This window comes from Kineococcus anabasis (genome assembly GCF_054590795.1).
This window is the reverse complement of sequence record NZ_BAAIHU010000001.1, coordinates 287203-400670: the sequence shown is the minus strand read 5'-3', so window position 1 is coordinate 400670 and position 113468 is coordinate 287203. Positions and strand designations below refer to the sequence as shown.

The 113468-nt window shown below is 75.9% G+C and carries 107 protein-coding genes and 3 pseudogenes (1 of these 110 running past the window's edge); 54 read left to right on the top strand and 56 right to left on the bottom strand.

Annotation, left to right across the window (positions count from 1 at the left end; genetic code table 11):
* The 3 genes from ACYQBY_RS01795 to ACYQBY_RS01785 form a co-directional block, all read left to right on the top strand.
* On the top strand, positions 1-465 hold the 3' portion of the coding sequence (locus ACYQBY_RS01795; RefSeq protein WP_459642090.1) for a beta-ketoacyl-ACP reductase. It extends 246 nt beyond the left edge of the window; 465 of the gene's 711 nt are visible here — the last part of the coding sequence; its start codon lies off the left edge, out of view; it ends in the stop codon at positions 463-465.
* A 128-nt stretch (positions 466-593) separates the two neighbouring features.
* The gene (gene fabI, locus ACYQBY_RS01790; RefSeq protein WP_459642089.1) at positions 594-1361 is read left to right on the top strand and encodes an enoyl-ACP reductase FabI; all 768 of its coding nucleotides are present in this window, start codon (positions 594-596) and stop codon (positions 1359-1361) included.
* Positions 1362-1368: 7 nt separating this feature from the next.
* Positions 1369-1515, top strand: coding sequence for a hypothetical protein (locus tag ACYQBY_RS01785; RefSeq protein WP_459642088.1), 147 nt, complete (start codon positions 1369-1371; stop codon positions 1513-1515).
* Between the two features lie 56 nt (positions 1516-1571).
* Here the strand turns inward: ACYQBY_RS01785 and ACYQBY_RS01780 are convergent, their stop codons facing one another.
* Positions 1572-2435: a helix-turn-helix domain-containing protein gene (locus ACYQBY_RS01780; protein ID WP_459642440.1), complete on the bottom strand. Its 864-nt coding sequence runs from the start codon at positions 2433-2435 to the stop codon at positions 1572-1574.
* A gap of 96 nt (positions 2436-2531) precedes the next feature.
* Between ACYQBY_RS01780 and ACYQBY_RS01775 the strand changes: the two genes are divergently transcribed.
* Both ACYQBY_RS01775 and ACYQBY_RS01770 read left to right on the top strand, forming a co-directional pair.
* Positions 2532-2951 carry a hypothetical protein gene (locus ACYQBY_RS01775; RefSeq protein ID WP_459642087.1) on the top strand — a complete coding sequence of 140 codons (420 nt, stop codon included), beginning with the start codon at positions 2532-2534 and terminating at the stop codon, positions 2949-2951.
* A gap of 75 nt (positions 2952-3026) precedes the next feature.
* Complete coding sequence (locus ACYQBY_RS01770; protein ID WP_459642086.1) at positions 3027-3494, top strand: PPOX class F420-dependent oxidoreductase; 468 nt, start codon at positions 3027-3029, stop codon at positions 3492-3494.
* Positions 3495-3577: 83 nt separating this feature from the next.
* Here the strand turns inward: ACYQBY_RS01770 and serB are convergent, their stop codons facing one another.
* From serB to ACYQBY_RS01745, 5 genes are all read right to left on the bottom strand, one after another.
* A complete protein-coding gene (gene serB, locus ACYQBY_RS01765) occupies positions 3578-4831 on the bottom strand; it encodes a phosphoserine phosphatase SerB (RefSeq protein ID WP_459642085.1) in 1254 nt (417 codons plus the stop codon).
* Positions 4832-4901: 70 nt separating this feature from the next.
* Positions 4902-5762, bottom strand: coding sequence for an LLM class F420-dependent oxidoreductase (locus ACYQBY_RS01760; protein WP_459642084.1), 861 nt, complete (start codon positions 5760-5762; stop codon positions 4902-4904).
* A gap of 61 nt (positions 5763-5823) precedes the next feature.
* Positions 5824-6762, bottom strand: a complete 939-nt coding sequence (locus ACYQBY_RS01755) for an Hsp20/alpha crystallin family protein (RefSeq protein ID WP_459642083.1) — start codon at positions 6760-6762, stop codon at positions 5824-5826.
* Positions 6763-6931: 169 nt separating this feature from the next.
* A complete protein-coding gene (locus ACYQBY_RS01750) occupies positions 6932-7486 on the bottom strand; it encodes a hypothetical protein (protein ID WP_459642082.1) in 555 nt (184 codons plus the stop codon).
* Positions 7483-8052 carry a Rieske (2Fe-2S) protein gene (locus ACYQBY_RS01745; RefSeq protein WP_459642081.1) on the bottom strand — a complete coding sequence of 190 codons (570 nt, stop codon included), beginning with the start codon at positions 8050-8052 and terminating at the stop codon, positions 7483-7485. The genes ACYQBY_RS01750 and ACYQBY_RS01745 overlap by 4 nt, the downstream gene beginning before the upstream one ends.
* 130 nt (positions 8053-8182) lie before the next feature.
* On the opposite strand from ACYQBY_RS01745, the gene ACYQBY_RS01740 reads away from it, so the two are divergent.
* On the top strand, positions 8183-8746 hold the full coding sequence (locus ACYQBY_RS01740) for a sigma-70 family RNA polymerase sigma factor (RefSeq protein ID WP_459642080.1): 564 nt from the start codon (positions 8183-8185) through the stop codon (positions 8744-8746).
* The gene (locus tag ACYQBY_RS01735) at positions 8743-9438 is read left to right on the top strand and encodes a zf-HC2 domain-containing protein (protein ID WP_459642079.1); all 696 of its coding nucleotides are present in this window, start codon (positions 8743-8745) and stop codon (positions 9436-9438) included. Before ACYQBY_RS01740 ends, ACYQBY_RS01735 begins: the two co-directional genes overlap by 4 nt.
* 37 nt (positions 9439-9475) lie before the next feature.
* Here ACYQBY_RS01735 and ACYQBY_RS01730 read toward each other — a convergent pair whose 3' ends face one another.
* The 3 genes from ACYQBY_RS01730 to glgC form a co-directional block, all read right to left on the bottom strand.
* Entirely contained in the window at positions 9476-10174 is a 699-nt protein-coding gene (locus ACYQBY_RS01730) for a GOLPH3/VPS74 family protein (RefSeq protein ID WP_459642078.1), read from the bottom strand.
* Between the two features lie 133 nt (positions 10175-10307).
* On the bottom strand, positions 10308-11549 hold the full coding sequence (locus tag ACYQBY_RS01725; protein ID WP_459642077.1) for a CAP domain-containing protein: 1242 nt from the start codon (positions 11547-11549) through the stop codon (positions 10308-10310).
* A 138-nt stretch (positions 11550-11687) separates the two neighbouring features.
* Positions 11688-12941, bottom strand: a complete 1254-nt coding sequence (gene glgC, locus ACYQBY_RS01720; protein ID WP_459642076.1) for a glucose-1-phosphate adenylyltransferase — start codon at positions 12939-12941, stop codon at positions 11688-11690.
* A gap of 230 nt (positions 12942-13171) precedes the next feature.
* Between glgC and glgA the strand changes: the two genes are divergently transcribed.
* Positions 13172-14374 (top strand): glycogen synthase, encoded by a 1203-nt coding sequence (glgA, locus tag ACYQBY_RS01715; RefSeq protein ID WP_459642075.1) that lies wholly within the window; start codon positions 13172-13174, stop codon positions 14372-14374.
* 60 nt (positions 14375-14434) lie between these two features.
* On the opposite strand, the gene ACYQBY_RS01710 is transcribed toward glgA, so the two are convergent.
* Positions 14435-14902, bottom strand: coding sequence for a PIN domain-containing protein (locus tag ACYQBY_RS01710; protein WP_459642074.1), 468 nt, complete (start codon positions 14900-14902; stop codon positions 14435-14437).
* Positions 14899-15165: a hypothetical protein gene (locus ACYQBY_RS01705; protein ID WP_459642073.1), complete on the bottom strand. Its 267-nt coding sequence runs from the start codon at positions 15163-15165 to the stop codon at positions 14899-14901. The genes ACYQBY_RS01710 and ACYQBY_RS01705 overlap by 4 nt, the downstream gene beginning before the upstream one ends.
* 93 nt (positions 15166-15258) lie before the next feature.
* On the opposite strand from ACYQBY_RS01705, the gene ACYQBY_RS01700 reads away from it, so the two are divergent.
* Positions 15259-16605 carry an MFS transporter gene (locus ACYQBY_RS01700; protein WP_459642072.1) on the top strand — a complete coding sequence of 449 codons (1347 nt, stop codon included), beginning with the start codon at positions 15259-15261 and terminating at the stop codon, positions 16603-16605.
* Between the two features lie 43 nt (positions 16606-16648).
* Here ACYQBY_RS01700 and ACYQBY_RS01695 read toward each other — a convergent pair whose 3' ends face one another.
* A complete protein-coding gene (locus ACYQBY_RS01695; protein ID WP_459642071.1) occupies positions 16649-17593 on the bottom strand; it encodes an alpha/beta hydrolase in 945 nt (314 codons plus the stop codon).
* A gap of 287 nt (positions 17594-17880) precedes the next feature.
* A complete protein-coding gene (locus tag ACYQBY_RS01690) occupies positions 17881-18681 on the bottom strand; it encodes a hypothetical protein (protein ID WP_459642070.1) in 801 nt (266 codons plus the stop codon).
* 98 nt (positions 18682-18779) lie between these two features.
* On the opposite strand from ACYQBY_RS01690, the gene ACYQBY_RS01685 reads away from it, so the two are divergent.
* Positions 18780-19565: an ABC transporter ATP-binding protein gene (locus ACYQBY_RS01685; protein WP_459642069.1), complete on the top strand. Its 786-nt coding sequence runs from the start codon at positions 18780-18782 to the stop codon at positions 19563-19565.
* A 75-nt stretch (positions 19566-19640) separates the two neighbouring features.
* Here the strand turns inward: ACYQBY_RS01685 and ACYQBY_RS01680 are convergent, their stop codons facing one another.
* The 3 genes from ACYQBY_RS01680 to sigK form a co-directional block, all read right to left on the bottom strand.
* The gene (locus ACYQBY_RS01680) at positions 19641-20801 is read right to left on the bottom strand and encodes a lytic transglycosylase domain-containing protein (protein ID WP_459642068.1); all 1161 of its coding nucleotides are present in this window, start codon (positions 20799-20801) and stop codon (positions 19641-19643) included.
* Positions 20802-20921: 120 nt separating this feature from the next.
* On the bottom strand, positions 20922-21857 hold the full coding sequence (locus ACYQBY_RS01675) for an anti-sigma factor (RefSeq protein ID WP_459642067.1): 936 nt from the start codon (positions 21855-21857) through the stop codon (positions 20922-20924).
* Positions 21854-22441 carry an ECF RNA polymerase sigma factor SigK gene (gene sigK / locus ACYQBY_RS01670; protein WP_459642439.1) on the bottom strand — a complete coding sequence of 196 codons (588 nt, stop codon included), beginning with the start codon at positions 22439-22441 and terminating at the stop codon, positions 21854-21856. Before sigK ends, ACYQBY_RS01675 begins: the two co-directional genes overlap by 4 nt.
* Before the next feature lie 202 nt (positions 22442-22643).
* Here sigK and ACYQBY_RS01665 point away from each other — a divergent pair, with 202 nt between their 5' ends.
* Entirely contained in the window at positions 22644-24149 is a 1506-nt protein-coding gene (locus ACYQBY_RS01665) for a glutamate-cysteine ligase family protein (RefSeq protein WP_459642438.1), read from the top strand.
* Positions 24150-24174: 25 nt separating this feature from the next.
* On the opposite strand, the gene ACYQBY_RS01660 is transcribed toward ACYQBY_RS01665, so the two are convergent.
* The 4 genes and pseudogenes from ACYQBY_RS01660 to ACYQBY_RS01645 form a co-directional block, all read right to left on the bottom strand.
* Positions 24175-25191, bottom strand: a complete 1017-nt coding sequence (locus ACYQBY_RS01660) for a tyrosine-type recombinase/integrase (RefSeq protein WP_459642066.1) — start codon at positions 25189-25191, stop codon at positions 24175-24177.
* A gap of 613 nt (positions 25192-25804) precedes the next feature.
* A pseudogene (locus tag ACYQBY_RS01655) lies at positions 25805-26026 on the bottom strand (hypothetical protein); the annotation flags it as partial.
* A 165-nt stretch (positions 26027-26191) separates the two neighbouring features.
* Positions 26192-26563 (bottom strand): type II toxin-antitoxin system VapC family toxin, encoded by a 372-nt coding sequence (locus ACYQBY_RS01650; protein ID WP_459642065.1) that lies wholly within the window; start codon positions 26561-26563, stop codon positions 26192-26194.
* The gene (locus tag ACYQBY_RS01645) at positions 26560-26811 is read right to left on the bottom strand and encodes a type II toxin-antitoxin system Phd/YefM family antitoxin (protein ID WP_459642064.1); all 252 of its coding nucleotides are present in this window, start codon (positions 26809-26811) and stop codon (positions 26560-26562) included. Before ACYQBY_RS01645 ends, ACYQBY_RS01650 begins: the two co-directional genes overlap by 4 nt.
* Positions 26812-26942: 131 nt before the next feature.
* On the opposite strand from ACYQBY_RS01645, the gene ACYQBY_RS01640 reads away from it, so the two are divergent.
* Both ACYQBY_RS01640 and ACYQBY_RS01635 read left to right on the top strand, forming a co-directional pair.
* Positions 26943-27491: an RNA polymerase sigma factor gene (locus ACYQBY_RS01640; RefSeq protein WP_459642063.1), complete on the top strand. Its 549-nt coding sequence runs from the start codon at positions 26943-26945 to the stop codon at positions 27489-27491.
* Positions 27488-28381 carry a hypothetical protein gene (locus ACYQBY_RS01635; protein ID WP_459642062.1) on the top strand — a complete coding sequence of 298 codons (894 nt, stop codon included), beginning with the start codon at positions 27488-27490 and terminating at the stop codon, positions 28379-28381. The genes ACYQBY_RS01640 and ACYQBY_RS01635 overlap by 4 nt, the downstream gene beginning before the upstream one ends.
* Positions 28382-28481: 100 nt before the next feature.
* Here ACYQBY_RS01635 and ACYQBY_RS01630 read toward each other — a convergent pair whose 3' ends face one another.
* The 8 genes and pseudogenes from ACYQBY_RS01630 to ACYQBY_RS01595 all read right to left on the bottom strand — a co-directional run bounded on the left by ACYQBY_RS01630 (position 28482) and on the right by ACYQBY_RS01595 (position 33839).
* A complete protein-coding gene (locus ACYQBY_RS01630; RefSeq protein WP_459642061.1) occupies positions 28482-29048 on the bottom strand; it encodes a dihydrofolate reductase family protein in 567 nt (188 codons plus the stop codon).
* A 32-nt stretch (positions 29049-29080) separates the two neighbouring features.
* A complete protein-coding gene (locus ACYQBY_RS01625) occupies positions 29081-29887 on the bottom strand; it encodes an alpha/beta fold hydrolase (RefSeq protein ID WP_459642437.1) in 807 nt (268 codons plus the stop codon).
* Between the two features lie 219 nt (positions 29888-30106).
* Entirely contained in the window at positions 30107-30394 is a 288-nt protein-coding gene (locus ACYQBY_RS01620) for a nucleotidyltransferase domain-containing protein (RefSeq protein WP_459642436.1), read from the bottom strand.
* 270 nt (positions 30395-30664) lie between these two features.
* Positions 30665-30805: pseudogene (locus ACYQBY_RS01615) on the bottom strand (GNAT family N-acetyltransferase); the annotation flags it as partial.
* A 49-nt stretch (positions 30806-30854) separates the two neighbouring features.
* Positions 30855-31364, bottom strand: a complete 510-nt coding sequence (locus tag ACYQBY_RS01610) for an FBP domain-containing protein (protein WP_459642060.1) — start codon at positions 31362-31364, stop codon at positions 30855-30857.
* Positions 31365-31468: 104 nt separating this feature from the next.
* Positions 31469-32254 (bottom strand): PhzF family phenazine biosynthesis protein, encoded by a 786-nt coding sequence (locus tag ACYQBY_RS01605; RefSeq protein WP_459642059.1) that lies wholly within the window; start codon positions 32252-32254, stop codon positions 31469-31471.
* A 78-nt stretch (positions 32255-32332) separates the two neighbouring features.
* The gene (locus tag ACYQBY_RS01600; RefSeq protein WP_459642058.1) at positions 32333-33097 is read right to left on the bottom strand and encodes a DUF899 family protein; all 765 of its coding nucleotides are present in this window, start codon (positions 33095-33097) and stop codon (positions 32333-32335) included.
* A gap of 127 nt (positions 33098-33224) precedes the next feature.
* Complete coding sequence (locus tag ACYQBY_RS01595) at positions 33225-33839, bottom strand: maleylpyruvate isomerase N-terminal domain-containing protein (RefSeq protein ID WP_459642057.1); 615 nt, start codon at positions 33837-33839, stop codon at positions 33225-33227.
* A 79-nt stretch (positions 33840-33918) separates the two neighbouring features.
* Between ACYQBY_RS01595 and yidD the strand changes: the two genes are divergently transcribed.
* The gene (gene yidD, locus ACYQBY_RS01590; RefSeq protein ID WP_459642056.1) at positions 33919-34197 is read left to right on the top strand and encodes a membrane protein insertion efficiency factor YidD; all 279 of its coding nucleotides are present in this window, start codon (positions 33919-33921) and stop codon (positions 34195-34197) included.
* A 91-nt stretch (positions 34198-34288) separates the two neighbouring features.
* Here yidD and ACYQBY_RS01585 read toward each other — a convergent pair whose 3' ends face one another.
* A complete protein-coding gene (locus tag ACYQBY_RS01585; RefSeq protein WP_459642055.1) occupies positions 34289-36373 on the bottom strand; it encodes a putative bifunctional diguanylate cyclase/phosphodiesterase in 2085 nt (694 codons plus the stop codon).
* 239 nt (positions 36374-36612) lie between these two features.
* Here ACYQBY_RS01585 and ACYQBY_RS01580 point away from each other — a divergent pair, with 239 nt between their 5' ends.
* Positions 36613-37392 (top strand): sporulation protein, encoded by a 780-nt coding sequence (locus ACYQBY_RS01580; protein WP_459642054.1) that lies wholly within the window; start codon positions 36613-36615, stop codon positions 37390-37392.
* Between the two features lie 55 nt (positions 37393-37447).
* Here ACYQBY_RS01580 and ACYQBY_RS01575 read toward each other — a convergent pair whose 3' ends face one another.
* Complete coding sequence (locus ACYQBY_RS01575; RefSeq protein WP_459642053.1) at positions 37448-38221, bottom strand: phosphotransferase; 774 nt, start codon at positions 38219-38221, stop codon at positions 37448-37450.
* 83 nt (positions 38222-38304) lie between these two features.
* Between ACYQBY_RS01575 and ACYQBY_RS01570 the strand changes: the two genes are divergently transcribed.
* The 10 genes from ACYQBY_RS01570 to ACYQBY_RS01525 all read left to right on the top strand — a co-directional run bounded on the left by ACYQBY_RS01570 (position 38305) and on the right by ACYQBY_RS01525 (position 49436).
* Positions 38305-38703: an RNA-binding S4 domain-containing protein gene (locus tag ACYQBY_RS01570; RefSeq protein ID WP_459642052.1), complete on the top strand. Its 399-nt coding sequence runs from the start codon at positions 38305-38307 to the stop codon at positions 38701-38703.
* 65 nt (positions 38704-38768) lie between these two features.
* On the top strand, positions 38769-40367 hold the full coding sequence (locus tag ACYQBY_RS01565) for a hypothetical protein (RefSeq protein ID WP_459642051.1): 1599 nt from the start codon (positions 38769-38771) through the stop codon (positions 40365-40367).
* Positions 40368-40684: 317 nt separating this feature from the next.
* On the top strand, positions 40685-41920 hold the full coding sequence (locus tag ACYQBY_RS01560; protein ID WP_459642050.1) for an SGNH/GDSL hydrolase family protein: 1236 nt from the start codon (positions 40685-40687) through the stop codon (positions 41918-41920).
* 101 nt (positions 41921-42021) lie between these two features.
* The gene (locus ACYQBY_RS01555; RefSeq protein ID WP_459642049.1) at positions 42022-42492 is read left to right on the top strand and encodes a hypothetical protein; all 471 of its coding nucleotides are present in this window, start codon (positions 42022-42024) and stop codon (positions 42490-42492) included.
* A gap of 72 nt (positions 42493-42564) precedes the next feature.
* Positions 42565-43620, top strand: a complete 1056-nt coding sequence (locus ACYQBY_RS01550) for a site-specific integrase (RefSeq protein ID WP_459642048.1) — start codon at positions 42565-42567, stop codon at positions 43618-43620.
* A 61-nt stretch (positions 43621-43681) separates the two neighbouring features.
* Complete coding sequence (locus ACYQBY_RS01545) at positions 43682-44671, top strand: LLM class F420-dependent oxidoreductase (RefSeq protein WP_459642047.1); 990 nt, start codon at positions 43682-43684, stop codon at positions 44669-44671.
* Positions 44672-44760: 89 nt separating this feature from the next.
* Positions 44761-46224 (top strand): Nramp family divalent metal transporter, encoded by a 1464-nt coding sequence (locus ACYQBY_RS01540; protein ID WP_459642046.1) that lies wholly within the window; start codon positions 44761-44763, stop codon positions 46222-46224.
* A gap of 4 nt (positions 46225-46228) precedes the next feature.
* Positions 46229-47185 (top strand): C-terminal binding protein, encoded by a 957-nt coding sequence (locus ACYQBY_RS01535; protein WP_459642045.1) that lies wholly within the window; start codon positions 46229-46231, stop codon positions 47183-47185.
* A 68-nt stretch (positions 47186-47253) separates the two neighbouring features.
* The gene (locus ACYQBY_RS01530) at positions 47254-48060 is read left to right on the top strand and encodes a methyltransferase domain-containing protein (RefSeq protein WP_459642044.1); all 807 of its coding nucleotides are present in this window, start codon (positions 47254-47256) and stop codon (positions 48058-48060) included.
* 89 nt (positions 48061-48149) lie between these two features.
* The gene (locus tag ACYQBY_RS01525; RefSeq protein ID WP_459642043.1) at positions 48150-49436 is read left to right on the top strand and encodes a methyltransferase; all 1287 of its coding nucleotides are present in this window, start codon (positions 48150-48152) and stop codon (positions 49434-49436) included.
* A 39-nt stretch (positions 49437-49475) separates the two neighbouring features.
* Here the strand turns inward: ACYQBY_RS01525 and ACYQBY_RS01520 are convergent, their stop codons facing one another.
* Positions 49476-50714 carry a GNAT family N-acetyltransferase gene (locus tag ACYQBY_RS01520; protein WP_459642042.1) on the bottom strand — a complete coding sequence of 413 codons (1239 nt, stop codon included), beginning with the start codon at positions 50712-50714 and terminating at the stop codon, positions 49476-49478.
* 426 nt (positions 50715-51140) lie between these two features.
* Here ACYQBY_RS01520 and ACYQBY_RS01515 point away from each other — a divergent pair, with 426 nt between their 5' ends.
* From ACYQBY_RS01515 to ACYQBY_RS01500, 4 genes are all read left to right on the top strand, one after another.
* Positions 51141-52451: a D-alanyl-D-alanine carboxypeptidase family protein gene (locus tag ACYQBY_RS01515; protein ID WP_459642041.1), complete on the top strand. Its 1311-nt coding sequence runs from the start codon at positions 51141-51143 to the stop codon at positions 52449-52451.
* A gap of 118 nt (positions 52452-52569) precedes the next feature.
* The gene (locus ACYQBY_RS01510; protein ID WP_459642040.1) at positions 52570-53352 is read left to right on the top strand and encodes a glycerophosphodiester phosphodiesterase; all 783 of its coding nucleotides are present in this window, start codon (positions 52570-52572) and stop codon (positions 53350-53352) included.
* Positions 53349-54722, top strand: a complete 1374-nt coding sequence (locus ACYQBY_RS01505) for an MFS transporter (protein WP_459642039.1) — start codon at positions 53349-53351, stop codon at positions 54720-54722. Before ACYQBY_RS01510 ends, ACYQBY_RS01505 begins: the two co-directional genes overlap by 4 nt.
* A 211-nt stretch (positions 54723-54933) precedes the next feature.
* The gene (locus ACYQBY_RS01500) at positions 54934-55278 is read left to right on the top strand and encodes an RNA polymerase-binding protein RbpA (protein WP_459642038.1); all 345 of its coding nucleotides are present in this window, start codon (positions 54934-54936) and stop codon (positions 55276-55278) included.
* 100 nt (positions 55279-55378) lie between these two features.
* On the opposite strand, the gene ACYQBY_RS01495 is transcribed toward ACYQBY_RS01500, so the two are convergent.
* From ACYQBY_RS01495 to ACYQBY_RS01480, 4 genes are all read right to left on the bottom strand, one after another.
* Positions 55379-56032: an FxsA family protein gene (locus ACYQBY_RS01495; protein WP_459642037.1), complete on the bottom strand. Its 654-nt coding sequence runs from the start codon at positions 56030-56032 to the stop codon at positions 55379-55381.
* Complete coding sequence (gene lnt, locus ACYQBY_RS01490) at positions 56029-57639, bottom strand: apolipoprotein N-acyltransferase (protein WP_459642036.1); 1611 nt, start codon at positions 57637-57639, stop codon at positions 56029-56031. Before lnt ends, ACYQBY_RS01495 begins: the two co-directional genes overlap by 4 nt.
* Before the next feature lie 616 nt (positions 57640-58255).
* Positions 58256-59908 carry an amidohydrolase gene (locus tag ACYQBY_RS01485; protein WP_459642035.1) on the bottom strand — a complete coding sequence of 551 codons (1653 nt, stop codon included), beginning with the start codon at positions 59906-59908 and terminating at the stop codon, positions 58256-58258.
* 115 nt (positions 59909-60023) lie between these two features.
* Positions 60024-60968, bottom strand: a complete 945-nt coding sequence (locus ACYQBY_RS01480; protein WP_459642034.1) for a hypothetical protein — start codon at positions 60966-60968, stop codon at positions 60024-60026.
* A gap of 194 nt (positions 60969-61162) precedes the next feature.
* Here ACYQBY_RS01480 and ACYQBY_RS01475 point away from each other — a divergent pair, with 194 nt between their 5' ends.
* The gene (locus ACYQBY_RS01475) at positions 61163-62116 is read left to right on the top strand and encodes a 5'-3' exonuclease (RefSeq protein WP_459642033.1); all 954 of its coding nucleotides are present in this window, start codon (positions 61163-61165) and stop codon (positions 62114-62116) included.
* A 141-nt stretch (positions 62117-62257) separates the two neighbouring features.
* Here the strand turns inward: ACYQBY_RS01475 and ACYQBY_RS01470 are convergent, their stop codons facing one another.
* The 7 genes from ACYQBY_RS01470 to ACYQBY_RS01440 all read right to left on the bottom strand — a co-directional run bounded on the left by ACYQBY_RS01470 (position 62258) and on the right by ACYQBY_RS01440 (position 69911).
* Positions 62258-65041 (bottom strand): DEAD/DEAH box helicase, encoded by a 2784-nt coding sequence (locus tag ACYQBY_RS01470; RefSeq protein ID WP_459642032.1) that lies wholly within the window; start codon positions 65039-65041, stop codon positions 62258-62260.
* Positions 65042-65165: 124 nt separating this feature from the next.
* Positions 65166-66092, bottom strand: coding sequence for a diacylglycerol/lipid kinase family protein (locus ACYQBY_RS01465; RefSeq protein WP_459642031.1), 927 nt, complete (start codon positions 66090-66092; stop codon positions 65166-65168).
* Positions 66089-66907 carry a twin-arginine translocase subunit TatC gene (gene tatC, locus ACYQBY_RS01460; protein ID WP_459642030.1) on the bottom strand — a complete coding sequence of 273 codons (819 nt, stop codon included), beginning with the start codon at positions 66905-66907 and terminating at the stop codon, positions 66089-66091. Before tatC ends, ACYQBY_RS01465 begins: the two co-directional genes overlap by 4 nt.
* Positions 66908-66939: 32 nt before the next feature.
* The gene (tatA, locus tag ACYQBY_RS01455) at positions 66940-67242 is read right to left on the bottom strand and encodes a Sec-independent protein translocase subunit TatA (RefSeq protein ID WP_459642029.1); all 303 of its coding nucleotides are present in this window, start codon (positions 67240-67242) and stop codon (positions 66940-66942) included.
* A gap of 215 nt (positions 67243-67457) precedes the next feature.
* Positions 67458-67793, bottom strand: coding sequence for a hypothetical protein (locus ACYQBY_RS01450; RefSeq protein WP_459642028.1), 336 nt, complete (start codon positions 67791-67793; stop codon positions 67458-67460).
* A gap of 115 nt (positions 67794-67908) precedes the next feature.
* Positions 67909-68898, bottom strand: coding sequence for a helix-turn-helix transcriptional regulator (locus tag ACYQBY_RS01445; RefSeq protein ID WP_459642027.1), 990 nt, complete (start codon positions 68896-68898; stop codon positions 67909-67911).
* Positions 68895-69911: a helix-turn-helix transcriptional regulator gene (locus tag ACYQBY_RS01440; protein WP_459642026.1), complete on the bottom strand. Its 1017-nt coding sequence runs from the start codon at positions 69909-69911 to the stop codon at positions 68895-68897. Before ACYQBY_RS01440 ends, ACYQBY_RS01445 begins: the two co-directional genes overlap by 4 nt.
* 133 nt (positions 69912-70044) lie before the next feature.
* Here ACYQBY_RS01440 and ACYQBY_RS01435 point away from each other — a divergent pair, with 133 nt between their 5' ends.
* Positions 70045-71154, top strand: coding sequence for a DUF3866 family protein (locus ACYQBY_RS01435; RefSeq protein ID WP_459642025.1), 1110 nt, complete (start codon positions 70045-70047; stop codon positions 71152-71154).
* A gap of 136 nt (positions 71155-71290) precedes the next feature.
* Here ACYQBY_RS01435 and ACYQBY_RS01430 read toward each other — a convergent pair whose 3' ends face one another.
* The 6 genes from ACYQBY_RS01430 to ACYQBY_RS01405 form a co-directional block, all read right to left on the bottom strand.
* Positions 71291-71668, bottom strand: coding sequence for an FKBP-type peptidyl-prolyl cis-trans isomerase (locus ACYQBY_RS01430; RefSeq protein ID WP_459642024.1), 378 nt, complete (start codon positions 71666-71668; stop codon positions 71291-71293).
* An 84-nt stretch (positions 71669-71752) separates the two neighbouring features.
* Positions 71753-72733 carry an FKBP-type peptidyl-prolyl cis-trans isomerase gene (locus ACYQBY_RS01425; RefSeq protein ID WP_459642023.1) on the bottom strand — a complete coding sequence of 327 codons (981 nt, stop codon included), beginning with the start codon at positions 72731-72733 and terminating at the stop codon, positions 71753-71755.
* A gap of 159 nt (positions 72734-72892) precedes the next feature.
* A complete protein-coding gene (gene pafA, locus ACYQBY_RS01420; RefSeq protein ID WP_459642022.1) occupies positions 72893-74254 on the bottom strand; it encodes a Pup--protein ligase in 1362 nt (453 codons plus the stop codon).
* 95 nt (positions 74255-74349) lie between these two features.
* Complete coding sequence (gene prcA / locus ACYQBY_RS01415; protein WP_459642021.1) at positions 74350-75066, bottom strand: proteasome subunit alpha; 717 nt, start codon at positions 75064-75066, stop codon at positions 74350-74352.
* The gene (gene prcB / locus ACYQBY_RS01410; protein ID WP_459642020.1) at positions 75063-75932 is read right to left on the bottom strand and encodes a proteasome subunit beta; all 870 of its coding nucleotides are present in this window, start codon (positions 75930-75932) and stop codon (positions 75063-75065) included. The genes prcA and prcB overlap by 4 nt, the downstream gene beginning before the upstream one ends.
* A gap of 10 nt (positions 75933-75942) precedes the next feature.
* A complete protein-coding gene (locus ACYQBY_RS01405; RefSeq protein ID WP_459642019.1) occupies positions 75943-77022 on the bottom strand; it encodes a LacI family DNA-binding transcriptional regulator in 1080 nt (359 codons plus the stop codon).
* Between the two features lie 268 nt (positions 77023-77290).
* Here ACYQBY_RS01405 and ACYQBY_RS01400 point away from each other — a divergent pair, with 268 nt between their 5' ends.
* The 6 genes from ACYQBY_RS01400 (at position 77291) to ACYQBY_RS01375 (ending at position 84713) form a co-directional block, all read left to right on the top strand.
* A complete protein-coding gene (locus tag ACYQBY_RS01400) occupies positions 77291-78622 on the top strand; it encodes an extracellular solute-binding protein (protein WP_459642018.1) in 1332 nt (443 codons plus the stop codon).
* Positions 78623-78675: 53 nt separating this feature from the next.
* Positions 78676-79569, top strand: a complete 894-nt coding sequence (locus tag ACYQBY_RS01395) for a carbohydrate ABC transporter permease (RefSeq protein ID WP_459642435.1) — start codon at positions 78676-78678, stop codon at positions 79567-79569.
* 1 nt (position 79570) lies between these two features.
* Positions 79571-80461 (top strand): carbohydrate ABC transporter permease, encoded by an 891-nt coding sequence (locus ACYQBY_RS01390; protein WP_459642017.1) that lies wholly within the window; start codon positions 79571-79573, stop codon positions 80459-80461.
* Positions 80462-80531: 70 nt separating this feature from the next.
* A complete protein-coding gene (locus ACYQBY_RS01385) occupies positions 80532-81230 on the top strand; it encodes a ThuA domain-containing protein (RefSeq protein ID WP_459642016.1) in 699 nt (232 codons plus the stop codon).
* Positions 81215-82318 carry a Gfo/Idh/MocA family protein gene (locus tag ACYQBY_RS01380; RefSeq protein WP_459642015.1) on the top strand — a complete coding sequence of 368 codons (1104 nt, stop codon included), beginning with the start codon at positions 81215-81217 and terminating at the stop codon, positions 82316-82318. The genes ACYQBY_RS01385 and ACYQBY_RS01380 overlap by 16 nt, the downstream gene beginning before the upstream one ends.
* 52 nt (positions 82319-82370) lie before the next feature.
* A complete protein-coding gene (locus tag ACYQBY_RS01375) occupies positions 82371-84713 on the top strand; it encodes a beta-xylosidase/alpha-l-arabinosidase (protein WP_459642014.1) in 2343 nt (780 codons plus the stop codon).
* Positions 84714-84810: 97 nt separating this feature from the next.
* Here the strand turns inward: ACYQBY_RS01375 and ACYQBY_RS01370 are convergent, their stop codons facing one another.
* From ACYQBY_RS01370 to ACYQBY_RS01345, 6 genes are all read right to left on the bottom strand, one after another.
* On the bottom strand, positions 84811-85005 hold the full coding sequence (locus ACYQBY_RS01370; protein ID WP_459642013.1) for a ubiquitin-like protein Pup: 195 nt from the start codon (positions 85003-85005) through the stop codon (positions 84811-84813).
* Positions 85006-85139: 134 nt separating this feature from the next.
* Positions 85140-86723 (bottom strand): depupylase/deamidase Dop, encoded by a 1584-nt coding sequence (gene dop, locus ACYQBY_RS01365; RefSeq protein ID WP_459642012.1) that lies wholly within the window; start codon positions 86721-86723, stop codon positions 85140-85142.
* 89 nt (positions 86724-86812) lie between these two features.
* Complete coding sequence (locus ACYQBY_RS01360; protein WP_459642011.1) at positions 86813-87007, bottom strand: hypothetical protein; 195 nt, start codon at positions 87005-87007, stop codon at positions 86813-86815.
* A 97-nt stretch (positions 87008-87104) separates the two neighbouring features.
* Positions 87105-88289: an ABC transporter permease gene (locus ACYQBY_RS01355; RefSeq protein WP_459642010.1), complete on the bottom strand. Its 1185-nt coding sequence runs from the start codon at positions 88287-88289 to the stop codon at positions 87105-87107.
* A complete protein-coding gene (locus ACYQBY_RS01350) occupies positions 88286-89122 on the bottom strand; it encodes an ABC transporter ATP-binding protein (RefSeq protein WP_459642009.1) in 837 nt (278 codons plus the stop codon). Before ACYQBY_RS01350 ends, ACYQBY_RS01355 begins: the two co-directional genes overlap by 4 nt.
* Positions 89119-90516 (bottom strand): efflux RND transporter periplasmic adaptor subunit, encoded by a 1398-nt coding sequence (locus tag ACYQBY_RS01345; protein WP_459642008.1) that lies wholly within the window; start codon positions 90514-90516, stop codon positions 89119-89121. The genes ACYQBY_RS01350 and ACYQBY_RS01345 overlap by 4 nt, the downstream gene beginning before the upstream one ends.
* A gap of 55 nt (positions 90517-90571) precedes the next feature.
* Here ACYQBY_RS01345 and ACYQBY_RS01340 point away from each other — a divergent pair, with 55 nt between their 5' ends.
* The 17 genes and pseudogenes from ACYQBY_RS01340 to ACYQBY_RS01260 all read left to right on the top strand — a co-directional run bounded on the left by ACYQBY_RS01340 (position 90572) and on the right by ACYQBY_RS01260 (position 110115).
* Positions 90572-91186 (top strand): NUDIX hydrolase, encoded by a 615-nt coding sequence (locus ACYQBY_RS01340; protein ID WP_459642007.1) that lies wholly within the window; start codon positions 90572-90574, stop codon positions 91184-91186.
* Positions 91187-91393: 207 nt separating this feature from the next.
* Positions 91394-92806, top strand: coding sequence for an ABC transporter substrate-binding protein (locus tag ACYQBY_RS01335; RefSeq protein WP_459642006.1), 1413 nt, complete (start codon positions 91394-91396; stop codon positions 92804-92806).
* 153 nt (positions 92807-92959) lie between these two features.
* The gene (locus ACYQBY_RS01330) at positions 92960-93928 is read left to right on the top strand and encodes a carbohydrate ABC transporter permease (protein WP_459642005.1); all 969 of its coding nucleotides are present in this window, start codon (positions 92960-92962) and stop codon (positions 93926-93928) included.
* Positions 93925-94836 (top strand): carbohydrate ABC transporter permease, encoded by a 912-nt coding sequence (locus tag ACYQBY_RS01325; RefSeq protein ID WP_459642004.1) that lies wholly within the window; start codon positions 93925-93927, stop codon positions 94834-94836. The genes ACYQBY_RS01330 and ACYQBY_RS01325 overlap by 4 nt, the downstream gene beginning before the upstream one ends.
* A gap of 2 nt (positions 94837-94838) precedes the next feature.
* The gene (locus tag ACYQBY_RS01320) at positions 94839-96206 is read left to right on the top strand and encodes a LacI family DNA-binding transcriptional regulator (protein WP_459642003.1); all 1368 of its coding nucleotides are present in this window, start codon (positions 94839-94841) and stop codon (positions 96204-96206) included.
* Complete coding sequence (locus ACYQBY_RS01315; RefSeq protein WP_459642002.1) at positions 96172-98157, top strand: alpha-amylase family protein; 1986 nt, start codon at positions 96172-96174, stop codon at positions 98155-98157. Before ACYQBY_RS01320 ends, ACYQBY_RS01315 begins: the two co-directional genes overlap by 35 nt.
* 143 nt (positions 98158-98300) lie before the next feature.
* On the top strand, positions 98301-98549 hold the full coding sequence (locus ACYQBY_RS01310; RefSeq protein WP_459642001.1) for a hypothetical protein: 249 nt from the start codon (positions 98301-98303) through the stop codon (positions 98547-98549).
* Positions 98550-98669: 120 nt separating this feature from the next.
* Complete coding sequence (locus ACYQBY_RS01305) at positions 98670-99470, top strand: putative protein N(5)-glutamine methyltransferase (RefSeq protein ID WP_459642000.1); 801 nt, start codon at positions 98670-98672, stop codon at positions 99468-99470.
* Between the two features lie 192 nt (positions 99471-99662).
* Positions 99663-100175 carry a DUF4396 domain-containing protein gene (locus tag ACYQBY_RS01300; protein WP_459641999.1) on the top strand — a complete coding sequence of 171 codons (513 nt, stop codon included), beginning with the start codon at positions 99663-99665 and terminating at the stop codon, positions 100173-100175.
* 78 nt (positions 100176-100253) lie between these two features.
* Entirely contained in the window at positions 100254-100859 is a 606-nt protein-coding gene (locus tag ACYQBY_RS01295) for a flavodoxin family protein (protein ID WP_459641998.1), read from the top strand.
* 144 nt (positions 100860-101003) lie between these two features.
* Entirely contained in the window at positions 101004-101336 is a 333-nt protein-coding gene (locus ACYQBY_RS01290; RefSeq protein ID WP_459641997.1) for a GNAT family N-acetyltransferase, read from the top strand.
* Between the two features lie 291 nt (positions 101337-101627).
* A complete protein-coding gene (locus tag ACYQBY_RS01285; RefSeq protein WP_459641996.1) occupies positions 101628-102308 on the top strand; it encodes a DUF305 domain-containing protein in 681 nt (226 codons plus the stop codon).
* Between the two features lie 136 nt (positions 102309-102444).
* Positions 102445-103245: pseudogene (locus ACYQBY_RS01280) on the top strand (alpha/beta hydrolase); the annotation flags it as partial.
* Between the two features lie 93 nt (positions 103246-103338).
* The gene (locus ACYQBY_RS01275) at positions 103339-104337 is read left to right on the top strand and encodes an alpha/beta hydrolase (protein WP_459642434.1); all 999 of its coding nucleotides are present in this window, start codon (positions 103339-103341) and stop codon (positions 104335-104337) included.
* A gap of 198 nt (positions 104338-104535) precedes the next feature.
* Complete coding sequence (locus ACYQBY_RS01270) at positions 104536-105492, top strand: AraC-like ligand-binding domain-containing protein (protein ID WP_459641995.1); 957 nt, start codon at positions 104536-104538, stop codon at positions 105490-105492.
* Positions 105493-105780: 288 nt separating this feature from the next.
* Positions 105781-108876 carry an endo-1,4-beta-xylanase gene (locus tag ACYQBY_RS01265; protein WP_459641994.1) on the top strand — a complete coding sequence of 1032 codons (3096 nt, stop codon included), beginning with the start codon at positions 105781-105783 and terminating at the stop codon, positions 108874-108876.
* Between the two features lie 261 nt (positions 108877-109137).
* Positions 109138-110115, top strand: coding sequence for a helix-turn-helix domain-containing protein (locus ACYQBY_RS01260; RefSeq protein ID WP_459641993.1), 978 nt, complete (start codon positions 109138-109140; stop codon positions 110113-110115).
* A gap of 12 nt (positions 110116-110127) precedes the next feature.
* On the opposite strand, the gene ACYQBY_RS01255 is transcribed toward ACYQBY_RS01260, so the two are convergent.
* The gene (locus ACYQBY_RS01255) at positions 110128-111594 is read right to left on the bottom strand and encodes an ATP-binding protein (RefSeq protein ID WP_459641992.1); all 1467 of its coding nucleotides are present in this window, start codon (positions 111592-111594) and stop codon (positions 110128-110130) included.
* The gene (locus tag ACYQBY_RS01250; protein WP_459641991.1) at positions 111591-113264 is read right to left on the bottom strand and encodes an NAD(P)/FAD-dependent oxidoreductase; all 1674 of its coding nucleotides are present in this window, start codon (positions 113262-113264) and stop codon (positions 111591-111593) included. Before ACYQBY_RS01250 ends, ACYQBY_RS01255 begins: the two co-directional genes overlap by 4 nt.
* Positions 113265-113468 lie beyond the last annotated feature (204 nt).

The following is a 113468-nucleotide window of genomic DNA, read 5'->3' as shown; positions in this document are numbered from 1 at the left end:
GACCAGCTGCTGATGCGGATGAGCGACGACGACTTCGACGCCGTCGTCGACACCAACCTCGCCGGTGCCTTCCGCTGCGCCCGCCGTGCCAGCAAGGGCATGATCCGCCTGCGCCGCGGCCGGATCGTCCTCATCTCCAGCGTCAACGGCCTCTCCGGGGCGCCGGGGCAGGCCAACTACGCCGCCAGCAAGGCCGGGCTGGTCGGCATGGCCCGCTCCATCGCCCGCGAGCTCGGCGGGCGCGGCATCACCGCCAACGTCGTGGCGCCCGGCTTCATCGAGACCGACATGACCGCCGGCCTCGGCGAGGACGTGCGCGCCAAGGCCCTGGAGCACATCCCCGCCGGCCGCCTCGGCGCTGTCGACGACGTCGCCGCGGCGGTGCGGTTCCTGGCCTCCGACGCCGCCGGGTACGTCAACGGCGCGGTCCTGCCCGTCGACGGCGGCATGGGCATGGGGCACTGACCCCGGCGACACCCGGCGCGCGAGCACCACAGGTACACCCGGCGCGGCAGCGCCCCAGCCAGACCCGGCGCGCCAGCGCCACAGCGAGCGCCGGACCAGGCGCTGGAGAACCAGCAGGAGGGACCCCGATGGGACTGCTCGAGGGCAAGAGGCTGCTCGTCACCGGCGTGCTGACCGACCGGTCGATCGCGTTCTCCGTGGCGCGCCTGGCCCAGGAGGAGGGCGCGCAGGTCGTGCTGTCCTCCTTCGGCCGCCAGGCGAAGATCACCACGACCGTGGCGCGGCGCCTGCCGCAGCCGGCACCGGTCGTGGAGCTGGACGTGACCAGCACCGAGGACCTCGACGCCCTGGAGTCCCGGGTGCGTGAGCACGTCGACGGCCTCGACGGCGTCCTGCACTCCATCGGTTTCGCCCCCAAGACCGCGATGGGCGGCAACTTCCTCAACACCGGCTGGGAGGACGTCGCCACCGCCGTGCAGGTCTCGGCGTACTCCCTGAAGTCCCTGGCCGTGGCCGCGCTGCCGCTGATGGGCTCCGGCGGCAGCGTCGTGGGCCTGACGTTCGACGCGCGGGTGGCCTGGCCGGTCTACGACTGGATGGGTGTGGCCAAGGCCGCGTTCGAGTCCACCGCCCGCTACCTGGCCCGCGACCTGGGCCCCAAGGGCGTGCGCGTCAACGTCGTCTCCGCCGGTCCCGTGCGCACCACCGCGGCGACCTCCATCCCGGGTTTCGAGACCCTGGAGGGGACGTGGAGCGAGCGCTCGCCGCTGGGCTGGGACGTCGCCGACGCCGAGCCGCCGGCGCGGGCGTGCGTGGCGCTGCTGTCGGACTGGTTCCCCGCCACGACGGGGGAGATGGTCCACGTCGACGGCGGCTTCCACGCCATGGGCTCCTGAGCCGGCCGTGAGCGCGCCGCAGGGGCCGGTGACGCCGGGCGGTGGGCCGCCCGCCCCCTCCGGGGGGCGGCGGCTGCTGCTGCTGGCCGGCGCCATGGTCGCCATCGTCCTGGCGCTGGTCGCCGTCGCCGTCTGGGCGCAGTCCCAACGCTGAGCTGCCCCCGCCCCCGCCCGCGCCGGCCGCCGGTGTGGTCCCACCGCCGGTGTGGCTCAGCGCCGGGCCGGCCCGGCGGCGGGACCGTCGAGGGCCGACGGGGCCGCGGAGGAGGGCGCGGTGCGGCGCAGGGCCTCGGCGGTGCCGGCGTCCGCGGGCAGGAACGCCTCGATGCTCAGCTCCGCGGCGGTGGCCTCCACCGCCGAGCCGAACGTGGTGACGGTGCTGAGGAAGGACAGCTCCCGCCCGCCGGTGCGCAGCCGCAGCGGCACCGCCACCGCCCCCGGCGGGACCGGTTCGCAGCCCCCCGGCAGCGCGGACAGCTCCGCGTGCAGGAGCGCGAGGTCCTCCTCCCCGCTCAGGGCCGCCTCCCGCGCCAGGCGGTGCAGCACGTGCGCGCGCCACTGCGCGAGGTTGGCGATGCGCGGCGCCATGCCCTCGGGGTGCAGGCTGGCGCGCAGCACGTTCACCGGTGGCTGCAGCAGGTGCGCGGCCACCCCGCCCAGCATCGCCTCCAGGCTGGAGTTGGCGGCCACGAGGTGCCAGGAGCGGTCCACCACGAGCGCGGGGAAGGGCTCGTAGGCCGCCAGCAGCAGCTCCAGGGCCTCGCGCACCGGCGTCATCTGCGCATCGCGCAGGTCCCGCCGGGGGTGCTGCGGGGCGAAACCGGCCGCCAGCAGCAGCTCGTCGCGCCCCCGGGGCGGCACGTCCAGGTGCCCGGCCAGGTGCAGCACCATCTGCCGGCTGGGCCGGGCGCGCCCGGTCTCCAGGAAGCTCAGGTGGCGGCTGGAGACCCCCGCCTCGCAGGCCAGGGCCAGCTGGCTCAGGCGCCGGCGCTGCCGCCACCGGCGCAGCAGCTCCCCCACGGACGGGGCGTGCCCGGTGGGGGCGAGGTCCACCGCGGGCGGGGCCTGCGTCAGGTGCGTCACGGACGGGAACGTAACGACGCGGGTGAGCACTGTCACCTACCCGCCGGGTAATCGACGCGCCGCGCGGGCGGGGACACGGTCGTCGTCATGACCACCTCCACCGTCCCCGCCGGCCGCGCGAGCGCCGCCGGCACCGCCTCCCCGCTGCTGCGGCCCCTGCTGTGCGCCGACGCGGCCGTCACCGGTCTCAACGCCGCCGCGTACCTCGCCGCCGCGCCCCTCCTCGCCGGTGTCCTGGGCCTGCCGGGCGGGGCGCTGCGCGCGGCCGGGGCGTTCCTGCTCACCTACGCCCTGGCCGTGCTGTACCTGGGCACCCGCGCCCGCCCGCCGCGCGGCGCGGTCGTGGTGGTCGTGGCCGTCAACGCGCTGTGGGCCCTGGGGTCCGTGTTCCTCGCGGTCACCGGCTGGCACGAGCCCACCGGCGCGGGGACCGCCTGGGTCCTGGCGCAGGCCGCGGTGGTGGCCACCTTCGCGGTGGCGCAGGCCGGCGCGCTGCGCCGGGGCTGAGGGCGCGCGCCGGGACCCGGCGGGCGGGTGGGCGCCGGAGCCCGGGCGCGGGGAGGGGCCGGTTAGCGTGCGGGCATGAGCCGCCCGATCGCCACCAACCGTGTCGTCTCCCTCGAGGAGCTGCTGGAGTTCTGCCGCCCGCGCCACCACGTCCTGCTCATCACCCGCCGCGCCGACGGCGGCGTGCAGGCCTCCCCGGTCTCCTGCGGCGTGGACGGGAAGGGCAGGTTCGTCATCTCGACCTACCCCCAGCGGGCCAAGACCCGCAACGCCCGCCGCGAGGCCGCCGTGAGCCTGGTGGTGCTCTCCGACGACTGGAACGGCCCGTGGGTCCAGGTCGACGGGGATGCGGAGGTCCTCGACCTGCCGGAGGCGCTGGAGCCGCTCGTGGAGTACTTCCGCTCCTTCGGCCGGGAGCACCCCGACTGGGAGGAGTACCGCCGCGCCATGAGCGAGCAGGGCAAGTCCCTGCTGCGCATCACGCCCCGCCGGTGGGGCCCGGTGGCCACCGGCGGCTTCCCCGCCCACCTCGCCGGCGGCTGAGCCCCGGCCGGGGCGGCCCGGCGCTTCCGTGCGGCCCTGTGCGGCCCCGTGCGGCCCTGTGCGGCCCTGCGCTCGCGTGCGGCTCAGCAGTCCGGGTCGGCGGCGTCGGCCTCCTCCACCTCCTCGGCGGTGATCCCCAGCAGGTGCAGGACCGCGTCCAGGTAGGGCACGTTCACCGAGGTGTGCGCCTGCGCCCGCACGACGGGCTTGGCGTTGAACGCCACCCCCAGGCCCGCCACGCCCAGCATGTCCAGGTCGTTGGCGCCGTCGCCGATCGCGACGGTCCGCGCCATCGGCAGGCCCTCCGCGCGCGCGAAGTCCCGCAGCGCCGCGGCCTTGGCGGCCCGGTCCACCACCGGGCCCAGCACCCGGCCCGTCAGGCGGCTGCCCACCACCTGCAGGCGGTTGGCGCGGGCGTGGGTGATGTCCAGCGACGCCGCCAGGGGCCCCACGACCTCCAGGAACCCCCCGGAGACCACGCCCAGGGTGAAACCGAGGCGGCGCAGCGTGCGGCACAGCCGCTCCGCGCCCGGGGTGAGCTGCACCGCCTCGCGCACGTCCTGCAGCACGCCGATGTCCAGACCCGCCAGGCACGCCACCCGCTGCACCAGGGACTGGGCGAAGTCCAGCTCCCCGCGCATGGCGCGCTCGGTGACGGCCCGCACCTCCTCCTCCCGCCCGGCGTGGGCGGCCAGCAGCTCGATGACCTCCTGCTGGATGAGGGTGGAGTCCACGTCCATCACGACCAGGCGCCGCCCCAGGCGCGCCAGACCGGCGGGGGAGACGGCCACGTCCACCCCGTGCGCGCCGGCCTCGGCGGTCAGGGTGCGCCGCAGCCCCCCGGCATCGCAGGGCCCGCCGTCGAAGGAGACGTCCAGCTCCAGGGTGGTGAACGGTGCACGCGAGAGCCGCCGGATCCGGTCGATGTTGGCCCCGGCCTCGGCCAGGCGCGCGGTGACGCCGGCCACGGCCTGCGCCCGCAGCGGCGCACCGAGCAGGCTGACGTGCAGGCGGCCCGGGCGGCGGGGGGCGTTGTCGCCGCTGCCGGGGCTGAAGCGCACGTCGAGACCGGCCTCGGCCGCCGCCGGGGCCACCGCCGCCTCCACGGCGCCGGGGGCGGCGGCGGTGACGAGCACCGCCAGGGTCAGGTGGCCGCGCACCACCACCTGCTCCACGTCGAGGACGTCCACCCCGAGGGAGGTCAGGGACCGGAACAGCGCCGACGTCAGCCCCGGGCGGTCGGAGCCGGTGAGGGTGATGAGGACCGTGGCGGCGGGGGCGGGTGGGCCGCTCGTGCCGGGGCGGGTGGTGGCGGGGGCGGGCGCGTCGCTCGGCACGGGCAGCCAGGCTACCCGTGCCGGGCGGGCGCGCAGCCCACCTGCCCAGGCACCGGTCCCCGTCGGGGTGTCAGGCGCCGCTGCCCGCTGCGGCGTTCTTCTCGTCGCGCCAGGCCAGCCACTCCCGCACGCGCCCCAGGTCGAAGTCCGGGCCGCCCGTGCCGAGGGTGTACAGGCGGGTGCCCACGGCGTGCAGCTGCTCCCCGCGCTTCCCGGGCTCGGTGTCGTCCACCCCGGCGGAGCGCTCGATCTCGAGGGGGTCGCGCCCGCCCTGCTCGCACCAGCGGTCCAGCACGGAGTGCTTGTGCGCGATGGTGGCGGTGTCGCCGAAGCCGTGCCAGATGTCGGCGTGCCGGGCCACGATGCGCAGGGTCTTCTTCTCCCCGCCGCCGCCGATGAGGACGGGGATCTTGCGGGTGGGGGCGGGGTTGAGCCTGGCCAGGCGTGCCTCGATGCGGGGCAGGGCCCCGGCGAGGTCGTCCAGGCGTCCCCCGGCGGTGCCGAACTCGTAGCCGTACTCGGTGTAGTCCTTCTCGAACCAGCCCGAGCCGATGCCCAGGATCAGCCGGCCGGTGCCGCCGTCGCGGGCGGAGATGTGGTCCACGGTGCGGGCCATGTCGGCCAGCAGCTCGGGGTTGCGGTAGCTGTTGCAGCTGACCAGGGCGCCGATCTCGACGCGGCTGGTGGCCTCCGCCCAGGCCCCGAGCATCGTCCAGCACTCGAAGTGCCGGCCCTCGGGCTCGCCGTAGAGGGGGAAGAAGTGGTCCCAGTTGAGCAGGACGTCCACGCCGGCCTCCTCGGCGGCGGCTGCGGCGCGGCGGATGTCGCCGTAGCCCGCGTGCTGGGGGTGCAGCTGCACACCGATGCGGACGGGACGGGGGTCGCCGGCGGAGGCACCCGCGGCGGCGGGGGTGTCGCTGGTGGTCGTCATGGCGTCATGGTGGTCCACCGCCCCCGGGCCCGGACCACCAGGGTGCCCCCGTGCGCCGGCACTACTCCCCGGACGTGGGGGCGCGGACGCGGTCGGCCCCGGCGAGGTCGATGAGGCGCGCGCGCTCCGGACCCCACCCGGGCGCGGGGCCGGCCGCCTGCTCCTGCGCCGCACCGGCGCTCTCCCCCTCCCGCGCGGCGGTCCCCTCGACCGGGACCGCACCCCCCGGCGCGGTGCCGTCCTGCGGCGCGCTCTCACCGTCCGAGGTGCTGGTCCCGTCCTGCGCGGGGGCCCCGGGCGCGGCGGGGAAGGGCACGGTGAGGGAGAGCACGCCGTCGCGGTAGCCGACGAGGGCGGCGAGGGCGTCGACCGGCTCGGGCAGCTCCACCTGCCGGGTCACGGTGCCGTGGGGGCGCTCCAGCAGCAGCGCCTGCCGCTCCGGCTGCACCGCCCGGTCGCGCTGCGCGCTGACGGTGAGCACCCCGGTCTCGAAGCCCACCTCCACGCTGGCCGGGTCGATGCCCGGCAGGTCCAGGTCGAGGTGGTAGCCCTCCGGGCCGCGCCAGACGTCGGCCGGCACGGTCATCGGCACCGTGACCGGCACGGTGACCGGTGTGGTGACCGCCGCGGTGACCGGCGTGGCCGTCGCCCCGGCCGCGGAGGCGACCTCCGCCGCCGTCGCGCCGGGGAGGAGCGGCGCCGCACCCTCCGGGGCCGGACCCCGCGCCGGGGCGGTGGCCGCGGGGTCCGCGCCGTCGGCGGCCTGCACGGGCACCTGCTGCTCCACCGTCCACCAGCCGGCCTCGAACTCCTCCCCGAAGGGACGGGGCAGGGCGCGCCCGGAGGAGCGGGCGGCGGGGGTGGGGACACGCTGGGCCCGGCGCCGGGCGGTGGCGCGCTCGCGCTCGAAGAGGACCTGCTCGCGCCGCTGCGCGCGCCAGGTCGGCTCCTCGGCCACCTCCGCGACGTCCGCGGGTGCGCCGGGTCCGGGATCGTTCATGGTCCCTCCTGGAGGAGCCGGTGGACCTCCGGCCGGGCGCCGCGCGGTACCCGGCCGTGTCCGCTGCGTACCCCGCCCGCGCCCGGCCAAACCCGCCCCCCGCGCGTGCAGGCCCGTCCGGGTGCCCTCCCCGGCTCCCTCCCCGGGTGCCCTCGTCCCGGCTGCCCGTTCAGCCCGCCGGCGCCGGCAGCTGCGCCACGTAGCCCCAGGTGGCACTCGCCCCCAGGTGCCCGGCCTGCACCACCCGCGCCGTCGCGCCCACCGCCGCGGTGGTGGCCAGCGCCGCCAGCACCACCGAGGCCACCGAGCGCGCCGGCAGGCAGCGCCACACCTGCCCCGGCGGGACGTGGGAGCCCCCCGCCGCGGGCCGCACCTCCCGGGCGCGGGCGGCGACCCACCACAGCACCACGCTGACCAGCGCCACGCCCACCGCCCACGGCAGGACCGCCTCCCCGGCCCCGGCGTGCGCGGCGCGCACCGGGTCCGGCGGCAGGCGCTGCAGGAGCGCCTCGCCGGACTCCACCGCCGCGTACGAGAGCACCAGGGACCCCACACCGGCCACGGGCAGCAGCAGCCCGGCGCGGCGGCGGGCGGTGTCGGAGAACGCGCACACCGCCAGCAGCAGGCACGTCAGGGGCACCAGCACCACCACCGCGTGCAGGACGAGGCTGTGGGTGGGCAGGCCCGCCGCGAACGCCGGCACCACGCCCGCGGTGGCGCTCACGGCCCGGGGACGACCGCGTCGCCGTCCACGCGCACCGCGAACGGGGCCAGGGGAGCGGTCGCCGGCCCCTTCAGCGCCTTGCCGGTCGCGGCCTCGAACAGCGAGCCGTGGCAGTTGCACACCAGCTGCTCCCCCTGCACCGCCACCGGGCAGCCCTTGTGGGTGCAGGCCGCGTCGAAACCGACGACCTGCCCGGCGGTCGGCTGGGCCACCACGACCGAGCGCCCGTCGGGGGCCTGCACGCTGACCGCCGAGCCCACCGGCACGTCCGCCAGCTTCGCCAGCACCGCCCCACCGGCCGCGCCGGAGGAGGAGGGCGCCGGGGCCGTCTCGGAGGGGGCCGCCGCCGAGGAGGTGGCGGAGGTCGTGGGTGCGGTGCCCGCGGTGCCCTCCTCGCCGCCGCAGCCGGCCAGCACGATCCCGCCCCCGGCCAGCACGCCGCCGGCCAGCGCCCTGCGCCTCGTCACCGCCGGCGCACCCCCTGCCCCCGCGGCCGCGGTGCCGCGGCCCGTCCCGCCGTGCCCGTCTGCCGCCCCCGTGCTCGCCGCGCCGTCCGTGCCCGTCATGGGTCCTCCTCGCCTGGGCGGACCGCGCGGTCGCGGCCCCTCCACCGGTGCAACGAGACCACGCCCCGGACGGTTCAACGCTCACCCACGCCGCGGTGAACCGCCGCGGCCCCGCGCTCGTGGTGGGAACGTGGGCCCACCACGTGCCGGGGAGGGTGCCGATGAGGCCGTGCGCCGCGGGAGCGCGCTGATGGGCGCCGAGGAGGACCTCGTGCGCGCCCTGCACGACGAGCACGCCGCCGTGCTGCGCAGCTACGTGCTGTCCCTGACGCGTGACGGCGCCACCGCCGACGACGTGGTGCAGGAGACACTGCTGCGCGCCTGGCGCCACCCCGGTGCGCTGGACCCGGCGCGGGGCTCGGCGCGGGCGTGGCTGTTCACGGTGGCGCGCAACCTCGTCATCGACGAGCGCCGCTCCAGCCGCTGGCGGCGCGAGGAGCCCACCGCCGCCCCGCCGGAGCGAGCCGCCGACGCCCACGACGAGGCGGTGCTGCAGTCCTGGCTGGTGGCCGAGGCGCTGCGCCGGCTCTCCCCCGAGCACCGGGCGGTGCTGCTGGAGTGCTACTACCGCGGCCGCACCGTCGCCGAGGCCGCCACCGTCCTGGGCGTGCCGGCGGGAACGGTGAAGTCCCGCACCCACTACGCCCTGCTGAACCTGCGCCTGGTCCTGCAGGAGATGGGGGTGACGCGGTGAGCGAGGACCCGTTCGCCACCAGTGCCGGGCCGTACGTGCTGGGGGCCCTGGACCCCCCCGAGCGGCAGGCCTTCGAGCGGCACCTGACCGGCTGCGCACGCTGCCGCGGCGCCGTCGACGCCCTGGCCGGGCTGCCGGGGCTGCTGGCGCGGGTGCCCGCGGGATCGCTCCCCCCCGCCGAACCCCCCGGCGCGCCGCCCGCAGCAGCACCCGGCGCGCCGCCCGCAGCAGCACCCGGCGCGCCGCCCGCAGCGGGGCCCCGCGAGCTGCTGCCGGTGCTGCTGGCGCGGGTGCGGCGCCGGCGGCGGGCGCGCCGGGTGCTGGGCGCCCTGGCGGCGGTCGGGCTGGCGGCGCTGCTCGTCCCACCGGGCGCGCGCGAGCCGCGGCCCGCCGCGGGGGAGGCCTTCGAGCGGCTGGTGCCCGCGCCGCTGAGCGCCACCGCCGTGGTGCAGCCGGTCGCGTGGGGCACCCGGGTGGAGGTGACGTGCAGCTACAGCACCGGCCGGCGGGCCCCGTACGCCCTCGTGGTCACCGACCGGGCCGGCAACCACCAGCAGATCGGCACCTGGACGGCCCTGCCCGGCCGCGACGCCCGCTTCACCGCCGCCACGTCCCTGCCCGCCGCCGACATCGCCGCCCTGGAGGTGCGGACCCTCTCCGGTACGGCGCTGCTGCGCCTGCGCCCGCGCTGAGGTGGCCCCTGGCCCCTGGCCGCTCACCCCTGGCCGCTCACCCCGAGGCGGCGGCTGCGGCGGCGGCCGCCCCGGCGGCGCCGGCCGCGGCCTGCAGGTCCCGCAGGGCCCGGCGCACCGCGGCACCGGCCCAGTCCCCGGCGGCCAGCTCACCCGCCCGGCGCACCAGCTCCCGCCGGGACAGGCCCGTGCGGGAGGCGTACAGCTTCGCCACCAGCCCCACCGAGTGCACCAGCGCCACCAGCGCCACCGCCCGGCGGCCCGGCGCCGCGGCACCGAGCAGCGCGGAGGCCACGTCGGCGTGCAGGGACTCCACGTGCTGCGGCTGCACCGCGCGCACCCGCGTGACCGGCACGAACCCCAGGACCGTGCCCCGCTCCACCTCCACCTCGCCGCGCTCGGCCAGGCGCTCGAGCACCTGCCCGCGCAGCGCCCGCTTCAGCCGGTTCAGGGCCGCCACCGGCCGCTGCCCCGGGCGCGCCCGCAGCTGCCGCAGCGCGGTGTCCAGGACCGGCTCGCCCACCGGCCCCTCCCCGGTCACCACCAGCCGCTCCGCGCGCACACCGGCCAGCCCGCCGGCGGCCACCTCCAGGTGCCCGCGCGCCGCCAGCTCCAGGAGCACCGCCCCGGCCAGCACCAGCTCCAGCCGCTGCCCGTCGGCGCGGCTGCGGCCCGTGGCGGGGTCCAGCAGCAGCAGGTACAGCTCCTCGGCGAGCGTGCGGGGACCGGTGTCCATGCCCGCACGCTAGCGGCGGGCCGCTCCCGGCGCCCCGGGCGGCGGACCCCTCCCGCCGGCTGCGCCACGAGGCGCGCCGCCGGAGCCCGGGGGCTCCGGCGGCGCGAGGTGGGACGTCGTCGCGGGGGAGGGCTCAGCGGTGCTGCACGCTCACGGCGCCGGTGGCCCAGGTGTAGGTCGCGGACCCGCCGGTGAAGTCCTGGCGCACCCCGCCGGGCACGGCGTACTCCCCGCTGCGGGGCCAGCCCAGGCGGCCGGACTCCCAACCCTGCCGGGCCCAGGCGTCGCGGATCGCGCCCACCACGACGTGCGCGCCGCTGCCGGCGGACCAGTACACCGACCCGCCCTGGAAGTGGCTGAACGCCCCACCGGGCAGGGCCCGCTCCCCGGTGGTCGGGAAGCCCAGGCGCCCGGTCTCGTAGCCGGCGCGCCCGTAGGCCTCCAGGATCGCCCCGCGCAGCGCCTGCGCGCCGGTGGCGGGGGAGAAGTAGACCAGGCCGCCGCGGAAGCGCTGCAGCGCGCCGCCGCGGATGCCGTGCTCGGCGGCGGCGGGGAAGCCCAGCCAGCTGTTCTCCCAGCCCAGCGCGGCCCAGCGCTCGCGCACGGCGCCGCGCACGGGCTGCGCACCGGTGGGCACCGACCAGTACACCGAGCCGCGCTGGAAGTGCTGCGCGCGCCCGCCGCGCACCCCGAACTCACCGGTGGACGGCCAGCCCAGGACACCGCGGTCCAGGCCCATCGCGCGGTAGGCGTCCAGGATGGCCCCGCCCACGGTCAAGGTGGAGGCGCCGCTGCGGAACTGCATGGCCGGCGCCGGCGCCGGGGCGGTGGGGTGGCCGAAGTTCACCACGTAGTAGATGTCGCCGCCGGCGCGGGCCACGCCGATGCCGGCCAGCGTCATCTGCGGCAGCGCCATGATGCGCTGGTGGGGGGCGCTGCCCACCCAGGAGCGCACCGCCACGCCGGGGGTGCCGTTGAGGGTGGAGGCCTTCAGGATGATCTCGGAGTTGCCGCCCAGGCCCGGCGCGTAGGACAGGTCCGGGTTGTGCACGAACGCCCCGGTGCGGGCCATGGTGTCCGCCCAGCCCTGCGCCTTGGCGTCCAGGGCGCCGTGGCGGGCGAGCTGACCGGCGCCGATGCCACCGCGGTAGGCGTTGAGCTCCACCAGCGTGCCGTGCCGCAGCGCACCGAGGTCGGCGCTCCGGACGTCGGTGCTCGTCGTGGCCGCGGTGGGCGTCGCGGCGGCCGCGGCGGGCACGCTGACGGCGCCGCCGAGCAGGCTCAGCAGGGCGGCGGCGGCCGCGGTCAGGGCGTTGCGGCGGCGAGCGTGCGTCGGGCGGGGCGTCAGGCGCATGCACTGTGCGTCGGACGCCACGCGCCGCTGCTTGAGGGATCACGCAGCACCCGTGCCCGGGCCGGTGCCGGCGCACCGCCCCGTACGCCCGCCGGGCGGGGCGCGTGGCGGGCGGCGCGCGACCGCCCGGCAGGCGCTCAGCGGGAGGTCAGCGGGAGGTCAGCCGGAGGTCGGCGGGGCGACGCGCTGGCCCTTGCCCACGACCGTGATGCCCGTGGAGGTCACGGTGAAGCCGCGCGCGCGGTCCTCCTCCGGGTCCACCCCGACGCGGGCGTCGTCGGGCACCACGACGTTCTTGTCCAGGATCGCGCGCTGCACGACCGCGTTGCGCCCGATCTGCACGTTGTCCATCAGCACCGAGTCCGACACGTGCGCCCAGGAGTCCAGGCGCGCGCCGGGGGAGACGATGGACTTCTCCACCAGCGCCCCGGAGACGACGACCCCGGCGGAGATGATCGAGTTCACCGCGTGCCCGTAGGTGCCCTGCCAGCCGTTGACGAACTTCGCCGGCGGGTAGTAGTTCTGCGCGGTGATGATCGGCCAGTCGTAGTTGTAGAGGTTGAACACCGGCAGGGTCGAGATGAGGTCCTGGTGGGCCTCGTAGTACGAGTCGATCGTCCCCACGTCCCGCCAGTAGGCGCGGTCGCGGTCGGTGGCGCCGGGGACGTCGTTGTCCTTGAAGTCGTACACCCCGGCGCGGCCGCGGTCGACGAAGTCGGGGACGATGTCGCCGCCCATGTCGTGGGCGGAGTCCACCTTCTCCGCGTCGCGGGTCACGGCGTCGATGAGGGCGTCGGTGTTGAAGACGTAGTTGCCCATGGACGCCAGGACCTCCTCGGGGGAGTCCGCCAGCGGCCGCGGGTTCTTCGGCTTCTCCAGGAACGCGGAGATCCGCCGCGGGTCGGCCGGGTCGGCCTCGATGACGCCGAACTGGTCGGCCAGCGAGATCGGCTGGCGGATCGCGGCGACCGTGCACTCCGCCCCGGAGAGCATGTGGTCCTCCACCATCTGCCGGAAGTCCATCCGGTAGACGTGGTCGGCGCCGACCACCACGACGATGTCGGGCCGCTCGTCGTACACCAGGTTCAGCGACTGCAGGATCGCGTCCGCGCTGCCCAGGTACCACCGCTTGCCCAGCCGCTGCTGGGCGGGCACCGAGGCGATGTAGCTGCCGAACAGGTTCGACATGCGCCAGGCCTGGGAGACGTGCCGGTCCAGGCTGTGCGACTTGTACTGCGTCAGCACCACGATCTTGCGGTAGCCCGCGTTGACGAGGTTGGACAGCGCGAAGTCGATGAGGCGGTAGTTGCCCCCGAAGGGCACGGCGGGCTTGGCGCGGTCCGCCGTCAGCGGCATGAGCCGCTTGCCCTCCCCACCGGCGAGGACGATCGCGAGGACGTTAGGGGCAGCCACGTGCGCACCGTATCGGCCGGGTGTGGCGCAGGCCACGGCAGCCTCGCCGTGCGTGTCGCGCCCACCCCGCCCCGGGAGGCCGCCCCGCCCCGCCGCGCCGTCCGCCGCGCCCTCCCGCCGCCCGCGCACCGGCCAGCCCGCGCACGGCACCCGGGAGCGCCGCCGCCGCACCCGGCGGGGCGGTCGGTACGGTGGCGCCCCCACAGGCAGCGAGCAGCGAGGAGGACCCGGTGCGCGTCGACGTGCTGACCAAGGAGTACCCGCCGGCGGTGTACGGCGGCGCGGGCGTGCACGTCGCGGAGCTGGTGCGGGCGCTGCGCGAGGCCGGGCGCCTCGACGTGCGGGTGCGCTGCTTCGGCGAGGAGCGCGGCGAGGAGGGCACCAGCGCCTACCCCGAGCCCGCACACCTGGCCGGCGCCAACGCGGCGCTGCGCACCCTGGGCGCGGACCTGCCCATGGCGCAGGACTGCGCCGGCACCGACCTGGTGCACTCCCACACCTGGTACGCCAACCTCGGCGGGCACCTGGCCTCCCTGCTGCACGGGGTGCCGCACGTCCTGACCGCCCACAGCCTGGAGCCGCTGCGGCCCTGGAAGGCCGAGCAGCTCGGCGGCGGCTACGGGGTCTCTTCCTGGGCCGAGCGCAGCGCCTACGCCGGCGCCGCCGCCGTCATCGCCGTCTCCGCCGGCATGCGCGCCGACATCCTGCGCGCCTACCCCTTCCTGGACCCCGCCCGCGTCCACGTCGTGCACAACGGCATCGACGCCCAGCTGTGGGCACCCACCGAGGACCGCTCCGCGCTGCCGGGCCTCGGCATCGACCCCGACGCCCCCTCCGTCGTCTTCGTCGGGCGCATCACCCGCCAGAAGGGCCTGCCGCACCTGCTGCGCGCCGCGGCCCGCCTGCCCGAGGGCGTCCAGCTCGTCCTGTGCGCCGGCGCCCCCGACACCCCCGAGATCGCCGCCGAGGTCGAGGGCCTCGTCCGCGACCTGCAGCGCGAGCGCGCCGGGGTGGTCTGGATCCAGCGGCACCTGCCCCGCGCCGAGCTCGTCCAGGTGCTCTCCGCGGCCACCACCTTCGTGTGCCCCTCGGTGTACGAGCCCCTGGGCATCGTGAACCTGGAGGCCATGGCCTGCGGCGCGGCGGTGGTCGGCACCGCCACCGGCGGCATCCCCGAGGTCGTCGCCGACGGGCGGACCGGCTGGCTGGTGCCCATCGAGCAGGTCGAGGACGGCACCGGCGCCCCCGTGGACCCGGAGAAGTTCGTCGCCGACCTCGCCGCCACCCTCACCGACGCCGTCAGCGACGTCACCCGCGCCCGCGAGCGCGGCGCGCGCGGACGCGAGCGCGCCGTGGCGGAGTTCTCCTGGGACGCGATCGCCGAGCGCACCGAGGCCGTCTACCGGGACACGCTGGAGGCGTGGGAGGACTGAGCCGCCCGCACGGGGGACGGGGCGGCGGCGCGCACGACGGTGCCGCCCCCCGCCCGCAGGTCACGAGCCCCGCCGGCCCTCCCCGGCGGCCGCGCGGTAGTCGCGCAGCTCCACCTCCAGGGGCAGCGTCTTCCAGAACTGATCGCTGGTCAGGACCAGCAGGCCCTCGGCCACACCCGTCGCCAGGCAGGCGACGTCCCCCAGGGAGAGCCTGCCCCGGTGCTCACGGCGGGCGGCGCGCTCGGCGGCGAGGACCCCGGGGACCAGCGCGGCGTGCCGCTGCGTCCAGGGCAGCAGCTCGATGCCCAGGGCCTGCAGGTCCGGCAGCAGCCCCCCGGCGGTGGCGGGGTCGGCGAACTTGCGGCTGAGCACCCCGGCGACCTCCGCGACCGTCACCAGCGACATGCACACCCGCTGCCTGGGAACGGCGATGACGCCGTCGAGCACGGCGTGCGCAGCCGGCTCCTCCGTGCCGTCGGGGTCCAGCCAGGACAGCAGCGAGCAGGCGTCCAGCAGCCAGCCGCTCACCGGCCCGCGCGGGCGTCCAGCGCGGCGACCTCCGCCTCGTGGTGCTCCTGCCAGGCCTGCGCCAGCCCCGGCCCGGGACGCGGGGTGCGGTACCTGCCGCGGATGCGCGCCACGAGCGCCTCGCGGGTCTCCACGACGATCCGCCCGGCGCCGTCGGTGCTCGCCACCAGCTCCGACTCCGGGGAGACGCCCGCCTCGGCGAGCAGCTCGGCGGGCAGGGTGGGACGCCGCTTCGCGTCCAGCCGCACCGGATACGTGGTCACCGTCCCACCGTACGCCTCCCCGTGGGAGGACACCAGACCCGCTCCCACCACGCTGCCGCCCACCCCCACCGCCCCGCCTGGTAGACAGCGCCGATGAGCAGCGCCGGTGCCCCCGCGGCCGGCGCGCCCCGCTCGCTGCGCGGGTGCACCGGCTACGGGCGCTGGTGGGCGGCGTCGACGACGTCGGCCTTCGGCAGTCACGTCACCGTCCTCGCCGTCCAGGTCCTCGTCGTGCAGACCCTGCACGGCGACGCCGTCGACGTCGGCCTCGTCACCGCGGCGCGCTGGCTGCCGTACCTGCTGGTCGGGCTGCTCGCCGGCGCCCTCGTCGACCGCCTCCGCCGACGCCCGGTGATGATCGCGACCGACGCCGCGTCCGCGCTGGTGCTGGCCGCCATCCCGCTGCTGGCGCTCCACGGCTCCCTCGGCGTGGGGTGGCTCGCGGCCACGATGGCCGCGTTCGGCCTGGTGACCCTCGTCGGTGACGCCGCGTCCCAGTCCTTCCTGCCCCGCCTGGTGCCCCGGCACCTGCTCGCCCCTGCGCACGCACGCGCCGACCAGGCCGACGCCGTCGCCCAGGGCAGCGGCCCCGCGCTCGCCGGCGCCCTCGTCTCGCTCCTCGGCGCCCCTCTCGCGGTCCTCCTCGACGCGCTCAGCTACCTGACCTCCGCGGCGATGCTGGCCACCGTGCGCGTCGAGGAACCCCCCGCCCCGCAGCGCATCCCGCGCGGCACCCCCGCCGCGGGGGTGCTGCGCGGCGCCGGCCGCGACGTCGTGGAGGGGCTCCGCTGGGTCTACCGCCACCCGACGCTGCGCCCCCTGGCGCTCTCCACCCACGCCTGGTTCGCCTGCTCCGCGGTGGCCGGGGCGGTCCTCGTCCCCCTGGCGCTGCGGGACCTGGGGCTGACGCCGGTGACGCTCGGGCTGGCCACGGCCACCGCCGGGCTCGGCGCACTGGCCGGGGCCTCGGCCGCGGTGCCGCTGGGACGGCGCTGCGGGCCCGGACGCGTCATCGCCGCCACCCGCGCGGGCACCGGCCTCGCCTGGGCCCTCATGGCCCTGGCACCCTCGCTCGTCCCCGCCCCACCCGCAGCCGACGCCGGTCCCTGGGGCGGCGGAGCCGCGTGGGCCCTCTTCGCCGCCGGGCAGCTCTGCCTGGGGTTGTGCATGGGCGCGGAGAACACCAACGAGCTGGCCTACCGGCAGGGCATCACCCCCGACCGGCTGCAGGGCAGGATGAACACCACGATGCGCTCGCTGAACCGCGCCGCGATCGTCGTGGCCGCACCCCTGGGCGGGCTGCTGGGGGACGCGGCCGGCTACCGGGTGGCGCTGCTGGCCGCCGCCGGCGCCGTCGTCGTGGTCGCCGCCGTCACCGCCACCAGCGCGCTGCGCCGGGCCGGCCTCGACGACCCGCACACCCCGCCGGACCCCGCCTGACGGTCCTGCCCGAGGCACCCGGGCGCGCCGGGACCCGGTCTGGTCAGGACGGCTGCCCCAGCTGGGCGTCCATCCACGCCATCGTGGGCCAGCCCGCATCGCGGTCGGCGTCGACGAACAACCGGAAGTCGTGCCCGAGCGGGAGACGCCGGTAGGGCAGGTCGACCCCCTCCGCGGCGAAGAGGTCCACGACCCGCTCCACCCGGTCGCCGTTGAGGTCCCCCCCGACACTGGTGATCCTCGGCTGCCCCGAGCGCACGCGGTCGAGGTGCTCCAGGTACGAGGTGGGCTCACGGCTCATGGCGCCGTCCACGGCCCACACCGCCGCGAACGCCTCCGGGTGCTCGATGCCGAACCGGAAGGCGCCGTGCCCGCCCATCGACCAGCCGACGAGCAGCCGGTGCGCCGGACCCGGCCGCACGCGGTAGGTCCGCTCGACGTGCGGGACGAGCTCGTCGAGGAAGGCCGTGTCGTACCGGCCCTCCCAGCGCCCGTCGCGGTTGCTGTCCGGCGTCACGATCACGACGTCGTCCAGCACCCCGGCCTCGACCGCCGCGCGCAACCGCTCGGCCTCGGGCAGGAAGGTGGCGTTGCTCTGGCCACGCCCGTGCAGCGCGAACAGCACGGGGTACTCCCGGCAGTCGGTGTGGTAGTCCGCGGGCAGGCTCACGCTGTAGGGCACGGGCTGGCCGTCGGCGCCCGTCAGCTCGGTGTCGAAGCGCAGGTCACCCGCCGGGGCGTCGCAGCTGCGCGGGTCGGCGCCCTCCTCACCCGTCCCGGGGGAGGGGGCCCCCGTGGGCGTCGACGGCGGTCCCGCGGTGGGTGCCGCACCGGCACTCGCCGGGCCGGCGTCCCGCAGGGAGCCCACGAGCACGGCGACGCCGGCCAGCCCGGCCACGACGACGGCGCCGGACGCGACGAGGAGACCCGTGCGGCGGCCGCGACGGGCGCCCTGCGGCCCCGCCGGGGAGGACTTCGAACTGGTCACCTGGAGCCCCTGGGTCGGTGGAGCGGGCCGGAGGAGGCACCGCACGGGAGGTCTAGCAGACGTGTGGGGACCCACTGCTTCCCGGGCACCCACCGGCGGCGAGGTTCACCCGACCGGACCGCTCGGCTCCCTCCGGCGACGGGCCGGTGTCAGGGGGTGGTGCGCGCGGAGGTCGGGAGGGCCGGATCGCCGGGGGTGGTTCACACCGCACGGACGCCGAACCCCACTGCGATGTAGATCTCGTTATCGGTACCAACACTGCAACATCGATTTTGATCAAGAGCCGCTCAGACCGCGGAGGCCCCCTGACCACAGTTGACGGCCACCGCGAGGGCACGACGGGCCGTCCCGGCGATCTCGCGGAGGGCGCGGGCGCGGGTCGCCGCCTCGTGACCGCTGATGGAGGCGCCGTCGTCCTCGGCCGCGAGCTGCGCGATCCCCAGGACCTGCACGGCGCTCTGCACCACGCGGACGGAACGCGCCTCGGTGCCGGGTGGGAGGGCGTCCCGGGGCAGGGCGGGGGAGCGCAGGTCCGCGATGCGCTGGGCGGCGTCCTCGCGCCACCGGGCGACGTCGAGTCCGGCCAGGGTGCGGGTGACGGTGGTCAGGGCCGTGCGCAGCTCGCGCTCGGCGTCGGCGAGGGCGTCCGGGTCGGGCGCCCGGCGGGGCAGCGCGCCGTGGACCGTCCACTCCACCGTCGCGCCCGGCTCCCAGAGCGACCCGAACGTCGTCACCGCGGGCACGAGCGCCCAGCGTTCCGGCGTCCCGGGGAGCTCCACGACGACGCACTCGCCGGCCTCGAGCGCCGCGGCGTTGACGGCGGCGGGTCCGGGCAGGCCGACGGGGTCGCCGGGAGCCGGCAGGACCACGAGCAGGCGCGCCCCCCGCGGCAGGTGGTGCAGCAGCCCGCGCAGGTCGTGCACGACGGGTCCGTCACCCGGCAGCGCGGGCGCACCGTCCGTCCACGTCAGGGTGTGGGGCTCGTCGTCGCGCTGCACGGCCCGCAGTGCCGCGTCGGCGGGGACGCGGGCGGTGGCCACCGCGCCGCCCCAGGCGGCCAGCCGCGCGGAGCGGGGGACATCCAGCACCGCACCAGGGTAGGTGGCCCTCCGCGCGGCCCGGAACGCTCCCCGGTCGCGCCCGACCCGGTGCGGGGCAGGTGGGGGCCGTCGTTAGGGTCGCGGCCATGAGCGACGTCCTCGACCTCTCCGGTGTGACCGTGACCCGGGGCCGCACGGTGCTGCTGGCGTCCGTGGACTGGCAGGTCGCGTCGGGGGAGCGGTGGGTCGTGCTGGGCGCGAACGGTGCGGGGAAGTCGACGCTGCTGTCGATCGCGGCGGCGCGGCTGCACCCCACGCGGGGGACGGTGCGGGTGCTGGGGGAGACCCTGGGGCGCGTCGACGTGTTCGAGCTGCGGCCGCGGATCGGCCTGGCGAGCAACGCGCTGGCGGCGCAGGTGCCCGGCGCCGAGCTGGTGCGCGACGTCGTCGTCACCGCCGCGTACGGGGTCACGGGCCGCTGGCAGGAGTCCTACGGGGAGGACGACCTGGCGCGCGCGCAGGAGCTGCTGACCCTCATGGGCGTCGGGAAGCTGGGTGCCCGCTCGTACGGGACCCTCAGCGACGGCGAGCGCAAGCGCGTGCAGGTGGCGCGCGCCCTGATGACGGACCCGGAGCTGCTGCTGCTCGACGAGCCGGCCGGGGGCCTGGACCTCGGGGGCCGCGAGGACCTGGTGCGGCGTCTGACCGGGCTGATCGCGGACCCCGCGGCGCCGTCGACGGTGCTCGTGACGCACCACGTGGAGGAGATCCCCGCCGGAGTGACGCACGCGCTGCTGCTGCGCAAGGGCAGGGTCGTGACGGCGGGGCCGGTCGGTGACGTGCTCACGTCGGAGCACCTGTCGGTGACGTTCGGACTGCGCCTGCAGGTCAGCCGGCGGGCGGGCCGGTTCTTCGCGCGGGCCCTCGACTGATCCTCTCGACCACCGTGTAAGGCTCGTTATCGATCGTCGAAAGTTTTTATCCTCGACGGGACGAACCCGCCGGGATCAGCGGACGAACGCGCCGGTGACGTCCATCTCGTCCGCGATGCGCTGCACCATCCGCACGTACCAGTCGGCGTGGTTGTAGTGCCACAGGGCCCGGGCCTCGGCCTCGCGGCCGTGCCCGCCACCGTTGCGGCACAGGTAGTTCGCGGCGCTGTACACGGCGTCGGCCGGGGCCCACGCATCGGCGGTGCCGTCGCCGTCGCCGTCGACGCCGTAGGCGGCGAACGTGGCGGGCATGAACTGCATGGGGCCGATCGCGCCGGCGGAGGACGGGCCGGTGTTGCGGCCGTGGCCGCTCTCGACCTGCCCGACGGCGGCGAGCAGGCTGACCCGCATGCCGGGGCACGTCCGCGCCGCCCCCGCGTAGAGCTGGGCGTAGTCCGCGGCGACGGGGCGCGCCGTGGCCTTCGAGGTGGCGGCGGCACCGGCGCTGGCGGCGGCCGAGGCCGCGGCCTCGGCGGCGGCGCGGGCCTCGGCGAGCTTGCGGGCCGCCTCCGCTGCCGCGGCGGCCTCTGCGGCCTCGAGGTCGCGGGCGCGCGTGCTGAGGGCGGCGACGTCGGCCTCGGCACGGGCGAGCTCGTCGGTGAGGGCGGCGGAGGCGTCGGCGAGGTCGCGGACGCGGGCGATGGCGGCGTAGGTCTGGGTGTCGGCGGCCGCGGAGGCCGCCTCGGCGGTCTCCCGGTGACGGGTGGCGTCGTCGGCCTCGCGGGTGTCCCGGTCGAGGGCGGCGTCCACGGTGAGCTGCTGTCCGCGCTGGGCGAGGAGGACGTCGGCGCCGGTGAGGGCGGCGTGCCACAGGCCGAGGGAGGCCTGCAGGGTGGTGCCGCCCATGTAGAGGTCGCGCACGCGGCGGGCCTGGGAGCGGCGGCTGTCCTCGGCGTCGCGGGCCGCGGTGTCCTCGGCGACCTGGGCGCGGATGCCGGTGCTGACGGCGCGGCCGATCTCGGCCTGCTGGGCGTCCAGGGCGGAGCGGACGTCGCGCACGCGGCCGTCGAGGGCGTCGACCCTGGCGGTGGCGCCCTGCACGGCGCGGCGGGCCTGCTCGGCGCTCTGCGCGGCGGCGGGGGCCGCGAGGAGGACGTGCAGGGCCCCGGTGGTCACGGTGGCGCCGACCAGGGCGCAGGCCGCCGCGGCGGCGCGGATCCGGGTCCCTGTCCTCACCCGGGAGGTGTCGGCAGCCGGGGGCCGCACCTTGACCCCGCGGTGCCGGCCCTGTGGGCGCGGCCCCGGGGCGGGGCCGCACCCGGGGGTGTCAGGCCTGGAGGTGTCAGGCCCGGGGAGTCAGGCCTGGGAGATGTCGGCGGCCAGGACCGGCTCGGACGTCGGCTGCTCGGAGCCGGTGGCCGGTTCCTCGGTGACCCCGAGGGTGGGCACGCCGTCGGTGTCGTCGACGTAGGCGGTGTAGTGGCCTGCGCGGTCGCGCTCGAACATCCCGGCGGGCCGGATGTCCCCGTCGTCGATGAGCCAGAGCTGGTAGCCGCGGCCGGGGCCCACCGCGGGCAGGCCCGCGCCGATGACGACGGCCTGGGAGCCGGAGCGGACGACGGTGGCGGTCGCGCCCTGCCTGCCGGTGACGCTCTGCACGCGGCTGCCCGGTGCGGTGAGCAGTTCGGCGATGCGCTGGGACTCGGCGGTGGCGTCGGCCGCCTCGAGGCGGGCCTGCTCGGCCTGCTGGGAGGCCGTCCAGCCCCAGCCGGTGGCGGCGAGCGCGACGGCGCTGCACGCGGCGGCCAGGGCCAGCTGCCAGCGGGGCGGGCGGCCCTGCCTGCGGGCGCGGCGCTCGTCGAGGGAGACGGGCGCGGCGGTACCCGCGCCCCACCCGCCGGAGCCGCGGCCGTGCGGGGTGTCCTGGGGGGTGCGGGCGACGGCCTGCAGCACGGAGGCGCGCAGCGAGGCGGGGGCGGGGGTGGCGACGGCCTCGCCGAGGAGGGCGGCGGTGTCGGAGAACTCCGCGACGGCGGCGCGGCAGTCGTCGCAGCCGGCGAGGTGTGCGTCGAAGGAGTCGCGTTCGCCCTCGTCCAGTGCGTCCAGCGCGTAGGCGCCCACCAGCGTGTGCACGTCGTCCACCTCCTCTGTCCTCGTCGCGTCGCGGTGCGTGCTGTCGTCGGTGCCGTGGCTCATGTCGTCGCTCGGGTTGTGCTCGGGGTGGCGGTCGGGGTCGTGGTGGGGCTGGTGCTGCCGGTCGCGGCCGGGGTCCCAGGGGCTGTGGCCGCTCACCGCGCCACCCCCAGGGCGTCGCGCAGGCGGATCATCCCGTCGCGCAGGCGGGTCTTGACGGTGCCCAGCGGGAGGCTGAGCTCGCGGGCGATCTCGGTGTGGGTGCGCCCGCCGTAGTAGGCGAGGGTGACGGCCTGGCGCTGCACCGTCGTGAGGCTGGACAGGGCCCGGCGGACGTCCTCGCGCTCGAGGTTGCCCTCCACGGTCTCGCTGACGCTGTCGTAGGGGCGGACCTGGTCGCGCAGGCCGACCTTCTCGTCGCGGTCGGTGCTGGCCTGTGCGGAGCGGACCCGGTCCACGGCCCGGCGGTGGGCCATGGTGACGAGCCAGGTGCGGGCGCTGCCGCGGGTGGGGTCGAAACGGGCGGCGGTGCGCCAGGCCTCGAGGTACACCTCCTGCGACACCTCCTCGCTCTGCGCCGGGTCGCGCAGCACGCGCAGCACGGTGCCGAACACGGCGGAGGAGGTGGCGTCGTAGAGGGCGGCGAAGGCGTCGTCGTCTCCCTGCGCGGCACGCTGGAGGAGTTCCTCGGCCGCCTCGGGGCCGGGTTGCCCCTCGCCGGGGCGGTGCCTGGAGACAGTCACGAAGGTCACTCTGGCACCTCCTCCTCGCCGCGTCCGCCGACGGCCCGGAAAAGGACCTCCGCGCCCCGCACCAGCGGCGGGACACCAGGAGTTCGTCGCGGCGCGGCACCGCGGATTGGGCGACGGTGATCCTCACCCGTTCGGAGCACCGCCCGGAGCGCCCGGGTTGGGGGTGCCACCCGGGTTCCTGTGTGCTCCACTGATCACCGTGGGTCAGGACGTGGATCAGCGGAGCGTCACGGGCGCGGACCGGCGCCGGTTCCGGGAGCTGCTGCACCTGGAGCTGGCAGTGCTGCGCGAGCAGTTGCGCGCCGGTCGCCTGGCGGACGACGAGACGTGCGCGGGCATCGAGCTGGAGCTGCACCTCGTCGACGCGCACTGCCAGCCCGCCATGGTCAACGCGCAGGTGCTGGAGCACCTGGCCGACCCGCGGTTCCAGACGGAGCTGGGGGCCTTCAACATCGAGATGAACGGCGCCCCGCACGGGCTCGGCGGCGACGGCTTGCCGCAGCTGGAGCGCGACGTGACGCAGGCCCTGGCCGCGGCCCGGGAGGCTGCGGCGGCCTGCGGGGTGCGGGTGGCGCCGGTGGGCATCCTGCCGACGGTGCTGCCGGAGCACTTCGAGGGGGAGTGGCGCAGCGCCAAGGCACGCTACGCCGCGCTGGACGAGGCGATCACCGCGGCCCGCGGGGAGGACGTGGAGCTGCACATCGAGGGGCCCCGCTCCGGTGAGCGCCTGGCCCTGCACCTGCCCACGATCGGGCCGGAGGCCGCGGGGACCAGCGTGCAGCTGCACCAGCAGGTGTCCCCGGAGGACTTCGGGCGGCGCTGGAACGCCGCGCAGGCGGTGGCCGGGGTGCAGGTCGCGCTCGCGGCGAACTCCCCGTTCCTCTTCGGGCGCCACCTGTGGGCCGAGACCCGCATCGAGCTGTTCACCCAGTCCACGGACACCCGCAACGTGGAGCTGCGCAACCAGGGGGTGCGGCCGCGGGTGTTCTTCGGGGACCGCTGGATCGGCGGCGTGATGGACCTGTTCGAGGACGACGTGCGCTACTTCCCCTCGCTGCTGCCGGTGCTGGAGCAGGAGGACTGCCTGGCGGCGGTGGAGGCCGGCCGGGCCCCGGAGCTGGCGGCGCTGCGGCTGCACTCGGGCACCGTCTACCGGTGGAACCGGCCCGTGTACGACGTCGTCGGTGACGTGGCGCACCTGCGGGTGGAGAACCGCGTGCTGCCGGCGGCGCCGACCCCGCGGGACCTGGTGGCGGACGCGGCGTTCTTCCACGGCGTGGTGCGCGCCCTGGCCGACTCGGACGAGCCGGTGGAGGAGCGGATGGCCTTCGCCGACGCCGAGCGCGCGTTCGGGGACTGCGCCCGCCTGGGCGTGGACGCGACGGTCACCTGGCCGGGCGTGGGTGAGGTGCCGGTGACGCGCCTGGTGCTGGAGGTGCTGCTGCCGCTGGCGGAGGAGGGCCTGCGCCGGTGGGACGTGCCGGAGGCGGTGCGCCGGGAGTACCTGGCGGTCGTGGAGGCCCGCGCCCGCACCCGGCGCAACGGCTCGGTGTGGCAGGTGGAGGCGGTGCGGTCGCTGGAGGCCACCGGCCTGGACCGGCGCGGCGCGCTGGTGGCGATGCTGGAGCGGTACCTGGACAACTGCGCCACGGGCGCACCGGTGCACGAGTGGGAGCCGGTGGCCGCGCCCCGCCGCTGAGCGGGCACCGCGCGGGGCGCCGGCCTCAGCCGGCCCCGACCTCGCGCAGCACCTCGTAGGAGGAGTTCCCCGCGGCCGCGCTGCGCAGTTCCTGGGCGCCGGCGTCGATGTACTTCTGCGAGGTGTTCAGGCTCTGGTGCCCCAGCAGCCGCATGACCTCCACGGCGCTGGCCCCGCTGGCCACGACCCGCGTGGCGAAGGTGTGCCGCAGCGCGTGCACCAGGGAGCCGCGCAGCACCCGGTCGTGCACCCCCGCCCACCGGTAGCAGGACCGCACGAGGTACTGCAGCTGGTTGCGCGTCATGGGACGCCCGCAGCCGTCCACGAACAGCCACTGCGCCGGCCCGGGGACCCGCTCCGCGCCGAAACGCCGGGCGCGGCTGGCCAGGTAGGTCTCCAGCACGGCGGTGAGGGCCGGTTCCACCGGCACGCTGCGCTCGGCGTTGCCCTTGCCCAGCACGTGCAGGCGCTGGTCCCCGGCGGCGCCGACGAGGTCCCCGACGCGCAGCGCCAGCAGTTCGGAGGAGCGGATCCCGGAGACGAGGAGGGTGGCCAGGACGGCGAGGTCCCGCTCGGGCCAGGGATCGCGGGCCCGGCGCATCCCGGCCGCCACGGCCCGCAGCAGCACCTCGGGGGTGTCCTGCCCGCGCAGGGGTTTGGGTTCCTGGCGTTCGGCGCGCGGCCGGTCGATACCGGCCATCGGGTTGCCCGGCAGCGCCTCCTCGGTGACGAGGAAGGTGCAGAAACCGTTCCAGGTGGACCAGGCGCGGGCGATGGAGCTGCGGGCGTGGCCCACCGCGAAGGCCGCGAACGCCGCCCGCAGGGGACGCACGTGCAGGTCGCCGACGCGCAGGTCCGCCGGGGGAGAGGCGAGGTGGTCGGCGAGGTGGCGGCCGACGACGGTGAGGTCCCGGCGCTGCGCGGCGACGGTGTGGGGGGAGTCCTTGCGGGGCAGGCGTGCCTCGATGTAGGCGTCGGCGCCGTCCGTCAGGGGAGTGGCCGGCGACAGGTGCCCGCGAGCGGAGAAGGTTGGGGCGGGCACGGTTCCACGATAGGGGAGAGGCGAGGGTTCTGTCCACCTGATCCGTTGCGGCGCAACGACTTCGGAAGTCCCCGGCGGCGACGGTACGGCGTGCGCATATTCACCATTATGCGGAACTCGTGGCGCTGGCCCCTGCCGGTGGCGGGCCGCGTCGGGGCGGTCCGGACGTGCTGCGGGCCCGTGTGTGCGCGTGCGCGGACCTGGTTCCTTCCGGCGCGGGAACGCCCGGGGTGTCACGCCGGGGGTTCGCGGTGCCCGGGCCCGGCGTCGCCCGGCCCGGTCGGGCTCGGTGGGACCTGGCGGGATCCGGTGGGCCGGGTCGGCCGGTGCGCCGGATCCGGCCCGGCGTCGTCCGGTGTGGCGTTTCCCGTGTGGCGCTGTTCGTGTGGCGCTGAGGGTCCGGGTGTCGTGCCGGGATGCCGGCGGCTGGTCGGCGCGCACGCGGGATGCCGCCGGGTGCGCGGAGGGTGCAGGACGAAGTGTCGTGGCGGGGCCTCCGGGAGCCCCTTCCGCCTCACGCCGGCCACTTCCATCAATCGCCGATAATGCACATTATGTCATTACGGCGGTCGGTCCCCGCTCTCCCGCTGCCCCGGTGGCCGCGCGCTGCGCCTCACCCGGTGCGCAGCTCCGCCGGGAGGTGCCCGGCATCACCGATCCTGATCAGGAGCGTGTGGCGCGCAGCCCCGCCGGGGTGTCGTCCCGCCGGCCAGTGCCGCAGCTCGGTGATCGACGCGTGTGCGACGTCGGCTCCGGTCGTCCAGGGCTGCTCGGGTCCCGCGCCGAAGGCCCAGCGCAGCACGGCATCGATCACGCCGCTGTGCACGACGCAGGCCCACTGCCGACGCCAGCGCCGCGGCCTGCCGGTGCCCGACCGGCGTCAGCTCACCGTCGTCACCGTCACGAATCTGCTGTCCGTGTCGCACCAGCAGCAGCGGCACGCCATCTCGCTCCCCCACCGCGCGATCATCTCCCGCGATCCGTGCACAAGGGGCCGCCCCTAGAACAGCCGGACGTCGTAGTCGCCGAAGCGCCGGTCGACGGTGAGCAGCTGCAGACCTCGCCCGGCGGCCTGCGCGATGAGCATGCGGTCGAAGGGGTCGTCGTGGTGGCGGGGCAGCGCGCCTGCGGCCAGGCCGTCCTCGACGGTGACCGGCAGCTCGGTGAAGCCCTGCTGCCGCAGCTCCTCGCGCAGGCCGTCCGGCACGGTCAGCTTCCCCAGGGCCGCCTTGATCGAGATCTCCCAGGAGGAGGCGGCCGAGACGAGCACCTCGGTCTCCCCCTCCGCCAGGGCGTCGCGCATGCGCTCGGGCAGGCGCTCGTCGTCGGTCAGCCACCACAGCAGGACGTGGGTGTCGAGCAGGAGGCTCACCGTGCCTGCGGCTCCACGTCGTCGTGGAAGGCCGCCAGCAGGTCATCGGGGGTCTCGTCGAAGTCGGCGGCGATGACCACCTGCCCCTTCCACGACCCGGGTCGACGCGCTCCGCGCGAGCGGGCCGGGACCAGGCGGGCGACGGGCTTGCCCGAACGGGCGATCACCACGTCCTCACCCCGCTCGACCGCTTCGAGCAGGCGTGAGAGGTGCGTCTTGGCCTCGTGCACGTTCACGGTCTGCGTCATGAGCCCAGGGTATGGACTAAGTCGGACTAAGTCGAGGTGTGTCACTCCCATGCCGAGCGCCGGGGCCTTCTCGGAGCAGCACCTGGCCGCGCCGCTGCAACACTCGCCGACGTGCCGGACAGGTAGGGGGTGTGAGACCACTGGGACCCGACCGGGAGGCGCGCTTCCGGGCGCTGTACGCCGAGACGTACCCCGACGTCCTCCGCTTCGCCGGGCGCCGGGTGCACCCCTCCCACGCCGAGGACGTCGCCGCCGACGTCTTCCTCGTGGTGTGGCGGCGCCTGGAGGAGGTCCCGCCCCGGTTGGACGATGCGCGGGCGTGGTTGTTCGGTATCGCCCGGCACTGCCTGCTCAACGCCGGTCGCGGGGACGGCCGGCGCCACGCCCTCACCGTCCGCCTCGCCACGGTCCTGCCGGCGCAGGAGCCGGTGGAGGACGTGGAGGCCGACCTCGTCGCGCGCCGCCTCGACGTGGCGGCGGCCTGGCGGCAGCTGAGCGCGACGGAGCAGGAGGCGCTGTCGCTGCACCTGTTCGAGGACCTCACCTCACCGCAGGCCGCCCGGGTCCTCGGCATCACCGCCGCCTCCTACCGCCTGCGGCTGATGCGCGCCCGCCGCGCCCTGCGCCGACACCTCGACCACCCCGCACCCACCCGCGTGCAGTTGGAGAACCAGCCATGAGCACACCGCGCGACCGCGACCTCGACGCCGTGCTGCGATCCCTCGACGCCGCCGCCCCCGCCCTGGACGCCGTGCAGCAGCAGCGCGCCTGGAGCACGCTGGAGGCCATCGTGGCGCGGCCGGCGTCCTGCGGCGCGGACCCGGCGCGGGGAGGCACCGCCCGATCCGGGGCGCGGCAGCCGGTCCCCCGGCGCCGTGGCGCCGGGGACCACGCCCGCTCCCGCCGCCTGGTCCTGCTCGCCTCGGCCGCCGCCGTGGCCGCCGCCGGTATCAGCGTGCTCGACGGCGGCGGCACCGAGGAGATGGCCTTCGCGTCCTGGACCCCCACCCCCGCACCACTGACCCAGCAGGAGGTCGACCTGGCCGGACCGGCCTGCCGGGACGGGCTGGACGGGGACGGGCACCTCGACCTGGACCGGGCCCGGCTGCAGCTGGCCGAGCGGCGCGGTGACGTGCTGGCCCTGCTGTACTGGACGCAGAACCCGGACGTGTCCGGGTTCTGCCTGGCCCGCAACGTCCCCGGCACGGGCGACGTCGACGTCATCTCCTCCGGTGTCGGCGGCGGCGACATGCCCGCGCTAAAGGCCCCGGCGCGCGGCTACACCCAGGGCGCGATCTCCCAGAGCCGGGTTCCCAGCGGTGAACACGTCTCCATCACCGGCGGCGCGGCCGGCGTCGACGTGGTGGGCGTCACCATCCACGCCGGCGACCACACCGTGCACGCCTCGGTGCGGGAGGGCCGCTACGTGGCCTGGTGGCCCGGGCGCGCCTTCGGCGGGGAGGCGCCGGGACCCAGCGGTGAGGACCGCTCCGCCCCGGTGCTCACCTACGACCTCACCCTGAGCGACGGGAGCATCATCCGTGATGCCGCCGGCACCAGACCCCGCTGACCTGGCGCCTCCGCGCTCCGGGGGTCGCGCGTGAGGGGCGTCGACCCGGTCACCTACGACCCCGGTTTCTCCGGGGGGACCGCAGGTCGGGTCGCGGAGGTCAGGTCCTGGTGCGCACGGCGTGACGCACGTACACCACGCCGTTGTCGAACCGTCGGTGGTCCAGCAGCTCGAGGTGGAGACGTACACCAGCGGGGAGCGCGGGTTTGCCGCCGCCGACGCTCACGGGGTGCAGGAGCAGCACGCACTCGTCCACCAGGGCGTGCCGGAACGCCTCCGCCCCCAGGGCCGCGCCACCGACGCTCACATCCAGGGCGGAGGCCTCCGTGAGCGCTCGCACCGCCTCGGGGTCGAAGTGCCGCTCGATCCTCGTGCGCGCCGTCGAGACCTCCGCGAGGGTGGAGGAGTAGACGACCTTGTCGGCCTCGCGCCAGATCCGGGCGTAGTCGCGGACGACGGCCGCTTCGGTGGTCAACCAGTCGTCGTCCTCCCAGACGCGCATGGCCTCGTACATGCGCCGGCCGTAGAGCGAGGTGCCGATGCCCCGCTCGTGCTCGTTCCAGAAGGCGTGGACCTCCTCGCTCGGCACCGCCCAGTCGAAGGAGCCGTCCTCGTCCTCCAGGTAGCCGTCGAGGGAGGTGTTGGCCGCGTAGATGAGCTTGCCCATGACTGCCTCCGACCGGACGAGGTTCTCAGTCTTCACCGGCACAGCACCCCCGGCAAGGCCCACCGACGCCGCGCTGCGGGCGCGCTCAGGCCGGTGACCCTCCCCCGGCCCGGCCGTGTTCGCCGGGGGTGTCGAGGTGGCTGCGCAGGAGCCGTGTCCACGCTCGCGGCTGGTCGAGGTGGGCGTCGTGCCCGGCGTCCGGGACGAGGACGTGGCCGGTTTCCGGCCGCATGTCGAGCATCCGCTCGATCTCCGCGGTGTCGAGGCTGCTGCGCTCGGCCTGCACGAGCAGCGTGGGTGCCCGTACCTGCTGCCACTCCGGCCAGCGTGCGACCTCGGCCACGGCCGCGATGGCCGCCTGCATCACGTCGGCGTCGAAGCGTGGCCGGAACCCGTCGTCGCGCTCCTGCAGGTCCTGCGCCCACGCCGCCGCGACCGGTGTTGCGCCGAGGTGTTCCACAGCCGCCTGCCGGGACGGGAACGGCACCGGCCAGGCGGCGAACCAGCTCCCCAGTTGTGCCGACAGGTCCTGCGCTCCGCCGCCGACGCCGCCTTCCAGCAGCACCAGGCGCCGCACCAGGTGCGGGTGCCACGGCGAGCAGCAGCGCGGTGTGGGCGCCCATCGACTGCCCCACCACCGAGGCGGGGCCGCCACCGGCCGTGGTGGTGAGGAGGGCGGCGACGTCGTCGACGTAGGCGCGGCGGGAGGTGTCGGCGGGGCGGCGGGTGCTGTGCCCGTGGCCGCGCTGGTCCAGGGCGAGGACCCGGTAGCCGTCGCTGAGCGCCTCGGCGGTGCCCGCCAGTTCCCGGGCGCTGCCGGCCAGGCCGTGCAGCAGCACCACCACCGGCCCGGGACCGCCGGAGTCCAGGTACGACAGGGTCACGTCCTCACGGCGCACCTGCAGGCGCTGCACGTCGACCCTCCGATCGGCCGGTGTCCGGGCGTCGCTGACCGTAGACCAGTTCCCGCAGAGGTTGTGCGGGTTCTCGCCGCCGCCGCGGGGTGCTGCTCCACGCCCGCATCCGCACCGACGGCTGAGCACTGCGACCAGGCGCGGTCAGCCCTCGTCCGGCGAGCGGGTGAGGTACTGCTCCGGCAGCGGGACACCGAAACGCTCGTGCAGGGCCAGGACGTCGCGCACGTCGTCGGTGTCGTGCTCGTACCCGGTGTGTGAATCCACCTGGTACTCCGCGGTCAGGCACCGCACCGCCCGTCCGGCGATGTTGCCGGTGCCGGTCAGGGAGGAGGTGGGGTACGCCTGCCCGTGGGGTCCGTACCAGCCCGTGCCGTCCCCGCCGAGGCGGATGACGTGCAGGTCCACCTGCCGCCCTGCTGGATCGGCCATCCGGCGGCAAGCCGACCCTCGCGTGGGTGCTGCTGCACCTGCTGCAGGAGTTCGCCCGCCCGCCGCGCGCGGTGCCCAGCGCGCGGTGCCCAGCGCGCGGTGGCGGCCGCAGCGAGGGCGTGCTGTCGCAGTGTCACGATGTCCCCGGGCGGCACGGTGGGAGGGGCGGCGCCACGCACCTCGCGTCCTCGGGTGGCGGCTCGGACCGTGCGGATGAGGGCGGTCGGGGAGGTGGAGCTTGGAACCGGTGTGCGAGGCGGTGAAACCGAGACGGCCGTAGGAGCGGTGCGCCGCTGCGCGGCTGCTGTCGCTGGTCAGCTGCACCAGGGCGCAGCCCCGCCGCTGCGCCTCGGCGAGCGCCCAGCGCACCACCGCCGCGCCCAGCCCCTGCCCGCGGTGGTCGTGGCGCACGCGGTGGGTCCCGCCCGGGCACGGGGCGCGGGCAGGCACGCCGGGCGGCTCAGCCCGCGACGCCCTGCCTGTGCTCGCCGAGGACACGGCCCAGGAACACGGCGAGGCGGTGCTGCAGGCGCGCGACACGCTCCGGACCCGGCGGTTCGGCCGGCGTCAGGTCCGTCTCGCGCAGCCCGCGGGCGTAGGCGGAACAGGCCAGGTCCGCGCAGATGTAGGTCCCGACGGTGTTGCCGTCCCGCCCCGGTGCCCCGGCCCGGGGCGCCACCTGGAGGCTGACGTCGTCGCAGCGGTGGGCGGCGCGGCACAGCTCGCACAGGGAGGCGCTGCGGCGCCCGCTGGTGACGCCGGGGGTGCGCAGCAGCACACCGACGACCCGCGACCCGAGGGGCGCGACGAGGTAGGCGCGTGCGGGTAGTTTCGCGTCCCGCCAGCCCAGGTAGTCGTGCGTGTCCCAGTCCAGCGCGCCCAGCCCCGGTGGCAGGGTCATCGCCGCCACCTGGCTGCGCGAGGCGTTGACGAAGGAACGCCGCAGCTCCTGCGGCGACAGCGCTTCCACGGTCTGCTCCCCTCCCGGCGGCGCGGCCGGTGCGGCCACGTCCGGCGGAGCATTCAGCCACTCACCCGTGTACCGGGGCAACCGGTTTGTCCCGGTGACCGGGCTCAGATCTCCAGGTGGCCCTCGGAGGAGAACACGCACGAGCCGTGCAGGTGGACCCGGTCACCGTCGAGCCGGCAACCCAGCTCGCCGCCGCGCGGGGAGGCCTGGTGGGCGAGGAAGGTGTCCCTGCCGGTGCGGGCCGCCCAGTACGGCACGAGCGCGCAGTGCGCCCCGCCGGTGACGGGGTCCTCCGGGATCCCCTTGGCCGGTGCGAAGTACCGGCTGACGAAGTCGTGCTCGCCGTCCCCCGCCGCGGTCACCACGACGCCGGTGCGCTCCTGCCGCGCGATCGCGGCGAGGTCCGGTGCGAGGGTGCGCACGTCCTCGGCCCGGGGGAGGAGGGCCAGGTGGTTGCCGCCGTCGTCGGCGGTCTCCACCGGGGTGAGGCCGAGGGCGGCGGCCAGCCCCGGCGGTTCCGGGACGGGGCGCACGGTGCGGGCGGGCAGGTCCACCCGGTAGCCGGCGCCCTCGCGGTGGACGCCCAGCGGCCCGCTGGCGGTGTCGAAGGCGACGCTCGAACGGCCGGGTTCCAGCCGTTCGGCGACGACGGCGCCCGCCGCCAGGGTCGCGTGCCCGCACAGGGGCACCTCGACGGTCGGGGTGAACCAGCGCAGCCGGTACCCGCCCGCGTGCGGCACGAGGAACGCCGTCTCGGCCAGGCCGCGTTCCGCCGCGACCGCCTGCATCAGCGCGTCGCCGGGGAAGGCGTCCAGCACCACCACGGCGGCGGGGGCACCGGCGAAACGGTGGGAGGCGAACGCGTCGACCTGGAAGTGGGGGACCCGCACGCCGGCAGCGTAGAGCGCCGCTCAGCGCAGCGGGGCGCCTTCCGCGCGCGGCCGTGGACGGTGCGGACGGCGGGGGCGTCAGTGGCAGGCGGCGCGGTGCTGGTCGGAGCCGCCCGCGGCGGGTGCGTCGGTGCTCGCCCACTGGATGGTGGGGCGCCCGGCCACCCGGAACTGCCCCCCGTGCACGTCGGCGCCCTGCGGCCAGCCGTCCGGGGAGTCCTCCCAGCTCTCCTGCCGCCCGTACACGGTGCGGTCGAGCAGGCCGTAGCTCCACGCCATCGCCTCGGTGCCCCGCCCCGTCGTCCACCACGTCTCGTGGACCTCCTCCCCGGTGCGCAGGTAGGCGGCGAGGAACCCGAAGCCGCGGCCGGCCAGGAGGTCCTCCGCATCGCGCGCGGAGTACCAGGGCAGGCGGTTGCCCACGAGGTCCGCGTACGCCCTGCTCTCCTCGTAGGGACCCTGGCACAGCACCGCCAGGGTCACGTCCCGGCTGTGCAGGTACTCCGGCCGCTGGACGTTGGCGGTGAAGAACGTGCAGCCCTCGCACTGCCCCTCCGGCGGCTGCCCGTCGTGCCACATGTGGAAGTACACCAGGAGTTGGCGGCGGCCCTCGAAGACGTCGAGGAACGGCACGGGCCCGGCGGGGCCGACGACGCGGGCACCGGCGGGCACCGGTGTCATCGGCAGGCGCCGGCGCGCCGCGGCGAGGGCGTCGCCCTCGCGGGTGTGGGCCTTCTCCCGCACCAGCAGGGTCTCGCAGGCCTCCAGCCAGGCCTCGCGGTCCACGACATCGGGGGCGGCGGTGGCGGTGAGGGGCTCGAAGGGCAGGCGGGCGGCGGTCATGGTGGTCTCCTCTCGGGGTGTCCACCACTGCTGACCCCGCCCGGCCTGCGAACTCATCGCCGGAACCTGCCGGGCACCGGACCGGCCGACGCACGCGGGTGGGAGGCGGGCACCGGCCCCGGGGGCGTCACAGCACCGACAACCCCGCGGGCGGGAGCGGCCGGCCGGTGGCCGCCAGCAGCAGCGGCCCGGCCACACCGGCGTCCAGCGCGAGCTCCGCGACCAGCGCCAGGCTCTGCCGCGCCGCGCTCGCGGGTACCTGCGGCGCCACCCCCAGCGCGACGGCCAGATCGCTGGTGTGGACGGTGAGCTCGAAGGTCCGGGTGGGCAGGTACTCCCGCAGGCGCATGCCACCGGCCAGGGTCGTCAGCAGCTCCGAGCCGTCCCGGGAGCGCACCAGCGGCACCACCCGCGCGGCCACCTCCGCCACCGCCTGCGCCGGGTCGGCGCCGAGCGCGACCCCCGCCCGCCGCCCGCGCTCCGCGACGCCCGGGCCCGCGGCCAGCTCGCGGACCGCGCGGTAGTAGCCGGCCGTGGAGTCCACCTCGACACCGGCCGCGGGCCGCGCCAGGTACTCCTCCACGGTGAGCAGGGAACGGCTGGTGTGACCGGTGAGGGCGCGCACGTCCCACTCCCCCAGCCCCGGTTCCTCCCACCGCTGCCCCACCAGCGCGGCGGTGCGCACGAACCAGGCCGCCGCGTCGGCGAAGGCTATGCAGGACACCTCCCACGGGGAGCTCATGCGGGCAGGCTACGACGCCGGGCGCGGGTGCGGGGAGCGCCGGGAGGTGCGCCGCCGCCGTGGCCGTTACGGTCGCTGCATGAGCCTCGCCGCCGGAGCAGCCGACAGCCTCGTCGCCCTCTACCAGCGGACCGTGTCCCCGCGGAAGGGCTACTCCTGCGCGCACCGCGTCGCGCACGGGGGCCCCTCGTGCTCCGCCGTGGCGCGGGAGCTGCTGCGCACCCGCGGCGCGGTGCGCGGTGCGCTGCTGATGGTGGCGCAGTTCCACGCCTGCTACCGGGCGGCGGCGCTGCTGATGGCCTCGGACGTGCGCGGGGTGTGCTGCTGCGGGCCCATCCCCATCCCCTTCCGCTTCTGATCCCGCTGCTGAGGTCCCACCCGCGACGTCGAGCCCGTCGAGTCCGTCGTGGTCCGCTGGTCCGCGCTCGCGGCGCCCTGACCGGCCGGCCTCAGGTGCCGGCGCCCTGCCGCACAGCGAGATCCGGTGGGCAGGGCGCCACCGGCTGCGGCCGCCCGAACAGCCAGCCCTGGGCGTAGTCGCACCCCAGCGCGAGCAGCCGCTCGGCCTGCAGCGCGGTCTCCACCCCCTCGGCGACGACCTCCATGCCCAGGGCCTGCGCCATCCGCACCGTGGCGGAGACGATCGCGGTGTCCCCGGCCTCCGAGCCCAGCCCGTCCACGAACGTGCGGTCGATCTTGAGCACGTCCACCGGGAGGCGCTGCAGGTAGCTCAGCGAGGAGTAGCCGGTGCCGAAGTCGTCCACGGCCAGCTGCACCCCCATCGCCTTCAGCTCCCCCAGCAGCCGCACCGAGGCGGACACGTCCGTCATCACCGAGGTCTCGGTCAGCTCCAGGCACACCGCCGCCGGGTCCGCACCCGTCTGCGCCAGCACCGCCGGCAGCTCGGCCAGCAGGCCGGCGTTGAGCTGGCGCACCGACAGGTTCACCGACACCCCCGGCGGCGCCCCGCCCCCGCGGTGCGCCGCCCACGCGGCGGCCTGCGCGCAGGCCTGCCGCAGCACCCACGAGCCCAGCGGCCGGATCTGGCCCGTGCGCTCGGCGACCGGCACGAACTCACCCGGCGGCGCGACCACCCCCACCCCCGAGCGGGTCCAGCGCAGCAGCGCCTCCCGGGAGGCCACCCGCCCGCTGGCCAGCTCCACGATGGGCTGGTACTCCAGGTGCAGCTCCCCGCGCTCCAGGGCGTGCCGCAGGGAGTGCTCCAGCTCCAGCCTGCGTGCCAGCGCGGCCCGGGCCCCCGGGTCGAACAGCTGCACGCGCACCGCGGCGCCGTCCTCGTCCCGCTTGGCCTGGTACATCGCGGCGTCCGCGTCGCGCAGCAGCCCGTCCGCGTCCTGGGCGGGGTCGGTGCTCGTGGCCACCCCGATGCTGGCGGCCGGTGCGAGGCGGTGCCCCTGCAGGTCCACGGGTTCGGCGAAGGCTGCCGCGATCCTCCCTGCCACCTCCAGGCCCGCCAGGTCCCCGTCGAGGTTCTCGCAGAGCACCACGAACTCGTCCCCACCCAGCCGGGCGACGGTGTCCTCCGGGCGCACCGTGTGCCGCAGCCGCTGCGCGACCTCCACCAGCAGCCGGTCCCCCGCGTCGTGCCCGAAGGTGTCGTTGACGGGTTTGAACCTGTCGAGGTCGACGAGCAGGACCCCGACCCGCCCGGGGGTGCGCGCCAGCCGGCCCAGGGCGTTGCGGGCCCGGTCCAGCAGCAGCGCCCGGTTCGGCAGGCCCGTCAGCGCGTCGTGGGTGGAGCGGTGCGCCAGCTCCTCCATCGTCAGGCGCCGCTCCGTCACGTCGCGCACGACCTTCCCGAAACCCTGCAGGCGCCCCTCCCCGTCGGCCAGCGCGGTCAGCGACACGTCGGCGTAGAAGCGGGTTCCGTCGGCGCGCACCCGCCAGCCCTCGTACTGCTCGTGCCCGGCGGCCGCGGCGGCGGCCAGGTGCTGCTGCGGCTCACCGGCGGCGCGGGCCTCGGGGGTGTAGAAGAGGGAGTAGTGCCGGCCGATGACCTCCTCGGCGCGGTAGCCCTTGATGCGCTCCGCCCCGGCGTTCCACGACGCCACCCGCCCCTGCGCGTCCAGCACGAACATCGCGTACTCGCGCACCGCGTCCACGAACAGCCGGAACCTCTCCTCGCTCTCCCGCAGCTCCTGCTGGGCCCGCCGCCGCTCGGTGTCGTCGCGCACGACCTTCCCGAAGCCGCGCAGGCGCCCCTCGTGGTCGCGCACCGCCGTCAGCGCCGCCACCCCGTAGAAGCGGCTTCCGTCGGCGCGCACCCGCCAGCCCTCGTACTGCTCGTGCCCGGCGGCCGCGGCGGCGGCCAGGTGCTGCTGCGGCTCACCGGCGGCGCGGGCCTCGGGGGTGTAGAAGAGGGAGTAGTGCCGCCCCAGGACCTCCTCGGCGCGGTAGCCCTTGATGCGCTCCGCCCCGGCGTTCCACGACGCCACCCGCCCCTGCGCGTCCAGCATGAAGACCGCGTACTCGCGCACCGCGTCCACGAACAGCCGGAAGAGCTCATCGTCCATCGCCCGACGTCACCGCCCCCGCTCCGCACGGCCGGTGACGCCCTCGCCACACCGCGAGCGACCGAAAGTATGTCAAGTGTCACGCTGAGCAACCAATCCAGGGCACAATCCCCTGGAACCCGCCCTTCCCGCGCCCGGAACCTGGACCGCCCGGGAACCCCCACCGCCGCCGGGGCGTCGGGCATGCTGACGACGAGCGTCGGTGCACACCGGCGGCGGGCGAGCGGGAGGACGGACAGATGGTGTTGCGCGGCATGATGGCGCGCCTCGGCGCAGGCGGCGCCTCGGTGGAGACGGTCCTGGACAGGCCCGTGACCACCCCCGGCGGCCAGGTCACGGGGCAGGTGCACGTCACCGGCGGCAAGGTCGAGCAGGACGTGCGCGAGGTCCGCGTCGCCCTGGAGGCCACCGTCGAGGTCGAGCACGACGACGGCGAGTGGCGCGAGAACGTCTCCTTCGGCACCCAGCCCGTCGCCGGCGCGTTCCGCCTCGACGCCGGACAGCGCCGCAGCATCCCCTTCACCTTCACCGTGCCGTGGCAGTGCCCCGTCACCGCAGTCGGCGGCTGGCACCTGCGCGGCATGAACATCGGCGTGCGCACCACCGTCGACATCGCCGGCGCCGTCGACCCCGGCGACCTCGACCCCGTCACCATCGCCCCGCTGCCCGTGCAGCAGGCCGTCCTCGACGCCCTGGGCTCCCTCGGTTTCCGGTTCAAGAGCGCCGACGTCGAGAAGGGCCGCGTCCCCGGCAGCGACCTGCCGTTCTACCAGGAGGTCGAGTTCCTGCCCCCCCACCACCTCGCGGGCAACGTCAACGAGCTCGAGGTCACCTTCCTCGCCGACCCCGCCGGGGTCGACGTCGTCCTCGAGGCCGACCGCCGCGGCGGGGTGTTCACCTCCGGCCACGACGCCCTCGCCCGCGTCCGCTTCGCCCACACCGACACCGACGTGCAGCGCCTCGCCGGGTTCCTCGACCAGCAGGTCCGCCAGCTCGGCGCCCGCCGCGGCTGGTTCTGACCCGCACCGCGCCGGCCGCCCCCACAGCCCAGCGGGGGCGGCCGGCGCGCGAGCCTCACTCCTCCAGCGCCCACAGCGCCCGGTAGTACGCGATGCGCTCCGCGTCCGGGGCGATCCCGTACCCGGAGAAGTACGCCTCCTCCCAGCCCGGGCCGTAGTTCCACTCCGTGCTCCACGAACCCACCGCCAGGTCCGCCCAGCGGTCCGCCACCCCCAGGGCGTCCAGGTCCACGTGCGCGCCGGCCACCCCGTCCTCACCCAGCAACGTGTTCGGGGCGCACGCGTCCCCGTGGCACACCACCAGCCGGTCCACCGGCGGTGGCGCCGGGAAGTCCTCCACACGCCGGCGGGACTCCTCGCTGCGCGGGCGCTGCAGGCGCGTGCGCAGCCGGTACCCCACCGACCAGTCGAAGGGGCAGCCCTCCACCGGGAGCTGCTCGTGCAGTCGCCGCAACCCCGCCCCCAGAGCCGCGACCGCCACCTGCGGACGTGAGCGCCACGGCTCCAGCACCGCGCTGGTGCCGGTGAGCGCCACCGTCACCAGCCACGCCCCCTCCGCGTCGGAGCCGGCACCCAGCACCCGCGGGACCACCGCGAAACCCCCCGCCCACGCCAGCCGCTCCCGCTCCCCGGCCAGGTCGAGCCCGCTGCCCGCCGGCGCCCACTTCACGAACCGGCGCGCCCGCCCCGAACCCACCTCGAACGTCAGCCCGCCCGCCTCGTTGCGCCACACCGGGCGCAGCGGCTCACCCCCCGCGAGCGCGAGCACCGCCGCCGGGGCCACCACGTCGTCCAGTTCCAGGTTGTCCAGCGCAGGGAGGTACACCACCACCCCACTGTCCCAGCAGGCCCGGGCGGGGACCCCGCAGGGGCGCTACCGTTGACGGGGCGAGGAGGCGACGTGAGGGCGACGTGAGCACGACCCCGGCTGCACCCGCGGCAGCGGCGGCCACCCGCGTGGACCGCTGGGTGTGGGCGGTGCGGCTGACCCGCACCCGCGCCCTGGCCGCCGACGCCTGCCGCGCCGGGCACGTGCGCGTCAACGGCGAACGCGCCAAACCGGCCACCACCGTCCGGCCCGGCGACGAGGTCCGCGTGCGCACCGAGGGCAGCGATCGCATCGTCGAGGTCGCCCGTGTCGTCGAGCGCCGCCTCGGCGCCCCCCTCGCGGTGGAGTGCTACCTGGACCGCACCCCCGCACCGCCCCCGCCGGAACTCGTGGTGGCCCCGGTCCTGCGCGAGCGCGGCGCCGGCCGCCCCACCAAGCGGGAGCGGCGCGAGCTGGAACGACTGCGCGGCAGGGACCCGTGAGCCCTCCGGAACGCCCGCGGCGCCCGCCGCGTCCCAGCGCCGTGCCCCGTCCTCCCGGCGCCGCTGTGGCGCTCACCGCCACCGCCCTCGCCGCCGGCCTGCTCACGGCCACCTCCTGGTCCCGGGCGGCCCCCGCCGCGGCGACCTCCTGCGCCACGCCCTCCGAGCGCGACGCGCTGCGCACCGGCCGCACCGTGCTGGTGGGCCGCTGGAGAGGCGCGGAGGACTTCGACGTCGACTGGTCCCTCGGCGTCCACGCCTCCCCGCGCGAACGCGTCCGCTACGAGGACCCCATGGGTGGTGCGGCCGGCCCGCCGACCGGGACGCAGGCCGTCCTCGTCCACCGCGAGGGCGGCACCTGGGTCACCGGCCCCTGCTCCCACCTCGACCCCGCCCGCCTGCACGCCCTCTCCGGGCCCGTGCCCGCCCCCGACGGCACCGGGCCCGTCGCGGCCGTCGCCGCCACCGGCCTGCGCACCGCCGGCCTCGTCCTGCTCGACGCGGACGGACGGCCCCTGGGCTACGGCGGGCGCGACGTCAGCCACGTCCTCGACGTCTGCCCCGGCGGCCGCCGCGTCCTCGTCGTCCGGCAGACCGCCTACGACGACCACTACGAGCACGGCGACCCCAACCTCGCCCGCTGGGAGGTCCGCGACCTCGCCACCCTCGACGTGGTCCGCGAGGGCCACGCCCCCCGCCTCTTCGCTGGGCTGTGCACCGACCCGGCCGGCGACGACCTCACCCTCGCCCTCGGCCACGGCGGCCCCCACACCGTCGTGCGCGACACCCCCACCGGGGACACCCGCCTCGCCACCGGGGCCCTGCGCGACCTCGGCGCCCGCGACCCGCGCGACCCCACCCGCAGCCTCGTCCTCGGCTCTGCGGACGGCCCCGACCACGGCCCCGCGGCACCGGTGCGGCTGCGCTCGCTGGACCTGCGCACCGGCGCCGCCACCGACCTCGCGGACCTGCCGCCCGGCGCCTCCGGGAAGGTGGCCGTCTCCCCGGACGGGCGCCGCGTCGCCGTCGTCGGCAGCGTCCCCGAGCCCGGGCAGGACATCCGCCGCCCGGCCCTCTGGGTCCTCGACCGCGACACCCCCACCGCACCCGTCACGGCCGAGCTGCCCGGGGCGGTGGACGCCGCGTGGGCGGGCGACCACCTCGGCGTCGCCGTCCGCGACGACGCGTGGAACACCACGGTGGTCTTCCACGACACCGCACTGCGCGAGACGCACCGCGTACCCGCCCTCGCCGCGCTCGCGACCGCCCCCGGCGCAGCCGGTCCGGGGCGGCTGTGGAGCTGGCAGGAGGAGTGGTTCGCCAACCCCTCCTCCGGCTCCGGCCCCCACGACGACGGCACCACCACCACGGCCCTGCACGTCCTGCCCGGCGACGGCTCCACGCCGCAGGAGGTGGCGCTGCCCGCCCGGCTGGACCTGGAGGGCCTCACGGTCGTGCCCACGGGCCCGCAACCCGCCGCGGGCCTGCGCACCGCCCCCGACGTCTCCCCCGCCCGCCACGACACCCCGCGGCCGGTGGCCCCCGGGGCCGGCGCGAAAGCCGGTGCGGACGCAGGTGCCGCACCGGTGCTGACCGCGGTGGGTGGGTCGGCCGCCGCCCTCGGAGCGTTGTTCGTGGTGTTCCGGCGGCGTCGGCGCCGCTGAGACGCCGGTGGCCGAGACATTGCCGCAACTTTTATTGGTACCGATAGCTGTGCTTACGTCGTGCGGGTCAGGCGAGCCAGGAGGGTGTGCGTCCACCGTAGCGATGCCGGCCGGAGCGGCGGTGACCGTGTCGGCGACCCGGCTTCTCAACCGGTTCAGTTCGTGTCACACTTCCGCCGTCCACCCTCCCGACCAGGGGAATCGACGGCGACTCCTCGAACGCGGCAGCCCCTCCGGCGCGGCTGCGGGCGTGGGCGTCCCACGACGGCTGCAGCGGTCGGGCACGACGCGGCCGTCGCACCCCGAGGAGAACCCTGGTGCCTTCCACCCGACGACCCGTCCGCGCCGCCCTCGCCCTCGTCGCGGCCGCCGGCCTCGCCCTCAGCGGCACCTCCCCCGCCACCGCGGCGCCCGAGCGGCGCCCCGCCGCGCAGCAGGAGTGGGTCGGCGCCTGGGCCGCCAGCCCGCAGCGCCTGCCCGCCGAAGCCGCCCTCACCGGGCAGATCACCCTGCGCCAGCTCGTCCACCCCACCCTCGGCGGCTCGCAGGTCCGCATCCGCCTCGCCAACACCTTCGGCGACGCGCCCCTGGTCGTCACGAAGGCCACCGTCGCCAGGGCCGTCTCCACCACCGGCCCCGAGCTCGTCGCCGGCACCACCGCCGCCCTGACGTTCAACGGCTCCGCCACCGTGTCCGTGCCGAGGGGCGCGCGGATGTGGAGCGACCCCGTCGACCTGCCCGTCGCGTTCGGCCAGGACCTCGCCATCGACCTGCAGGTCAGCGTCGGCCCCGGCTCCCTCACCGGCCACGGCGGCGCGCAGGGCAGCTGGATCGCCCCCGGTGACGCAGCCGGTGCCCCCGCCGCGCGCTTCACCGGCGGCGTGCCCCGCTGGTACTTCCTCGACGGCGTGGACGTCGCCAACCGCAAGGCCCCTGGTGCCGTCGTCGCGCTGGGCGACTCCATCACCGACGGCGCGTACTCGAGCTGGCAGCAGAACCGGCGCTGGACGGACGTGCTGGCCACCCGCCTCCACGAACTGCCCGCCGGCAAGCGCCCCGGCGTGCTCAACGCCGGGATCGGCGGCAACCAGATCACCCGCGACCGGCTCGACTGCTGCCCCGAGAGCGTCTCCGCCCTGGCCCGCCTCGACCGCGACGTCCTCGCCCAGAGCGGCGTGGAGACCGTGATCGTCGCCGAGGGCATCAACGACGTCGCCTACTCCGTCCCCGCGCAGACCGTCATCGACGGCATGACGCAGATCGTGCGGCAGGCCCACGCCGTCGGCGTCGACGTCGTCCTGGGCACCATCACCCCCTACGGCTGCGACAACGGCTGCCTCACCCCCGAGCAGGAGCGCAACCGCCAGGCCGTCAACGCCTGGGTGCGCACCCAGCAGGTCGCCGACGGTTTCGTCGACTTCGAGAAGGCCGTGCGCGACCCGCAGAACCCCGGCCGCATCGCCCCCGCGTTCGACCCCGGCGACCACATCCACCTCAACGACGCCGGGTACCGCGCCATGGGCGAGGCCGTCGACCTGGCCCTGCTGCGCTGAGCCCCGGTGTCCGGGGAGGCGCTGCCGCTCACGCCTCCCCGGACACCGGGCCCGGCGTGTCGCTGCCGCGGACGCCCGGCGACGGCGGCGATCCTGACGCCGTGCCCTCCCTCCCCCGACGCGCCCCCGCCCAGCCCGACGGCACCGCCCGCTCCGCGCTGGCCTCGATGCTCCGCCAGCTCGGCGACCACGCCACCCCCTGCTCCGGGGACCGCGTGCGTTTCGTGTACCCCGACGGCGACGTGCTGGAGGGCACGTGGACGTTCATCGGGGACCGCGAGGGCGGCCCGTTCGCCGTGCGCGACGCCGCGGGCGCGCTGCACACCCCACCGCCCGGCCACGTCCGCTGCGACATCGCCAAGGACCAGGTCGCCCTTCTCACCGTCGGCGAGGTCCTCACCATCGCCACGCTGCTGGAGGAGTTCGCGGCCGTCTGCCCCGGCCACCCCCTCGAGGACGTCGCCCGCGAGCACCTGCGGAGCATCAACGACCGCTTCCTCTTCGCCCGCGACGGCGTCATCCCCACGCCCCTGCCGCCGCGTGCCGGGGTGCCTTCCCCGGTTCAGGGGTGAGCGGCGCCGCAGGCGCTGGACAACTGGGCGTTGGCCTTGCGGCCGATAACTGAGATTACGTAAGATCACAGCATGGCCGAGGATGCGCTGGACCTCTACGGGCGGACCCCCGCCGAGCTCGCCGTCGTCGACCTCGAACCCGCCACCCCACCGCAGACGCTGGAACCCGACGTCCTGCAGCGGTGGATGCGCGAACTGCCCCCCGCCCACCGCGCCGGCCGCTCCGCCACGACCTGGCGCGCCTACGGCTCGGACCTGGCGCACTTCGCCACCTGGTGCGAGGCGGAGGGTCTCACCCCCCTGCCCGCCGAGCCGTCGACGGTGACCGGGTACCTGCTCGCGTGCTGCGAGGAGCTGAGCCTGGCCACCCTGCAGCGCCGCCTCGCGGCCCTCAGCGTCGCGCACCGCGTCCTGGGCGTCCCCTCCCCCACCGAGACCCAGAGCGTCCGCCTCACCTGGGCGGGGATGCGCCGAACCCTCGGACCCGTCTCCCCCGTGCGCCGCGTCGACCCCATCGTCACGTCCGTCCTGGCCGACATCGTCGCGCCCCTGCAGGACAGCACCATCGACCACCGCGACCGCGCCATCCTCGTCGTGGGGTTCGCCGGCGCCCTGCGGCGCTCCGAGCTCAGCGCCCTCGACGCCGGCGACGTCCAGGTGGGCGAGGAGGGCCTGCGGTTGCGCGTGCGCGGCCCCGTGGCGCAGGCGGGTGAGGACGACCCGGCGGACGGGCGGGACGGCGGCCGGGAGGTCCTGCTGCCCCACGGCTCCCGCCGCAGCACCTGCCCGGTGCGCTCCTGGCAGGCCTGGGTCGCGGCAGCCGGGATCGAGTCGGGCCCGGCGTTCCGGTCCATGACCAAGGGCGGCGCGGGCCTGAAGGCGCGCCGGATCTCCGGGCAGTCCATCGCCCGGATGATCAAGCGGCGGGCGGAGGAGGCCGGGCTGGACCCCCGGGTGTTCTCCGGGCACAGCCTGCGCGCGGGTTTCGCCACCGCCGCCGTCCGCGCCGGGCTGCCGGACCGATCCGTCATGCGGCAGACCGGGCACCGCTCGACGCTCGCGCTCAGCGCCTGCGTGCGCGACGCCGGGCCGGGGGTGGAGAACCCCGCCGCCCACGTCGGCCTGTAGGGCGTGGGTGGTCCCGCCGGTGCCAGGCGGCACCGGCCGGGCCCTGGCTAGGGTGCGCCGCATGCGCTTCGGCCTCTTCATCCCCCAGGGCTGGCGGCACGACCTCGTCGGGATCGCGCCCCAGGACCACTGGCAGACCATGTCCTCCCTCGCCCGCCTCGCCGAGCAGGACGAGGTGTGGGAGTCGATCTGGGTCTACGACCACTTCCACACCGTGCCCGTCCCCGGCGAGGAGGCCACCCACGAGGCGTGGACGCTGATGGCCGCGTTCGCCGCCGCCACCTCCCGGGTCCGCCTGGGCCAGATGTGCACGTGCATGGCGTACCGCAACCCCGCCTACCTCGCGAAGGTCGCCGCCACCGTCGACGTCATCTCCGGTGGGCGCACCGAGATGGGCATCGGCGCCGGCTGGTACGAGCACGAGTGGCGCGCCTACGGGTACGGGTTCCCCTCCGCCGGGGACCGCCTGCGGATGCTCGAGGAGGGCGTCGAGATCATGCGGCAGGCGTGGACGACGGGCACCGCCACCCTCGACGGCCGCCACTACCAGGTGGAGGGGGCGATCGTGCGCCCGCAGCCCCTCCAGGAGGGCGGCATCCCCTTCTGGATCGCCGGCGGCGGGGAGAAGAAGACGCTGCGGATCGCGGCGAGGTACGCCGCCTACACCAACTTCGACGGCACCCCCGAGGGCTTCGCGCACAAGAGCGAGGTCCTCGCCGGGCACTGCCGCGACCTCGGCACCGACTACGGGCGCATCGTGCGCTCCGCCAACTACAACGTGGTGATCGGCCGCGACGAGGCCGAGGTCGCCGAGCGGCTGCGCGGCATCGAGGAGCGGCTGCGCCCGCACCTGCCGGCCGACAAGCTGGCCGAGACGGTGCAGAACCTGCGCTCGGGCCCCGCGGTCGGCACCCCCGAGCAGGTCGTCGAGGCGCTGGGTGCCCTGCAGGAGCTCGGGATGACGTACGCCATCACGTACTTCGCGGAGGCCGCCCACGACACCTCCGGCATCGAGCTCTTCGCGCGGGAGGTGGCGCCCGCGCTGCGCTGAGGAACCCGGCGGGTCGCCCGGCGGAGGTCGTTGACTCCGCCGGGCACGGGAGTACCGTTCGGCGGACCACGACCGCCGAGGAGGACGCCATGGCCCACGCCGAGCAGTCCCGACCCTCGTCCGGGACCGGCGTGCAGGGCACGTCCGTCGCCGAGAGGTTTCCCAGCAAGTACCTCCCGCAGCCGCAGGTCCGCGACCTGCCGCCCGCCCCGACCAGGCTCGGGCCCATCATCGGCCCCGGGGTCGTCGCCGCGGGCGTCGGCCTGGCCAGCGGTGAGTTCATCATCTACCCCTACATCGCCTCCCAGGTCGGGCTGGTGTTCGTCTGGGCGGCCCTGGTGGGTCTGGTCATCCAGTTCTTCATCAACATGGAGATCGAGCGGTACACCCTGGCCACCGGTGAGACGGTGCTCACCGGGTTCAGCCGGTTGTGGCGGCACTGGGGCCTGGTGTTCGCGGCCATGGCGTACCTGGCGAACCTCTGGCCGGGGTGGGTGACGAGCTCGGCGACCATCGTGACCTACCTCGTCGGTGGTTCGGTCACGCCCATCGCGATCGGGATGCTCCTGGCCATCGGCGCCATCCTCACCCTCGCGCCCGTGGTGTACGTGGCGCTGGAGCGCATCGAGATGGCGAAGGTCGCGGCCGTGCTGCTGCTGATCGCCGTGGGTGCGACGTTCGCCATCACCTCCTCGGCGTGGGGCGACGTCCCGCAGATCGTGACCGGTGCGACCATCCCGACGGAGGCGCTGGCGTTCCCGGTGCTGCTGTCCGCGCTGGCGTTCGCCGGCGCCGGGGGCGGGCAGAACCTCTGCCAGAGCAACTGGATCCGCGACAAGGGCTTCGGGATGGGCGCCTACGTCCCCCGGATCGTCAGCCCCATCACCGGCAAGCCGGAGGCGGCGCCCTCCACCGGGTACGTGTTCGAGCCGACCGCGGAGAACCTCGCCCGCTGGCGGACCTGGTGGCGCACGGCGAACATCGAGCAGCTCGTCACGTTCGTGCTCATCTCGTTCGTCACCATCTTCTTCACCTCCCTGCTGGCCTACTCCACGGTGTTCGGCCAGGAGGGCCTGGAGAACGGCATCACGTTCCTGCAGGCCGAGGGCGAGGCGCTGAAGTCGTCCGTCGGGGACTGGTTCGGGACGTTCTTCTGGGTCATCGGCGCCGTGTCCCTGTTCGCCGCCGCCCTGGGCATCGTGGACTACACCAGCCGCCTGGGCGCGGACGTGCTGCGCGTCAGCTACCTCAAGGGCGCCTCGGAGTCCAAGGTCTACGCCGCCCTGGTCTGGGGCCTGGTCGTCCTGGGCTGCACCATCCTGCTCGTCGGGTTCGCCCAGCCGCTCGCGCTCATCGTCATCTCCGCCTGCGTCGGCGGGTTCATGATGTTCATCTACTCCGGCCTGCTGATCCTGGTGAACCGCAAGACCCTGCCCCGGGAGATCCGCCCCCGGGGGTACCGCATCGCCGTCCTGGTCGTCTCGGTGCTGCTCTTCGGCACGCTGTCGGCGCTGGTGGTGCGGCACCAGTACCTCACGAACATCGCGGGCTGACGCCGTGCGGGTTCTCGTCACGGATGCCGAGTACGCCGACCTCGACCTGGAGCGGGAGGTCCTGGCCGCCGCCGGGCACGAGCTGGTCGTGGCCTCGTGCCGCACCGCGGCGGAGGTGGCGGCCGCGGCGGCGGGCGCCGACGCGCTGCTCGTGCAGTACGCCCCCGTCACCGCCGAGGTCCTCGACGCCGCCCCCTCCGTGCGGCTGGTCAGCCGGTACGGCGTCGGGGTGGACTCCGTCGACCTCGACGCCGCCCGCGAGCGCGGGGTGTGGGTGTGCAACGTGCCGGACTACGGCACCGAGACCGTCGCGCTGCACGCGGTGGCGATGCTGCTGGCGCTGCTGCGCAACCTCGGGGGGCACGACCGGGCGGTGCGCTCGGGTGCGTGGGACTACAAGCTGGGCGGGCGGCTGCGGCGGCCCGGTGAGCTGGTGCTGGGCGTGGTGGGGCTCGGGCGCATCGGGCGGACGGTGGCCGAGCGGGCCGGGCCGTGGTTCGGGCGGTGCGTGGGGGCGGACCCGCTGCTGCCGCAGGCGGCGTGGCCGGCCGGGGTGGAGCGGCGGGAGGTGGCGGAGGTGTTCGCGGAGGCGGACGCGGTGACGCTGCACCTGCCGCTGTCGGAGCGGACGCGGGCGCTGGTGGACGAGGAGCTGCTGGCGGGGATGCGGCCGGGGGCGTACCTGGTGAACACCGCACGCGGTGGGCTGGTGGACACCGCGGCGCTGCTGCGGGCGCTGGAGTCGGGACGCCTGGCGGGGGCGGCGCTGGACGTGCTGCCCGCGGAGCCGCCGGATGCGGGTGAGGCGCTGCTGCGGCACGAGCGGGTGCTGCTGAGCCCGCACGTGGCGTGGTACTCGGAGGAGTCGGAGCGGGAGCTGCGGCTGAAGGCGGCCGGCAACGTCGTGGAGTGGGCGCGCTCGGGGACGCCGCCGTACGTGGTGGTGCCCGGGCGTTCCTGAGGCCCGCCCGCGTGCGGTGGGGAGGGCGGTGGGCGCCGGTGCCCGCCGCCGCGGGGAGGGTGGGAGGGGTGGACGGGCAGGAGGAGCGCGCCGGTGGGGACGGGCCGGGGGCCACGGTGTGGGACCCGGCCGCGTACCTGCGCCACGCCGGGGAGCGCGCGCGGCCGTGGGTGGACCTGCTGGCCCGGGTGCGCGTGGCGGAGCCGCGGCTGGTGGTGGACCTGGGGTGCGGGGCGGGGAACCTGACGGCGACGCTGCCGGCGCGCTGGCCGGGGGCGCGGGTGGTGGGGGTGGACGCCTCCGCCGAGATGCTCGCGCGCGCCCGGGCCGGGGCGGCGCTGGAGTGGGTGGAGGCGGACCTGCGCACGTGGCGCCCCCCGGGGCCGGTGGACGTGCTGGTCTGCAACGCGGTGCTGCACTGGGTGCCGGGGCACCTGGAGCTGCTGCCGCGGCTGGTGGGGTTGCTCGCGCCGGGCGGGGTGCTGGCGCTGCAGGTGCCGGGGAACTCCGCCGCCGCCTCGCACGCGCTGCTGCGGCAGGTGCTGGCCTCGCAGCGGTGGGCGGGGCGGGTGCCGCCGCTGCCGGAGGCGGTGGCCGCGGAGCCGGCGGAGTACCTGGAGGTGCTCGCCGGGTGCGGCTGCGAGGTGGACGTGTGGGAGACGACGTACCTGCACGTGCTGGGGGGTGAGGACGCGGTGCTGGGGTGGATGCGGGGTGCGGCGCTGCGGCCGGTGCTGTCGGCGCTGGAGGAGGGGGCGCGGGAGGAGCTGTGCGCGCAGTACGGGGCGCTGCTGCGGCGGGCGTACCCGCGGCGGGCGGTGGGCACGGTGCTGCCGTACCGGCGGGTCTTCGCGGTGGCGCGGGGCCCGGCCTGAGCCGCGGCTCCCCCGCGACGGGGCGGGCGGGGCGGTGCGGGACGGTGCTGTGGGGCGGGGAGCGGGCCGGGCGCCGCTAGATTGCGCTGGTGCCCCCCGACTCCGCGCCGACGCGCGACCAGACGCCGACGCGTGACCAGACCGCGGTGCGTGATGACACGCCGATGCGGGCGGCGGGGCGTGAGCTGCACCTGCGCCGCTACCCCGACTCCCCGCGGGAGCTGCTGCGGGCCTTCGACGCCGCCGACGAGCTGCTCGTGGACCACGTGCTCGGTGCGCCGGGGGTGGAGGAGGACACCGGTCTGCCCGCGGGGGTGGCGCTGGGCGCGCCGGTGGTGCTGCTGGGTGACCGGTGGGGGGCGCTGGCCACCGCGCTGGCGCCGGCTGCCGGCGAGGGGGTGGGCGGGGAGCTGCTCAGCGTCACCGACTCCGCCGCCGCCCGCGCCGCGGCCCGCGCCAACTGCGAGCTGAACGGGCGGGCCGTGCCCATCCTGCTGCCCGCCACCGCGGCGCCGGAGCGCGTGGGGGCGCTGCTGGTGCGGCTGCCGCGGACGCAGGCGCTGCTGGAGGAGCTGCTGCTGCGGGTGCGCCCGCTGCTGGGGCCGGGCACACCGGTGGTGGCGGCGGGCATGGTGAAGGAGGTGCACACCTCCACGCTGGAGGTGTTCTCCCGGTTGCTCGGCCCGGTGCGCACCTCCCGGGCACGGCGCAAGGCGCGGCTGCTGGTCTGCACGCCGCAGGTGGAGGTGGTGCGCGCGCCGCAGCCGGCGGCGTGGCCGCAGCGGTGGGCGGTGGAGGAGGCCGCGGGCCCGCTGGCCGGGGTGGAGGTGGTGCAGCACGCGGGGGTGTTCTCCGCCGGGCGCCTGGACGTCGGCACGCGCCTGCTGGTGGACACGCTCCTGGCGCGGCGCTCCTTCGCGGCCGGTGAGCGGGTGCTGGACCTCGGCTGCGGCAACGGCCTGGTGGGGCTGGCGGTGGCGCGCGCGCAGCCGGGTGTGCGGCTGACGTTCGTGGACGACTCGGACCTGGCGGTGGCCTCGGCGCGGGCGACGGTCGGGGCCGGTGCGCCGTCGGTGGCGGCGTCGTTCCTGGTGGGTGACTCGGCGTTCGCGGCGACGTCGGGGGCGGAGCTGGAACCCGGCTCGCAGGACGTGGTGCTGCTGAACCCGCCGTTCCACGTGCACTCGGCGGTGACGGGGTCGACGGCGCTGCGGATGTTCCGCGACGCGCGGGCGGTGCTGCGCCCCGGTGGTGAGCTGTGGGTGGTGGTCAACCGGCACCTGGGTCACCACGTGCCGCTGCGGCGGATGTTCGCCTCGTGCGAGGCGGTGGCGGGGCACCCGAAGTTCGTGGTGCTGCGCGCGGTGCGGGGCTGAGCGTCCCCGCCGGCGGGGGTGCGGCCGGCGGGGGTGCGGTCAGGCGCGGCGGCGGGCCCGGCTCAGGGCGCGACGGGCGAGGGCGGGCAGTCCCGTGGGTTCCGCGGGCAGGACCTGCGGGCTGTTGGAGCGCACGATCGCGACCCCGCGGCGCCACTGGTTGAAGGAGGAGAGCTGGGTGAAGGCGGCGTAGCGCACCCCGGAGGCGACGTCGGCGGTGGCGAAGGTGAAGTCGTCGAGCACGTGCATGCGCTCGCTCCAGCGCATCTTGGCGACGTTGGGGCCGGGCGAGAAGTTGACGACCTCGTCGCCGCGCCCGATGGCGTCGATGACGACCTGCGCCTGCAGCAGCGTGACGGGCGAGTAGTCCCAGTAGTCCGGGTCCATGCCGGAGGAGTGCACGTAGGAGCAGCGCGCGGCGTGCAGGGCGAGCTGGGTGGCGGCCACGACGCCCCCGACGCGCAGCTCGATGATGCTGGCCTCCCCCGCGGCGGCCAGCTCGGGCAGCAGGCCGCGCAGGAAGGCGCGGATGCGGGTGTCGGCGTAGGCGTCGCCGTGGGTGGAGGTGCTGCCGCCGAAGGTGGAGCGCTGGCTGTGCAGGGCGAAGAAGCGGTCGATGGCCGCCTCGTCGAGGTCGGCGCCGGCGAGGGTGCGCACCTCCCAGGGGAGCCCGCTCTTCTCCAGGCGGTTGCGGCCGCGGCGCAGGCTCTCCTTGAGGTTGCGCTTGCGGCTGCTCTTGAGCTGCTCCCAGGTGCCCTCCAGGGGCAGGATCACGCAGGCGCGCACGCGGTGGTGCCCGTAGAAGGGCACCGGTGCGGTGCTGGACTGCACCCAGGCGGGCTCGAACCAGGCCTGGTCGCGGTCGAGGGTCAGCTCCGTCCAGTCCGCCGGGGCCTGGAGGCAGTGGGCCACGACGTCGGCGTGGACCTGCCGGGCGGTGCCGGGGGCGGTGAGGACCTGCGGCAGCTCCATCGGGGTGTGGCGGCCGCTGGCGACGAGGGTGAGGCGGCGGGCCCGCAGCGGGCCGCGGCCGACGACGTCGGTGTAGAGGGGTGCCACGCCCACGAGGGCGCCGGTGGTGTCGCGGACGAACAGCAGGTGGCGCAGGGTGGGGTCCGGGACGAAGGAGCGGTACCAGGCACGCACCCACAGGGGCGAGCAGAACGGGTTGGCGGGGAAGCCCTGGCGCTGGTGCAGGGCGGTCCACTCCGCGAGCTCGGCCTCGCTCAGCCGCTCGACGTCGACCTGCTGCACCGCCGGCTCCTGCTTGGACACCACGGACGAACCCTCCCCGATCTGCGATCCGGCCACTGCCCCCCGGCACGACCGGGGAGAACGGTACTAGGCACAGCGTGATCGCCACGTCGCTCCGGCGTGAACGTCCCGCGAAGGGCCCCGCGGCCCGCGCGGCGGGTGCCCGGCCGGGGGTGTGCCGGGGGGCGTGACGAGGGGTCGTGCGGGGGGGGTGGGAGCACTACCAGGTCGACGGGTCCGGCGTGGCGTTCTCGGGCGGACCCAAACGCGATCGGTTGGTGAGCTGCGTCACAACCGGCGTGCGGAAGTGGAGTGTCGGTGCGAGGGTGCCGACCACGTTGAAGGTACGGTTCGACACGGACGATCACCGGAACCACACGATCTCCGCCAGACCCGCTCGCACCAGACGACACAGGGCTCCCGCCCCCGACCGCACTGGACGTAAACGCCTTGCTGCTGCCTTCCGCTCTCCGCCGCGCCGTCCTGGCCACCGCCGCCGGCCTCGGCGCCACCTGCGTGGCCGCAGGGCTGACCCAGCCCGCCGTCGCCGCCCCGGCCGCCCCGGCCGCCGTGGCCTCCCCCGCCGCTGTGGCCACCCCGGCTGCGGTGGCCTCCCCGGCCAGGACGCCGACGCCCGAGGAGGTCGAGCAGGCCCGCCGCGACGCCGAGCGCAGCCAGGCCGAGGCGCAGGCCGCGCGCGAGAAGGTCGCCAAGGCCCAGGGTGAGCTCGACGCCCTCGTCCAGCGCGCCAGCGCCGCCCTCGAGGCGCACCAGCAGGCCGTGGAGGCCAAGCAGCTCGCCGAGCACCGCGAGCGCCTCGCCCGCGCCGAGCTCGCCGACGCCGAGCAGCGCCTGGCCACGGGCAAGGAGCAGCTGGGCCAGTGGGCCGCCGACGCCTACAAGGACGGTGGCGCCCTGCAGCAGTACTCCGGTCTCGTCACGGTGCTGGAGTCGCGCTCCACCGACGACGTGCCGGGCCTGCTGGCCTCCATGGAACGTCTCGGGCAGGGCCGCAGCAGCGCGGTGGACGACTACCGCGCCAACCGGGAGCGGGCCACCCGGGCCGCCGCTGAGGCGCGCGCCGCCGCCGACGAGGCGCGCCTGCAGACGCAGAAGGCCGCCGAGGCCAAGGCCTCCGCCGACGCCCTCGTCGCCGAGCAGCAGGCCAAGCTGGCCGAGCTGTCCTCCCTCCAGCTGACCGCGGAGGGCACCGCCGTCTCGCAGTCCACCCGGGCGCAGAACCTGCGCGCGGCCCGGCTGGCCGCCGAGGAGGCGCTGCGCGCCGCCAAGGCGACCAAGGCCGTGTCCGTCTCCGGCGGCCTCGTCGGCGCCATCGGGGAGTGCACCGGCGGCGACACCGCCGGCTACGCCAACGGCACCATCCCCCGCAGCGCGCTGTGCCCGCTGTGGGGCGAGCCCACCCACGTGCTGCGCGCCGACGCCGCCCACGCCTTCAACCAGCTCAGCCAGGCCTACGCGCAGCACTTCGGGCACCCGATGTGCGTGACGGACTCCTACCGCCCGCTGGCCGACCAGATCTCCGTGGCCGCCCGCAAGCCGGGTCTGGCCGCGCGCCCGGGCACCTCCCGGCACGGCCTGGGGATCGCGGTGGACCTGTGCGACGGCGTCAACCGGTACGGCTCCCCCACGTACACGTGGCTGAAGCAGAACTCCGCGGTGTACGGCTGGATCCACCCGTCCTGGGCCGGCCCCGGCGGCAGCGGCCCGTTCGAGCCGTGGCACTGGGAGTACACCGGCTGACCCGGCGCGCCCGCCGGCGCGGCGTGCTCGCGGCCGGGGGCGCACCGGTGCCGCGGCGGACGGGTGTCCCCGCGCGGCGCACGCCCCGGCGCGCGGGCGCACCCGGCAGACTGCCCGCGTGATCGCGCACCCCTTCCTCGCCGCGGGGCACCCCGTGGCGATGGCGCACCGCGGCTTCTCCCTGGACGGGCTGGAGAACACGCTGCCGGCGTTCGCCGCGGCCGTGGACCTCGGCTACCGGTACCTGGAGACCGACGTGCACGCCACCGCCGACGGTGTCCTGCTCGCCTTCCACGACCCCCGCCTGGACCGGGTCACCGACACCGGCGGCCGCATCGCGGAGCTGCCCTGGCAGGTGGTGCGGCGGGCCCGGGTGCGCGGGGTGGAGCCGGTGCCGCAGCTGGCCGAGGTCCTGGACGCCTTCCCCGGCGTGCACCTCAACGTCGACGTCAAGGACGCCGCGGCCATCGCGCCGCTGGTGGACGTGCTGCGCCGCACCGGGGCGCGGGAGCGGGTGTGCATCGCGTCGTTCTCCGAGGCGCGCCGGCGGGCGGTCGTCGCCGCCCTGGACGCCGACGGCGGCGCGCCGGTGGCCACGTCCACCTCCTCCGCCGGGACCGCCGCGTTCCTGCTGGGCGTGGCCGCGCGCCGGCCGGTGCTGGGGCGCGCGGCCACCCGCCGGGCGTGCGCCCTGCAGGTGCCGGTGCGGGCCGGAGCGGTGCCCGTCGTGACCCCCCGCACGATCGCCGCCGCCCACGAGCAGGGTCTGCAGGTGCACGTGTGGACGGTGGACGAGCCGGCGCAGATGCACGCGCTGCTCGACCTGGGGGTCGACGGGCTCATCACCGACCGCGCGGACCTGCTGCGCGACGTGCTGCGCGCCCGCGGGCAGTGGTCGTGAGCGCCCCGTCCCGGCAGCTGCTGCGCGCCCGGCGCAGCTGGTACGTCTACGACTGGGCGAACTCCGCGTACGTCACGGTCACCGCGACGGTGCTGTTCGGGCCGTACCTGACCTCGGTGGCGCGGCGGGCGGCGTGTCCCGGGCTGGGCGCCGGGCAGGAGTGCCGCGCGATGCTCTCGGTGCTCGGGGTGCCGGTGGCGCCGGGGTCGGTGGCGCTGTACGCCGTGACGGCCGCCACGATCCTCTCCGCGCTGGTGCTGCCGCTGGTGGGCGCGCTGGCGGACCGCACCGCGCACCGGCACCGGCTGCTGGGGGCGCTGGCGTGGAGCGGGGCTGCGGCGGCCACGGCGATGGCGACGGTCGCCGGGGACGACTGGCAGCTGGGGGTGGTGCTGCTGGTGCTGGCCACGACGTGCCTGGCGTCCTCGCTGGTGGTGTACGACGCGCTGCTGTGCGACGTGTCGGGGCCGCAGGAGCGCGATGCGACGTCCTCGCGGGGCTGGGCGCTGGGCTACCTCGGCGGGTTCCTGCTGCTGGGGGCGGACCTGGCGCTGGTGTCGAACCCGCAGGCGGTGGGCCTGGACACCGAGGGCGCCGTGCGGGCCTCCCTGGCGGTGGCGGGGCTGTGGTGGGCGGTGTTCACCCTGGTGCCCGTGCTGGGCATGCGCCGGCTGCCCCGCCGCTCGCTGGCGGTGCTCGGGGAGGTGACGCCGGCCGCGGCCCCGCGCGGGCTGCTGGCCCCGTTCCGGCAGCTGGCCGCCACCCTGCGCGGCATCCGCGCCTATCCGCACACGCTGCGCTTCCTGCTGGCGTACCTGGTGTTCAACGACGGCATCCAGACCGTCATCTACGCCTCCAGCATCTACGGCCAGGAGCAGCTGGGCTTCACCCAGGCGCAGCTCATCACCACGATCCTCATCGTGCAGGGCGTCGCGTTCGGCGGGGCGCTGGCGTTCGGGCGGGCCGCGGGGCGCTTCGGCGCCAAGCCCACCGTGCTGGCGGGGCTGGGGCTGTGGGTGCTGGTGGTGGCGGCGGCGCTGTCGCTGCGGCCGGGGCAGTTCACCGCGTGGCTGGTGCTGGCCGTGGCGATCGGGCTGGTGCTGGGGGGCACGCAGGCGCTGTCGCGCTCGATGTACAGCCGCCTGGTGCCCGTGGGGCAGGAGGCGGAGTTCTTCAGCCTCTACCAGGCCGCCGAGCGCGGCACGAGCTGGGTGGGCACCCTGGTCTTCGGGCTGGTGTACCAGCTCAGCGGGTCCTACCGCCCGGCGCTGGCGGCGCTGCTGGTTTTCTTCGTCGTCGGCGGGGCACTGCTGGTGAGGGTGGACGTGGCCCGGGGTGCCGAGGTGGCACGGCAGGTGCCCGCCGCCTGAGGGGTGTCGTGGTGGACGTGGGGTGGACGGGAGGCGGCGGGCAGGTGAGAGGTCGCCGGCCCGGGGGGTGTGGTGCTTGCCACACTCCCTTCACCTCCTCGGCGCAACAACACCGGAACACCCCTCGCCCCGTCCGCGTTCAACCAAGTGGAACCCCTCCTGACCCACGGCGATCCCGCCTGAGGGTGAGGGGAGCGTCGGGAGGTCTGCAATGAGCGAGCGCAACCTGCGAGGAAGCCGTCTGGGAGCCGCCAGCCTCGAGAGCGAGTCCGGGGTCGAGCCGGCCGAGCGCCAGAAGGTGACGTACCACTGCCCGCACGGGCACGTCGTGGTGGTGCCCATGTCGATCGAGGCGGACGTGCCCCCGGTGTGGGAGTGCCGCTGCGGCGCCGAGGCGCTGCGCGACGACGCCGAGGCGCCGGAGAAGAAGGCGACCCGGCCGGCCCGCACCCACTGGGACATGCTGCTGGAGCGGCGCACCATCGCCGAGCTGGAGGTGCTCCTGGACGAGCGCCTGCAGCTCCTGCGCAACGGCCAGATCCGCCGCAGCGCCTGAGTTCCCACCCGACGGCCGGTCCTCCTCCCGGAGGGCCGGCCGTCGGCACGTCCGCACACGGCGCGGGCCGCGCAGCGCCCGCCCGGGGGCCGGCCCGGGTTCAGCGGTGCGGGGGCTCGGGATCCACGACCTCGCCCTGCACGACGTCCCCCGGCACGTTCCGGGACGCGCCCCCCGGCACGTTCCGGGACGCGCCCCCCGGCACGTCACCCCGCACGTCCCCCGGCACGTCGTGGCTCGCGGAGGACCCGGCGTGCGCGCCCCACCCGCGCGGGGAGGCCGGCGGCCGCAACAGCGGCGAGACGTCCACGCCGGAGCGGCGCAGGGACCGCTCCAGCGCCCGCTGCAGCAGCGCCCCACCGGCGCGGCCCAGCAGCCGCGGAGCCCCGGGGAGCAGCAGGAGCAGCGCCGCCAGGTCCGAGAGGAACCCCGGCACCAGCAGCAGCACCCCGACGGCCGCGGTGCGCGTCAGCCGCGACACCTCCGCCTGCGGAGGCTGCCGCAGGGCCGGACCCGCCGCGGCCAGGCGCGCCGCGCGGCGGCCCGCACGGCGCAGCAGCAGCACCCCGGCCGCGGCCGCGGCGAGCACCCACGCCAGCACCCCGCCCGAGCCGAGCAGCTGCGCCACCTGCCCCACCAGCAGCACCTCTGCGGCACCCAGGCCCAGCAGCACCGCCAGGACCAGCCAGCGCCCGCTGCGGCGCCGACGCGGGACCGCAGCCCCCGCGGCGCCCGGCAGGGCCGCCCGGCTCACCGCAGCGCCCCCGAGGGCACCGGCGAGGGCGGGCCGGCCTGCACCGGCGCCGGGACCGCCCGCCGGCGGCGCCCGCCGGCCACCAGCAGCAGCAGGCCCACCGCGCACAGCGCGTACTCCACCGCCGCGCCCACCCGCACCGCGGGCGTCAGCTGCGTGCGCAGCGGCATCTCGGCCTGCAGCACCGCAGAGGTGAGCAGCCGCGTGTTCTGGTGCGCCACCCCGTCAGGGGTGATGAGCGCGCTGATGCCGACCGTGGAGACGTGCACGACGCTGCGGCCCGTCTCCAGCGCCCGCAGCCGCGACATCGCCAGCTGCTGCGGGGCCATGTTCGAGGTGCCGAAGGTGGCGCTGTTCGTCTGCACCACCAGCAGGTCCGCCCCGGCCAGCACCGCCTCGCGGGCCAGGTCGTCGAAGAGCACCTCGAAGCAGATGACGTCCCCGACCGTGGCCGGGCCCATCGGCAGGATCCCGGTGCGCGAGCCGGCCACGAAGTCCTGGCGCACCAGGTCGACCTTGTCGCTGAAGAGCCGGAAGAACGAGCGGTACGGCATGTACTCCCCGAAGGGGGCGGGGCGCTGCTTCACGTACCGCTCGGCGGGCCCCGTGCCCGGGCGCCACACGATGCCCGCGTTGGACAGCCCCCGCCCCGGGCCCTGCAGCACCGCCCCGATCAGGGTGGGCGCCCGCACGGCCTCGACCGCGGCGGTGATGACGTCGGCGGCGTCGCGGTTGACCAGGGGGTCGATGTCGCTGGAGTTCTCCGGCCACACCACCAGGTCCGGCTGCACGGCCCGCCCGGCGCGCACGTCCGCGGCCAGGGCGGCGGTGGCGCGCGCGTGGTTGTCCGTGATCGCGCGCCGCTCGGCGTTGAAGTCCAGGCCCGGCTCGGGGGTGTTGCCCTGCACCGCGGCCACCCGCACCGTGCCGTTGGAGGCGTCCACCGGCCGGGGCACCAGCGCACCGGCGCCGGCCACCGCGCAGGCCGCCGCCGCCGCCAGCGGCGCAGCCCAGCGGGCACCGCGCCGGGCCCCGCCCGCGCGCGGCACGGCGGGGCCGGGCCGCACGGCCCGCAGCAGCGCGGCGGCGAGCAGCGCCCCGGCCAGGGCCACCGCGAAGGACACCAGGGGGCTGCCGCCCACCGCGGCCAGGCCCAGCGCGGGGGCGTCGGCCTGGGAGAACGCCAGGCGCCCCCACGGGAAGCCCCCGAAGGGCGCCCGCGCGCGCAGCGCCTCCACCACGACCCAGGTGGCCGCCACGGCCACCGGGCCCAGGTGCCAGGGGGCGCGCTGGGCGCGCGGCAGGAGGGCCCCGGTCAGAGCCGTGAACAGCGCGCACAGGGTCGCCAGCGCCAGCCACGGCAGCGCGCCGACGTAGACCCCGCTCCACTGCAGCAGCGGCACGAAGAACGCCCAGCCGAACAGCAGTCCCAGAGCGGCACCGCGGCGGGCGCGCTGCCCGGCTGTGGCCACCGTCAGCGCCGCGACACCCACGGGCGCCAGGGCCCACAGCCCCACGCCGGGGAAGGCGGCGGCGGTGGCCAGGCCTCCGGCGGCGGCCAGGACGGCGGCCGCGGGCAGCGGCAGCGGGAGGCGGGGGCGCGGCACCTGCCGAGCCTACGCCGCGCCGCTGCGGCTCAGGGCGCACACCCAGGACCGGCGCGGCGTTCCCACCCGCTCGCCACGCCCGCTCCACACGCCCGCTCCACACGGCAGGGCGGCACGGCAGGGCGGCAGGGGTGATCTCGGGCGGTGCGGGCGCCCCCGGGTGCCGGCGCGCACGGGCCGGACGCCACACGGCCGGTCCCGCGGCGCCCCGGGACGACCGGGAACACCCGCGGGGACCGGCCGCGCGAGAAGCAAGCCGGACCCGCGCGCCCGTCGGGCCGCCGTGCGCCCCGTCGGTCACGAGGCGCACACCGTTGTCTAGGGGCGCGCAGGTCCGACCCCGCCCACTCCCCGTACGGCCGCGCCCGAGGGGCTGTGCGCTGTGGGGCGGCGCACCGCCTGGCACGGGCAGAACCGGACGGTCTTCCTCGATCGTGGGCTGATTGGCGAAACTACTCGGCAGCGCGGGCGTGTCAACCGCTCCCCGCACCCCCCGCGGGAGTGTCAGCGCAGGTCACAGGCCCTCCCAGGGGTCCTCGGGCCGTTGCGCGCCCGGCGTGTCGCACGGCGTGTCGTGGCGTGACACGCCGTGCCCGCGCCCCGGGTGGTGAGCAGCTCACCACGCGTCGTGCAGGAGCACTCCCCCGCGCACCGTGCGACGGCAGCGGGGCAGGTCCCGGCCGGGAGCCAGGTCGGGCAGCCCCGGGGTTCCCGAGCGCGCGTCGGTGCTCCACGCCGCCACGCGGGCGTCCGGGACCTGCACGACCAGCTCCTGCGCCTCCCACACCGCGTAGGTGGCCGGTGCGCCGGGCACGAGGACACCCGGCTGCTCGGGGCGGCGGGCCAGGCGGTGCCCGCCGCGGGTGTGCGCCAGGAACGCGGCGCGCACGCTGATGCCGTGCCCGGAGGTCGTGGGGAACGCCGCCGCGCGCACCGCCGCCCACGGCGAGAAGGGCGTCACCGGCGAGTCCGACCCCAGCGCCAGCGGTACCCCCGCCGCGGCCAGCGCGGAGAACGGGTGCAGGGCGCGGGCCCGCCCGCTGCCCAGGCGCTGCTCGTAGGTGCCGCCAGGCGCGCCCCAGGTGGCGTCGAAGGCCGGCTGCACGCTCGCGCCGACCCCCAGGCGCGCCAGCGTGGCCACCGCGGCCCCGTCCACGGCGCACAGGTGCTCCAGGCGCACCCCGGCGGCCGCCAGCGCCGGGGCGCCGAGGCGCTCCTCGGCCTCCAGCAGCGCGGCGAGCACGACGTCCAGGGCCGCGTCGCCGATGACGTGGAAACCGGCCTGCACCCCGGCGCCGGCGCAGGCGGTGAGGTGGTCGCGGACCTGCTCGCGGTCCAGGTGCAGCACGCCGCGGTTGCCGGCCTCGTCGGCGTACGGCTCGCGCAGCGCGGCGGTGCGGGAGCCGTACGCGCCGTCGACGCACAGGTCCCCCGCCAGCCCCGCCAGCTCCACGCCCTCGGCGCGCGCGGAGGCGACCAGCGCGCGGGCGGAGGCGGCGTCCTGCGCGAGGAGGCCGGCGTAGGGGACGACGGCGGGGAAGCGGCCGGCGGGGTCGGCGGCCAGGGACACCAGCGCCGCGAGGTCACCGGCACCGGCGATGTGCGGGCCGGACATCTCGTGGACGGTGGCGATGCCGGCGGCGGCGGCCGCGCGCAGGGCCGCCCGCTGGGCGCGCTCACGCGCCGGGCCCAGCGCGGAGCGGGTCGCGTCGCGGGCGGCGTGGTGGGCCTGGGTGCGGATCCACCCGCTCCCGTGCCAGCCGGGCAGGGCGGACAGGCCGGCGCGGGCGGCCAGGGCCGGGGAGACGAGCGCGGAGTGCACGTCGGCGCGGGAGAGGTACACCTCCGCCCCGCCCGCGGCGCGCCCGATCTGCTCGGCCGTGGGGGGCCCGGCGCCCCAGGTGGTCTCGTCCCAGCCGTGGCCCAGCACCGGCGCGCCCGGGGAGCGGGCGGCCGCCGCGGCCACCGCGTCCAGCAGCGCGGAGGGGCCGGGGCAGCCGGACAGCTCCAGCCCGGTCAGCGCCAGGCCGGTCTCGGTGGTGTGCACGTGGGCGTCGACGAAGGCGGGTGTGATCAGGGAGCCCTGCAGGTCCACGACCTCGTCGGCGTCCGCGGCGTGGGCGGCGGCGGCCTCCTCGGGCCCGACCCAGGCGATGTGGTCACCGGTGACGAGCATCGCGGTGGCGAAGGGGTCGGCGGGGCTGTACACGCTGCCGCCCCGGTACAGGCGCCGCACAGCAGCAGGGGCGGGGGCCGGCGCGTCGCTCACCCGCGCCAGCCTACGAACCGTCCGGCCGGGACGGGCGGTGGGGAGGCGCCCGCCCCGGCCGGGTCCCGGGGCACCCGGCGGTGGAGGGGATCGCCCCCACCGCCGGTCCCCGGCCTCAGGCCGCGGGGGCCGCGGCCGGGGCCCTGCCGGGGGCCGCCTCCGGGGCTGCACCCGGACCCTCGGCCAGACCCGCGAAGGTGTCGGAGATCGCCTCGGGCGCGGGGGCGGTGACGGTGACCGGGCTGCCCCAGTCGAAGTAGTCCATCGACACCTTCGCCTTGCCGGACTCCGCCCCCTGGGTGACGGCGAGATCGAGGACCATCCGCACGGGCCGGTCCTCGGAGTCCACGTACAGCTCGAAGGGCAGCGTCTTCAGGCCGCTCTCCTGCAGCGCCTTCTGCGCCTCGGCCTTCTCCTCCGGCGAGGCGGCCGTCTCGAGGGCCTTCTGCAGGTCGATGCTGCCGGCGTAGCCGGTGGCCCGCACACCGCGGACCGTGCTGGCGCCGAGCTCGCGGACGTCCTGGGAGACCGCGCGCAGCTGCTGCAGCTGGGCCGCGGGGTTGAGCTGCTGGGTGTCCACGCCCAGGGACGCGGTGTCCCCCACGGGCATCTCCACCCACTGCTGCGCCGGGACGCCCGGCACCCCGGAGACGTACAGGGTGTCGTCGACGAGGCGCACGGTGGGGCTGAGGCCCTGCACGCCGGGCGCGTCGACCTTCAGGCGCACCTCCGCCGCCTCGGCGGCGGTGTCGAACACCCCCTCGCCGGTGAGGCTGGCCTGCTGCGCCTGGCCGCCGGAGGTGCCGCTGGCGTCGACGGACAGGGCGAACTTGCCGGTGGAGGCCTCGCTGGACTTCTGGACGGAGGCGTTGACGACCTGCAGGGGGGTGCGGGCGCTCGTGGCGCCGGTGGATCCGGCCGCGTTCCCGGAGCCGGCGGTGACGCCGGTGCAGGCCGTCAGGCCCACGGTCAGGGCGGCCGCGCCGGCCACCAGGACCGCACCTGCGCGGCGCCTGCGGCGGCGGCCGGGCTCGGTGGGGACGGGGGTGATCGGGGCCATGGGAGGTTCCCTTCGTCGTCGCTCGTGGTGACCGCGTGCCGGGCTGCTCGTAGCACCCGTCACTGCCCCTCAACCATGCGTCACACCGCGGCGGGAGGCATCCCCCGAAGGGTGTGGGGGCGCCCACCCACGGGTGGAGATCCCGGCGCGGGCGCACCGGCCCGCGGTCGGAGGCGGCCCCTACGGTGAGGGCCATGCCCGTACCGCAGACCTCCGCCGGCAGCCCCGACACCGCCGGGCGCACGATGCTGCTGGACGCGGCCTCCCTGTACTACCGGGCCTTCCACGGGGTGCCGGAGTCCGTCACCGCACCGGACGGCACCCCCGTCAACGCGGTCCGGGGCTTCTGCGACGCGATCGCCTCCCTCGTGCGCGAGCACCGCCCCGCGCGCCTCGTGGCGTGCTGGGACGACGACTGGCGCCCGGCCTTCCGGGTGGCCGCCCTGCCCTCCTACAAGGCGCACCGCGCGCGCCCGGACGGCTCGGAGGAGGCGCCCGGCGCCCTCGGCCCGCAGGTCGACCTCATCGTCGCGGTGCTGGAGGCGGTGGGCATCGCCCGCCTCGGCGCGCCCGGTTTCGAGGCCGACGACGTCCTGGCCACCCTCACCACGCGCGCCGTCGCGGCGGGGCGCGGCGTGGACGTCGTGACCGGCGACCGGGACCTGTTCCAGCTCGTCGACGACGCGGCAGGTGTGCGGGTCCTCTACACCGGCCGCGGCCTGGCGCGCCTGGAGGTCGTCGACGAGGCGGCGCTGGCCGCGCGGTACTCCGTGGCCTCCGGCTCCGCCTACGCGGACCTCGCGGCGCTGCGCGGCGACCCCTCGGACGGGCTGCCGGGTGTGGCGGGCATCGGGGAGAAGACCGCCGCGGCGCTGCTGGCCCGCCACGGCGACCTGGCGGGGGTCCTCGCCGCCGCGCACGACCCCACCTCGGGCCTGCCGCCCGCCCAGCGCCGGCGGCTGCTGGCCGCCACGGACTACCTGGCGGTGGCCCCGGCCGTGGTCCGCACCGTCCGCGACGCACCGGTCGAGGAGCGCGAGGACCTGCTCCCCCGCACCGCCGCGGACCCGGAGCGGCTGGACGGGCTCGCCGAGCGCTGGGGCCTGCGCGGCAGCCTCGACCGGCTGCTCGCATCCCTGCCGGGATGAGCCGGCGGCGCCGGGTTCCGGGGTGCCCGCGGTCCTGGCGGTCCGGTTCCCGTCCTAAAGATCATCGAGGTCGTTGGGACCGATAACGCGGAATACGGTGCAGGCAGTGCTCGGCGTCGACCCCGCCGGCCCCACCGCGGCTCAGGCGACGGAGCTGTACGCGACCACGCCGCGGCGAACGCTCTCCAGCGCCGCGCGCGCCACGCCCCGCAGGGGGTCCTCGCCCGCGGCGCCGGCGATCTGGTCCAGCAGGTCCACGAGCTGCTTGCAGCGGCGCACGAAGTCCCCCGCGGACAGGTCGGCGTCCCGCAGCACCTCGTCGAGGCGGTGCCCCCGCGCCCAGCGGTGCACCGCCCACATCAGCCCGGTGTCCGGCTCGCGGGTCAGCGGGACGTGGTGCGCCTCCTCCAGGTCTGTCAGCTCGCTCCAGATGCGGACGGTGGCGGTCATCGCGTCCTCGGTGCCGCGGGGCAGGCGCTCGGGCCGGCCGATCTCGTCGCGGCGGGACTCGTGGACGAGCGCCGAGACGACCGAGGCCAGCCCCGGTGCGTCGAGGGTGCGCCAGGCCCCGCGGCGCAGGCACTCCGCCACCAGCAGGTCCGTCTCGGCGTAGATCCGGCGCAGCAGCCGCCCCGCGTCCGTCACCGCGGCCCCGTCGGCGGTGAGGTAGCCGAGGCGGGTGAGCACCTCGCAGACGTGGTCGAAGGTGCGTGCGATGGTCGCCGTGCGGCTCTCCACGCGCTTGGCCAGCGCCCGGGTCTCCTTGGCGAGCTTCTCCTCCCGCTGCGCCCAGCGGGCGTGTTCCTCGCGGTCGGCGCAGCCGTGGCAGGGGTGCGCCCGCATCGCCGCCCGCAGTTCCGCGAGGTGCTCGTCGTCCGCGGCGGCCGAGCGCGCCCGCCCGCGACCGGGCAGGGGATCTCCCCCGCCGATCTCCGCCAGCGCGTTGCGCAGGCTGGAGGCGAGGTCGCGCCGGGCCTGCGGGCTGCGCCAGTTGAAGTCCTTGGGCACCCTGACCCGGGCGATCTTCTCCACCGCCGTGGGCACCTCGGTGGCCGAGAGCAGCTTGACCTGCCGGTCGACGGTGAGGACCCGCGGCTGCGGGCCCTCGAAGCCGCGCGGCGCGCCGGGGTCGAGGACGACGGCGAAGCCGTTGCGCCGCCCCGAGGGCAGGCGCAGCACGTCACCGGGCCTGAGCCCCTCCAGGGACGCGGCGGCCTCGGCGCGCCGCTGCACCTGGGTGGCGCGGGACATGTCCTTCTCCCGCTCGCCGACCTGGGAGCGGAGGCGGTGGTACTCCGCGAAGTCGCCCAGGTGGCACGTCATGGCCTCGCGGTAGCCGGCGAGCGCCTCCTGCTGGGTGCGGATCCGCTTGGCCAGGCCCACCACGGCCCGGTCGGCCTGGAACTGCGCGAAGGACGTCTCCAGGATGTCGCGCGCGGTCTGCCGCCCGACCTGCGTGACGAGGTTGACGGCCATGTTGTAGGTGGGGCGGAAGCTGGAGCGCAGGGGGTAGGTGCGGCGCGAGGCCAGCCCCGCGACGGCCTCGGGGTCGGTGCCGGGGGTCCACAGGACGACGGCGTGGCCCTCCACGTCGATGCCGCGGCGCCCGGCGCGGCCGGTGAGCTGGGTGTACTCCCCCGGGGTGATGTCGACGTGGGACTGCCCGTTCCACTTCACGAGCTTCTCCAGCACCACCGAGCGGGCGGGCATGTTGACGCCGAGGGCGAGGGTCTCGGTGGCGAAGACGGCCTTGACGAGCCCGGCGGCGAAGAGGTGCTCGACGGTCTCCTTGAAGGTGGGCAGGAGGCCGGCGTGGTGCGCGGCGAGGCCGTGCTCCAGGCCGTCGAGCCACTCCCAGTAGCCGAGCACCGCGAGGTCGGAGGAGGGGATCTCGGAGCAGCGCTCCTCCACGCGGCGGCGGATCTCCCGCTGCTCCTCGGGGCTGGTGAGCCGCAGGCCGGAGGCCAGGCACTGCTGGACGGCGGCGTCGCAGCCGGCACGGCTGAAGATGAAGGTGATGGCGGGCAGCAGCGCGGCGTTGTCCAGCATCTCCAGCACCTGGGCGCGCCCGGGGGTGCCGGGGCGCGGGCCGGGGCGCTGGGGGCCGCCGCGGCCGCGGCGGCGGTCGCGGCCGGCGCCCGTGCGGTCGGCGCGCTGCTGCTGGCGGGCGAGGGCGACGAGCTCGGGGTTGACGACGGCGCCGGGCACGAGGGAGCCCTCGTCGCCCTCCAGCGGCTCGCCGTCGATGTCGGTGAAGAGGTCGTGCAGGCGGTTGCCGACGGCGAGGTGCTGCCACAGGGGCACGGGGCGGTGCTCGGAGACGACGATCTCGGTGTCGCCGCGGACGGTGTCGAGCCAGGCGCCGAACTCCTCGGCGTTGGAGACGGTGGCGGAGAGGGAGGCCACCAGCACGTCGGAGGGCAGGTGGATGATCACCTCCTCCCAGACGGCCCCGCGGAAGCGGTCGGCGAGGTAGTGCACCTCGTCCATGACGACGTAGCCGAGGCCGGCGAGGGTGCTGGAGCCGGCGTAGAGCATGTTGCGCAGCACCTCGGTGGTCATCACCACCACGGGCGCCTCGCCGTTGACGGTGTTGTCCCCGGTGAGCAGGCCGACGCTGGCCGCGCCGTGCCGGGCGACGAGCTCGGTGTACTTCTGGTTGCTCAGGGCCTTGATGGGGGTGGTGTAGAAGGCCTTGCGCCCGGTGGCCAGGGCCAGGTGCACCGCGAACTCGCCCACGACGGTCTTGCCGGCCCCGGTGGGGGCTGCCACGAGCACCCCCCGGCCGGCCTCCAGCGCCTGGCACGCCTGGATCTGGAAGGGGTCCAGGTCGAAACCGAGGACCTCGGTGAAGGCCGCCAGCTGGGTGCGCCGGACAGCGTCGCGGCGGCGCGCTGCCGCGTAGCGTTCCGCGGGGCTCGCCATAGCGGCGACAGTACGTCACCGCCGCGGGGCGGCGCTCGCCGAGGTCACGGGGCCGGTCCCGGGGCCGGTCCCGGGGTGCACACGGGGGTGCGCGCGAGGGATGCGCGCGAGGAGTGTGCGGGGGTCAGGCGAGCACGCGCAGGGCACCCGCGACGGCCGTGCAGGTCAGCGGCAGGGCCGGGGCGGGCTCGCCGTCGGCGTGCGGCACGGGCAGCGGCGTGCCCGCGCGGCCGGTGGGCGCCAGCTCGACCTGCCGGGCGCGGTGGACGTGGACGGCGGGGTGGTCCAGGTGGCGGCCGGCGAGGACCCGGGGCATGAGGCGGAAGGCGGCCGCGCGCGGCATGGCGTCGACGACCACGACGTCGAGCAGGCCGTCGGTGGGGTCGGCCCCGGGGGCGACCTCCACGCCGCCGCCGTAGAAGGGCAGGTTGGCCACGGCGACGAGCACGACCTCCACCTCGCGCCGCTCGCCGTCCAGGCCGAGCACGAGGGGCAGGGGCCGCAGCACCGCGAGCTCGCGGGCGGCGGCGAGGGTGTAGCGGGAGCCGCCGCGCGGCCAGCTCCAGCGGTTGGCGCGGGCCGCGGCGAGCGCGTCGACGCCGGCGCCCAGGACGGAGGCGTACCAGCCCTCGCGCAGCCCGGCGTGCACGTGGACGGCGTCCAGGGGGCGGGAGCGCCCCTCGGCCAGCGCCGCGGCGAGCTGCGCCACGGCGCCGGCGGGGTCGCCGGCGGGGACGCCGAGGCCGCGGGCGATGTCGTTGCCGGTGCCGGCGGGGACGATGCCGAGGGGGGTGCCGGTGCCGGCGACGCCCTGGACCCCGGCGTGCACGACGCCGTCGCCACCGACGACGACGAGGGCGGCGAGGTCACCGGCGGCGGCGCGGGCGCGCTCGGCGCAGGCGGCGAGATCGGGCCCGGAGAGGTCGAGGACCTCGTGCCCGAGGCGGCGCAGGGCGGCTAGGGTGCGGGCGCCGGCGGTGCCACCGGCGCCGCGCCCGGCGGCGGGGTTGACGATGAGACCGGTGCGCCGGCGGGGCGGGGCGCCGCTCACAGGGCGCTGGCGCTGTCGTCGTCGAGGGTGGAGTAGTCCGGTTCGGCGGACCTGCGGGCGCGCCGGCGGTCGTTGAGCAGGCAGATGCCGACGGCGATCCCGAACAGGATGATCAGCGGGACGGCGAGGGTGAACAGCGACAGCGCGTCCGGGGTGGGGGTGGCGATCGCGGAGAACACGAAGGACAGGAAGACCGTGATGCGCCAGTGCTTCAGCAGGGCCGCCCCGGTGAGCAGGCCGGCGAAGTTGAGGCCGACGAAGACCACGGGCATGAGGAAGGAGAGCCCGAACGCGAGGATGATCCGCATCGCGAAGCTGAGGTAGACGTCGGCGACGATGTAGTTGGACGCCTGCTCGGGGGTGAACTCGATGAGGAAGCCGACGGCGTTGGGCAGCACCAGCCAGGCCAGGCCGGCGCCGGCGAAGAACAGCGGCAGCGCGGCGGCGATGAAGCCGAGGGCGTAGCGCCGCTCCTTGCGGGTCAGGCCCGGGGTGATGAACGCCCAGAGCTGGTAGAGCCACACGGGTGCGGAGACGAGCACCCCGACCCACAGGGAGCCCTTGATCTGCAGGTCGAGGGCGGAGCCGACGGCGCCGAAGTTGAGGTTGGCGTCGATGCCCTCGGTCCTGGCGGTCTGGACCAGCGGCGCCTGCAGGGCGGGGAAGACGTACTCGGCCCACAGCCACCAACCGGCGACGGCGCCGATGAGCAGGCCGATGGTGGCGCGCACGACGCGCGTGCGGAGCTCCGTGAGGTGCTCGCGGAGCGCCATGCGCCCCTCGGGGTCCTTGGGGGCGCGGCGGAGGGTGGGCACGGCCACTGGTCAGCCCGGGACGCGGCGGCGCGTCAGGCGTGCGGGGGCTGGTGGCTGCCGGGCGCGGAGGCCTGCGTGCCCGTGGCGGTGGGGGTGCCGGTGCTCTCGCGCCGGGTGTCGGCGTCGACGACGCGTCCCTCCAGCGGGGTGCCGGTCTCGGCGCGGACGCCGGGGTCGTCGTCCTTCTTCATCTCCTTGACCTCGCTCTTGAAGATGCGCAGCGAGCGGCCGAGGCCGCGGGCGGCGTCCGGCAGCCGCTTGGCGCCGAAGAGCAGCAGGACCAGCACGAGCAGGATGAGCAGGTGGACGGGGTTGTCGAACAATCCGCGAAGCATGAGTTCTCCTGACTCCGGTGGGCCACCTGCATCCTACGTCGGTGGGCGGCCGCCGCGGCGGTCGGATCCACCGGCGCCGGTGGCGTGGCGCGCCCGGACGGGGCACCGGGTGGTGTTCGGAGCGGTGNCCGCGGCTCCGCGGACGGGAGCCGGACAGCCGGGGCCGGGCGTCGCGCCCGGGGGTGCCGGCTGGGAGGGCCGGCTGTCGGAGAACGTCAGGCCATGCGGGTGGAGCCGCCGGCGACGGTGGCGAGGTCGTCGATGGAGTCCAGCACGAGGGCGAAGTCGAGGACGTCGTCCCAGCAGATCGCCGGGCCGGTGCGCTCCTCCAGCGCCTCGCTGGGGATGACCCAGCGCTCGACGGGCACGCCGCCGGAGACGAGCAGCGCGACGACGTCCTCACCGGCGGGCTTGCGGACCTCGTCCTTGCAGGTGGGGCAGTCGAAGGCGTAGAAGGAGCGGGACTTCACGGAGCACACCACGAGGCGGACCTGCTTGGGGGTGAGCTCGACGTCGCCGCAGCAGGGGCACGAAGCCTTGATGGTCGTCATGGGGGTTGCACCTCTCGTCCTGGTGGGCGGCCCTCCTGCTGCCCGACAACCAGTGCATCGGCAGGAGTTCCGCATCCCTTGAATGCCCTCTCGAGCAGTCACCGAGAGTGCTTTGTCAAGCACCGTACGCCACGAGTGCTCTCTCCGCCTCGGACGTCACCTGTTCGGCGAGCCCCACCGGGTCGACGACCCGCGCTCCGTCACCGAGGCGCAGCAGGAGCCGGCGCACCCAGCGGGTGTCCGCCGCGCGCAGGCGCACCCGCAGCTCCGCGGCGGGCCAGTCCCCCGGTGCCGGCGCCACCGACTCCACGGGGTAGTACTCCACGACCCAGCGGGCCTGCCGGGCCAGGTCCAGGGTGACCACGACGTCGTCCGGGCTCGGGGAGAACAGGTCCGAGTCCACGTCCCGCGACACCGCCTGCGGGGGCGGGGTGCCGTCGGCGTCGAGCACCTCTGCGCTCTCGATGCGGTCGGCGCGGAACATCCGCACCCCCTCGCTGCGGTGGCACCAGCCCTCCAGGTACCAGCGGCCCGAGACGGTCAGCAGCCGCATCGGGTCCACCGCCCGCTCGGTGCTCTCGTCCCGGGAGGGCACCAGGTAGCGCAGCTGCAGCCGGCGGCGGCCCTGCAGCGCGGCCCGGCACGTGGCCAGGACCCGCTCGACCGTCGCGGGGTCCGCCTCGTCCACGCGCACGTCCACGGCCAGCGACGAGGCGGCGCGCGCGGCGTCCCCGGCGGCGGCGGACAGCTTCGCCAGCGCCCCCTCCAGGGCGGCGCGGTCGTGCAGGCCGGGCACCTCCGCCAGCGTGCGCAGCCCCACCAGCAGGGCGACGGCCTCGTCCACCGCCAGGCGCAGCGGCCGGTCGATGGCCTCGGCGTTGCCGATGTAGACCTTCCCCGACTCCCACTCCGCCTCGATGAGGTCGTCGGGCAGGTGCCCGGGGGTGCCGCAGACGAAGAGCAGCTCCAGGTCCCGGACCAGCTCGTCCTCGCTGATCTCGAAGTGCGCCGCGGCCTCCGCCAGCGGCAGGCCGGGGTGGCGCAGCAGGTACGGCACCATCGCCAGCAGCCGGCTCAGCCGCTCCGTCGACGCCCCGCCGCTCATGCGCCCCCCTCCGCGCCGGCCGCCGCACGCGCCCCGGTGCCCGCGTTGGCGGCCAGCACCCCGCGCAGCCGCCGCACCACCGCCTCGCGCAGCTCCGGCGGCTGCAGCACCACCACGTCCGCCCCGAAGGTCGCCACCTCGTCGGCGGCCTGCTCCACGTCCGTCACGTCCAGCTCCACCCGGTCCTCGCCGTCCTCACCCGCGGTGACGGCTGCGGCGCGGCGCCGCAGCGTGAGCCCGGCACCCGGCCGCACCCGCAGCACCGCGCGCACCGGGGCGCGCTCGGTGACGGTGCCGGCGACGACGGCACGCGGGTCGAGGTCGGCCGGCACGTCGTAGGCGCCGGGCTTGCCGGTGCGGCGCACCGCGCCTTGGATGCGCGAGAGGCGGAAGACGCGCGGGGCCTGCCGGTCGCGGTCGTTGGCCACGAGGTACCAGCGGCCGTGCCAGCTGACGATGGCCCACGGCTCCACCGAGCGGGTGGCCGGCTCCCCGTCGGCGCGCCGGTACCCGAAGCTCACGGGCGCCCGGTCGCGCGCGGCGGCGTACAGCGGCTCGAACGCGGGCTCGCTGGTGCGCACGCGCGGCTCCAGCCCCACGAGGGAGGACTCGTCGGCCTCCACACCGAGGCTGCGCAGCTTCACCAGGGCGCGGGTGGCGGGCCCGGCGAGACTGGCCTGCTGCCAGACGCGGCTGGCCAGGGACAGCACGGTCAGCTCGGCGGGGGTGAAGTCGATGGCCGGCAGGGCGTAGGCGTCGCGGTCGATGCGGTAGCCCTGCTCGTCGCCGAAGAGGACGTCCTCCCCACCGGTGGACAGGGGGATGCCGAGCTCGCGCAGGTCCTCCTTGTCCCGCTCGAACATCCGCTCGAACGCGACGGTGGTGGCGCAGTCGGCGTACTGGGGGACGGCCTTGCGGATCTGCTCCTTGGTCAGCCACCGGCGCGTGGCGGACAGGGCGATCACGAGGTTGAGGAGCCGCTCGGTGCGCCGGCTGGCGTTGGGGCTGGGCATCGCTGCGGAACGCTACCGGAGATGCCCGCCGGCGCCCACGGGGCGACCGGGTGGCGGCGGGCAGGGCTGCGCGGGGTCCGGGGGCGGGGTCCGGAGGCGGGGTCCGCCGGCGGCGGCGCCTAGGGTCGCGGGCATGGTGCGCTGGCGGTCGGGGACGGTGGTGGGGGTGCCCGGGGCCTGGCCCGGCGCCGTGGAGTGCGAGGTGGCCCTGGACCCGCGGCCCGGTGTCGACGGGGTGGTGGTGCGGGCGCTGGCCTATCCCGCGCTGGTGGGCACGCCCACGACCGGTGACCGGGTGCTGCTGAACACCGCGGCCCTGGAGCGGGGGCTGGGCACGGGCGGCTACGCCCTGGTGGTGGCGCTGCCGGAGAGGTTGCCGCCCGCTCCCCCGCCCGGGCCGGGGCACCTGGTCAAGGCCCGCTACACGCCGCTGCAGGCGATGGTGCTGGGCGCGGACGAGCAGGAGTCGGGGCACCACGAGGTGCTGCGCGAGGCGGACGACCTGGCGGGCATGCCGGTGGTGGTGGCCGACCTGCACTCGGCGCTGCCCGCGGTGGTGGCGGGGGTGCGGGCGCTGCGGCCGCAGGCGCGGGTGGCGTACGTGCTGACCGACGGCGGGGCGCTGCCGGCGGCGTTCTCCCGGGCGGTGGCGGGCCTGCGTGGGGCGGGCTGGCTGGCGGCGTGCGTCAGCGCGGGGCAGGCCTTCGGCGGGGACCTGGAGGCGGTGAGCGTGCACTCGGCGCTGCTGGCGGCGCGGCTGGTGGTGGGCGCGGACGTGGCCGTGGTGGCACAGGGCCCGGGCAACCTGGGCACCGGGACGCGCTGGGGGTTCTCCGGGGTGGGCGCCGGGGAGGCGCTGAACGCGGCGGCGGTGCTGGGCGGGGCCCCGGTGGCGGCGCTGCGGGTCTCGCAGGCCGACGCCCGGCCACGGCACCGGGGGGTCTCGCACCACTCGGCGACGGCGGTGGGGCGCCTGGCGCTGGCCCCGGTGGACGTGGTGGTGCCGCAGGAGGAGGGGCCGTTCTGGGCGGCGGTGCACGAGCAGGCCCGCGCGCTGTGCGCCCCGACGGCGCTGCGGGCGGCGCCGCACCGGCTGCGGGTGGTGCCGGTCGCGGGGCTGGACGAGGCGCTGGCCACCTGCCCGGTGCGGCTGTCCACGATGGGCCGCGGCCTCGCCGAGGACCGGGCGGCGTTCCTGGCCGCGGCCGCCGCGGGCCGGCACGCCGCGGCGCTGCTGGGCTGAGCTCCTGGCGGCGACGTCCCGCACGCGCAGGCGGGGACGTCCTCCACGCGGCGGCGGGGACGTCCCGCACGCGACACGCCGGTGTCGCGCTGCGGAACGTCCCCGCCGGGTGCCTGCCGGGAGCGGGTGGTGCGGCTCAGCGCACCCCGACGAGGTCCACGACGAAGATCAGCGTCTCGCCGGGCTTGATGACCCCGCCCGCGCCGCGCTCGCCGTAGGCCAGCTGCGGCGGGATGACGAGGCGGCGGCGGCCGCCGACCTTCATGCCCGCGATGCCCTGGTCCCAGCCCTGGATGACCATGCCGCGCCCGAGGGGGAACTCCAGGGGCTCACCGCGGTTCCAGGAGGCGTCGAACTCCTCGCCGGTGGAGAAGGCGACCCCGACGTAGTGGGTGACGACGGTGCTGCCGGGCACGGCCTCGGGGCCGTCGCCGGTCTCCAGGTCGGTGATCTCCAGATCGGTGGGCGGCTCGCCGCCGGGGAAGTCGATCTCGGGCTTGGTGCGCTCGCTCACGCCTGCTCCTCGTGGTCTGGCTCGGTGGTGTGGCTCGGTGATGTGGCTCGGGTGCGTGCGGGGTGGTGCTGCGGGTGCGCGCGCTCAGCTGGCGTCGAGGATGTCGACGACGAAGACGAGCGGGCCGGCGGGCTGGCCCTCGGCGGCGTCGGGGTAGGCCAGGGCCTCGGGGATGACGAGCAGGACGCGGCTGCCGACGGTCTGCCCGACCAGGCCCTCGTCCCAGCCCTTGATGACGCGCCCCTGCCCGATGGGCGTGGGGAACGGCTCGCCCTTGTCCCAGGAGGAGTCGAACTTCTCCCCGTCCTCCAGGCGCACCCCGGTGTAGTGGACGGTGATGTTCTGCCCGGACTGCACGGCGGGCCCGGCGCCCTTGACGAGCGGCTGCACCACGAGCTCCTCGGGGGCCTTCGCGTCCTCGGGGACCTCGATCCCGGTGACCTTGCCGTCGCCGTCGGTCTGCACGGTCGGCAGCCCCGCGGGCGGGGTGACGGCCTCGCCCTCGGCCTTGTCCAGCACGAGGCGGCGCAGGTCGGCGACGAGGACCATGGTGTCCTCGGGCTTGAGGTTCGGGTAGGCCTCCGAGGCGCGCTGGCCGAAGCCGTCCTGGGGGGCGACGGCGATGGCGAGGCGGTCGCCGACGGTGGCGCCGAGCAGGCCGGAGGCCACGCCGCGCACGAGCTGGTCGGTGACGGGGAAGTTGGCCGGGGACTGCCCGTAGGTGGTCTGCAGCTCCGCGCCGTCGCGGCCGTTGTAGAGGGTGAAGTCCAGCACCACGGTCTGCCCGAGCTCGACCTTCTTGCCGCTGCCGGGGGTGACGACCTTGCGGGTGGAGGTCTCCACCGCCAGCGGCGAGGTGATCTTGACCTCGGGCTTGGCCTCGGGTGCGCCGGTGACCTCCACGGCCAGCGCGGGGTCGTCGGCGGCCGGCTTCACCTCGGCGGGCGGGGTGCTGGCGGGCGAGGTGGACGGCGGCGAGGAGGGCGTCGCCGGTTCCTCCGGCTGGGAGGCGCAGCCGCCGAGGGCGAGCGCGAGGGCGATGGGCAGGGCGGTCAGGCGGCGCACGGGAATCCTCGGGTCGGGGCGGCGGCGTACCGCCGTGCGGCGGGCAGCTCTCTGCGACCCACCCTAACCACGGCCGCTGGGAGCCGGCTGGGTGCGGGGCGCGAGCGCACCGGGTGCGGGTGGGCCCTCACGGGCCCCGCGGGGCACCCGGCGGCGGCCTCACATGCTCTCGATGAGGCGTTCGACGCGCTCGTCGACGGAGCGGAAGGGGTCCTTGCACAGCACGGTGCGCTGCGCCTGGTCGTTGAGCTTCAGGTGCACCCAGTCGACGGTGAAGTCGCGGTGCTTCTCCTGGGCGGCGCGCACGAAGTCCCCGCGCAGCTTGGCGCGGGTGGTCTGCGGGGGCACGACGGTGGCCTCGAAGACCTCCAGGTCGTGGCTGACGCGCTCGACGAGGCCGCGGGCGGCGAGCAGGTAGTGCAGGCCGCGCTTGCGGTGGATGTCGTGGTACGCCAGGTCCAGGCGGGCGATGCGCGGGGAGGAGAGCGTCAGGTCGTGCTTGGCCATGTAGCGCTCCAGCAGGCGCTTCTTGATGACCCAGTCGACCTCGCGCTCCACCAGGCCCAGGTCCCCGCTGCGCACGGCGAGCAGGGCCCGCTCCCACAGGTCCACGACGCGCTTGATCGTGGGGTCCTGCAGGCCCTCGGACTCCACGAACGCCTTGGCGGAGGCGAGGTACTCCTCCTGGATCTGCAGGGCGGAGGCCTCCCGGCCGTTGGCCAGGCGCAGGGGGCGCCGGCCGGTGGTGTCGTGGCTGATCTCGCGGATGGCGCGGATGGGGTTCTCCAGCGTCATGTCGCGCAGGTTCGCGCCGGACTCCACCAGGCGCAGCACGAGGTCGGTGGCGCCGACCTTGAGCAGCGTCGTGGTCTCGGACATGTTGGAGTCCCCGACGATGACGTGCAGGCGGCGGTAGCGCTCGGCGTCGGCGTGGGGCTCGTCGCGGGTGTTGATGATGGGCCGGCTGCGGGTGGTGGCGGAGGAGATGCCCTCCCAGATGTGGTCGGCGCGCTGGGAGAGGGAGTACGCCGCCCCCCGCGGGGTCTGCACGACCTTGCCGGCGCCGCAGACGAGTTGGCGGGTGACGAGGAAGGGGATGAGGGCGTCGGAGAGGCGGGAGAACTCCCCGTGCCGGGAGACGAGGTAGTTCTCGTGGCAGCCGTAGGAGTTGCCGGCGGAGTCGGTGTTGTTCTTGAAGAGGTACACCTCGCCGGTGATGCCCTCCTCGTGCAGGCGCCGCTCGGCGTCGGTGAGCAGGCCCTCCAGGGTGCGCTCCCCGGCGCGGTCGTGGACGACGAGCTGGCGCACGTCGTCGCACTCGGGGGTGGCGTACTCAGGGTGGGAGCCGACGTCGAGGTAGAGGCGCGCGCCGTTGCGCAGGAAGACGTTGCTGGAGCGGCCCCAGGAGACGACCTTGCGGAAGAGGTAGCGCGCGACCTCGTCCGGGGAGAGCTTGCGCTGTCCCTCGAAGGCGCACGTCACGCCGAACTCCGTCTCGAGCCCGAAGATCCGGCGGTCCATGTGCCCACCATAGGCAGAGAGGAGGTGGTTCGGCGCTGCGAAGCGCCGGACCACCTCCTCCCCGCGCGCGCCGGGGCGTGCGCGGGGCGGCGCGCTCAGCCGCCGGGGCGCTGCAGGAGGTTCGCCAGCACCGGGCCGGTGAGGCGCCGGAAGCTGCGCCGCGGGCGGGTGCGGTCCAGCACGGCCACCTCGAGCTGGTCGGCGCCGATGGCGCGCGGGCCGGAGCCGGCGGCCTCGGCGGCGGCGTCGGAGCCGAGGGCCTCCACCGCCAGGCGCAGGGCCCCGGCCAGGTCCAGCCCCTCGCTCCAGCGCTCGGTGAGCTTGGCGCCGATCTGCTCGGCGGAGCCGCCCATGGCGACGAAGCCGTGCTCGTCGGCGACGGAGCCGTCGTAGGTGAGGCGGTAGATCTGGTCGGCCCCGGGGGTGGCGCCGACCTCGGCGACGACGAGCTCGACCTCGTAGGGCTTGGACTCGGTGGTGAAGATCGTGCCCAGGGTCTGGGCGTAGACGTTGGCCAGGCCGCGGGCGGTGACGTCGGAGCGGTCGTAGGAGTAGCCCCGCAGGTCGGCGTAGCGCACGCCGCCCACGCGCAGGTTCTCGAACTCGTTGTACTTGCCGACGGCGGCGAAGGCGACGCGGTCGTAGATCTCGGAGATCTTGTGCAGCGCGCGGGAGGGGTTCTCCGAGGCGAAGACGATGCCGCCGGAGAAGGCCAGGACGACGACGGCGCGGCCGCGGGCGATGCCCTTGCGCGCGTAGTCCGCCTTGTCCTTCATGAGCTGCTCGGGCGAGACGTAGAAGGGCGTGCTCATGCGTGCTCACCTCCTGCCAGGCGTGCGGCGCGGGTGCCGCCGGGGTCGCCGTGGCGGCGCTCGACGACGTCGGTGACGACGGCGGCCAGCTCCTCCTCGGGCACGCGGTGGAAGCCCTCGGCGGTGACGACGGCCACGACCGGCCAGATGCGGCGGACCATGTCGGGCCCGCCGGTGGCGGAGTCGTCGTCGGCGGCGTCCCACAGGGCCTCCACGGCGACGCGCACGGCGCCGTCGGCGTCGAGGCCGGGACGCCACAGCTTCTTCAGCGCGCCGCGGGCGAAGACGGAGCCGGAGCCGACGCTGTGGTGGTGGCGTTCCTCGTAGCGCCCGCCGGTGACGTCGTAGCTGAAGATGCGCCCGCGGCCGGTGGCGAGGTCGAGGCCGGCGAAGAGGGGCACGACGGCCAGGCCCTGCATGGCCAGGGCGAGGTTGCCGCGGATCATCGTGGAGAGCCGGTTGGCCTTGCCCTCGAAGGACAGCAGCGCGCCCTCGATCTTCTCGTAGTGCTCCAGCTCCACCTGGAAGAGGCGGACCATCTCCACCGCCAGGCCCGCGGTGCCGGCGATGCCGACGCAGGAGTGCTCGTCGGCCTGGAAGACCTTCTCGATGTCGCGCTGGGCGATGAGGTTGCCCGCGGTGGCACGCCGGTCGCCGGCCATGACCACGCCGCCGCCGGTGGGGCCGCCGTCGAAGGTGGTGGCCACGATGGTGGTGCCGTGGGGCACGTCGGGGGCGCTGGTGGCGGGCAGGCGGCGCCCGGCGGGCAGGACGTCGGGGGCGTGCTCGCGCACGAACTCGGTGAAGGAGGAGGACCCGGGCACCAGGTAGGCCGCCGGGAGCCGCCCGCTGGGGTCGGAGCTCACGTCCGCGACCCTACCTGCGCGTCCCGCGGGACGTGCGGGCGTGCTCGGGCGGCGCGCCGGTGGGGGCGCCGGGCGCCGGGCCGGTGGAGTCGCGCACCACCAGGGTGGTGGCGAGCTCGACGTGGTGGGACTCCAGCTCCTCCCCGTCGGCCAGGCGCACGACGGTGCGCAGCGCGGTGCGCCCCATCTCCCGCAGGGGCTGGGCCACGGAGGTCAGGCGCGGGTGGGTGTTCTCGGTGAGGTCGGTGCCGTCGAAGCCGACGACGCTGAGGTCCCCGGGCACGCGCAGGCCGCGGCGGCGGGCCTCCTCGAGCACGCCGAGGGCGATGACGTCGTTGCCGCAGAAGACGGCGGTGGGCGGCTCGGGCAGCTCCAGCAGCCGGGCCAGGCCCTCGGCGCCGCTCTCGCGCCGGAACTCCCCCCAGTGCACCTGCCGGGGGTCGGCCGGCAGCCCGGCCGACATCAGGGCGGCGAGGTAGCCGTGCAGGCGGGCCTGGCTGCACTCGGCGCCGACCGGGCCGCCGACGTGGGCGATGCGGGTGTGCCCGAGGCCGATGAGGTGCTCGGTGGCGACCTTGCCGCCGGCCCAGTTGGTGGAGCCGACGCTGACGACGGAGGGCGCGGGCGGGCTGAGCGGGTCGATGACGACGACGGGCAGGTGGCGGCGGGCGAAGGGGTCGATGTGGTCCTCGGAGACCTCCGAGGAGACCAGCACGAGGCCGCGGCGCCCGGCGCCGGCGAGGCGCTCGGCCCACTGGCCGTGGTCGGCCTCGCGCAGGCGCCCGGGGGAGACGCTGGAGAGGACGACCTCCACGCCGAGGTCGGCGGCGCCCTCGATGATGCCGCCGAGGACCTCCACGGTGTAGCGGTTGGTGAGGCCCTCGACGACGAGGTCCACCAGGGGCGGGCCGTCGAGGCGGGGGCGGCGCGCGGCGGGGGCGCGGTAGCCCAGCTCCGCCATGGCGCGGCGCACCCGGGCGCGGGTCTCCTCGGCGACGTCGTCGCGGTCGTTGAGGACCTTGGAGACGGTGGGCACGGAGACCCCGGCCCGGCTCGCGACGCTGGCCAGCGTCGTGCGCTGGTTTCCCATGACACCTCTGTCCTCGGGCGGGGTTCGAAAGTTTTCGCGAGTATTGCGAAGCGCTGCGTCACCGTCAAGCACTCCCCCGTTCGCGCCGTGTGAGCGCTCACATCGGAGAGCGTGGTCACGATCGTGTTGCGGCGCCTTGACTCCCCCCGCACCCGCACCTACGGTCCTGAGAACACCCGCAGTCTTGCGAAAGCTTTCGACACCGAAAGGTTCCGCAAACCGGGCCCTTCCCGCCGCACCGCAGCGGCTCGACGCCCTGGAGATCACCGTGGATCGCAAGAACTCCTCCCGCCGCTCCTTCCTCGGGCTCGTCCTCGCGACGCCGCTGGCCGCGGGCACGCTCACCGCCTGCAGCGGCGGCACCTCCGGCCCGGGGCAGTCCGCCGCGGGCGAGGCGAGCATCTGGTACCTCAGCGGCCAGCCCGCCGAGGGCGTCCGCAAGACCAGCGTCGACGCCTTCAACGAGGGCCACCCGGACGGCAAGATCAAGGCGACGTTCTTCGCCAACGACGACTACAAGACGAAGATCCGCACCGCCGTGGGCGCCGGGCAGGCCCCCACCCTCATCTGGGGCTGGGGCGGTGGCACCCTGGCCGGCTACGCCGAGGCCAACCAGGTCGAGGACCTGACCTCGTTCTTCGAGGAGAACGCCGACCTCAAGGGCAAGATCATCGACTCGGCGTGGGGCGCCGGGACCGTCGACGGCAAGGTCTACGCCATGCCCATGCAGACCATGGCGCCGATCGTGCTCTTCTACAACAAGCGCCTCTTCACCCAGGTCGGCGCCCAGCCGCCGCAGACCTGGGACGACCTGCTCGCCCTGGTCGCCACCTTCAAGGGCGCCGGCATCGCCCCCATCTCCCTGGCCGGGCAGTCCCGCTGGACCACGATGATGTGGCTGGAGTTCCTCTTCGACCGCGTGGGCGGCCCGGAGCTGTTCACCTCGATCTTCGAGGGTCAGGCCGACGCCTGGTCCAACCCCGACTCGATCAAGGCCCTGACCATGGCGCAGGACCTCGTCAAGGCCGGCGGCTTCGTGGAGGGCTTCAACTCCGTCGTCGCCGACCAGAACGCCGACCAGGCGCTGCTCTACACGGACAAGGCCGCGATGATGCTCCACGGCACCTGGACCTACGGCAGCATGAAGTCCGACGGCGGCGACTTCGTCTCCGGCGGCAACCTCGGCTACCTGAACTTCCCCGCCGTCACCGGCGGCAAGGGCGACCCGAGCAACACCGTCGGCAACCCGGCGCAGTACCTCTCCATCTACTCCGAGGCCAGCGACGAGCAGAAGGAGATCGCCCGCACCTACCTCAAGGAGGGCGTGACCGCCGACGCCGAGGTCGAGGGCTGGATCGGCGTGGGCGAGGTGCCCGTCTTCAAGGGCATCGAGGACAAGCTCGCCGCCTCCGAGAACCCCGAGTGGGTCACCTGGGTGTACGAGGTCGCGCTCAACGCCAAGTCCTTCCAGCAGTCCTGGGACCAGGCGCTCAGCCCCGCCGCGGCCGAGGAGCTGCTCAACAACATCGCCCAGCTGTTCGAGCTCTCCATCACCCCCGAGCAGTTCGCGACGAACATGAACGCGGTCCTGGACAAGTGAGCAGCGCCGCTCCTGCACCGGCCGGCGGGGTCCGCGCGACCCCGCCGGCCCCGGTGCGCACGGTGACCGCGACGGGGCGCCGCACCGGCGCCCTCGCCTGGCTGGTGCTCCCGGCGCTGCTGTTCTTCCTCGCCTTCGGGGTGGTGCCGCTCTTCGGGGTGCTCGTGCTCAGCTTCACCTCCTGGACCGGCATCGGGGACATCCCCTTCACCGGCCTGGACAGCTGGCGCGCCGTCCTGACCGACCCCGGCCTGCTCAAGGCGCTGTGGGTCACGTTCCTCGTGATGGCGCTGTCGTGGCTGTTCCAGACGCCCATCAGCCTGCTCATCGGCGTCTTCATCGCCGGGCAGCAGCGCTACCGGGCGTTCCTGGCGGTGCTGTACTTCGTGCCGCTGCTGCTCTCCTCGGCGGCCATCGCGATCGTCTACAAGTCGCTGCTGGACCCGAACTTCGGCATCGGGGCGGGCCTGGGCCTGGACTTCCTGCGGCAGAACTGGCTGGGCGAGCCCGTCCTGGCCCTCGGCGTCGTGGTGTTCATCGTCTCCTGGCAGTTCGTGCCGTTCCACTCCCTCATCTACCAGGGCGGGGTGCGGCAGATCCCGGCCTCGATGTACGAGGCCGCCAAGATCGACGGCGCCGGGCGGCTGCGGCAGTTCTTCTCCATCACCGTCCCGCAGCTGAAGTACACGATCATCACGTCCTCGACGCTGATGGTCGTGGGCTCGCTCACCTTCTTCGACCTCATCTGGGTGCTCACCGCGGGCGGCCCGGGCAACGCCACGCGGGTGCTCGCCCTCGACATGTACGTGCGCGGGTTCCGGGCGAGCCAGATGGGCCTGGCCAGCGTCATCGCCGTGATCCTCGTCGTCGTGGGCCTGCTGCTCGCCCTGGGGCTGCAGCGCCTCGGGGGCAAGGACGCCAACGCCAGCCAGCTGGAAGGTGCCTGACATGGCGACCACCGCTCCCCCCTCCACCCGCAGCCCGGCCCGGCCCGCCCGGTCCTCCGGCGCCGGCGGTCAGGTCCGCGAGCGCAACTGGCTGGGCGGGCTGTTCGGCTGGCTGTGGCTGGCGATCATCATCATCCCGATCTACTGGCTGGTGATCACGACCCTCAAGCCGCAGGCGGAGTACTTCACGAGCAACCCGCTGCTGCCCCCGCAGTCGCCGACGCTGGCCGCCTACGGGCGGGTGCTGGAGTCCGACTTCCTGCGCTACTTCCTCAACAGCGTCATCGTGACGGCCGCCTCCGTGATCCCCGCGGTGCTCATGTCCTTCATGGCGGCCTTCGCGATCGTGCGCGGCGGCGGTGGCAGGTTCCTGCGCTCGGTCAACGCCCTGTTCCTCCTGGGCCTGGCCATCCCGCTGCAGGCGACGATCATCCCCGTGTACCTGATCATCATCAAGCTCCAGCTGTACGACACCCTGATGGCGCTGATCCTGCCCTCCATCGCCTTCGCGATCCCGCTGACGATCCTCATCCTGTCCAACTTCATCCGCGACGTGCCGAACGAGCTGTTCGAGTCGATGCGGCTGGACGGGGCCAGCGAGTGGGGCACGATGTGGCGGCTGGCGTTCCCGCTGACGAGGCCGGCGATCGTGACGGTGGCGATCTACAACGGCCTCGGCGTCTGGAACAGCTTCCTGCTGCCGCTGGTCCTCACCCAGAGCCCGGAGCGGCGGGTGCTGCCGCTGGCGCTGTCCGCCTTCCAGGGCCAGTACCAGATCGACGTCCCCGCGGTGCTGTCCGCGGTGGTGCTCTCCACGCTGCCGATCCTCGTGCTGTACGTCCTCGGACGCCGCCAGCTCGTCGCGGGACTCACCGCCGGCTTCAGCAAGTGACCTCCGGGCCCGGCCGTGCTACACACGGCCGGGCCCGGACAGGCCGGAACACAGGAACGAGGGAACCTTCGTGCAACAGGACAGGAGCGCGCTCGTCGTGCGCGGCGGCTGGGAGGGACACCAGCCGGTGGAGGCGACCGAGGAGTTCATCCCCTTCCTGCGGGAGCAGGGCTTCGACGTGCGCGTGGAGGAGTCGCCGAAGGTCTACGCCGACGCGGCCGTGATGTCGCGGGTGGACCTGGTGCTGCAGTGCACCACGATGTCCTCCATCGCCAGGGAGGAGGTCGCCGGGCTGCGCGCGGCCGTGGAGGCGGGTACCGGCCTGGCCGGCTGGCACGGCGGCATCGCCGACTCCTACCGCGACAACTCCGACTACCTGCAGCTGGTCGGCGGGCAGTTCGCCTGCCACCCGGCCAAGGCGCCCGGTGAGCGCACCGGGGAGCAGTCGGACTTCTTCGTCCCGTACCAGGTGGAGATCACCCCGGCGGGCGCCGTGCACCCCGTCACCGAGGGGGTGGCCGACTTCGCCCTCACCACCGAGCAGTACTGGGTGCTCACCGACGACTACAACGACGTGCTGGCCACCACCACGGTGCCGGTGCTGGGGTGGGGGTCCTGGCACCGCCCGGTGACCTCCCCGGCGGTCTGGACGCGGCGCTGGGGCGCGGGGCGGGTCTTCGTGTGCACCCCCGGGCACAGCGTCGAGGTGCTGCGCGAGCCCTCCGTGCGCCGGATCGTGGAGCGGGGCCTGCTGTGGGCGAGCAGGTGACGCCGGGCGCGCTGCGGGTCGGCATCGTCGGCGCGGGCCACATCAGCGGGCAGTACCTGACCACCTTCGCGCGCCTGGGCGCCCTGCGGGTGAGCGCGGTGGCCGACCTCGACGCCGCCCGCGCGGCCGCCGTCGCCGCCCAGCACCCCGGGGCGCGGGCGATGGGGGTGGAGGAGCTGGTGCGCAGCGAGGACGTGGACGTCGTCCTGAACCTCACCGTGCCCGCTGCGCACGCCGAGGTCGCCCTGGCCGCGATCGCCGCGGGCAAGGACGTCTACGGGGAGAAGCCGCTGGCCGCGACCACCGGCGAGGCCGCGCGGGTCCTGCAGGCCGCCGACGCGGCGGGGGTGCGGGTGGGCTGCGCCCCCGACACGGTCCTGGGCACGGGCACCCAGACCGCCCGGCGCGCCATCGACTCGGGCCTGGTCGGTGCGCCGGTGGCGGCCACCGCCACGATGGTCACCCCCGGCCACGAGCGCTGGCACCCCAACCCGGACTTCTACTACGCCCCCGGCGGTGGCCCGCTGCTGGACATGGGCCCGTACTACGTCAGCTCCCTGGTGACGCTGCTGGGCCCGGTGACCTCCGTGCTCGGCGCCGCCTCGCACACCCGCCCCACCCGGACCATCGGCCAGGGCCCGCGGGCCGGGGAGACGATCCCGGTGCGCACCGGCACCCACGTCACCGGCGTGCTGACCCACGCCTGCGGCGCGCTGACGACCCTGCTGATGAGCTTCGACGCGGTGCGCACGAAGGCGGCCAGCATCGAGGTGCACGGGGAGTCCGGGTCGCTGACGGTGCCCGACCCGAACTACTTCGACGGCGACGTGGAGCTCTTCGAGCTGGGCGCTGCGGACTGGCGGACGCTGGAGCCCTCCGCGGGCTACCGCGAGGGCGGGCGCGGCATCGGCCTGCTCGACCTGGCCGCCGCCCCCGGTGCGCCCGTGCGGGCCGGTGGGGAGCTCGCCTACCACGTGCTCGACGTCATGGAGTGCCTCCTGCGCTCGGCGCAGGAGGGCCGCGCCCTGCCCGTCACCAGCACCTGCGAGCGCCCCGCACCGGTCGCCCTGCAGGACCTGGCGTCGTGAACCGGCGGGGGCCCGCACGCGGCCCCCGCCTCCCGGCTGGAGGAGAACCGCTGTGAACACCCACCCCACCCCGTCCGCGTCCCGGCCCGCCGGGGAGGCGGCCGTGGAGGACCTGCTGGCCCGGATGAGCCTCCAGGAGAAGCTCGCCCAGCTCGTGGGGCTGTGGGAGCGCGAGGACGACGGCAGCGCCGGCGGGGACGGCGGTGACGTGGCGCCCATGCAGGACGCCATGCAGGCCGCCGACGTGCAGTTCGAGGCCTTCGCCCGCCACGGCCTGGGGCAGTTCACCCGCCCCTTCGGCACGGTGCCCGTCGACCCCGCCGAGGGCGCCCGCAGGCTCGCCGCGCGGCAGCGCCGGCTGGTGACCGGCACCCGGCTGGGCATCCCCGCGCTGGTGCACGAGGAGTGCCTGACGGGCCTGGCCGCCTGGCAGGCCACGACGTACCCGGCGCCGCTGTCGTGGGGGGCGTCCTTCTCCCCCGACCTGGTGGAGCGGATGGGCGCGCAGATCGGGGAGACGATGCGCTCCCTGGGTGTGCACCAGGGCCTGGCGCCGGTGCTGGACGTAGTGCGCGACGCCCGCTGGGGCCGGGTGGAGGAGTGCATCTCCGAGGACCCCTACGTCGTGGGGACGATCGCCACGGCCTACGTGCGCGGGCTGCAGTCCACGGGCGTCGTGGCGACGCTGAAGCACTTCGTGGGGTACTCGGGCTCCCGGGCGGGGCGCAACCTGGCCCCCGTGCACGCCGGGCCCAGGGAGGTGGCGGACGTGCTGCTGCCGCCCTTCGAGATGGCCGTGCTCGACGGCGGCGTGGGGTCGGTGATGAACTCCTACGCGGAGGTGGACGGCCTGCCCGTGGCCGCGGACGAGGGCCTGCTGACGGGGGTGCTGCGGGAGCGGTGGGGCTTCTCCGGCACCGTCGTGGCGGACTACTTCTCCGTGGCGTTCCTGCACTCCCTGCACGAGGTGGCCGCCGGCCTCGGCGACGCCGCGGCGCAGGCCCTGCGCGCCGGGATCGACGTGGAGCTGCCCACCGGGGTGGCGTACCTGGAGCCGCTGGCGGAGGCGGTGCGCGCCGGTGAGGTGCCCGAGGAGCTGGTGGACCGCGCGCTGCGCCGGGTGCTGCGGCAGAAGGCGGCCCTCGGGCTGCTCGACGTCGCCGGGGACCCGGACGCGTTCGACCCCGGCGCCGTCGGGGAGCTGGACCTGGACCCCCCGGCGCACCGGGCGCTGGCCGCGGAGCTGGCCGAGCGTTCCATGGTGCTGCTGTCCAACGACGGCACCCTGCCGCTGGCGGCCACGCCGCGGCGCGTGGCGGTGCTGGGGCCCAACGCCGACGATCCCGCGGCCCTGTTCGGCTGCTACAGCTTCGTCAACCACGTCCTGGCCCAGCACCCGGAGGTGGACGCGCGGCTGCCGGCGCCGACGGTGCTGGAGGCGCTGCGCGCGGAACTGGCCGGGGCGCAGGTGGAGCACGTGCGCGGCTGCGACGTGGACTCCGCCGACACCTCGGGTTTCGCGGCGGCGGTGGAGGCCGCGGCGAGGGCCGAGCTGGCCGTGGTGGTGCTGGGCGACCGCGCCGGGCTGTTCGGGCGCGGCACCTCCGGTGAGGGCTGCGACACCGACGACCTGGAGCTGCCGGGGGTGCAGCGGGCCTTCGCCGAGCGGGTGCTGGCCACGGGCACCCCGGTGGTGCTGGTGCTGCTGACCGGCCGGCCCTACGTGCTGGACTGGGCTCTGGGGCGGGCCGCCGCCTGCGTGCAGGGTTTCTTCCCCGGCGAGGAGGGCGCGGCGGCGGTGGCGGGGGTGCTGAGCGGGCGGGTGAACCCCTCCGGGCGCCTGCCGGTGAGCCTGCCGCGCTCGGCGGGCGCGCAGCCGTACAGCTACCTGCACCCGCGCCTGGGCGGGGCGAGCTCGGTGACGAACCTGGACACCGCCCCGGTGCTGCCCTTCGGGCACGGGCTGTCGTTCACCACGTTCGAGCGCACCGGCCTGCGGGTGGCGCAGGAGCGGGTGCCCACGGGTTCCTCGCTGCGGGTGGCCGTGCGGGTGGCCAACACCGGCGGGCGGGCCGGGGCGGACGTGGTGCAGCTGTACGGGCACGACGTGGTGGCCTCGGTGACGCGGCCGGTGGCGCAGCTGCTGGCCTACGCCCGGGTGGAGCTGGAGCCCGGGGAGGCGGTGGAGGTGGAGTTCGACGTGCCCACGACGCGGCTGGCGTTCAGCGACCGGGCGATGCGCCGGGTGGTGGAGCCGGGCGCGGTGCGCCTGGCGGTGGGGCCGGACTGCCGCACCGCGGAGCTGAGCGCCGAGGTGGAGCTGACCGGCGCGGTGCACGAGGTCACCACGGCGGACCGGCGCCTCGTCGACGTGGTGGTGCGCCCGGCCACCTGACCGGGTCGCCACCTGATCCGGTCGGGCCGCACGCCGGCGGGGGCTGCGGGGTGGGGGCCGCGGGCTCCGGGCACCCGCAGCCCCCCGGCCGCGACGGCTACTGGCCGCCCTTCTGCACGAAACCGCGCACGAACTCCTCGGAGTTGGTCTCCAGGACGTCGTCGATCTCGTCGAGCAGGGCGTCGACGTCCTCGTCGTGGGTGGTGGTGGAGGCGGTGGCGCTGGGCGCGGGGGCCGGCTCGTCCGGCTCGTCCTCGCGGCGGTGAGGTCGCTGCTGCTCGTGTGCAGGCACGGCTTGCCCCCCTGGTGGTCCGGGTGCGCGGCGCCCGGAGTGGGCGCTGCTCCTGTGCCGACAGTAACCCCAGATCCCGACACGCGGCCGGTCGTACCCGGCGGCGCAGGTGACGATCGTGTTTCGGGCCGGCCTCAGGTGCCGGTGAGGGCCGCGACGAGCTCCTCGGCGGTCTCGCACCGCTCCAGCAGGGCCCCCACGTGCTCGCGGGTGCCGCGCAGCGGCTCCAGGGTGGGCACCCGCTGCAGCGCGCCCCGGCCGGCGACGTCGAAGATCACCGAGTCCCAGCTGGCGGCGGCGACGTTGGCGCCGTAGCGCTGCAGGCACTGGCCGCGGAAGTAGGCGCGGGTGTCCTCCGGGGGCTGCACGACCGCGGCGGCGATCTCCTCCTCGCTGAGCAGGCGCTCCACCTGGCCCCGCTCGGCCAGGCGCAGGTACAGCCCCTTCTCCGGGCGCACGTCGGACCACTGCAGGTCGACCGCCTGCAGGCGCGCGGAGTCCCAGCCCAGCCCGTCGCGGTCGCGGTAGCCCTGCAGCAGCCGCAGCTTGGCCACCCAGTCGATCTCCCGCGCGCACAGCGCCGGGTCGCGCTCCAGGCGGGTCAGGACGGACTCCCAGCGGGTGAGGACCTCGGCGGTGTCCGGGTCCGGGCCCCCGCGGGCGGCGACGAAGGCGGCGGCGGCCTCCAGGTAGGCCCACTGCAGCTGCACGGCGCTCATCCGCCGCCCGTCGCGCAGGCGCACCCGGTGGCGCAGGGAGGGGTCGTGGGAGACGGCGTGCAGCTCCGCGACGGGCTGGGCGAGGAGCAGCTCCCCCGCCGGGCCGCCGTCGAGGGCGCCGGCCTCCACCATGGCCAGCACCAGGGAGGTCGTGCCCACCTTCAGCAGGGTCGCGACCTCGCACATGGTGGCGTCGCCGACGATCACGTGCAGGCGGCGGTACTTCTCGGCGGTGGCGTGCGGCTCGTCGCGGGTGTTGATGATGGGCCGCTTCAGGGTGGTCTCCAGGCCCACCTCCACCTCGAAGAAGTCGGCGCGCTGGCTGATCTGGAAACCGGGCCGGCGGCTGTCCTGGCCGATGCCGACGCGCCCGGCACCGCAGAGGACCTGGCGGGAGACGAAGAACGGCGTCAGGTGCCGCACGATCTCCGCGAAGGGCGTGGCGCGGTCCATGAGGTAGTTCTCGTGGGTGCCGTAGGAGGCGCCCTTGCCGTCGGTGTTGTTCTTGTAGACGTTCACCGGCGCCAGGCCGGGGGTGGCGGCGATGCGACGCACCGACTCCAGCACCACGCGCTCCCCCGCGCGGTCCCACAGCACCGCCGCGCGCGGGGTGGTGACCTCCGGGGAGGAGTACTCCGGGTGGGCGTGGTCGACGTAGAGGCGGGCGCCGTTGGTGAGGATGACGTTGGCCGTGGTCGGGTCGTCGGTCTCGGCGAGTTCGGCGGACACCGTCGGCACCGCGCGCTTGTCGCGCCGGCCGGTGTCGGTGAGCTGGCTGGGGTGGGCGCGGGAGCGCTCCACCTCGAAGCCGCGCGCATCGCGCAGGGGGGCCTCGTCCTCGTAGTCCCAGCGGGCGCGGGCGGGGCCGGCCGGGCCGCCCTGGGGGGCGGCGTAGGCGTTGACGACCTGCGCGGAGAGCAGCATCGGGTTGGCACCCGGCTCGCCGGGGGCGATGACGCCGTACTCGGACTCGATGCCGGTGACCCTGCGGACGCTCACGCAGCGACCCTAACCGCGCGCGCCCGGCGCGCCCGTCGCGGGCCGGGTGCGCGCCCGCGACGGGCGGACCCCGCCCGTCGCGGGGGACGTCAGCCAGCGGCGGGGGGGACCTCGGTGCCGCCGTCGTCGCCGTGGACGAGGCGGCGCTCGTGCTCGACGAGCTCGTCGATCTGGTCCGTGTTCGGCCGCGGGTCCATCCCGCCGTGCTGGCGGTGGTCGGGGGCCAGGTGCTCCGTCGGGTCGATGACGTCGTCCAGGGTCGGCTCGTCGTGCGGGCTGCTCATGGGGGCCTCCTGCTCCTCGCCCGTGGCGCGGTGGCCGGGCGGCCGCCGCCACCGACGTCCATACCCGCACGCGCCGCCGGGCACACCCGCGGGCGCCTCACTCGGTGCGCAGGGCCACCACGGGGTCGAGCCTGCCCGCGCGGCGGGCGGGGAAGACGCCGAAGAAGATGCCGACGGCCCCGGAGACGACGAAGGCCACGACGGGGCTCCACCACTCCACCGCCGCCGGCAGCGGGGAGAAGCGGTCCAGGGCCAGGGAGCCGCCGACGCCGAGGACGATGCCGATGACGCCGCCGATGGTGGTGAGCAGGACCGCCTCGACGAGGAACTGGGTGAGCACGTCGCGCTGGCGGGCGCCGAGCGCCTTGCGCAGGCCGATCTCCTTGGTCCGCTCCCGCACGGAGACCAGCATGATGTTGGAGACGCCCACGCCGCCGACGAGCAGGGAGATGCCGGCGATGGCGGCCAGGACGGTGGTGAGCAGGCCCAGGATGTTGCCGATGACGCCGAGGATCTGCGTCTGGGTGATCGCGCTGAAGGGCTGGTCGGGGTAGCGGTCCTTCAGCGCGGCCTGCAGGTCGCGGCTGAGGCGGGGGACGACCTCGGAGGTGGTGGCGCGCACCGCGAAGGCGTCGACGCGGTCCACGCCGAGGAGGCGCTGGGCGGTGGTGATGGGGATGTGCACCTCGTCGTCCTGGCTGACGCCGAAGGACTCCCCCTGCTCGGCGAGGACGCCGATGACGCGGAAGCGGGTGCCGCCGACGCTGAGCTGGCGGCCGACGGGGTCGGCGTCGCCGAACAGGGCGGTGGCGGTGCGCGGGCCGAGGACGGCGACGCGGCGGCGGGTCTCCACGTCCGTCCCGGTGAGGTAGGTGCCCTCGGTGACCGGGCGGTCGAAGACGCGCGGCATGTTCTCGTCGGTGCCGTTGAGGGTGGTGAAGGTCGCCGTGCCGCCGGCGCGGACCTGCTCCCCGGAGGTGATGCGCGCGGTCACGTCGTCGGGGTCACCGGTGACGCGCTCGAGGAGCTCGGCGTCGGACAGCGTCATCCGCGAGACGGTGGGCGCTCCGCGCTGGCCGGCCTCCCCCGGCACGACGAAGATCAGGTTGGAGCCGAGGCCCTCGACCTGGGACTCGATCTGCTGGCGGGCGCCGGCACCGATGGAGACGACCACGACGACGGCGGCCACGCCGATGATCACGCCGAGCATGGTGAGCAGGCTGCGCAGGCGGTTGCCGCGCAGCGCGTCGAGGGCGACGCGGAAGGCCTCCCAGCCCTTCACGGCGCCCGCCCCGGCTCGGGCTGCGGCGCGTGCTGCGGCTCGCGGCGGGCGTCGGGGTGGGCGTCGGGGTGGGCGTCGGGGTGGGCGTCGAGGGCGTGCCGGGCGCCGGTGGTGCGTGCCGCGCCGGTGAGCGCGGTGTCCTCCTCCACCAGCCCGTCGCGCACGCGGACCTGGCGGCGGGCCCGGCCGGCGACCTCGTTGTCGTGGGTGACGAGCACGACGGCCACGCCGTGCTCGGAGTTCAGCTCCTCCAGGATGCGCATGACCTCCGCCCCGTTGCGGGTGTCGAGGTTGCCGGTGGGCTCGTCGGCCAGCAGGATCCGCGGCTCCCCGACGAGGGCGCGGGCGATCGCGACGCGCTGCTGCTCCCCGCCGGACATCTGGGTGGGGCGGTGCCCGAGGCGGTGCCCGAGGCCCACCGCGCGCAGGGCGGCCTCGGCGCGGGTGCGGCGCTCCCCGCGCGGCACCCCGCGGTAGAGCAGGGGCAGCGCCACGTTCTCCCAGGCGCTGGAGCGCGGCAGGAGCTGGAAGGCCTGGAAGACGAAGCCGATGGCCTCGTTGCGCAGCGTCGCCAGCTCGCCGTCTGAGAGGCGGGCCACGTCCCGCCCGCCGACGCGCAGGGTGCCGGAGGTGGGCCGGTCCAGGCAGCCGAGCAGGTGCATGAGGGTGGACTTGCCGGAGCCGCTGGGGCCGATGATCGCGGCGTACTCCCCGTCGGAGACGGTGAAGCTGACACCGCGCAGGGCCTCGACGGTCTCCTCCCCGAGCTGGTAGGAGCGGCGCACGTCGACGGCCTCGATGGCGGGGGGCGCGCCGGTCGGGGCGGCGCTCACGGCACCTCCGCGCCCTCGCGCAGGGTGTCCAGGCCGGAGACGGCCACCTCCTGGCCCTCGGTGAGGCCGGCGAGGACCTCCACGAACTCCTCCCCGCGGGCGCCGACGGTGACGTCCTGGCGGTGCGCGCGCCCGGCGCGCACGAGCCAGACGCCCTCCGCGCGCCCGCCCTCGGCCCGCAGCAGGGCACCGGCGGGCACGCGCAGGACGCCGGGGGCCTCGCGCACCCGCAGGGAGACCACGGCGGACATCCCCGGCAGCGGCGCGGGGGCCGGTGCGCCGCCGGGCAGGGTGCCGCCGTCGAAGCTCATGCGGGCGGTGAAGGCGACGGCCCCGCCGGAGCCGGTGCTCGGCTCGGGGTCCAGGGAGGTCACGGTGGCGCCGTAGTCGGCCTCCGGCACCGCGTCCAGGGACAGGTCCGCCTTCGTGCCGGGGCGCACCTGCAGCACGTCGGTCTCGTCGACCTCGGCGGTGACGGTGAGGACGGAGGCGTCCGTGATGACGGCCAGGGCGCTGCCGGCGGCGACGGGCGCGCCGGCGCTGAGGGGGGCGGCCGAGCCGGCCTGGGCCCCACCGGCGGCACCGGCGCCCGGTGGCAGGGAGATGCCGCTGGAGGCCAGCAGCCCGGCTGCCCCGGCGGGCAGCGCCGCCCCTCCGCCGGCGCCGCCGGAGGCGGAGAGGGAGACCCGCCCGGAGATGGGCGCCTCCACGACGAGGGAGTCCACGACGCGCCGGGCGGCGTCGACGGCGGCGCGGGTCTGCACCCGCTGCGCCTGCCCGAGGGAGCCCAGGGCGGTGCCGACGCTGGCCAGGCCCTGCTCGACCTGCTTCGTGAGCTGCTCGGACTGGGCGGAGAGCAGGTCGTACTGGGCGCGGGCGGCGTCGAGGGCGGCGAGGGCCTGGGTGCGGGCGGCCTCGTCCCCGATGAGCTCGGCGCGGGCCCGGGCGTCCTCGAAGCCCTGCAGCGCCTCGGCGCGGGCGCGGCGCTGCTCGGCGGTGGTCCCGGTGCGCCCGGCGGTGGGGACGCGCCCGGAGCGGGCGGCCTGGGCGTCGGCCTGCTCGGCGCGGGCGAGGTTCTCGCGGGCCTCGGGCGAGTCCAGCACCAGCAGCTCCTGCCCGGCCTGCACCTCCTGCCCGTCGGTGACGGCGAGGGTGGCGACGGTCCCGGCGGCGGGCGCGGTGAGGGTGGCGGTGGCCCTGGGGACGATGGCGCCGGGCGCCTCGACGACCTCGACGACGTCGCCGCGGGTGACCTGCTCGGTGTCGACGACCACCTCCTCGGCGTCGCTGCAGGCGGTGAGCGCGAGGGAGGAGGTGAGGACCGCGGCGAGCAGGGCGGGCAGCCGGGTGCGGGCGGCGCGACGCGCCGGGGTCCAGGGGGGTCGGGGAGCCACTGCGTCACCCTATGCCGCGGGTGCGGCGCCCCGGTCGGCGCGTAGCGTGCCCCGGGTGGACGCGCCACCCGGGGACCCCGAGGACCACCGCGAGAACCACCGCGAGGACCACGGCGTCGACGCCCGCGAGGGCGGCGGCGGTGCCGCGGGCGCGGAGGCGGTGGCCCTGCTGGGGCCGGACGGGCGGGTGTGCGGGCAGGCACCGCGGGAGCGGGTGCGCCGGCTGAACCTGCCGCACGCGGCGACGGGGGTGCTGCTGCGCGATGCGCGGGGGGCGGTGTACGTGCACCGGCGCACCGACACCAAGGACGTCTACCCCGGGGCGCACGACTGCCTGGCCGGCGGGGTCGTGGGCGCCGGGGAGGACCCGGACGAGGCGGCGCAGCGGGAGCTGGCCGAGGAGCTGGGCGTGCACGGCGTCGGGCTGCGCCCGGTGCTGCGCGCCTGGTACCGCGACGAGCGCACGCACTACCTGGCGCACGTGTACGAGGGCCGCTGGGAGGAGCGCCTGCACGGGCCGGTGCGCCACCAGGTCGAGGAGGTGGCTTGGGGGGCGTGGACGTCCCCCGCGCGGCTGGCCCGGCTGCTGGCGGACGAGTCGTGGCCGTTCGTGCCCGACAGCCGCGCCCTGCTGGCGCGCTGGCCCGGTGGTCTGCTGCCGCGGCCCTGAGCACGCGCCGGGCGGACCGGGGGTGGTGCGCGTCACGAGCAGTTCCAGCTTCGGTCACGGATCGGTAGCGATGGGCGGCGTGGCTTGAGCGGGCCGCTGGCGCGGGGTACGTTCGCAGTCCGGTGTAAACGTTTTTACACGAAGAGGTGTCCCGGGACGCCGCGCGTGCCCACGCGCGGGCCGGGGAGAACGAGAGAGGCATCGGGCATGAGCCTTCGTCCCAAGGCAACCCGCCGCTCCGCGGCCCTCGCCGCAGCGCTGACCGCCGGCCTGGCGCTGTCCGCCTGCGGTGGTGGCGGCGGCGAGGCCAACAACGCCCCGGGCAACAACGAGGCCAGCAGCTCCGGCGACGCCGCGAGCGCGGCCATCGACTGCGCCGTCTTCGAGGCCGCCCCCTTCAGCGAGTTCGGCGACATCAAGGGCAAGACGATCAGCCTCTACACGGGCATCGTCACCCCCGAGGACGCGCCGTACCAGGAGGCGTTCAAGGCGTTCGAGGACTGCACCGGCGCGACGGTGAAGTACGAGGGCGACAAGGCGTTCGAGACGCAGATCAAGGTGCGCGCCCAGGCCGGCAACCCGCCGGACATCGGCATCGTCCCCCAGCCCGGCCTGCTCGCCCAGCTCGTCGCGACCGGCGCGGTGAAGGAGGCCCCCGCGGCCGTCGCCGCCAACGTCGACGAGTACTGGAACGAGGACTGGAAGGCGTACGGCACCGTCGACGGGAAGTTCTACGCCGCGCCGAACAGCGCGAACGTGAAGTCCCTGGTGTGGTACTCCCCGGCCGAGTTCGAGGAGAAGGGCCTCAAGGCGCCGACCACCCTCGACGAGCTGAAGGCGCTGAGCGAGAAGCTCGCCGTCGACGGCTACAAGCCGTGGTGCGCGGGCATCTCCAGCGGCGAGGCCACCGGCTGGCCGGTCACCGACTGGGTCGAGGACTTCGTGCTGCGCACCGCCGGCCCCGAGGTCTACGACCAGTGGTACAAGCACGAGATCCCCTTCAACGACCCGCGCATCGTCGCGGCGTTCGAGGCCGCCGGGCAGTACCTGAAGAACGACAAGTACGTCAACGGCGGGCTCGGCGACGTCAAGAGCATCGCCGTCACCACCTTCCAGGAGGGTGGCATCCCGATCACCGAGCAGACCTGCTCGCTGCACCGGCAGGCCAGCTTCTACGCGGCCAACTGGCCCGAGGGGACGGAGGTCGCCGAGGACGGCGACGTCTTCGCGTTCTACCTGCCCGGCAGCGGTGCCGAGGAGAAGCCGGTCCTCGGTGGCGGCGAGTTCATCACCGCGTTCTCCGACCGGCCCGAGGTCCAGGCGTTCCAGACGTACCTGACCACGCCGGAGTACCACAACCTGCGCGCCAGCCTCTCCGAGGGCGGCGGGTGGGTCAGCGCCCACAGCGGCCTGGAGGAGGAGAACCTGGCCAGCCCGATCGACCGGCTCTCCCGGGAGATCCTCCAGGACCCCGCCGCGGTGTTCCGCTTCGACGCCTCGGACCTGATGCCCGGTGCGGTCGGCTCGAACAGCTTCTGGAAGGAGTCGACCAACTGGATCACCGGCAGCAAGAACAGCCAGGAGGTCGCCGACGCCATCGAGGCCTCCTGGCCGAAGTGAGCCCCCGCAGCTGACGGGTGGGTCCGGTGAGGCGGCCCCGGGCGGGCACGCCGCCGGACCCACCCCGCCGGAGACATCCCGCACGACCCGGCCGCGTCCCCCCTGGGGCGCGGCCGGACCCGTCCGCGACCCCAACGGAGGGCAGGGGCTCACATGTCGAGCGCCGAGAAGTTCACCAACCTGATCGTCGCCTTCGCCGCGTTCGCAGCGGTCATGGCGGTCATCCTCCTCATCGCCCGCACCGTCGGCGAGCGCGCCGGCGGGCGCATCACCGCCTGGGTGTTCCTGGCGCCGACCCTGGTGATGCTCACCATCGGGCTCCTCTACCCGGCGCTGGCCACCATCTGGCAGTCCTTCCACGACGCGCAGGGCGACACCTTCATCGGCGTCGAGAACTACGTCACGATCTTCACGACGTCGAACCAGCTCACGGTGCTGGGGAACACGGTCCTGTGGGTGGTCATCACCCCGTTCGTGGCGACGGCCGTGGGCCTGATCTACGCGCTGCTGGTGGACGGGGCCAAGGCGGAGGGCCTGGCCAAGGCGCTCATCTTCCTCCCCATGGCGATCTCCTTCGTCGGCGCGGGCATCATCTGGCGGTTCATGTACGCGTTCCGCCCGGCGCAGGGGAACATCAAGCAGATCGGCCTGGTCAACCAGGTCATCGTCCTCTTCGGCGGCGAGCCGCAGCAGCTGCTCATCGACCCGCCGCTGAACACCCTGCTGCTCATCGTCGTGATGATCTGGATCCAGGCGGGCTTCGCGATGACGGTGCTCTCGGCGGCCATCAAGGCCATCCCCGACGAGATCATCGAGGCGGCCAAGCTCGACGGCGTCGGCGTCACGCAGATGTTCCGGTTCGTGACCCTGCCGACGATCCGCCCCGCGGTCGTCGTGGTCCTGACCACCATCGGCATCGGCACCCTGAAGGTCTTCGACATCGTGCGCACGATGACGGGCGGGCAGTTCGACACCAGCGTCGTGGCCAACGAGTTCTACAGCCAGACGTTCCGCGCCGACAACGTCGGTCTCGGCGCCGCCCTCGCGGTGCTGCTGTTCGTCCTGGTCATCCCGATCGTGGCCTACAACGTCCGTCAGATGCGCGCCTCGGAGGCACGATGAGCACCACGACACCTCCCGTCTCCGCCGGCACCTCGGCGAAGGGGACGGCCGTCCCGGCGACGCGGACGGCGGCCCGCAAGCTGAGCAGGCCCTGGGCGACGCTGGCCGCGCTGGTCCTCGCCGTGCTCTGGACCACGCCCACGCTCGGGCTGCTCATCTCCTCCTTCCGCCCGGAGCGGGCCATCAAGACCTCCGGGTGGTGGACGGCCTTCTCCGACCCCCGCTTCACCCTGGAGAACTACCGCACGGTCCTCAGCGCGGAGGGCTCCGCCGCCCTCGGGCCGTACTTCGTCAACTCCCTCATCATCGCGCTGCCCTCGGTCTTCATCCCGATGACGCTGGCGGCGCTGGCGGCGTACGTGTTCGCGTGGATCGACTTCAAGGGCCGCGACCTGCTGTTCGTGGCCATCTTCGCCATGCAGATCGTGCCCATCCAGATCGCCCTGCTGCCGCTGCTGACGCGGTTCGTGGAGTGGGGCATCGCCGGCACGTACACCACCATCTGGCTGGCGCACTCCACGTTCGCCCTGCCGCTGGCCATCTTCCTGCTGCACAACTTCATGCGGGAGATCCCGCGCGAGCTCATCGAGGCGGCCCGGGTGGACGGCGCGGGCCACGTGAAGATCTTCTTCTCGGTGCTGCTCCCGCTGCTCACCCCGGCGCTGGCGGCGTTCGGGATCTTCCAGTTCCTGTGGGTGTGGAACGACCTGCTCGTGGGCCTGACGTTCGGCACCTCGGAGACGAACCCGCTGACGGTGGCGCTGGCGAACCTCTCCGGCACCCGCGACAGCGCCTGGCACCTGCTCTCGGCCGGCGCGTTCGTCTCGATCGCCCTGCCGCTGGTGGTGTTCCTGTCGCTGCAGCGCTACTTCGTCAAGGGCCTGCTCGCGGGCGGGCTGAAGGGGTAGCCGTGGACGCCCCTGGCACTGGCGCGCCGGGCGGGGGCACGGGCTCGCGCGGCGCGCCGGAGGGACCTCCCACCGGCGCGCCGCGCGGCGTCCGGGGCGCCGCCGCGCCGAGCAGCACCCGCGACGCCGCCGCGCCGAGCAGCACCCGCGACGCCGCCGCGCCGAGCAGCACCCGCGACGCCGCCGCGCCGAGCAGCATCCGCGACGTCGCCGTCGCAGCCGGCGTGTCCGTGGCCACGGTCTCGCGGGCGCTGCGGGGCCTGGACCGGGTCAGCGAGGCCACCCGCGCGCGCGTGCTGCGGGCCGCCGAGGCCCTGGACTACGTCGCCTCCCCGACGGCCGCGAGCCTGGCCACCGGCCGCACGTCGGTCGTGGCGGTCGTGCTGCCCTTCCTGGACCGGTGGTTCTTCTCCACGATCGTCTCCGAGGTGGAGGACGTGCTGCGCCGCCGCGGCTACCAGGTGCTGCTGGTCAACGTGGGCGACCGCAGCGGGCAGGAGACCCTCGTGCTGGACCAGCGGCTGCTGGCCAAGCGGATCGACGCGGTCATCGTGCTCGGGGTCGACCTGGAGCCCGCGGAGGCCGCGGTGCTGCGGCGCCTGGCCCTGCCGGTGGTGACGATCTCCTCCACGCTGGCCGGCTGCGACCGGGTCGGCATCGACGACGTGGCCGCCGCGGAGACCGCCACGCGGCACCTGCTGTCCCTGGGGCACCGGCGCATCGGCTACGTCGGCGGCGACTCCGGGCGGGACGTGCGACGGGCGACCGCCGTGGACCGCGCCCGCGGGGCGCACCAGGCGCTGGCCGCCGCCGGCCTGGAACCCGCGCCGGAGCTGGAGGTGGTCACCGACTGGACGGTCACGGGCGGCTGGCGGGCCGGTGAGGCGCTGCTGTCGCAGCGGCACCCCCCGACGGCGGTGGTCGCGGCGAGCGACGAGATGGCCATCGGTGTCCTGTGCGCGGCGCGGGCGGCGGGCCGGCAGGTGCCGCGGGAGCTGTCGGTGGTGGGCATCGACGACCACGAGATGTCCGTCACCCACCAGCTGACGACCGTCGCGCAGCCGGTGCGCAGTCAGGGGCGCATCGCGGCGGAGATGCTCCTGGCCCGGCTCTCCCCCCGGGGCGGCACCGCGGCGGGCACGGCAGGCACGGCCGGCGGCAGCGCGGCGGGCACGGCGGCGGGCCCGGGGGCCGGTGGACCGCGCGACGTGGTGCTCAGCACCGCCCTGGTGGTGCGGGCGAGCGCGGCGGCCCCGCCGCGGCCGCGGCGCGGGCAGGCGCGCGCGGGCCCGGGCGCCGGCGGCGGGGTCGACGCCGGCGGGGCGAGCCCGCAGGATGGGGAACGTGCAGGCAGCGGACGCCGTCGCTGAGACGGGCGACATCCTCCGGGGCATCCCCCCCGGGCGCCGGGAGACGTTCGAGCTGCGGGTGGAGCGCTGGTGGCCGGACCTGCACGCCGGGATCGCCGCCGTGTACCCGCCCGGGCAGGCCGAGGCCCTGGAGCGGCGCCTGGTGCGGGCGGCGGCCGTGGCGTTCCGCGACCGCGACCCGGACCTGGCGCGCCTGGACGAGGCGCGCACCCTGCGCCCGGACTGGTTCCAGGAGCCGCACCTGCTCGGCTACGCCGCCTACACCGAGCGGTTCGCCGGTGACCTGCAGGGCGTGCGCCGCCGCATCCCCTACATGCGCGAGCTGGGCGTGGGGTACCTGCACCTGATGCCGCTGCTGCACCCGCGCGACGGCGACAGCGACGGCGGGTACGCGGTGGCCGACTACCGCCGGGTGCGGGCGGACCTCGGCACCGTGGAGGACCTGCGGGAACTGGCGCGGGACCTGCGCGCGGAGGGGATCAGCCTGGTGCTGGACCTCGTGCTCAACCACGTCGCCGCGGAACACCCGTGGGCGCAGGCCGCCCGCGCCGGCGACGCGCGCCACCGGGGGTACTTCCACGTCTTCGGCGACCGCGAGCAGCCCGACGCGTTCGAGCGGACCCTGCCGGAGGTGTTCCCCGACTTCGCGCCCGGGAACTTCACGTGGGACCCGCAGCTGGCGGGGTGGGTGTGGACGACGTTCAACTCCTTCCAGTGGGACGTGAACTGGGCCAACCCCGACGTGTTCGCCGAGTACGCCGACGTCGTGCTGTTCCTGGCGTCCCTGGGCGTGGAGGTGCTGCGGCTGGACGCCATCGCGTTCCTGTGGAAGCGGATCGGCACCGACTGCCAGAACCAGCCGGAGGTGCACGCGATCACCCGCGCGCTGCGCGCCCTGGTGCGGGTGGCGTGCCCGGCGACGGTGTTCAAGGCCGAGGCGATCGTGGCCCCGGGCGACCTGGCGCACTACCTGGGCCGCGGGCCGCACCACGGCAAGGTCTCGGACCTGGCCTACCACAACAGCCTCATGGTGCAGGTGTGGTCGATGCTCGCCGCACAGGACGTGCGCCTGGCCGCGCACGCGCTGCGGCAGCTCCCGCCGGTGCCGGCGTCCACGGCGTGGATCACGTACGTGCGCTGCCACGACGACATCGGCTGGGCCGTGATGGACGAGGACGCCGCGGCCGTTGGCCTGTCGGGTCCGGCGCACCGGGCGTTCCTGTCGGACTGGTACACCGGCCGGCACCCCGGCTCCCCCGCGCGCGGGCTGGTGTTCCAGCACAACCAGGCCACCGGTGACCGCCGGGTCAGCGGCACGAGCGCGGCCCTGGCCGGGTTGCAGGCGGCGCTGGAGGAGGACGCGCCGGGGCCCGGCGCGGCGGCGGACGCGGTCTCGCGGATCCTGCTGGCGCACGCGGTGGTGGCCGCCTGGGGCGGGATCCCGGTGGTGTGGAGCGGGGACGAGCTCGGCCTGGGCAACGACCCGGACTGGGCCGCCGAACCCGGCCACGGGGCGGACAACCGCTGGGCGCACCGGCCCCGGCTCGACGAGGAGGTCCTCGCCCGGCGGCACGTGACCGGCAGCGCGGCGGCGCGGGTGTTCGAGGGGCTGCGCCGGATCGCGCGGGTGCGGGCGAGCCTGCCGCACCTGCACGCCTCCACGCAGGCGGAGGTGCTCCCGCCGTCGGACGCCGGCGTGCTCGCGGTGCTGCGCCGGCACCCGCTGGGGCCCTTCCTCGGGCTGTACAACGTCACCGGGACCTGGCGCGCCGTCCCGCGCGGGGAACTGGCGGACCACGGCCTGGACGGCGCGCGGGACGTGCTGGGCACCGCGGACGCGGCACGGCACGGCGCGGGCGTGCACCACGGCGGCGACGGGGACCTGTGGCTGCCGCCGTGGTCGGCGGCGTGGCTGGTGCAGCCGGGGACGGCGGAGCCCCCGAGAACCTGAGCGGACCGCCCGGTCGTCAGCGGGGCCCCGCGCCGTGGGCACCGCGCCGGGTTCCGGCGCCCCGGCGGTTCGCCTGCGCGGCGGGCACCGCCCGTGCCACGCTGGCGCACCGGGTGCGCGCCCGGGTCGGCGAGGAGGCTGACGTGGACGACCTGGCGATCCCGGTGGTGCTGTTCGTCGTGTCCGTCGTGCTGATCGGCACCTACCGCCTCGTCGTGGGCCCCCGGGCGCCGCGCGGTGCGCACCGCGCGGACAGGACCCACCCCGCCCAGCGCTCCGCGCGCGGCGCGAGCACCTGGAGCGGCTCCGACGGCGGCACCGCGAGCTGGAGCGGCGGGGACGGTGGCGGGAACTGCGGAGGCGGCGGGGACGGCGGCGGGGGCGGGAGCTGAGCCACCGCCCCGTGCACGGCGGCGGGGCGGGCGGGCACACGCACCGGGCGGGCCACAGCACGAGCCGGCGACAGCACGAGCCGGCCGCAGCGGGAGCACACGGCGTGCGGGTGCCCCAGGATGAGCCCCGTGCCCGAGCCCGCCGACCTCACGGCAGCCCTGCGCGCGGCGGGCTGCGTCTTCGCCGAGGAGGAGGCCGCGCTGCTGCTGGCGCAGGCGGGCGGCGCCTCGGTGCTGGCGGGGATGCTGGCGCGGCGGGTGGGCGGGGAACCGCTGGAGCAGGTGCTGGGGTGGGCCGGGTTCCGGGGGCGCCGCTACCGCCTGGCACCGGGGGTGTTCGTGCCGCGCCGGCGCAGCGCCCTGCTGGTGGAGCTGGGGCTGGACCTCGCCCCGGCCGGTGCCGTCGTCGCGGACGTCTGCTGCGGCTGCGGTGCGCTGGGCGCCGCGCTGGCCTCGGAGCTCGCCGCCGCCTCTCGTCCCGTCGCCGCCCTGCACGCCGCCGACGCCGACCCCGCGGCGGTGGCCTGCGCCCGCGGGAACCTCGACGGTCTCGGGCAGGTCCACCGCGGCGACCTGTGCGACGCGCTGCCGGCGGCCCTGCGCGGGCGCGTGCACGTGCTGCTGGCGGTTCCGCCGTACGTGCCCTCCGGGGAGCTGCACCTGATGCCCCGCGAGGCCCGCGAGCACGAGCCGCGCGCCGCCCTCGACGGCGGCGGCGACGGCCTGGCGGTGCTGCGCCGGCTCGCGGCGCAGGCCCCGGCGTGGTTGGCCCCCGGCGGGCACCTCCTCGCCGAGGTCGGCGCCGGGCAGGGGCCGACCGCCGCGGAGGTGTTGCGGCGCAACGGGCTGCGGGCGCAGGTCGTGCACGAGGAGGACACCGGCGCCACCGCCGTGCTGGGTACGCTCCCCCGCGCCCGCTGACCGGGGCGCGCACCGCCGGTGTGCGCGGCCGGTCAAGTGCGCTGCGCGCACGTCCGGTCCCCGCGGCCGCGCGAGCCCGTACGGTCCGCTGACGGGGCGTCCGCCGGGGGTGCGCGGGCCGCGGGGGCCCCCACCGCACCGCACGCGGTGGGCGCCCCCACCCGACCGCCGAGCCGCCCGGAGGGCCGAGCCGTGACCGACGTCAAGCACACCCACGCCACCGGCGGGCACGCCGGTCCCCCCGGCACGGCGGCGACCGCGCCGGCGGGCCGGGAGCTGACCCGCCTGGCGGTGTCGGCCACGCTGCACTGCCTGACCGGCTGCGCCGCGGGCGAGGTCCTGGGCATGGTCCTGGCGACCTGGTGGGGCTGGGGCGACGCGGCGAGCGTCGCCCTCGCCGTGGGCCTGGCGTTTGTCCTCGGCTACGCCACCACCGTCGTGCCGCTGCTGCGCTCAGGGCTCGACCTGCGCCGGGCCCTGCGGATCGCCCTGGCCGCCGACACCGTCTCGCTGGTGACGATGGAGACCATCGACAACGTCCTGATGCTCACCATCCCCGGCGCGATGGACGCGGGCCTGGCGAGCTGGGTGTTCTGGGGTTCCCTGGCGTTCTCCCTGGCCGTGGCGTTCGTGCTGACGGTCCCCGTGAACAGGTTCCTCATCGCCCGCGGCAAGGGCCACGCCGTCGTCCCGCACCACCACTGAGGCGCACCGCCACCGCACGACCCACCGCACCACCGGAGGAACCCGGCACCAGCGCCGGACCACGACGAGGAGGAACCCGTGCCCGAGGACGTCAGACTGTCGATCATCCACTACTCCGCCACCGGCACCGTCCGCGCGATGGCCGAGCGCGCCGTCGCCACCGCCGAGAAGACCGGCGCCCAGGTCCGGCTGCGGGCCGTCCCGCGCCTGGCGCTGCCGGGCGAGAGGCCTGCCACGGAGGAACAGGCCCGCACCGCCGCCGCCGCGGCGTCCTCCCCCGCCACCGCCGAGGACGTGGTGTGGGCCGACGCGGTGCTGTTCGGCTCGCCGACCCGTTTCGGCAACGTCGCCGGGCAGTTCAAGGTCTTCCTCGACACCCTCGGGCCGCAGTGGGCCCAGGGTCTGCTCGCGGACAAGGTGTACGCGGGGTTCACCGCGACCCAGACGCAGCACGGCGGCCAGGAGTCCACGCTACTGGCCCTCTACAACAGCATCCACCACTTCGGCGGCGTCCTCGTGGCGCCCGGGTACACCGATCCGCTGAAGTTCGCCGACGGCAACCCGTACGGCGTCTCGCACGTCACGGGGCCCGGCAACGACATCCCCCTGGGCGACGTGGAGCTCGCGGCGCTGGACCACCTGGTCACCCGGGTCCTCACCACCGCCCGCCGCCTGGCGGCGTGATCCCGGCAGAGCGATGCCGGTGGCGTGACGCGGCCCGGGTGGGCGGTGCGGCGAACCCGCCCACCCGGGAATGCACCCGCACCCCGGTGCGCTGACCTGCTCGCGCCGGGCGCTCCCGGCACGGACCGACCGAGGAGGACAACCGTGGCAGGTGGGAACGGGTTCACCGTGCGCGACGTGACCGGCGAGCGCTACGAGATCCTCGACGGCACCGTCGTCGCCGGAGCCGCGCACTACCTCGACGTCCCCGCCGCGCGCGAGCGGATCCTCTACCACACGGTCGTGGACGACGCGTTCGCCGGGCGGGGCGCGGGTTCCGCCCTGGCCCGCGCCGCGGTCGACGGCACCGTCGCCGCCGGCCTGACGGTCGTCCCCGTGTGCCCGTTCGTCAAGGCCTGGCTGCGCAGGCACCCCGAGTTCGCGGGGGTCACCGGCGTGGTCCGCCCCGAGCACCTCGCGGCCGTGACGCGGCGCTGAGCCGCCTCCCACACCGCCACCGGGACCGCCTCCCGCGCCTCCCGCGGGAACCGGCTGCACCGCAACGCCTCCCCCCGCACGCTCCCGGAGCGGCTGCGCGTGCACGTCCGTGTGCCGGGTGCGCACCGGCCCCCGCCGAGGCGGCCGTCCCGCACCCGTGCGCCGCTACGGTCGGCCGCGTCCACCGGGACCCAGGTTGTCCCCGCGTGGAGTTCCCGGACCCGCGCCGCGCCCGGCCCCACCCTCCCGGCGCGCCGGTCTTCCGCCTGCGAAACCCGAGGAGAAACCGCCATGGCCCAGACCACACGTGCCGCGGCACGCCCGCAGAACCGCGCCGCCGCGCTCGCCCTCACCCTCGCGCTGAGCGCCTGCGGCGGTGGGCACGGCGCCGCGCAGGACGCCACCGCCCAGGTGGGGGACGGGCACGGCGCCGGCCACGGCGCGACGGCCACCAGCGCCCCGGCCATGCCGTCGGCCACCACCCCGGCTGCCACCACCCCGGCCACGACGCCCGGGCACAACGCCGCCGACACCGCCTTCGCCCAGGGGATGATCGTGCACCACGAGGGGGCGGTGGAGATGGCCGAACTCGCCGCCACCCGCGCCGGCAGCCCCGAGGTGGTGGACGTGGCCCAGGACATCCTCGACGCCCAGGGCCCCGAGATCGAGCTCATGCGCCGCTGGCTCACGGCCTGGGGCGAGCCCCTGCGGGGCCCCGGCGGGCACGCCGCACACGGGGACATGGGCATGATGAGCGAGGAGGAGATGGCGGCCCTGGAGCGGGCCCGCGGCACCGACTTCGACCGCCTGTTCCTCACCGGCATGATCGAGCACCACCGCGCCGCCGTGGAGATGGCGCGCGCCCAGGAGGCCGCGGGCTCGGACCCGGAGGCCAGGGCGGTGGCGGGGCGGATGGCCGTGGAACAGGGCGAGGAGATCGTGCGGATGGAGCGCATCAACGCCAGCCTCTGAGGCCGCGTGCGACCGCCGCCGCGGGCCCGTGCCCGGACAGCACAGGACCGTGCACACAGGGACCGGTCCCGGGCCGCGGTGGGCTCCTAACGTCGGCGCCGGCGGCCCCGCCCGGGGCCCGTGCGAGGAGGACGAGATGCCCGACACCCTGACCCCGCGGGAACTGCGCCAGATCGACGAGGCCAACGCCTCCGGCAGGACCCCGGTCCTGTTCGTCCACGGCCTGTGGTTGCTCTCCGGCAGCTGGGACCGCTGGCGCCGGCTGTTCGAGGACGCCGGCTACGCCACCCTGGCGCCGGGCTGGCCGGACGACCCGGAGACCGTGGCGGAGGCGCGCCGCTCCCCCGAGGTGTTCGCCCGCAAGATGGTGCAGCAGGTCACCGACCACCACGCCGAGGCCGTCCGGCGCCTGGCGCGCAGGCCCGCCGTCGTGGGGCACTCCTTCGGCGGGCTCATCGCGCAGAAGCTCGCCGGGGAGGGCCTCTCGGCGGTCACCGTGGCGATCGACCCGTCCCCGTTCCGCGGCGTGCTGTCGGTGCCCGTCTCCACGATCCGCTCGGCGGCGCCGGTCCTCGGCAACCCCGCCAACCGCGGCCGCGCGATCGCCCTGACGTTCGAGCAGTTCTCCTACGGCTGGGCCAACGCACTGCCCGAGGAGGAGGCGCGCGCACTCTACGAGGAGTTCCACGTCGCCGGGTCCGGCGTGCCGATCTTCCAGGCCGTCGCTGCGAACCTCAACCCGTTCACCGAGATCCGCGTCGACACCCGCAACCCCGGCCGCGGCCCGCTGCTCATCGTCTCCGGGGAGAAGGACAACACCGTCCCGCGCGCGCTGACCGAGGGGGCCTACGAGCACCAGCGGCACAACCCGGCCGTCACGGAGTTCCTCGAGATCCCCGACCGCGGGCACTCCCTGACCATCGACTCCGGCTGGCGCGAGGTCGCGGCCACCGCGCTGCGCTTCGTCCGCGAGCACGGCCCGGCGACCGCCGCGGCGCCGGTCGCGCCGGGCACCGCGAACCCGCACGGAATCTCCCTGGAGCCGGCGGCGCAGGCGTTCGTGGCGGCCACCGCGACCCCGCCGTTCCTGTACCAGCTGCCCGTCGAGGAGGGCCGCGCGGCCGTCGAGCAGGTGCAGGGCGGCCCGGTCGCGAAGCGGGACGTGGACGAGGAGTGGCGAGAGGTCCCCGGCGGCCCGACCGGCTCGGTGCGGGTGCGCCTCGTCCGGCCCCGCGGGGCCACCGGCACCCTGCCGGTGGTGGTGTACGTGCACGGCGCGGGGTGGGTGTTCGGCAGCGCCGCCACCCACGACCGGCTCGTGCGCGAGCTCGCCGTCGGCGCGCACGCCGCCGTGGTGTTCCCCGAGTACGACCGCTCCCCCGAGGCGCGCTACCCCGTCGCGCTGGAGCAGTCGTACGCGGCGGCGGAGTGGGTGGCGCGGGAAGGCGCCGGGCACGGCCTCGACCCCACCCGCATCGCGGTGGCCGGGGACTCCGTGGGCGGCAACATGTCCGCCGCGCTGACGCTGCTGGCGAAGGACCGCGGCACCGTGGCGTTCGTGCAGCAGGTGCTGTTCTACCCGGTGACGGACGCGGCGTTCGGCACCGCCTCCTACGAGCGGTTCGCGCAGGGGTACTTCCTCACCCGCGAGGGCATGCGCTGGTTCTGGGACCAGTACACGAGCGACGACACCGAGCGCGCGCAGGTCACCGCGTCCCCGCTGCGGGCGAACACGGAGCAGCTCGCCGGGCTGCCGCCGGCGCTCGTGGTCACCGCCGAGGCGGACGTGCTGCGCGACGAGGGCGAGGCGTACGCGGCAAGGCTGCGCGAGGCGGGGGTGCCGGTGACGGCGGTGCGCTACCTCGGCACCGTCCACGACTTCGTGATGCTTGACGCGCTGCGCGGCACCGCGGCGGCGCGCGCGGCCGTCGCGCAGGCCGTCGCGGTCCTGTCCGCCGCGCTGCACCCGGCCACCGGCGGGGTTCCGGCCCAGGCGACGCCGCGGGACGAGCCGGTGGGCGCGCCGTGAGACCCCGGCGGGCGGGGGTGCGGCTGCCCACGGCCCTCGGGGTCCTGGCCGGCCGGGTCCGGCAGGCGGCCGGGGAGAGGTCCCGCTGACGCCGCGGTGGCCGGGACCGGACAGGGCCCCGGCCACCGCGAGCACCGCGCCGCCCCGGCGGCGCGGTGCCGGGGCGGCGCAGGTCCCGGACGGGGTGAGGAGGCGACCGTGCTCGTGTTCGACAGCTCCGCCGTGGCGCCCGGCGACCGCTTCGACGCGGTGCACGAGGCGGTGCGGCGCTGCACCCACCCGGCGCGGTTCGACCCCGGCGCGGCCGGGGACCCCGCGGGGTTCGAGTACCGCGCCTGGTCGACCGCGCCGGGCGCCGCGCTGTTCCGCGCCTCCGGCACGGGGATGCGGATGTGGCGGCACGACACCGGCGTGTTCCCCGGCGACGAGGCCCTGGTGTGCCTCACCGTGCAACCCGCCGGGCACGCCCGGCTGACCCAGGACGGCGCGGTGCGCGACCTGGTCCCCGGGGCGCTCTGGATCTGCGACATGTCCCGCGCGTACGACTTCTCCTGGTCCGGCCCGGGGGTCTCCGGCAGCTACCAGCTCACCCCGGACGCGCTCGGGTTGCAGCCCTGCGACCTCGCCGAGGCGGCGCCGCGGCTGCCGGCCAGCCCGCTGCACGGCGTCGTGCGGGACCACGTCGCCGACCTGCTCGAGCACGCGCGCGCCGGGCTGCCGCTGGTGCCCGCGCTGCACCGGGCCACCGTGGACCTCGCGCGCGCCCTCGTCGTCTCGGTGCTGTCGGAGGAGGTTCCCCGCTCCCTCCCCGACGACGAGCAGGTCCTCTGGTCCGCGCTGCGCACGCACCTGCGACGGCACCTGCGCGAGCGGGACCTCGACGAGGCGTCCGCGGCGCGCGCGCTGGGCGTCGCGCCGGAGCGGCTGCGGCGCCTGACCGAGGGACGCGGGGTCGTCCTGGCCGATCTGGTCACCGAGCGGCGGGTGCGGGGCGCCCGCGCGGACCTGGAGCGCCGCGGCACCGCGGGAGGCGGCGCGTCGGCGCTGCCCGGTGCGGCGGTGCTGGCGTCGACGGCGGCGCGGTGGGGTTTCCGCAGCCCGGGGGCCCTGCTGGACGCGCTGGCCGCCGAGCACGCCGGCCCGGGCGGTCGATGACGCCCGTGCCCGCCCCGTCCGGGAGGACGGGTCCGGCCCGCACCCTGGTATAACGATAAAACTTCTGCCAGGCTGGCGGCATGGACACGGTCAGCGATGACGGACTCCACGAGGGCTGGCGCGCCCCCGCCCTCCACGACGACCAGCGCCGCCGTGGCGTCAGCGGCAGGGGCATCCCGTCCGGCCACCTCGCCGTGGGCCCGGGCCCAGGGGCCTGAGCGGACCCGGTACAGCCGCCCCCGCCGACGGTGGTGGAGCGCCGCCACGAACGACGAAAGGATCCCCCGGGTGACAACGAGTCACGCCCGCAGGTCAGCACTGGCGGCCACGGCCCTGGCGGCTGCCGTCCTCACCGGTTCGTCACCGGTCGCCGGTGCGGCGACCGGGGTGCCGGGGAACCCCGGCCTCAAGGACGTCTACGCGGACCACTTCCTCGTCGGGACCACCGTCAGCCCCGGCGACTGGACGGCCAACGGCGGCGCGAAGTGGGCACACATGCTCAAGCACTACAACGCCGTCACACCGGAGAACGCCACGAAACCCGACAGCATCTGGAGCGGCGATCCCGCGACGGGCCGGCCGGCAGGTGCCCCCACCGGTCTGGCGAGCGCCGACGCCGTCCTGACGCGGGCCAACGAGGCCGGCTTCTCCACCATCGGGCACGCGCTGGCGTGGCACAACCAGTCGCGGTACTGGCCGGCCAGGTCCGCCGACCGGAACACCCTCACCTCCGACATGACCATCCACTGGGACCACGAGGAGGCTCGCTCCCGGCTCCGGGACTACATCCACACGATCGCCGGACGGTACGGCGACGGCCCGTACGAGGTGGACGCCTGGGACGTCGTGAACGAGGCCATGCGGGACAACCCGGACAACCCCACGGACTGGCGCAACGCCCTGCGCTCCCTGGAGCAGCCGAAGTTCCGGGCGGCCGCCTGGGCCGGCGCCTACGCCAGGGGCGGGAACCCGTGGGACTACGTCTACGACTCCTTCGTCTTCGCGCGTGAGGCAGACCCGGACGCGGTGCTCTACTACAACGACTTCAACGACCTGGAGCTGCCGAACAAGGCGATCGCCATCGCCAGCATGGTGACGGAGCTCAACGACAGGTACGCCAGGGAGCACCCCGAGGACGAGAAGAAGCTGATCCAGGGCATCGGCATCCAGGCGCACTACAACACGAGGCTGGACCTCGGCAACCTCGAGCGGAACCTGCAGACCTACATCGCGACGGGCGTGGAGATCTCGCTCACCGAGCTCGACCTCAGCATCACGGGGACGCAGGACTCGGGGAGCACCGTGCCTCCCGGCGAGGAGCAGCTGAAGGTGCAGGCGGACAAGTACGCCGAGCTCTTCGTGCTCCTGAAGCGGTACTCGGACCACATCGCGCGCGTGTCCTTCTGGGGTACGAGCGACTCCGACAGCTGGCGCTCGAACTTCTTCCCGCTGCTGTTCTCGAGGAGCGGGGACACGTGGACCGAGAAGCCCGCGTACCGCGCCGTGATCGATCCCGAGGGCTGGCTCGGTTTCGAGGAGGAACGGCCCGAGCTCACGTCCTTCACGTACCGGGGTGAGGTCTTCCGGTTCGATCCGCAGAAGACGGAGTACGACGTCCACGTCCCCGACGACGTCCCGAGCGTGGACTTCTCCGCCGACGACGTCGTCCACGGCCACGGTGACGAGCTCGACGTCGAGGTCTCGCTCGACTCGCCGGGCTGCGCGGTGGGGCCGGGCGACCCGTGCGTCGCCACGGTGACGGCGGCGTGGGCGGGCGAGCCGGCCAACGCCTCGACGTACACGATCAACTTCGGCCACATGTCTGCCGAGTGGGAGCAGGACGTCGACCACCCCGACACCGGCTACCGCTCCGCCCTCGACGTGCGGTTCAGCGACGGCAGCAGCGACCTCACGCTGTTCCAGGAGTTCCGCCGGGACGGCCGTCCCGCCGCCACGACCAGCGCGGAGCACCCCGCTCCTCCCAGGCACGGGAGCGCGCGGTTCACGATCAGCACCGACCGCCCGGTCGCGGACGGCGACCTGGCGGGGACGACCGTGCGGAAGCACGTGTGGGACCACACCTGGGCACCGCTCACCGCCGCCCGGGTCACGGACCTCGGCCGGCCCCAGAGCACGTGGCGAGCGGCGGAGGCCATCGAGGACGCCACGACGTACCTCGTCGTGGCGGGCGACGACACCGGCCGGGCACTGACCCACGAGGGCCTCAACCCCGTGCCGGCGGGCGACGGCGTCAGCGAGGCGCGGCAGGGCTACTACGGCACCCCCGTCGTCGTGGACGGGAACACGGTCGTCGATCCGGAGCCGGTGCAGGACAACATGCGGTGGTTCTTCTCCGAGGCCGAGAGCAGTGAGCCGGGGCCCTACACGAGCGCGAACGGGTACCGGGGTTTCACCATGATGAGCCTGGTCCACGGCGGCCTCATCCAGCCCTTCACCATCCACCGGGCGGACCACCCGGACCGCGTGCACACGGACGCGATCATCTCGGACAGGCTGGTCGGGGACGACAACCTCGATCGGGCGGTGTGGTTCGACACCGGGCTGGACGAGGACGGGAGGACGACGCTGTTCACGCACAGCGCCGACACCGGCGAGACGTACGCGTTGCACGGCTCCCGCGCCGGCTTCGTCGCGGAAGGCGGCCGGGGAGAGCTGGCCGGGTATGCGCAGGCCAGCCGCGTCAGGTTGTTCGAGTACGTGACGGACAGGACGTTCGAGGACGTCGACAGCCTGGGTGTGGGTATCGGGCTCGGTCCGGCCGAACGCGTGGTCGGCGGTGCGGGCGTCCACCACGAGATCCCCGTCACGGCGGACGTGCCGGACGGTCGTCGGGCGGTCCTGCTGAGCAACGGCGCCCCGGTGGCGACGGCGACCTTCGGGAGCGACCGGGCGACGCTGCGGCTCGACGAGGACGACGTCGAGCCCGGGGCCCGCTACGTGGTCGTCGTCCTCGACGGCACCGAGGTGCTGGGGGCCACTCCCCTCCCGGCGGACCCCTTCGTCGTGCCGGTGACGGTCGAGGCGGTCTCCCGCGGGGTCGTCAACCCCAGGAGCAGGGGCACGCTCGGGGTGACAGTCCTGTCCCGGGCCGGGTTCGACCCGGTCGCGGACGTCGACGTGGACACCCTGCGCGTGGGCGTGAACGGCACCGAGGACTCCGTGGCCGGGTGCAGGCCCGGCAGGGACGTCGACGGGGACGGCGTGGCCGACCTGGACTGCACCGTCCGGATTCCCCGGACCGGTGTGGCGAGCGGCGACACGCAGCTGCTGGTCACCGGTTCCACGGTGGAGGGCACCCCGCTCGAGGGCACGGTGGCGATCCGCACCGTCCCGGCGCCCCGGGCAGGCGGGACCCGCGGCTGACCACCCCGGCGCCCGCCCGGCCCGCTGCGCCAGCGAGCCCCGCACCGGTCACGGTGCGGGGCTCGCCGCCGTCGCGACCGCCCCACCCGGCGCCGCGACGGCCCGGGGACGCCGGCAGGACGCGGTGTGGGAGCGCTCCCGGCACGGCACCGTGCAGAACCGTCCCACTTCCCGGCTCGCGACCTCACTAGCGTCGCCGCACCGCAGCGGCCACCCCGGCCGTGGTGCGGTGCCCGCCGGGACGGGGAGGGGACGAGGACCGTGACCGCTCTGCTCGAGATGAGCACCATGGACGCCCGGCAGCGCCGCCTGGCCATGGAGGAGTACCTCGAGGCCGGGGCCTCGCCCATGCGCTTCGAGTGCGCCCCGCCCGTGGGGTCCCTGCGCACCTGGGTGGCCACCTGGGGGGTCGGCCGGCTCATCGCCATGCAGGCGCGCGGCTCGGCGATGCGCTGCACCCGGGAACGGCGGGAGGTCGCCGCCACCTCCGAGGCCCGCATCGTCGTGCACCACCTCGCCGCCGGCGCCGCGCACGGCACGCGCGGTGCGGGCGAGGCCTACGAGTGCCGGCCCGGCGGACTGCTCGTGCTGGACCTCACGGAACCGCACACGATGGCCTGGCCCGACGGCACCGACGTCCTCGGCATCGGCATCGGCCTGGACGAGCTGGGGCTGCCGGAGGGCCTCGTGCGGCGCGCGGTGCGCACCCCCGCCGCCAGCCCGGTGTGGGACCTGGTGCGCCGCCACGTCGCCCGCACCCACGCCGCCCTGCCCGCGCTGCAGGGCACGCCGGGCGCCGGGGTGGTCGGGGACGTGACCGTCGACCTCGTCCGGACGCTGCTGACGACCGCGGCGGGCACGGCGGAGCAGGCGGCGCAGGCGCTGGAGGACACCCTGCCGCTGCGGGTGGAGCGCTACGTCCTGCAGCACCTGGACGAGACGTCGCTGTGCGCGGCCCGCATCGCCGCGGCGCACCACGTCTCCGTCCGCCGCCTGTACTACGCGTGGGCCGGGCACACCGCCACCGGCCTCGCCGAGTGGATCGTGGCGCGGCGCCTGGACCGCGCCGCGCACCGGCTGACCACCACGGCCGACACCGTCGCCGCCGTCGCGCGGCGCTCCGGTTTCGCCGACGCCGCCCACTTCAGCCGCCGCTTCCGCGCCGCCCACGGCACCAGCCCCCGGGAGTGGCGCCGGCTCGCGCGGCAGGGCGCGGGCGCGGTGGCGGCACTGCGCTGAAGAACCCCGGTCTCAGGCGCGGGCCGGCCGCACGGGCAGGCGGGTGTGGAACGTCGTGCCCGCCGGGGAGGTCTCGAAGGACAGCACGCCGCCGTGCCGCTGCTCCACGATGCGCCGGGCGTTGTCCAGCCCGAGGCCGCTGCCCTCACCCTGCGCCTTGGTGGTGAAGAACGCCTCGAACACCCGCGCCCGCACCGCCTCGGGGATGCCGGGCCCGTCGTCGCCGACGTCCACGCACACCCACTCCTCCACCGCGCCGCCCTCCGGCGGGTCGCACCGGTGGGTGCGCAGCACCAGGGTGCCCTCCCCGCCCATCGCGTCGGCGGCGTTGTCGATGAGGTTGGTCCACACCTGGTTCAGCTCCGCGGCGTGGGCCTGCACCCGCGGCAGGGCGCGGTCGTACTCGCGCACGAGCCGCACCCCGCGCAGCTTGTGCCCCAGCATGACCAGGGTGCTGTCCAGGCCGGTGTGCAGGTCCACCTCCTGCACGGCGGCGGTGTCGACGTAGGAGTACTGCTTCACCGCCGCCACCAGCGCGGAGATGCGGCCGGTGGAGTCGGTGATCTCGTCCAGCAGCGCCTCGCTCTCCAGCGTGCAGGCCAGCCAGTGCGCCGCGTCGGGGACGGCAGCGGGCTCGCCCAGTGCGCTCAGCCCCTCCTCCAGGGTGTCGGCGTCCAGGCCCGCGGCGACGAACACCGCGGCCAGGGCACCGGCGTCGGGTACCCCCAGGGCGTCGAGGCGGTCGGCCAGCTCGTCCTCGGCGTCGGCGACCTGCAGCGGGCCGAGGGGTTCGCGCCCGGTCGCCGCCGCCGCCACGGCCCGCTCCTGCAGCTCCACCAGGCGGGCCAGCGTCTCCGGGGCCAGGCGACGGGCGGTGAGACCGGCGAGGTTGCGGCGCAGCTCGGCGATGCGCCCGCGCAGCTGCCCGGTGGCGCGCACCGCCGCGGCGGCGGGGTTGTTCAGCTCGTGCGCCAGGTGCGCGGACAGGGTGCCCAGGCGCGCCAGGTGCTCGCGCTGGCGGACGGTGGCCTCCTGCGCGCGCACCCCGAGGAACAACCCGTCCAGCAGGTGCACCGCCATCGGCTGGTGCTCGTGCATGAACGCAGCGAAGTCCGCGGCGGACAGCTCGAAGAAGCTGGAGGGCTCCACCGTCCGCAGGGTGCTGAGGTAGCGCTGGTCCGGCTCCTCGACGAACGCGCGCACCGCCCCGGCGTAGGCGCCGCGGTGGTCGGTCTCGGTGACGAGCTCCTCCTGTCCCGCCACGGTGCGCAGCAGCCGGATGCGCCCGGAGAGCAGCACGAGGAACACACCCGCCTCGTCCTGCTCGGTGTAGACGGTGGCGCCCGCCGGGTACGTGCGCCGGCGCCCCACCGCCGCGAGGTGTTCCAGCTGCCCGCCGGGCAGGGGCGCGAAGAGGAACAGCGAGCGCAGCTCCTCCGCCCCGACCTGCGGCGCCGCGGAGCGGGCGGCGGTGCTCACAGCCCTTCCAGGTAGCGGTGCACGTGGGAGACGGCCAGGGCGCCCTCGCCGACGGCGGAGGCCACGCGCTTGACGGAGGCGGCGCGCACGTCACCGGCGGCGAAGACCCCGGGGACGCTGCACTCCAGCAGGAACGGGTCGCGCTCCAGCGGCCAGCCGGCCGGCGGCCGCCCCTTCGCGTCGAGCAGGTCCGGGCCGGTGACGAGGAAACCGCGCCGGTCGCGGACGAACTCCTCCCCCAGCCAGTCGGTGTGCGGCTCGGCGCCGATGAACACGAACAGCCAGCCGGCGTCCACGACCTCCGTGGCGCCGGTGCGGGTGTCGCGCAGGCACAGCTGCTCCAGGTGCTCGGAGCCGCGGGCGCCGGCGACCTCGGTCGCGGTGCGCACCTCGATCGCCGGGTCGGCCTCGATGCGGGCCACGAGGTACTCGCTCATGCTGCGCCGCAGGTCCTCCCCGCGCGCGACGACGACGACCCGCTGGGCGAAGCGCGCGAAGTACAGGGCCGCCTGCCCGGCGGAGTTCGCCGCGCCGACGACGTGCACCGTCTGCCCGGCGCAGTTCACCGCCTCGTGCGCCGCGGCGCCGTAGTACACCCCGCGCCCGGTCAGCTCCGCCAGACCCGGTGCGGGCAGGCGCCGGTAGGAGACGCCCGTGGCCAGCACCACGGCGTGGGCCGCCACCGACGTGCCGTCCGCGAAGCGCACCTGCCGGCCGTCGCCGTGCGGCAGGACGCCGGCGCACTCGGCGGTGGTGACGATCTCCACCTCGAAGCGCAGGGCCTGCTCGCGGGCCCGGCGGGCCAGCTCCGCACCGGAGACGCCCTGGGGGAAGCCGAGGTAGTTCTCGATGCGGCTGCTCTGCCCGGCCTGCCCGCCGGTGGCGGAGCGCTCGACCACGAGGGTGCGCAGGCCCTCGCTGGCGGCGTAGACCGCCGAGCCCAGGCCCGCGGGGCCCCCGCCGACGACCACCAGGTCGTAGAAGGGCCGGCCGGCGGTGGTGGCCAGGCCCACCCGCTCGGCCAGCTCGCGGGGGCGGGCGGCGGGCAGCACGCCCCCGTCGGGGAGGAAGGCCACCGGCAGCGCCTCCGGGGAGGCGTCGAGGTGCGCCGCGGCCAGGAGGCGGGCGGCGTCCTCCGTGCGCACGTCCACGTGCCGGTAGGGCACCGCGTTGCGCGCGAGGAACTCCTTGGCCTCCTGCGTCTGCAGCGACCACTGGTGCCCCACCAGGACGAGCCCGTCGAAGGCGGGGCGGGTGCTGGCCGCCCAGTCCGCGAGGAGCTCGTCCAGCACCGGGTACAGCTTCTCCTCCGGCGGGTCCCACGGCTTGAGGAGGTAGTGGTCCAGGTCCACGTCGTTGATGGCGCGGATCGCGGCGTCGGTGTCGGCGTAGGCGGTGAGCAGGACCCGCCTGGCGGTGGGCACGAGGTCGAGGGCGTGCTCCAGGAACTCCACGCCAGTCATGCCCGGCATGCGGTGGTCGGCCAGCAGCAGGGCGGTCCGCTCCCCGCGCACCGTCAGCTCCTCCAGCGCCGCGAGGGCCTCCGGGCCGGAGCGGGCGCGCACGACGCGGTGCCGGTCGCCGTAGCGGCGGCGCAGGTCGCGCGCGACGGCGCGGCCGACCGCCTCGTCGTCGTCGACGGTCAGGAGCACGGGCCGCCGCGCGCTCACGCGCCGCGCCGGGGGGTGGTGGTGGGGTGCGCGGGCACGGGGGGGCCTCCTCGGCCGGCTCCCCCCACCCGGTGCGGGGTTCCCCGGACGCTCCGGATGGTAGGGCGCGGGCACCGGGTGCACCGCCACCGGGTGCGGTGGTGCGCTCCCGGGCCGCTCCCGTGCGCGCAGGGCTACGCTTCCCCGGCGGAGGGGACGTGCGCG

What these genes read in the sequence shown, in the direction of transcription:
- ACYQBY_RS01755 (WP_459642083.1), bottom strand. Translation starts at nt 6,762, where the DNA reads ATGAACGATCCCGGACCCGGCGCACCCGCGGACGTCGCGGAGGTGGCC.
- ACYQBY_RS01745 (WP_459642081.1), bottom strand. Translation starts at nt 8,052, where the DNA reads ATGACGGGCACGGACGGCGCGGCGAGCACGGGGGCGGCAGACGGGCAC.
- ACYQBY_RS01435 (WP_459642025.1), top strand. Translation starts at nt 70,045, where the DNA reads ATGGTGCGCTGGCGGTCGGGGACGGTGGTGGGGGTGCCCGGGGCCTGG.
- ACYQBY_RS01480 (WP_459642034.1), bottom strand. Translation starts at nt 60,968, where the DNA reads ATGGCCCCGATCACCCCCGTCCCCACCGAGCCCGGCCGCCGCCGCAGG.
- ACYQBY_RS01360 (WP_459642011.1), bottom strand. Translation starts at nt 87,007, where the DNA reads ATGAGCAGCCCGCACGACGAGCCGACCCTGGACGACGTCATCGACCCG.
- ACYQBY_RS01405 (WP_459642019.1), bottom strand. Translation starts at nt 77,022, where the DNA reads ATGGGAAACCAGCGCACGACGCTGGCCAGCGTCGCGAGCCGGGCCGGG.
- pafA (WP_459642022.1), bottom strand. Translation starts at nt 74,254, where the DNA reads ATGGACCGCCGGATCTTCGGGCTCGAGACGGAGTTCGGCGTGACGTGC.
- ACYQBY_RS01470 (WP_459642032.1), bottom strand. Translation starts at nt 65,041, where the DNA reads ATGGCGAGCCCCGCGGAACGCTACGCGGCAGCGCGCCGCCGCGACGCT.
- ACYQBY_RS01545 (WP_459642047.1), top strand. Translation starts at nt 43,682, where the DNA reads ATGCGCTTCGGCCTCTTCATCCCCCAGGGCTGGCGGCACGACCTCGTC.
- ACYQBY_RS01305 (WP_459642000.1), top strand. Translation starts at nt 98,670, where the DNA reads ATGAGCCCCGTGCCCGAGCCCGCCGACCTCACGGCAGCCCTGCGCGCG.
- ACYQBY_RS01730 (WP_459642078.1), bottom strand. Translation starts at nt 10,174, where the DNA reads ATGGACACCGGTCCCCGCACGCTCGCCGAGGAGCTGTACCTGCTGCTG.
- ACYQBY_RS01325 (WP_459642004.1), top strand. Translation starts at nt 93,925, where the DNA reads ATGAGCACCACGACACCTCCCGTCTCCGCCGGCACCTCGGCGAAGGGG.
- prcA (WP_459642021.1), bottom strand. Translation starts at nt 75,066, where the DNA reads ATGAGCACGCCCTTCTACGTCTCGCCCGAGCAGCTCATGAAGGACAAG.
- ACYQBY_RS01475 (WP_459642033.1), top strand. Translation starts at nt 61,163, where the DNA reads ATGCCCGTACCGCAGACCTCCGCCGGCAGCCCCGACACCGCCGGGCGC.
- ACYQBY_RS01585 (WP_459642055.1), bottom strand. Translation starts at nt 36,373, where the DNA reads ATGGACGATGAGCTCTTCCGGCTGTTCGTGGACGCGGTGCGCGAGTAC.
- ACYQBY_RS01445 (WP_459642027.1), bottom strand. Translation starts at nt 68,898, where the DNA reads ATGAGCGGCGGGGCGTCGACGGAGCGGCTGAGCCGGCTGCTGGCGATG.
- ACYQBY_RS01600 (WP_459642058.1), bottom strand. Translation starts at nt 33,097, where the DNA reads ATGACCGCCGCCCGCCTGCCCTTCGAGCCCCTCACCGCCACCGCCGCC.
- ACYQBY_RS01760 (WP_459642084.1), bottom strand. Translation starts at nt 5,762, where the DNA reads ATGACGACCACCAGCGACACCCCCGCCGCCGCGGGTGCCTCCGCCGGC.
- ACYQBY_RS01440 (WP_459642026.1), bottom strand. Translation starts at nt 69,911, where the DNA reads ATGCCCAGCCCCAACGCCAGCCGGCGCACCGAGCGGCTCCTCAACCTC.
- ACYQBY_RS01700 (WP_459642072.1), top strand. Translation starts at nt 15,259, where the DNA reads ATGAGCAGCGCCGGTGCCCCCGCGGCCGGCGCGCCCCGCTCGCTGCGC.
- ACYQBY_RS01635 (WP_459642062.1), top strand. Translation starts at nt 27,488, where the DNA reads ATGAGCACACCGCGCGACCGCGACCTCGACGCCGTGCTGCGATCCCTC.
- ACYQBY_RS01620 (WP_459642436.1), bottom strand. Translation starts at nt 30,394, where the DNA reads ATGGCCGATCCAGCAGGGCGGCAGGTGGACCTGCACGTCATCCGCCTC.
- ACYQBY_RS01335 (WP_459642006.1), top strand. Translation starts at nt 91,394, where the DNA reads ATGAGCCTTCGTCCCAAGGCAACCCGCCGCTCCGCGGCCCTCGCCGCA.
- ACYQBY_RS01595 (WP_459642057.1), bottom strand. Translation starts at nt 33,839, where the DNA reads ATGAGCTCCCCGTGGGAGGTGTCCTGCATAGCCTTCGCCGACGCGGCG.
- ACYQBY_RS01550 (WP_459642048.1), top strand. Translation starts at nt 42,565, where the DNA reads ATGGCCGAGGATGCGCTGGACCTCTACGGGCGGACCCCCGCCGAGCTC.
- fabI (WP_459642089.1), top strand. Translation starts at nt 594, where the DNA reads ATGGGACTGCTCGAGGGCAAGAGGCTGCTCGTCACCGGCGTGCTGACC.
- ACYQBY_RS01580 (WP_459642054.1), top strand. Translation starts at nt 36,613, where the DNA reads ATGGTGTTGCGCGGCATGATGGCGCGCCTCGGCGCAGGCGGCGCCTCG.
- tatA (WP_459642029.1), bottom strand. Translation starts at nt 67,242, where the DNA reads ATGCTTCGCGGATTGTTCGACAACCCCGTCCACCTGCTCATCCTGCTC.
- ACYQBY_RS01285 (WP_459641996.1), top strand. Translation starts at nt 101,628, where the DNA reads ATGGCCCAGACCACACGTGCCGCGGCACGCCCGCAGAACCGCGCCGCC.
- ACYQBY_RS01770 (WP_459642086.1), top strand. Translation starts at nt 3,027, where the DNA reads ATGAGCCGCCCGATCGCCACCAACCGTGTCGTCTCCCTCGAGGAGCTG.
- ACYQBY_RS01315 (WP_459642002.1), top strand. Translation starts at nt 96,172, where the DNA reads ATGGGGAACGTGCAGGCAGCGGACGCCGTCGCTGAGACGGGCGACATC.
- ACYQBY_RS01630 (WP_459642061.1), bottom strand. Translation starts at nt 29,048, where the DNA reads ATGGGCAAGCTCATCTACGCGGCCAACACCTCCCTCGACGGCTACCTG.
- ACYQBY_RS01775 (WP_459642087.1), top strand. Translation starts at nt 2,532, where the DNA reads ATGACCACCTCCACCGTCCCCGCCGGCCGCGCGAGCGCCGCCGGCACC.
- ACYQBY_RS01500 (WP_459642038.1), top strand. Translation starts at nt 54,934, where the DNA reads ATGAGCGAGCGCAACCTGCGAGGAAGCCGTCTGGGAGCCGCCAGCCTC.
- ACYQBY_RS01390 (WP_459642017.1), top strand. Translation starts at nt 79,571, where the DNA reads ATGGCGACCACCGCTCCCCCCTCCACCCGCAGCCCGGCCCGGCCCGCC.
- yidD (WP_459642056.1), top strand. Translation starts at nt 33,919, where the DNA reads ATGAGCCTCGCCGCCGGAGCAGCCGACAGCCTCGTCGCCCTCTACCAG.
- ACYQBY_RS01450 (WP_459642028.1), bottom strand. Translation starts at nt 67,793, where the DNA reads ATGACGACCATCAAGGCTTCGTGCCCCTGCTGCGGCGACGTCGAGCTC.
- ACYQBY_RS01645 (WP_459642064.1), bottom strand. Translation starts at nt 26,811, where the DNA reads ATGACGCAGACCGTGAACGTGCACGAGGCCAAGACGCACCTCTCACGC.
- ACYQBY_RS01540 (WP_459642046.1), top strand. Translation starts at nt 44,761, where the DNA reads ATGGCCCACGCCGAGCAGTCCCGACCCTCGTCCGGGACCGGCGTGCAG.
- ACYQBY_RS01685 (WP_459642069.1), top strand. Translation starts at nt 18,780, where the DNA reads ATGAGCGACGTCCTCGACCTCTCCGGTGTGACCGTGACCCGGGGCCGC.
- ACYQBY_RS01330 (WP_459642005.1), top strand. Translation starts at nt 92,960, where the DNA reads ATGTCGAGCGCCGAGAAGTTCACCAACCTGATCGTCGCCTTCGCCGCG.